The following is a 113,341-nucleotide window of genomic DNA, read 5'->3' as shown; positions in this document are numbered from 1 at the left end:
AACTTCCCGGTGGGTGTCCTCATCTACTGGACCACGACGAACATCTGGACCTTCGGTCAGCAGTTCTACGTCATCCGCAACAACCCGACGCCCGGGTCCGAGGCGGAGCGTCAGCACCAGGAGCGTCTCGCCGCCAAGGCCGCCCGCAAGGCCGCGCGCCGCGGCGAGGACCCGAGCGCGGTGGTGATCGAACAGGCGCCCGCGATCGAGGACGAGAGCAAGCGATCGGGCCAGCGTCAGCAGCCCAAGCGCAAGAACCGTGGCGGCAGCAAGCCGCAGGCCCTGCCGGCCGACGACACCAAGGACGAGTCATGACCGACAACATCAAGAAGCTCGAGGCCGAGGGCGACGTCGCCGCGGACTTCCTCGAGGAGCTGCTCGACATCCTCGACATGGACGGCGACATCGACATCTCCGTCGAGGCCGGACGCGCCAAGGTCGCCATCGTCGCGGACGGCCCTAGCCAGGATCTCAAGCGCCTGGTCGGTCCGGACGGCGAGGTGCTCGAGGCACTGCAGGACCTGACCCGCCTCGCCGTGCAGTCCGACACCGGCGAGGTCAGCCGCCTCATGCTCGACATCGCCGACTTCCGGACCGGACGCCGTGAGCGTCTGGCCGAGCAGGCGCGCGAGGCGATCGCGAAGGTGCGAGAGTCGGGCGCTCGCGTCTCGCTTCCCGCGATGAACGCGTTCGAGCGCAAGGTGGTCCACGACGTGGTGCTCGAGGCAGGCCTGTCGTCGGAGTCCGAGGGCGAGGACCCGCAGCGGTACGTCGTGGTCCTTCCCGCCTGACGTTTCACGTGAAACATCGATGACAGACGAGGCCCGAGAGCAGGATCCGCTGGACGGTTCCGTCGCCGTGCGCGAGTACTTCGGTGACTCCTATCCGCGCGTGCTTGCCTTCGCAGACATGCTGCGCGACCAGGGCGTCGAACGTGGCCTCATCGGTCCTCGCGAGGTGGGACGGCTTTGGGAGCGTCACATCCTCAACTCCGCGGCGCTGTTCCCATTCCTGGGGGAGGGGCGCGTCGCGGACGTAGGGTCGGGCGCCGGCCTGCCCGGTCTGGTACTCGCCGCCATGGACCCGGATCGTGACTACGTCCTGATCGAGCCGATGGAGCGCAGGACCCAGTGGCTGTTCGAGGCGGCGCGAGAGTGTGGCATCGACAATGTGCAGATTCTTCGTGGACGTGCGGAGGAGGTGGCGGAGTCCGTGGAGGCCGACGTCATCACGGCACGCGCGGTGGCTGCGATCGACAAGCTGGTGAAGTGGTGCCGACCTCTGCTCAGCGACCATGGACGCTTCGTCCTGCTCAAGGGCCGCAGCGCGCCCGACGAGCTGGAGCGCGCCAAGTACACGCTCCGCAAGCAGCACCTCACGGGCGAGATCCACTCTGCTGGCACCGTCGACGGGGTCGAGCCCACGACCGTCGTGGTACTTTCCCACAGCTGACGTCCACAGGCCTATCCACACGGATTCGTGCGGGAAACCACCCCGGCAGGCCCGGTTCTCCACAAGTGTCATGGAGTGTCTCGCCTTCAAGTGAGCCCCACGTCGACTCCCGTCCGTCTGTTGCCGTCACGTGTCTCTGCGGTAGAGTCGTGACCTCTGGGAAGGACCTCCCGCCTCGCTGCCGACGGCGGGAGCGTGTGTGTCAGGGGCCACGTTTCACGTGAAACATGGCGCGTCGCGCGGCCCGATCGGCTCGCCGCGACACAACAAGAAGGGAACTGCGTGTCGACCGATCAGACGCAGCAATCGAACGTGACCGACGACGAGACGTCGAGCACCCTCCCCTCTGTTTCACGTGAAACATCCGACCCGTTCGACGGCCTGGCCGAGGACCACGGCAGCCCCCTCGCGGCGCAGATGATGGCCACCGAGCGTCATCGGCGCGAGCTCGAGGAGTCGCCCTTCCCCCGTCCGCCGCGTACCCGGGTCATCGCGGTCTCCAATCAGAAGGGCGGGGTGGGGAAGACCACCACCTCGGTCAACGTCGCGGCCGCGCTTGCGAAGCGCGGTGCGAACGTGCTCGTCATCGACGCCGATCCCCAGGGCAACGCGTCGACGGCACTCGGGGTGGAGCACCGCTCCGGCACGCCGTCGATCTACGACGTCCTGCTCGACGATGTCCCGATGAACAAGGTCGCGCAGCGTTGCCCGGACATCGACACGCTCTGGTGCGTGCCCGCGACTATCGACCTGGCCGGCGCGGACATCGAGCTCGTCTCAGTGGTGCGCCGCGAGTTCCGCCTCCACGATGCGGTGAACGCGCTGCTGGAGGGTCCGGGCAAGAATCTTGACTACGTCTTCATCGACTGCCCACCCAGCCTGGGGCTCCTCACGCTGAACGCGATGGTCGTCGCCACCGAGGTGCTCATCCCCATCCAATGCGAGTACTACGCGCTCGAGGGACTCACGCAGCTGATGAAGACCGTCGAGATGGTGCGCAAGCATCTCAACCAGGGGATCCACGTGTCGACGATCGTGCTCACCATGTACGACGGCCGCACGAACCTCGCGCGCGAGGTCGCGTCGGAGGTGCGCTCGCACTTCCCGACTCAGACGCTCGAGCAGACCGTGCCCCGTTCGGTGCGGGTGTCCGAGGCTCCCGGATTCGGCCAGACCGTCATCACCCACGACCCGCATTCGTCGGGAGCGGTCGCCTACACGGCGATCGCACGTGACATCGCGGTGCGCGGCGCCGCGGGATCGGAGAAGCAGTGAGCAAGGCGAAGAGGGGACTGGGCCGAGGCCTGGGCGCGCTGATCCCGACCGAGCCCGAGGCGCCCAGCGGCGAGCGTCCCCGCGATCTCTTCTTCTCCGACACCTCGACCGCCGCGTTGCCGACGATCACGGAGGTCTCCGAGGACGGTGAGCTCGTACCCGTGCCCGGCGCGCGATTCGCGCACATCGACCCCCATGCTGTGGTCCCGAACCCGCGTCAGCCCCGCACCGTCTTCGACGAGGACGAGCTCGCCGAGCTGGTGGGCTCCATCAAGGAGATCGGCGTCCTTCAGCCCATCGTGGTGCGGCCCAACCCGGCGGGTGAGGGCTTCGAGCTCATCATGGGTGAGCGCCGCCTGCGCGCGTCCAAGGAGGCCGGCCTCACCGAGGTGCCGGCGATCGTGCGCGAGACGGACGACGTCGACATGCTTCGCGACGCGCTCGTGGAGAACCTGCACCGCAGCCAGCTCAACCCGCTGGAGGAGGCAGCCGCCTACCAGCAGCTGCTGGAAGACTTCGAGATCACCCACGAGGAGCTCGCGTCGCGGATCTCCCGTTCGCGTCCGCAGATCTCCAACACGCTGCGTCTCCTGCGCCTGCCTGCGACGGTGCAGCGACGCGTGGCCGCGGGTGTGCTCAGCGCCGGGCACGCGCGTGCGCTCCTGGGCCTCGAGACACCCGAGCAGATGGAGCACCTCGCGACGCGCATCGTCGCCGAGGGCCTGTCCGTGCGCGCCACCGAGGAGGCCGTCGCGCTCGGAGTGGACACCCCCAAGCCTCGCCGGGGTGCGGTGCGCGCCGGCGCGCGCACGCCCGCGCTCGACGACCTGGGAGGGCGCCTGGGAGATCGCTTCGACACGCGCGTGAAGGTCAAGCTCGGGCGCACCAAGGGATCCATCACCATCGACTTCGCGACGGTGGACGACCTCAACCGGATCGTCGCGATGATCGATCCCCAGGACCCGGGAGTCTTCTCAGAGTAGGTGATCTACCAGGAACGATGCTGGTCTGGCGGTGGCTTCTAGGCGTCGGCTCCGCGCCGGGCGGCGCCCAGCACCAGCTCGCCGTAGACCTCGCCGAGGTCGAGGCTCGCGGCCTCGGCGGCCTGCGGGAACAGGGACGTCTCCGTCATTCCGGGTGCGATGTTGATGTCGATCACCTGAGCGTGACCGTCGCGGTCGAGGATGATATCGATGCGTGAGAGGTCGCGCAGGTCCATCGATCGGTGCACGGCGAGCGCCGTCTGGGCGGCCTTTGCCGCCTGGGCGTCGCTGAGGCGTGCCGGCGCGAAGTACTCGACCCGCCCGGGGTTGTAGCGGGCGTCGTAGTCGTAGGCGCCGTCCGTCACGGTCTCGACGGCGGGCAGCACCCGGGCCTCGTCCCCGGTGCCGAGGACGCTCATCGCGACCTCGGTGCCCTCGATGAACCGCTCGACGAGCGCGATGTCGCCGTACGCGAAGCAATGGACCATCGCGCGAGCGAGGTCGGCGCGATCCCTCACGACGGACACGCCGAGCGCCGAACCGCCCCGTGCGGGCTTGACGACCACCGGCAGCCCGAACCGGGCGACGATGGTGTCGAGCACCTGCTCGGCGCCCACCTCCCGGAACAGCGACTGCGGGAGCGTGACGTGCTCGGGCGTGTCGATCCCGGCGCGTCCCATGACGGCCTTCGCGACCGCCTTGTTCCAGGCGACCCGTGATGCACCCGAGGTGGTGCCGACATAGGGCACTCCCATGAGCTCGAGCAGCGCCTGAAGGGAGCCGTCCTCGCCGGTGGCGCCGTGGAGGAGCGGCCAGACCACGTCGACGTGTCCTGAGCGCAATGTCGGGATCAACTCGGTATCAACGTCGAGCAAAGAGACCTTGTCGATCTTGCCACGCAGGGCGTCCTGGACCCGGCGTCCGCTGCGGATCGAAACGTCGCGCTCGTGCGACAGGCCGCCGGCGAGGATGAGTGCGTGCATGACGTTCCCTTCGTCAGTACAGGTCGGGCGACGGGAAGTCGACCGCATCGCCGCGACCGCCTCCCGAGGTGCCGAAGATCCGGACGGTCTCGAGCTCCGCATCCACCACCGTCGCCAGCCTGCGGACTCCCTCACGGATGCGCTCGGGGGTGGGGAAGCAGTACGACAGTCGCATGTGGTCGGTGCCCGAGCCGTCGAAGTAGAAGGCGCTGCCGGACACGTAGGCCACGCGCGCGGTGATGGCGCGCGGCAGCATGGACTTGGCGTCCAGCCCGTCGGGCAGCTTGACCCACACGTAGAAGCCGCCGTCGGGGACGTTCCACGACGCCTCGGGGATGTGCTCGCCGAGCGCGGAGATCATCGCGTCGCGACGGTCACGGTACTGGACCTGGAACTTCTTGATCTGGCCCTGCCAGTCGAAGTGCTCGAGGTAGGTGGCGATGGCCATCTGGGAGGCGTTGGACGGCGACAGGATCGCCGCCTCCGATGCCAGCACCAGCTTCTCGCGCACCGCGTGCGGGGCGACGGCCCAGCCCACGCGATAGCCCGGCGCGAAGGTCTTGGAGAATGATCCCAGGTAGATGACGCCTTCGGGGCTCATCGACCGCATCGCGGGCAGGGGCTCGGTGTCGAAGCCGAGGAGACCGTAGGGGTTGTCCTCGAGCACGAGCACGCCGTACCGCTGGCAGATCTCGAGCACCTGGGGGCGTCGCCCGAGCGACAGCGTCACGCCGCCGGGGTTGTGGAAGTTCGGCACCGTGTAGAGGAACTTCACCCGCCTGCCGGCCGCCTGCAGCCGCGCGAGGGTGGCCTCGAGCGCCTCCGGGATCAGCCCGTGCGCATCCATGGGCACGTGGACCACCTCGGCCTCGTGCGCACGGAACACGCCGAGCGCACCCACGTAGGACGGAGCCTCCGCCACGATCACGTCGCCCGGGTCGATGAAGATCTTGGTCACCAGGTCGAGCGCCTGCTGCGAACCCGTGGTCACCACCACATCGTCCGGATGCGCGCTGATGCCCTCGAGCGCCATGACGTCGAGGACCTTCTCGCGCAGGGTCACGTCGCCCTGCCCGGAGCCGTACTGGAGCGCGACCTCGCCGTGCTCGACGAGGATCCTGCGGGTCATGTCGCCGAGCTCCTCGAGAGGGAGGCCGCCGATGAACGGCATGCCGCCGGCGAGCGAGACCACCTCGGGGCGGCTGGCGACGGCGAACAGCGCGCGGATCTCGGACGCGCGCATCTGGTGTGCGCGCTGCGCGTACGACCCGAACCAGGGGTCGAGGCGGGTTCCCTCGCGAGGGGTAGGCGTGCCGTCGCTCATGCGGTCAGTCTGTCAGACGCACGGGGGTCCAGCCGTCATGCGGCTGGACCCCCGTGGCAGGAGACGATGCGCGGGTCGGGTCAGGCGATGACCTCGTCGAACAGCGCGGCGAGGGCGGGCTTCGGGCGTGCGCCCACGACCGACTTCACGACCTCGCCGCCCTTGAAGAAGCTCATGGTCGGGATCGAGGTGACGCCGTAGGCCATCGCGAGCTGGGGGTTGGCGTCGGTGTCGACCTTGACCACCTTGAGGCGGCCGGCGTACTCCTCGGCGAGCTCGTCGAGGAGCGGCGCCACGGCGCGGCACGGCCCGCACCAGGTCGCCCAGAAGTCGACCACCACGGGGACGTCCGACTGGAGCACCTCGGCCTGGAACGAGTCCACGGTCGCGGGGACGGGCGTGGTGGGCAGCTCCGCGGCGGGGGCCTCGGCGGGCGTCCCGGGCGCCTCCGCGGTGGACGATGCGGCGTGGAGGGCGTCGATGAAGTGCTGGGCGTCGAGGGCGGCGGAGCAGCCCGAGCCGGCGGCCGTGATGGCCTGGCGGTAGCGGTTGTCCACGAGGTCGCCGCAGGCGAACACGCCGTCGATGTTGGTCGCGGTGGTGCGGCCCTGCACGAGGACGTAGCCGGCCTCGTCGGTGTCGACGGCGCCCTTGACCAGCTCGGAGCGGGGCTCGTGGCCGATCGCGACGAACAGGCCCGTCGCGGCCAGCGTGGACTCCTCGCCGGTGACGCGGTTGCGCACCTGGACGCCGGAGAGCTTGGCGTCGCCGTCGAGCCCGATCACCTCGGAGTTCCACACGAACTCGATCTTGGGGTCGTTCATGGCCCTGTCGGCCATGATCTTCGAGGCGCGCAGCTCGTCGCGGCGGTGCACCAGGTACACCTTGGACGCGAAGCGGGTGAGGAACGTGGCCTCCTCGACGGCGGAGTCGCCGCCGCCGACCACGACCACCTCCTGGTCGCGGAAGAAGAAGCCGTCGCACGTGGCGCACCAGGACACACCCTTGCCCGACAGGCGCTTCTCGTCGTCCAGACCGAGCTCACGGTAGGCCGAGCCCATCGCCAGGATCACCGCATGCGCGGTGAACTCGCCGCTCATGCCGGTGGTGACCTTCTTCACGGCGCCGTCGAGCTCGAGCGCGGTGACGTCGTCGAACATCACCTCGGCGCCGAAGCGCTCGGCCTGCGCCTGCAGGGTCTCCATCAGCTCCGGACCCTGGATGCCCTCGACGAAGCCGGGGAAGTTCTCCACCTCGGTGGTGTTCATCAACGCGCCCCCGGCCGTGACGGAGCCCGCGATGACCAGCGGGTGGAAGCCCGCGCGTGCGGCATAGATGGCGGCCGTGTACCCGGCAGGACCGGATCCGACGATGATGACGTTGCGGGTGTCGCTCACGGTTGTTCCTCAGTTGAAGGTGGGGCCCGGCCCGGGAGGGCGGGGCGGCGAATCTATGAACAGATGGTAGGGGGCGTGTGTTCCCGGCGTCGCCGAGGGGTGTTCGGTGCGCTCACCCTTGCGGATCGGGGGACGGGTTCAGGGTGGCGGTCACGGCCGGGTTCGGGATGCCCGAGGGGTCCTGCTCGATGACGATGTCGTCCCCGAGCGGTGACGCGAGCCACGCGAGGGCCACCATCACCGCGAGCACCACGCCGGCGACGGCGACCGTGAGCACCACGCGGCTGCCGTTGAGCGGTCCACCGCTGTTGGCGCGCTCGCGCGCGCGGCGCAGCGACCGCGCGATGCCCTCGGAGGCGGGCCACCGGCGGTGCAGCGCCTCGAGCACGAGCTCCCAGGTGCCCTGCTCCCGCACCAGGTTCTGCTCGGCCACCATGATCTCGAGAGTGTCGAACGCGGCCTCGTGCCGGTCCGCCGCCTCGGGTGGGGCGGGCACCGCGCGACCCTCCGCGACGGCCCGCTCCCGCTCCTCCGCGATCGCGCGCGCGACCGCGAGCTCCTGGGTCGCGGCCTCCTGGGCCTCGTACTCCTCGAGAGCGACGCGGACCTGGGCGTGGGGATCGCCCGACGCGAGCTCGGATGCGCGCGCCTCCTCGGCGGCCGAACGGGCGGCGACCAGGGTGCCGGCCTCGACGAGCGCGCGTGCGGCCGCACGCTCCTCCTCGAGGCGTCTCTGCTCCTCGGCCTGCTCGCGTGCGGCGCGCTCCGCCTCCTCCCGCTCGAGGCGAGGGGTGAGAGGCAGCGTGTCCACGCTGGTGTCGAAGCCGACGAGCGCGCGCGAGTCCGCGGCGGAGAGCGCGGCGACCACCTCGGCGATCGTGGTCGGTCCCGCGCCGCGCAGGGTCGCGACCGCGAGGGAACGCGCACCCGGCGCGAGCCCGTCCGGGAGGTCGTCCGCGGTCGCCTCCTCCGGGTCGAGGCCGGTGAGGGCCCGCACCAGGATGAGGGCGAGGCTGCGGGCGTCCTGGGCCTCGCTCGGCTCCCCGATGAGTCCGGCCTGCGCCGCCGCCTCGCCGTCGACGCCGAGCCCCGCGACCACCACCCGGCCGCGCGTCGTCACCGTGATGCAGGACGGGCGCACGTAGCCGTGGGTGAGGCCCGAGGCGCGGCCGACCGCGAGGGCGCGCGCGGCGCCGCCGACGATCGCGACCGAGCGGCGAGGGTCGACCCGGTGTCGCGCGAGGACGTCTGCCAGAGAGGCGCCGGGGACGTGCTCCACGGCGACGAAGGTGACCGGGGCATCGTCCACCGTCTCCCGGCCCGTCACGACGATGCGTGCGAGGCGCGGATCGCGCAGGCGCGCGGCCCGCATCGCCTCCTTGCGGATGGCCGCGTCCTCGCCGGTGCGCACCACGTCGATGACGGTGCGCCTGCCCAGGCGCGAGTCATCCGCGAGGTATCTCTCGATGCCGGGGATGTCGTGGTCGACCTCACGCAGCAGGGTGAAACGCGCACCCAGGACCGTGCCCGCTCTCACCTGATCCCTACCCCCGAACGTCGCTCCGCACCTATCGTACGTTGCGCTTCAGACGGCGGGTGAGGGGAGCGATGAGCTCGCTCGCCTCGGGCACGCGGAGCACCCGCAGGACCGCCCAGTAGAGCAGCCCCATGAGCGGGATGAGGACCACCAGCGCGCCGATCGCCACGAGCAGCGACTGCATACGGTCGCCCTGATCCGCGGCGGGGATGAAGCGCAGCAGGGACCAGCCGACCACCCCGGACAGGGCGGCGGCAAGGAGGGCGCGCACGGCGAGCGCGGTGTACGAGCGGATGGCCAGGCTGCCGACCCGTGCGCGCACGGCCCCGCCGCGCAGCAGCACGCCGATGACGTTGGAGATGCTGAGGGCGAGCGCGACGCCCGCGGTCCACCAATAGGGGTCCAGGGCCTGCTGGAACGCCAGCATGCCGCCCACCCACGCGACGGTGACGGGGATCTGGATGTAGAAGACGGCCTTCGCGTCCTCGAGCGCGAAGAACACGTTCTTGAACACGCCGAGCAGCGCGAGCGGGACGCCACCGAGCGCGAGGGCCATGAGCACGTACGCGATGGACCGCACCTCTGCGTCGTCGGCCGTGGGCAGCGCGAGCCGGACGATCGCGGGCGCGAGGGCGACCAGGACCGCGGTGGCCCACAGCCCGAACACCGTGACGACGCGCATGCCGCGCTGCACGGTGCCTCGCAGGGCGGCGGTGTCGCGGGCCGCCGCGTGGCGCGACATGGTGGTGGCGAGCGCCGTGATGAGCGACACGATGATCAGCGAGTGCGGCAGCAGGTACAGCATCATCGCGTTGAAGTACGCGGCGTTGCCGGCGATCACCTCGTTGCCCAGGTCGCTGCCCACGGCGCCGGCCTCGCTCGCGATGCGCGTCGCGACCACCACGCCGACCTGGTCGAGCAGCACCGCGCCCAGGGCCCATCCCGCGACGGTGGTCACGCCCGACAGCTCGCCCTTCGGCCCGCGCCACACCGGGCTCCACCGGTACCCGCCGCGCGCGAGCGGCCAGATGAGGATCAGCGCCTGAGCCGCGATGCCCAGCGTGGCGGTGCCCGCGATGAGCCACGTGGGGTTCGCCGTCCACCACGAGGGATCGTCGAACTCACCCGCGTGCGCCGCATAGCCTCCGTACATCGCCAGGAACGCCGCGAGCCCGGCGATCGAGACGACGTTGTTGAGCACCGGTGCCCACATGTAGGGGCCGAACTGCTCGCGCGCGTTGAGCACCTGGCCGAGGATCGTGTAGACGCTGTAGAAGAAGAGCTGCGGGATGCACCAGAACGCGAACGCGATCGCGAGGTCGCGTTGCGGCTGGTCCCAGCCCTGGGTGTAGATCGCGACGAACACGGGCGCGGCGAGCGTGAAGAGGATCGACAGTCCAAGCGAGCCGAACACGCCGAGCGTGACGATGCGGTCGACGGTGCGCTTGCCGTCGGGACGCCGGAACGCCCGCACGATCTGCGGCACCAGGACGGCGTTGAGGACGCCCGCCGCCACGATCGCGTAGAGGGTGTTGGGGATCTTGTTCGCGACGTCGTACGCGTTCGCGGCGATGCCGGTCGCGCCGATCGCTCCGACGAGCATCGCGTTGCGGATGAAGCCGAGGCCCCGCGACACGAAGGTGCCTGACGCCATCACGAGCGTGTTCCGCCCGAGCGAGCGGACCCGCGGCTGCGCGGGTCCGTCCGCGGCGGGCTGCATGCCGGCGTCGTCGGCCACGTCAGTCCTCCGCGTCCGTGTCGGTGTCGCTGGGGCCGGTCTCGTCGCCACCGCCGCCGACGCGGGTGGTGCGCGTCTCCTTGCGTCCGCGGCGGACCGTGCGGATCACGCCCATGACGAGCAGCACCACCAGTCCCGCGGTGAAGACCGCGGTGACCGCCGTGCCCCAGTCGGCACGCACGCGCACGCTCATGCTGACGGGATCCGCGATCGCGACGCCGTCAGCGTTGCGCAGCACGGTGATGGCCCGGACGTTGGCGGAGGACACCGCCGACACGTCGACGGGGACGGTCTTCGACGACCGCGCCGGGATGGTGACAGTAGGCGACTCCCGGATCTGCAGGTTCGGGGAGAAGGACGTCATGTCGACCACCACGGTGGCGTCGACGTCGAGGTCGTTCACCACCGTCACCGGGAGGCTGCCCTGATCGGCGATGAAGTTGACGTCCGAGCCCGCCGCGACGTGCAGCGCGCTCAGCGTCTCGTCGACGGCGGTGGTCGAGGACGCCACGCGCAGCTCGCGCTGCACCGTGTCGCCTCGGATCGCGCGGGCGAGCGGCGACAGCAGGGTGCGCCCCCCGGGATCGAGGATGGTGGCCGGATCCTCGGCGACGGCGCTCAGCTCGGTGAGGTCAGCGAGGCGCGAGGTGAGCCCGGCCATCGTGCTGGCGTCCAGGTCGTTCGCGGCATCCCGCTTGTTCCGCAGCGACGTCCGCGTCGAAGGGTCGCGGGTGAGGTCCTCCACCGTGAGCGCGTCGACGAACGGCGCGTTCATCAGCGCGGTGAGGGCGGCGGCGTCTCCGCTGCCCGACGGCGACCAGGCGTCGCCCGTCCACACGAGCACCGGCGCGACCGTCTGGGCGGCGGTGAGCGCGCCGGCGGCGACCGCGGCGCCGACGGTGCCGGCCGCGGCGCCACCGGGTGCCGTGACGTACGAGGACAGCGTGCCGTCGGGCCTGAGCAGCGACAGCGACGTCCCCGCCGCACGGGTGGTCTTGACGGCGGGGGTGACGCGGTCGCTCTCGAGGTCCGCGCGACCGGTGACGAGCATGGCCCCCGCGCCGCTGGTCGCGGCGAGGCGGGCGGTGGAGCGGTCGGCGGTCTCGACGATCGCGAGCCACGACGACTCGTCGAGCGCGCTCGCGCCGGTGCCGACCGTGCTGTCGAGAGCGAAGTCCAGCAGCGCGGTGTCCTCCGCGTGCGCGAGCGACACGAGGTCGGGATCCTCGGCCGGGAGCCGCATCACCGACCGGTCGGACAGGTCGAGCGTGTCGGTGCCGAGGTCCGACATCGCCGTCGGATCGATCGCGAGGGTGACGCCGTCGACGTCGGTCGCGGCGGCGATCGAGCGCACCTGGGCGCTCAGTCCCGAGGCGGTCGCGACGGTGGCGAGCGACAGCTCGGGCATGGTGGCGTCGACCCACGTGACGGCGCCGGTCATCAGGGTCGAGTCGCCGGCGTCGGTGCGCAGCACCACCTGGACGCCGTGCACCGCCCAGGTGTCCTCCTCGAACGGCAGGCGCTTCTGCTGCGACGTCACCGACACAGTCGCCGACGACGTCCCCGCGAGGCGGTTCACCGTGGCGGGACCGCCGCCGGCCTCGCTCGTGACCGTGGGCGTGCCGACGTCCGCGGTTCCCACCGTCACCATCGTCGCGGACCCGCCGTCGAGGTAGGCGGCGAGCGCGGCGCGATCCTCGAGCGGGTCGCGCGTGAGCCGCAGCAGGACGCGCGCCCCGTCGATCGGGGTGGCCGCAAGGTTCTCGACGGAGACCACGCTGGTCAGGGATTGCTGCGGGCGGACCATCGCGATGGGAGCGGACTCGACCGTGCCGACAGCGGTGCCGGAGCCGACGGTCGGCGCGCCGTCCGGCGCGGCCAGCGCCGCCGGTGCGATGCCCGCCGCCGTCGCCGCGACGGCACCTGCGGCGAGCGCGCGGCGCACGGCCGCGCGTGTCCGGGACCCGCGCATCGTCCCTCCGCTCACGGGGCGATGGCCAGCAGGCGTGCCGCCGCCTGCGCCATCTTCCGCTCGTTCGGGTACGCGAGCTCGCGCGAGAGGTCGGCGACGGCGATCCACCGGGCGACCTCCGCCTCGTGGTCGGGGTCGTTCTCGGTGGTGATGATGCCGCCCTGCGCCTCGAGCAGGTAGTGGTGGACCACCTTGTGGACGCGGCGGTCATCGCCGGTGAACCAGTAGTCGATGATCCCGAGCGGCTGGATGATCTCCGCGTCGATGCCGGTCTCCTCGGCGACCTCGCGGACCGCGGCGATCTCGGGCGTCTCGCCCTCCTCGATGTGACCCTTGGGCAGGCACCACTCGAGCCGCCCCGCGCGATTGCGGCGGCCGATGCACGCGGCGTACGCGATGCCGTCCTCCACGCGCACGGCGATGCCGCCGGCCGATGTCTCGTTGCTCACGGGCAGGTGCGGGGCGCGGTGCGCGACGCTCTCCCGACGCCTCAGCGCGGCTCCCTGCGGAGGCATCGGCACGGGGCCGGGGCGCGGGACGGGAGGCGTGGGCATGGCCCAACTCTAACGACCCGCCGGAGGGGGTCAGGGAGGCGTGCCCGGTGGCGGGCGGGCCCGACGGGGGTGGCGGGGCGCGGGTCTGGGACACTTGACCGGTGACCATCCAGCCTTCCGCCCCGCCGTCTCTCGACGTCCTGCGCCGCCGCGCCGCAGGCTTGTGGGCGGCCCTGCCGCCCGAGATCACGGAGCTGGCGGAGGCGTTCGAGCGGGCCGGCCACGAGCTCGCGCTCGTGGGTGGGCCGGTGCGTGACGCGTTCCTCGGGCGGTCGAGCGCGGATCTGGACTTCACCACGTCCGCGTCGCCGGACGAGAGCGAGCGGCTGCTCAAGCGCTGGACCCGCGCGACCTGGGACATGGGGCGAGAATTCGGGACCATCGGCGGGCGTCGCGGCGAGCTCGTGGTCGAGGTGACCACCTACCGCGCCGACGAGTACGACGGCGAGACGCGGAAGCCTGTGGTCGCGTTCGGCACGTCGCTCCACGGCGACCTGGCGCGCCGCGACTTCACCGTCAACGCCATGGCGGTGCGACTGCCGTCCCTCGAGTTCGTCGACCCGTTCGACGGGCTGTCCGACCTCGCCGGCGGGCTGCTGCGCACGCCGATCGACCCCGAGGTGTCGTTCGGGGACGACCCGCTGCGCATGATGCGGGCCGCGCGCTTCGCCTCACAGCTGGGCTTCGAGATCGAGCCGGCGACCTTCTCCGCGATGGCGGCGATGGCGGACCGGCTGTCCATCGTGTCGGCGGAAAGGGTGCGCGACGAGCTCACCAAGCTGATGCTCGGGACGTCGGTGCGCGAGGGGCTCGCGGCGCTGGTCGACTCGTCGCTCGCGGACCATGTGCTGCCCGAGCTGCCCGCGCTCAAGCTCGAGGTGGACGAGCACCACCACCACAAGGACGTCTACGAGCACACCCTGACCGTGGTCGAGCAGGCGATCGCGCTGGAGACGGGTCCGGACGGCCCGGTGCCCGCGCCCGACCTGGTGCTGCGGCTGGCCGCGCTGCTGCACGACATCGGCAAGCCCGCGACCCGTCGCCTGGAGCCCGGCGGTGGCGTCTCCTTCCACCACCACGAGGTGGTGGGGGCGAAGATGGCCGCCCGCCGGCTCAAGGCCCTGCGCTTCGACAAGGACACCATCAAGGCCGTCGAGCACCTGGTGTTCCTTCACCTGCGCTTCCACGGTTACGCGGACGCGAGGTGGTCCGACTCCGCGGTCCGTCGCTACGTGGTGGACGCCGGCGCGGGGCTCGAACGGCTCCACCGCCTCACCCGCGCGGACGTCACCACGCGGAACCGGCGCAAGGCCGACAGGCTGTCCTTCGCGTACGACGACCTCGAGGCGCGCATCGCCGAGCTGAGGGAGCAGGAGGAGGTCGACGCGATCCGCCCCGACCTCGACGGCACGCAGATCATGGCGCTGCTGGGCATCGCTCCCGGACGCGAGGTGGGAGAGGCGTACAGGCACCTGCTCGAGCTGCGCATGGAGCACGGACCCCTGGGTGAGGAGCGCGCGGAGGCGGAGCTCAAGACCTGGTGGGAGGCGCGGCAGGGCTGAGCCCCGCCGCGCGACCCGCCCTGTCGCGCCTCAGCCGACCGGTGCTCCCGCCAGGTGCGGGAACAGCTCCGCGACCGGCTCATGCACGATCCGGCCGTCGACCGTCGCGAGCCCGCGCGCGAGCCCGGCGTCCTTGGCGGTCGCGATCTCCCAACCGTCGTTCGCGAGGCGCAGCGCGTACGGCAGCGTCGCGTTGGTGAGCGCGAGCGTGGACGTGTTGCCCACCGCGCCCGGCATGTTGGCCACGCAATAGAAGGTAGAGCCCTCGACGGCGTAGGTGGGGTCGGCGTGCGTGGTGGGACGAGAGTCCTCGAAGCAGCCGCCTTGGTCGATCGCGATGTCGACCAGCACCGAGCCGGGCTTCATCTGGGACACCAGGTCGCGCGACACCAGCCGGGGCGCACGTGCGCCGGCGACCAGCACCGCGCCGATGACCAGATCCGCGTCGAGGCACGCGCGCTCGACCTCGTACGCCGACGACACCACCGTCTTCACCCGTCCCGCGTAGAGCGAATCGAGCTGACGCAGCCGCGCGATCGACAGGTCGAGCACCGTGACGTCCGCGCCCATGCCCACGGCCTGGGCGATCGCGTTCTGGCCCGACATGCCCGCGCCCAGCACCGTCACGCTCGCGGGCCGCACGCCCGGCACGCCGCCGAGAAGCACGCCCCGGCCGCCCTGGCTCGACTGCAGCGCGAACGCGCCGACCATGGTCGCCATGCGCCCGGCGACCTCGCTCATCGGGGCGAGCAGCGGCAGCGAACCGTCGTCGAGCGCGACCGTCTCGTAGGCGAGAGCGGTGGTCCCCGACTCGACGAGCGCGCGCGTGAGCGGCTCGTCGGCAGCGAGGTGGAGATAGGTGAAGAGCAGCAGCCCCGGCCGGAGGCGGGTGTACTCGGACGCGATCGGCTCCTTGACCTTGATCACCATGTCCGCGGCCCACGCCTCGTCCACGGTGCCGAGCGTCGCGCCGGCCAGCAGGTACTCCGAGTCGTCGAACGCCGACCCGACGCCCGCGCCGGCCTGCACCACCACGGAGTGGCCGGCCGCGACCAGCTCGCGCACACCAGCCGGGGTCGCGCCCACGCGACGCTCGTTGTCCTTGATCTCTGCGGGGATGCCGATGCGCATCGCCACTCCTCCCTGGCGCAGCGCGCCGCTCGTGTCCGGGTGAGCCGTAGGTTCTTCGCCCGACGCCTACAATTCTTGGAGGAAGTTCACTCGAATCAAGAAGCCATGAACGCAACACCCGAAATAGAGGGAAGAGGCGAAGAATCGATGGAGCACAACCTTCGCGGCGGCGCCGGACCGAAGGGTCTTCGGCTCGACGAGCTCGACGAGAAGATCCTGTGGGAGCTCATGCGCGACGCCCGCATCCCCAACGCCGCGCTCGCCGCGAGGCTCCACGTCGCGCCGTCCACCACCCACGGACGGGTCAAGGCGCTGCGCGAGGCCGGCGTCATCAAGAGCGCGCACATCGAGGTCGACTACGAAGCCCTCGGCCTCGACGTCCAGGGGATCGTCTCGGTGCGGCTGCGCGCGCAGGCCCGCCCGCAGATCAAGAGCTATGCCGCGAAGGTGATCCAGCTGCCGAACGTGCTCTCCGTGTTCTTCGTGGGCGGCACCATCGACTTCCTCATCCACGTCGCATGCACGTCCACCGCGCAGCTCCGCGACTTCGTCGCGACGGAGCTCAGCATGGATCCCGCCGTCGCGTCGACGGAGACCAACATCGTGTTCGACCACCTCATCGGCCAGGAGCACCTCGGCAGCGGCGGCCTCGCGGCCCTGCGGGGTCCCATCCGGTAGGTCCGGCAGGGACGATGCGGCGGCAGCCTCAGCCCGCCCGCGCGGGTCAGGCGACGGGCGAGGGTTCGCGCGGTGCCCGGGCGTACACGGCGGCCACCACGAGGTACGCCACCGCGACGCCGGCCATCACGCCCGCGGAGTAGCCGGTGGCGGGCAGCACCGCCGCCGCGACGGCCGCGCTCGCGACGAAGGCCACGTTGTAGGCCATGTCGTAGAGCGTGAACGCGCGGCCGCGGAACTCGTCCGCGGTGTCGCGCTGCACGATCGTGTCGACGGCGATCTTCGCGCCCTGCACCGCCAGGCTGATCACCACCGCCGCGGCCAGCAGCGCCCACCGGGAGGAGGACGCCGCGAGCATGGCCTGTCCGCCCGCGCCGAGCACCAGGCACGCGACGATCCACCGGTGGCGTCCCACGCGCGGCCCGAGCCACGGCGTGACGACCGCCGCGAGCCCGAAGCCGGCGGCCGCGAAGGCGAGCACCAGGCTGAACTCTCCGAGCGAGTCCTCCGGATGCGCGGGGTCGCCCAGCAGGTAGCGCGACATGAGGATCGACGCGACGAACATCACGCCGTACAGGAGCCGCTGGGCGGCCATCACCGCCAGCGCCTGGAACGGGGTGACGCGCCGGTGCAGGTAGATCACGCCCGACGCCAGCTCGCGACCCAGCTCGCGTACCTGCGCGCCCAGGCGCAGCGCCGCGAGCGGCCGGGTGGGCCCCAGCTCCCTGCGTCCGAGCAGGGTGGCCGCCCAGGACGATGCCGCGAAGGCTCCCATCGCGGACATCAGCGTCGCGAGGGCCAGGGAGGAGTCGGACGCCGTCGGGACCACGAAGGTCACGACGCCGCCGATCGCGGCGCCGGCCGCCGCGGCGATGGTCCCGAGCGTGGGCATGATCGCGTTCGCCGCGAGGAGCTCGTGGCGGGGCACCACGTTCGCGAGGCCCGCGGACATCGCGGCGAGCAGGAACCGGTTGACGGACAGCGTGAGCAGCGCGAGCGCGTAGAGCGACCACAGCGGCCCGTCGAACGCGAGGACCGCGAGGATGGTGCCGGCGAGCGCCACCCGCACGAGGTTGCCCACGAGCAGGATGCGTTGCCGCTGCCACCGGTCGATCAGCGGACCCACGAAGGGCCCGACCAGGGTGAACGGCGTGAGGAGCACCGCGAATCCGATCGCGATCTCCGACGGGCTGGCCGCCTGGGTGGGGTCGAAGAAGAACGCAGTCGCGATCCCCACCTGGAACATGCCGTCGCCCGCCTGCGAGAGCAGGCGCGACAGCGTGAGGCGTCGGAATCCACGGGCCCGCCAGAGCCGGGCGAGGTCGCTGGCCAGGGTCACGCGCCCAGCGTAGGGGGTGTCGCGGCGCTCGCGGGAGAGCGCTCGCTAGCATCGGGGCCATGGCCGACCAGGTCGCCGCTGCCGTCGCCGCGACTCCCGCCACGCGGGACCGATTCGTGGACCTCGTGCGTGTCGGATCGCTTCTGGGCGTGGTGCTCGGCCACTTCGCCATGGCGGCGGTGACGCTCGACCATGCGACCGGCACGGTCGACATCGCGAACGTCCTCGAGCTCGCGCCCTGGACCCGCCCGCTCACGCTGCTGTTCCAGGTGATGCCCCTGTTCTTCGCCGTGGGCGGGTTCGCGCACGCGACGGCCTGGCGCTCGCTGCGCGCGCGTGGCGGCGGGTACGCGGACTTCGTCCACGCTCGGGTGAGCCGGCTGGTGCGGCCGGCGCTCGTGTTCGTCGGCGTGTGGACCGTGATCGCCGTGATCGTGGAGGCGGCGTGGCGTGACTCGCCCGCGACCGCGCCGCTGCTCCAGATCGCGGGCCAGCTGCTGTGGTTCATCGGCATCTACCTCATCGCCGCCGCGCTCGCTCCTGCCCTCCTCGCGCTCCACGAGCGCGCGCCCGCCCCCACCCTGGCCGCGCTCGTCGGCGCGACCGTCGCGGTCGACGTGCTCCGGCTGGGCGCCGGTATCGACGGCGTGAGGTGGCTCAACTTCGCGTTCGTGTGGCTCGCCGTCCATCAGCTGGGCTTCCACTACGCCGACGGTGTCGCGGACCGGTGGGGCGCCCGACGCCTCGGGGGGACGATGCTCGGGCTGGGGGTCGCGGCGCTGGTCGCCCTGGTCGGGTGGGGGCCGTACGGCATCTCGATGGTGTCCTACGAGGGCGAGGAGCTGTCCAACCTCGCACCGCCGACCGTCGCGCTGCTCGCCTTCGCGGTCGCGCAGTGCGGCGCGGTCCTGCTGATGCGGGCGCCGGTGACCCGCGCGGTCGCGTCACGGCGGGTCTGGACCGCGGTGATCGCGGGCGGCGCGGTCGCCATGACCGCGTTCCTCTGGCACTTCTCCGCGCTCGTCGCGATCTATGCGGCCCTGTGGGTCGCGGGGGTCGACGTGAACGGCGACCCGACCGCCGCATCGTTCTGGTGGACCAAGCTCGCCATGCTCCCGGTGTTCCTCGCGCTCGTCGGCGGCCTGGTCGTGCTGTTCCGACGGTTCGACCGCCCGCCGCCACGCGCGGACCTCGTCGGGCCCCGGGCGGCGCGGACGGTGCTCGCCGCCACCGCCGTGACGTGCGCGATCGTCGGCATGATCGCGTTCGCGACCACCGGGTTCCGCGGCGTCCTGGGCGGCTACACCGGGCACGTCGCGGGTGTCCCGGTGACGGTATGGAGCGGCGCGGTGCTGGTGGCCGCGTCGGACGTGCTGTCGCGGGTGGCGGTCCGCCGACCGCGCGCGTCTAGAGTGACGAGGTGACCAGGGGCGGCCCCATGGGCTTCGGCGAGGCGGTGGCGACGTGCTTCAGGCGGTACGCGACCGTGCGGGGCCGCGCGCGCCGCTCCGAGTTCTGGTGGTTCCAGCTGTTCGGCTCGCTGGTGTGGATGGCCGCCGCCGTGACGTTCGCGCTCCTGTGGCTCGCGGCCTTCGCGGGTGAGGCGCGCCCGTCCGAGGACCCCGCGATCAACCCCGACGCCGTCGCGTGGGCGCCGCTGACGGCCGCGTTCGGCGTGCTCCTCATCTCTGTCCTCGCGGTCGGCGTCCCCACGCTCGCCGTGACGGGCCGCCGGCTCCACGATGTGGGGATGAGCGCCTGGTGGCTTCTGCTGCTCGTTCCTGGCCTCGGCATCGTCCTGCTCGCGATCTCGGTGGTCGCGGGTCAACCAGGCGCCAACCGGTTCGGACCCGACCCGCGCATCGTCCCCGGCGCTTCCAGGGACAACGCCGCCGTCTCTCGCTAGGGTGGCGGTGCCGGCACATGCCGGCCCGACGAAGAGGGGTTCCCATGGGCGGTTACAGGCTCGCACTCTCGAAGTACGCACAGTTCTCCGACCGCTCGCGCAGGCGCGAGTACTGGGGGTTCGTGCTCGTGAACTTCCTCATCTATGTCGTGTTCAGCATCCTGCTGGCGATCGCGGGCTACGACTTCGAGACGATGGAGCCGAGCGGCTTCGCGGTCGTGATCCTGGTGGTGCTCGCGATCTACGGCCTCGCGATCCTCATCCCGTCGCTCGCGCTGCAGTGGCGCCGCTACCAGGACATCGGCTGGCCGGGCGCCGTGTCGATCATCGGATGGTTCTTCCCGCTGCTCACCTTCATCGTGGCGCTGATCCCCGGCAACGTGGGCGCGAACCAGTACGGCCCCGACCCGAAGGGCTGATCCCAGGCGGTCGCCGCCGCGCGCCGCGCCCGCCGCGCGCCTAGGTTGAGAGCATCGGGCTCTCAGGGGGACGTCATGGGCGGGTACGTCGCGGGGATCAAGCGGTACACGGACTTCACGGGACGCTCCCGACGGAGCGAGTACTGGGGGTTCGTGCTGGTCAACGCGGCGATCTTCGTGGTGGTCGCGGTGCTCGCGCTCACCGTGGGGCGCGACACCGAGGCCGGGACGTACACCACCCTCGGGTGGGTCCTGGTGATCGCGCTGTCCTTCTACGGGCTGGTGCTCCTCATCCCCACGATCGCGATCCAGTTCCGCCGCTACCAGGACATCGGCTGGAACGGCGCCGCGTCGATCATCGGGTGGTTCATCCCGCTGCTCACGCTGGTGGTGGCGTGCATCCCTGGCGTCGAGGGCCCCAACAAGTACGGTCCCGACCCGAAGGGCTGAGTTCGACGTCCCCGGTTGCACGCGTGCACGTGTCGGGCCAGGGTGGAGATATGAGCATCCCGGCGCGTGTGGGCGTGGTCGGCGGGGCCGGCAAGGTCGCCCGCCGGCTCATCCCGATCCTTCTCCACCGGGACCACGAGGTGGTCGCGTTCGCGCGACGCGACGAGCAGCTGCAGGCGCTCGCGGACCTCGGCGCGATCCCACGCAGGCTCGACATCGAGACCGCCGACGAGCCCGACTTCGCCGCGGTGCTCGGCGGGTGCGACGCGATCGTCTTCGCGGCCGGAGGCGGCCCCGACGGCAACGCGTCCCGCAAGCGCACCGTCGACCTCGAGGGGTCGTTGAAGTCGATCGCGGCCGCCAAGCGGCGGGGCATCAAGAGGTTCGTCCAGGTGTCGGCGATGGGCGTCGACGCGGACCCGGACCCCGAACGCGGCGACGTGTGGACCGCGTACGTCTACGCCAAGCGCGAGGCCGACATCGAGCTGCGCAAGTCGGGGCTCGCGTGGACCATCCTGCGGCCGGGGATCCTGACCGACGATCCTGGGACCGGCTGCATCACCATCGGCGACAAGGTCCAGCCGTACTCGATCCCGCGAGTCGACGTCGCACAGACCATCGCCTCCTGCATCTCGCGGCCCCGGACGGCCGGGCACCAGTGGGAGATCATCACCGGCCCGCACCCCATCGGGACGGTGCTCGACGAGCTGACGGTCGAGTAGGCCGCGGGCACGTGCCGCGCGGCTAAGGTCGCCCCATGGCCACCTGGAAGCACGTCACCACGTACCTCGCGCGCGAGCTGCGCGCCCAGCCCATCGACAAGGCCAGGCTCGCGATCGAGCTGCCCGGCGCGAGCGAGGGCGCCGGTGCGGCTGGCGCCGCGCCCATCTCGCTGGTCGCGGTCCATGCGTCCGGGGAGGACGCCAGTGCCGAGCAGGTGATCCTGCGCGTCGTGGTCGGCAAGGCCGCGGACCTCGACATGCCGTCCGCGCTCGCGGTCGCTGGCACCTCCTCGCGCGGCGGGCTGGTGGCGGCCGGCGACACGGTGCTGCTCACACACTCGTTCCTGCTGGCGCCGCTGACCGCGCAGGAGGCCCAGGGCACGGCCGCGGTGTCGATCGCGCACCTCGCGGGCGTGCTCGAGCAGATCCGCGCGGCGCAGCCCGCGGGATAGGGCTCGCGGGCTGCGGTGCGCGGGCTGCGCCGCAGCCAGACTCCACACACCGGGCGCGGTGGGAGCGCTCCCGCGCTGCGCATCGCGTCGCATCGCGCGACCAGCGCCGGTGCACCTGCAGAATCCGTGTGGAACCTGGTCGGGCGCGCGGGAGCGCGGACGCGCCCGGGACAGCGAAGGACCCGGGCCCCCTCAGCGGGAGCCCGGGTCCTCTCTACCTCAGCTGGTCTCGGCCGAGACGGCTCAGCGCTCGACCTCGCCGGCGATGAACGACTCGAGCTGGGCGCGGCCCTTGGTGTCCTCCATCTGGACCGGCGGCGACTTCATGAAGTACGTCGACGCGGACAGGATGGGGCCGCCGATGCCGCGGTCCTTGGCGATCTTCGCGGCGCGCATGGCGTCGATGATGATACCGGCCGAGTTCGGGGAGTCCCACACCTCGAGCTTGTACTCGAGGTTGAGGGGCACCTCGCCGAACGCGGAGCCCTCGAGGCGGACGTACGCCCACTTGCGGTCGTCGAGCCAGGCGACGTAGTCCGACGGGCCGATGTGCACGTCGCGGCCGTCCTTGATGCCGCCCAGCGGGCCGGTCAGGTTGGAGGTCACGGCCTGCGTCTTGGAGATCTTCTTCGACTCGAGGCGCTCGCGCTCGAGCATGTTCTTGAAGTCCATGTTGCCGCCGACGTTGAGCTGGTAGGTGCGGTCGAGGCGCACGCCGCGGTCCTCGAACAGCTTCGCGATCACGCGGTGCGTGATGGTCGCGCCCACCTGCGACTTGATGTCGTCGCCGACGATCGGCACGCCGGCCTCCTCGAACTTCGCGGCCCACTCCGGGTCGGACGCGATGAACACGGGGAGCGCGTTGACGAAGGCCACGTTCGCGTCGATCGCGCACTGCGCGTAGAACTTGGCGGCCTCCTCCGAACCCACGGGGAGGTAGCAGACCAGGACGTCGACCTCGCGCTCCTTGAGGATCGCGACGATGTCCACGGGGGTCTCGTCCGACTCGACGATGGTCTGGCGGTAGTACTTGCCGAGGCCGTCGAGGGTGTGACCGCGCTGGACCTGGACGTCCGTCTTCGGCACGTCGCAGATCTTGATGGTGTTGTTCTCCGACGACTGCGTCGCCTCGACGAGCTCCTTGCCCACCTTGAGCGAGTCCACGTCGAACGCGGCCACGAACTCGATGTCCGAGACGTGGTAGTCGCCGAACTGGACGTGCATGAGGCCGGGCACGTTCTCGTCGGCCTTGGCGTTCTTGTAGAACTCCACACCCTGGATGAGCGACGTGGCGCAGTTGCCGACGCCGACGATGGCGGCACGAAGCTTGGCCATGTGATGTCTCCTTGACTAGTGGCCCGTGGTGGGGCCGGGGTTGTCACCGCCGGGGGCGGATCGTTCATTCTCGATGAGCCGGTCGAGCCATGAGATCTCGCGCTCGACCTGCTCGAGGCCGTGGCGCTGGAGCTCGGTGGTGTAGGCGTCGTGGCGCTCGTGCATGCGCTTGAGCCCCTCGGCCACCTCCTCGAGCCGCTCGGAGAGACGGCTGCGCCGCCCCTCGAGGATCCGCAGCCGCGTCGCGGCGTCGGTGTGCGCGAACAGGGAGAAGCGCACGTCGAACGTGTCGTCGTCCCACGACGACGCGCCGGCGCTCGCCAGCTCCTGCGCCAAGCGGGCGCGACCCGCGTCGGTCAGGCTGTACGCGATGCGTGCGCGCCGGGACGATGCCGGGGATGCGGCCGCGGGCTCCTCGCCCGAGGCCTCGATCAGCCCCGCCTCGACCATGCGTCGCAGGCACGGGTACAGCGACCCGTAGCTGAGGGCCCGGAAGGGTCCCAGCTCGGCTCCCAGACGCTTGCGTATCTGGTAGCCGTGGAGCGGCTGGTCGCGGAGGATGCCGAGGATCGCGAGCGTCAGGACGTCCGTCTTGGCCACTCGTCTCCCCTCTCTCCTCGGGCCCGCTGTCGCGGGTCGATATCACGACCTGTTGTATCGCACCGATACATCGGAGACGGTACATGAGCGCGCCGCGGCGCGCGAATCCGCCGCGCCGCGGGACGCGTCGCGGGACGTCACGGGGGTGCTGCGCGTTGGACGATGCGGCGGTCACCCGGGCCGCCCCCGCACCGGCACTCCGTAAGGTGGTCACGTGACCGAACGCTCCAGCAGCCCTCAGCGCGTCCCCACGCGCGCCTCCTCGACGCCGTCCCAGCCGACGCGCCGCAGCACCCGCGCGACCCAGCCCGGCACCTCCGGGTGGGCGAGCACCGGCGTGCAGGCGACCGCCGCATCGTCCCCGGTCACGGCGCCGAAGGGCGGCGGCAGCGGTGGCGGCGGCGGTGGCGGCAAGGGCACCCGGGGCAAGGACGGCAAGGGCCCCAAGCCCGCGCAGCCGCGCTGGAAGAAGGTCCTCAAGATCACCGGCCTCACGGCGCTCATCGCGTTCCTGGTCGCCGTCGCGGTCGGCGCGATCGGGCTCATGGTGATCTACTCGCGGCTCGAGGTGCCGGAGGCGTCGGACGTCGCGCTCGCGCAGTCGTCGACCGTGTACTGGTCCGGCGGCAAGCAGGAGATGGCCAAGGTGGGCGAGGTCGACCGCGAGATCATCGACTGCTCCGCGCTGCCCGAGTACGTGCCGCACGCGATCGTCGCGGCGGAGGACCGCAGCTTCTACACGAACCCCGGCATCGACTTCACCGCGACCGCCCGCGCGCTCTATCAGACGGTCATCAAGGGCAACACGCAGGGCGGCTCGACCATCACGCAGCAGTACGTCGAGCGCTACTACGTGGGCGAGACCACCACGGACATCCGCGGCAAGATCAAGGAGGCGCTGCTGGCCCTCAAGGTCGACCAGGAGCAGTCCAAGGACGAGGTGCTCTGCAACTACATGAACACCATCTACCTGGGCCGCGGCGCGTACGGCATCGAGGCGGCGGCCGAGGCGTACTTCGGCAAGCACGCCGAGGACCTCACCCTGTCCGAGGCGGCGATGCTCGCCGGCATCATCCCGGCGCCCAGCGCCTGGGACCCGCGCCTCGACCCCGACAAGGCGGAGTCGCGCTGGAACTACGTGCTCGACGGCATGGTCGAGGCCGAGTTCGTCTCGCAGGCCGAGCGCGACGCGCAGGAGTTCCCCGAGACCGTCGACTACGCGTCCTCGGACACGTACGGCGGCACCACCGGCTACCTCATCCGCGCGGCGCTCGACGAGGCGATCGCGACGCTCGACCTCACGCAGGAGGAGCTCGAGATGGGTGGCTACCAGGTGGTCACCACGTTCAAGAAGCAGGACCAGAAGGCGGTGGTCCAGGCCGTCAAGCAGATGCCCAAGGACCACGCGGACAACCTGCGCGTGGCGGCCACCACCGTCGATGCGGGGACCGGCGGCATCACCGCCATGTACGGCGGGCCCGACTACCTCGAGGTGCAGCGCAACGCCGTCACCCAGGACATCGCGCAGGCGGGATCGACCTTCAAGCCGTTCGCGATGATCGCCGCGCTGTCCAACGGCTTCTCGCTCGACACCCAGTACCTCGCGAACGACTCGATGACGCTGCCGGGCTTCGAGAACCCCGTGCGCAACTTCGCGGGCGTGAACTACGGCTGGATCGACATGGTCGAGGCGACGAAGAACTCGGTCAACACGTACTACGTGCAGCTCAACGAGGCCGTGGGTCCCGAGGTCACCATGAACACCGCGATCAAGGCGGGTCTGCCCGAGGACACGGTGGGCCTCGACGCCAACGCCGCGAACGTGCTCGGCACGGCGTCGCCCACCGCGATGCAGATGGCGCAGGCCTACTCGACCATCGCGGACGGCGGCCTGTCCAAGGGCACCTACACGGTGCAGCGGATCATCGGCCCGGACGGCGAGGTCGCGTTCAAGCACGAGACCGAGGCGGATCGGGTCTTCTCCCAGGACGTGATCGCGGACACCACGTACGCGATGCAGCAGGTGGTCCAGGGCGGCTCCGCGTACAAGGCCGCGGAGCTCGGCCGCCCGATCGCCGGCAAGACCGGCACGTCGAACGACAACAACTCGGCCTGGTTCGCGGGCTTCACGCCGCAGATCGTCGGCATCGTGTCGATGTACCAGGTGGGTGACGACGGCTCGGTCCAGTCGATCACGCCGTTCGGCGGCTACTCGGAGATCACCGGCGGCTCCGTGCCCACGGACATCTGGGTGTCCATGATGGGCCCGATCCTGGACCGCCTGCCCATCGAGGAGTTCCCGCCCCGCGCGGACGTCGGGACGGCGGTCAACACGAGCCCGTCGCCCACCGCGACCGCGTCTCCCTCGCCGGAGCCGTCCGAGACCAGCACGCCGAAGCCCACCAAGACCAGCACGCCGAAGCCGACCAAGACGTCGGAGCCGGTGCCCACGGAGACCACCGAGCCTCCGGTCACCACCCCGACGCCGGAGCCCACCCCGACACCGACGGCGACGGCGGCTCCCGACGCCGGGCCCTGACGCGCGACGGGACGATGCGCGGGGAGCCTCCCGCGCATCGTCCCCCCGGACGGTGGGCTAGCGGGCGACCGCCCGCTTGAGCCTGAGCGCGGCGACCAGCGCGCGGTAGCGCAGCGGCTTGAGCGGCACGTCCCACGCGCCGTCGCACTCGACGATCTCGCCGAACTGCTGCTTGAACTCGCGCACGCCCATGAGCTGGGGCGCGCGCTCGGAGCCGACGCCGAAGAGGTCGTACTCGCGCACGCCCTCGGCCTTGAGCGTGGTGAGGATCTCCCACTTGATGCGCAGCGCGGCGTTGGTGTCGCGCGCCTCGAGGTTGTTGCCCGCGTAGTAGTCGGTGCCGCCGTCCTCGTGGACCACGGCGATGACCCACGCGACGGCGCGGCCGGGGGTGAGGTCGCCGTCCGGGCCGGCGTCGTGACGGCGCGCGACCCAGATGCGGGCGTGCGGCGCGAGGGCCGTGAGCATGGTGAGGTACATCTCCGCCGGGAAGATGCCGAACCCGGCGCCCGCGGCGGTCTCCTTGTAGATCGCGTAGAGCTCCTCGAAGTCCTCGGCGCTCAGGCCGGTCTCCTCGGTGACCGTCATGGCCTCGTCCTGGAGGGTCTTGCGGATCTTGTAGCGGCCGCGCTTGGAGAAGGACGCCATGATCTGGTCCTCGGGCGGCGTGAGGTCCACGTAGACCGTGTGGTCGAACGTGACCGTCTGGAGCAGCTCCTGCAGGTCCTGCGCGGGGTGTCGCGCATGCAGACGCAGGAACGTCGCCCACGGATAGCGGGTCTTGAGGTCCGCGGTGAGGGCGTCACGGATCGCCTTCTCGTGCTCGGGCGTGCGCTCGACCAGCGGGATGGGACCGTGCTTGGCCCAGACGTACGGGAAGCCGCGGACCTCGTAGCGGGACAGGCTCACCACGGCGACCGGCGTGCCGGCGGCGTCGCAGATCGCGAGGCGGTCCAGGTGCTCGCGACCCTCGACCGCGGCGTCGTACGCGTCCCACGCGGGCGACTGCTCGATCGGGACCGGGTGGTCGGCGGTGCGGGCGAGCTCGAGGAAGCGGTCGTCGGAGACGGTTTCGACGCTGAGGGGCGTGGGGATCGTCATGGGAGCGAGCCTAGCGAGCGGCCGGGGCGGCGCTCGCGGCGGTGCTCGCGGCGGCGTGGTCCGCGGCCGCATCGCGTGACTGATACACCGGCGCAGATCCCGGGCCGGAGTTCTGCGCTCCCGTATCAACGGGGTGGAGAGGCGTTGCCTAGAAGCCGCTCTCCGTGGGGCCCGGGTAGTGCTGGCGGTACTTCTGCACCAGGCGCAGGTCGAGCGCGCGGACCCACAGCCTGCGCTTGAGCGACGCGTCGCCCCGGTAGCGCAGCGGGTGGAACACGCCGTGGCGGCGCTTCGCCGCCTTCACCTTGGCCTTCAGCTCGGGGTCGAGCAGGTAGCGCAGCAGGAACCGGTACGGCACCACCGAGTAGAGCACCTGGTCGGTGGGGGTCCGTGCGGGCGCGGGGCCGTCGACGGTGTCGGGCAGAAGGTCGCGGGCGACCAGCTCGGCCACGTTCGCGCCGGACGCGGTGACGTAGAAGTTGTTGCGGCCGATGCGGGGGTTGACCTCGAAGAAGACGCTCTCGCCGGTGCGGGAGGACACCTTGTAGTCGAAGTTCGCGAAGCCGCGGTAGCCGGTGTGGTCGAGCAGGCGGGCCGCGGCCTCGAAGGCCTCCGGGTCGTCGTGCGTGAGGATGGCCGCCGGGATGCCGAGCGTGCCCGGCGTGTGCTCCTCGAGCAGCACCTGGCCGCCCGCGACCAACGTCACCTCGCCGGAGGAGTCGCGGTACGCGGTGAGCGATCGCATGCAGGTCTCGTCGCCGGGCACGAACTCCTGGAGCAGGAACTCGCTCGGGTACCGCTGCGCCTCGAGATGCGCGAGCACCTCCGCGATCTCCGCCTCCGAGGTGAAGTGGTGGATCTTCTGCTTGCCGGGGAACTCGACGCCGAACCAGTCGGCGGAGTCGGCGGGCTTGCCGATCACCGGGTACTCGAGGCCGGCCTCCCGCACCCGGGCGAGGGCGTCCGCGGGGGCGACCGTGGCATCGTCCCCCGTGAAGCCCACCGGGATGGTGAGGGGCGTGCGGATGCCCACCGCGTCGCAGGCCTCCGCGAACGTCACCTTCGAGGAGACCGCGTCGAACATCGCGAGGTCGGGAAGCGGCAGCACCCAGCGCGGGTCCAGCCGGTCACGATGCTCGGCCAGCAGGCGCACGTGGTAGTCGAGGTTGGTGAACAGGAGCAGCGTGTGGTCGGGGTGCTCCGCCGCGATCTCGTCGAGGCGGCGCAGCAGTGTCTCCGGCCCGAACACGTCGGGCTCGATCACCCAGCGCGCGAGGGTCGAGTGCCTGCCGAACGTGGTGACGCGCGGGCCCAGCACCAGCGACTCCCAGCCGAACCGCTCGTGCGCCGCGCGCTGGAACGCGTACGTGCCGATGTCGCCGCCGAGTCCCACGACCAGCACCTGCTTCACACACACCTCCGCGATAGCCCCGGCCAGTCTAGGGGGCGGCGGTCCGGCGCCTACCGGGGCGACGCGTGCATCGTCCCTCCCCAGGCCGGGACCTGCTACTGGCGCGCTGTCACCGAGGGACGGTATCCTGGACCGTCGCGCGACTCACGCCACCTGGCGGGGACGAGCGCGACTGCATCACCCTCCTGCCACGGAACGTCCGTGGCCGCATGAGTCCAGAGGAGGTGGGTATAGATGCGTCAGTACGAGATGATGATCATCCTCGACCCTGAGATCGACGAGCGCACGGTCACCCCGTCGCTCGACAAGTACCTTCAGGTCATCACCGGCGACAGCGGCACCATCGACAAGCTCGATGTGTGGGGCCGTCGCCGCCTGGCCTACCCGATCAAGAAGAAGAACGACGGCATCTACGCCGTGGTCAACTTCACGTCGGAGTCCGCGACCGCGAAGGAGCTGGAGCGCCAGCTGGGTCTCAACGAGACCATCCTCCGCACCAAGCTGCTCCGCCCGGACGCTCACTAAGTCCGGGCCTCTCCCGACTCTTACCAGCGCATACACGAAACCAAGGGGAACACACATGGCAGGCGACACCCAGATCACCGTGGTCGGCAACCTCACCGGAGACCCGGAGCTTCGCTTCATCTCCTCCGGCGCGGCCGTCGTCAACTTCACGGTGGCGTCCACCCCCCGCACGTTCGACCGTCAGTCGAACGAGTGGAAGGACGGCGAGACCCTGTTCATGCGTTGCTCCCTGTGGCGTGAGGCCGCCGAGAACGTCGCAGAGTCCCTCACCAAGGGCATGCGCGTGATCGTGACCGGCCGTCTCGTGTCGCGCTCGTGGGAGGCGAACGGCGAGAAGCGCTCCGTCATGGAGATGCAGGTCGACGAGGTCGGCCCCTCGCTCCGCTACTCCACCGCCAAGGTCACGCGCACGCAGCGCGGCGGCCAGGGCGGCGGGTTCGGCGGCGGCGGCGGTGGCGGCTTCGGCGGCGGCAACTCCGGCGGTGGCTACAGCGGCTCGCCGGCCGGCGGCTCCTCGAACGACCCGTGGGCGACCGCCCCGGCGTCGGACGAGCCGCCGTTCTGATCGGTACTTTTTCACTCAGGAGTCTTCACATGGCTAAGCACGACATCCGCAAGCCGCGCAAGAAGGTCAACCCGCTCAAGGCCGCCAAGGTCGACAAGGTTGACTACAAGGACACCGCGCTGCTTCGCAAGTTCATCTCCGACCGCGGCAAGATCCGTTCGCGCCGCGTCACCGGTGTCACCGTCCAGGAGCAGCGCGAGATCGCGCGCGCGATCAAGGTCGCGCGCGAGATGGCGCTCCTCCCCTACTCCGGCTCCGGCCGCTGATCGGGGGGATCCCACATGGCTAAGGTCATCCTGACCCACGAGGTCTCCGGCCTCGGCATCGCCGGCGACGTCGTCGACGTCAAGGACGGTTACGCCCGCAACTACCTGGTTCCCCGCAAGCTGGCCACCCCGTGGTCGGCCGGTGCGGAGAAGCAGATCGACGGTCTCCGCAAGGCGCAGCGCGCCAAGGAGATCGCGACCATCGAGGGTGCCCAGGCCGCGCGTGACGCGCTGCAGGCCGCCCCGGTCGTCGTCGAGGTGAAGGCCGGCGAGTCCGGTCGTCTCTTCGGCGCCGTGTCGCCCGCCGAGATCGCAGCCGCCATCGGCGGCCGCGCGACGGTCGACAAGCGTCGCATCCACGTCGCCCAGCCCATCAAGGCGCTCGGCGAGTACCAGGTGAAGGTCACCCTTCACTCGGACGTGGCCGCGAACGTCACCGTCCAGGTGGTCGCCGCGAAGTAGTCTCGCGACTCTGTGGAGGCCCGGTTCCCGCTCCGCGGGAGCCGGGCCTTCGTCGTGCGTCCGGGGGTGGTCGCCGGACGTCCCGCGGACCGCGACCCCGCATACTCGGACATTTCGGCACCCCGGAGCGCGACACGCCCACGTGCGACACGCCCGGGAGTTTCGCGACTGAGTTGTCCACAGCGACCCTTCGGGTGAAAGCCCAGATAAAAGCCGCATATTTCGACTGAGTTGCGAGTCATCCACATCCTTGTCCACATGGCGCACGCGTGGCTGTCCACGGCCATCCCCGGGTCATCCACGGTTCTCCCCAGGTTCTCCACGACCCGTCCCCAGGCGCGCCCGATCTCGATTTGGCGGGGGCCGCGCGGGGCCCTACATTCGCGAGTCTGACCGGCTGTCGGAGGCCGGCGAGACACTGGGTGGGACCTGACGGAGAGGAGCGACATGTCCGTCGACGAGCTCGAGGCGGCGTACGGATCGGATCCCGGTCCGCGCAACAGCTTCGACCGCCTGCCCCCGCAGAACCTCGAGGCCGAGCAGAGCGTCCTGGGCGCCATGATGCTGTCCAAGGACGCCATGGCGGACGTCATCGAGGCGGTCCGCGGGGACGACTTCTACAAGCCTGCCCACGAGACCGTCTTCGACGTCGCGGTGAAGCTCTACAACGCCGGCGACCCGGTCGACGCGCTCACCGTGAGCGCTGAGCTCCAGCGCCAGGGCGAGCTGTCGCGCATCGGAGGCGCCGAGTACCTCCACACGCTCATCGCGATGGTGCCGTCCGCGGCATCCGCCGGCTACTACGCGCGCATCGTCCGCGAGCAGGCGATCCTCCGCAAGCTGGTCGAGGCGGGCACGCGCATCGCCAACCTCGGCTACGACGGCGAGGGCGCCGAGGTCGACGCGATCGTCGACGCCGCGTCCTCCGAGATCTTCGCCGTGACGGAGCGCCGCAACTCCGAGGACTACCTCGCCATCGGCGAGGTCATGGAGCGCACCCTCGAGGAGGTCGACGCCGCCTCGAACCGCGACGGCTCCCTGCGCGGCGTCCCCACGGGCTTCCGCGACCTCGACGACCTCACGGGTGGCCTGCAGCCCGGCCAGATGGTGGTCATCGCGGCGCGCCCTGCCGTCGGAAAGTCGACGCTCGGCCTCGACATCGCGCGCAGCTGCGCCATCAAGCACAACAAGACCGCCGTCATCTTCTCGCTCGAGATGAGCCGCGAGGAGATCACCAAGCGCATGCTCTCCGCGGAGGCGAGCGTCAAGCTGTCGAGCCTCACCAAGGGCCCCATGGGTCCGAACGACTGGGAGCGCCTCGCCCAGACCGCGGCGTCCGTCGCGAAGGCGCCGCTGTTCATCGACGACAGCCCCAACATGTCGCTCATGGAGATCCGCGCGAAGTGCCGCCGCCTCAAGCAGCAGCACGACCTCAAGCTGATCGTCGTCGACTACCTCCAGCTGATGTCCTCCGGCCGCAAAGTCGAGTCGCGCCAGCAGGAGGTCTCCGAGTTCTCGCGAGCCCTCAAGCTCCTCGCGAAGGAGGTCGAGGCGCCCGTCATCGCGATCTCGCAGCTGAACCGTGGCTCCGAGCAGCGCGGCGACAAGAAGCCCATGCTGTCCGACATGCGCGAGTCCGGCGCCATCGAGCAGGACGCGGACATCGTCATCCTCCTGCACCGCGAGGACGTCTACGACCGCGAGAACCGTCCCGGCGAGGCGGACTTCATCGTCGCGAAGCACCGCGCGGGACCCACGGACACCATCGAGGTCGCGTTCCGCAAGGACTACGCCCACTTCACGGACATGGCGCGCGACCTGTAGACCGCGCTCAGCGCGCGGGTGCGGGCGCGGTGGTGCTCCTCACCACGAGCTCGGAGGGCACCACCACGTCCGCGACCTCGAAGGGCCGGGGCGCGCCGATCTGGCTGAGCACCATCCGCACCAGCTCGGCCCCGATGCGCGGGAAGTCCTGCTGCACGGTCGTGAGCGGCGGCACGGAGAATCGGCTCAGCGCGATCCCGTCGTAGCCGACCACCGACACGTCGCGCGGGACCACCTTCCCCGCCTCGTGGAACGCGAGGATCAGGCCGAGCGCCATCTCGTCGTTCGCGCAGAACACGGCGGTCACGTCCGGGTCGTCGGCGAGCGCGCGTCCCACCGCGTGTCCCGCCTCCGCTGTCCAGTCCGCGTGGATCGGCGCGGGCGGCGCGATCCCCGCCTCGAGGAGCGCCGCGCGCCAGCCCGCGGCCCGCAATCGCGAGGGCTCCGAACCCTCGGGACCGCCCAGGTGATGCACGGTGCGATGCCCGAGGTCGAGCAGGTGCCACACCGCCTCGCGTGCGCTGCCGAACTCGTTGCTCGCGACGCGCGGGAACCGCCCGTGCGGGCGCGAGTCGGAGACCGCGACGGGCATGGTCGGGCGCATCGCGAAGCTGTCGCCCGGGCCGCCCTCCGCGCGCATGATGATGAGCCCGTCGACGGTCTGATCCGCCAGCCGCCGCGCGGCGGGCTCCCACTTGTCCGACTCGGCGTCGTGCACCGTGATGAGCGACACGCTGTAGCCCTGATCCTCGGCGGCCCGCAGCACGGCGTCCGTGGTGAGCGCCTCGCCGGTGCGGTCGAACCGGTGGGCCAGCAGGCCGATGCTTCCGTAACGGCCGTCGCGGAGCGCGCGGGCGGCGCGATTCGGCGAATAGCCCAGCTGCTCCATCGCCCGCAGCACCCGTTCCCGGGTGTCCGGCGCGACCACCTCCCTGCCGGTGGACACGCGCGACACCGTCTGCGCCGACACGCCCGCCAGCCGCGCCACATCACCGATCGAAGGTCCGGTCTTCCGGACCCCACGCGCTCCATTGCCCGCCATGCGCCGGAGTGTAGCCCCTTCGCGGCTCTCGCGGGATGTTGACGTAGCCATTCTGCTGTGCACGCTCACAACCGCGCATGAGTGCCGTTACCGCATCGTGACAAACCGATGGTTGGCGATGGACGATCCACTTGCTATGTTCACCTAAACAGTCCCCTGATCGGGGAGTGCGGGACGGCAACGACGTCGGTTCATCGAGGGACGTCGGCGTTGACGGATCCGTGCTCGAGGGGGCGGTTTGACCCGGTGGGCGTTCGACGTGGTGCGCCCGGTACGCCGGGCGCGTGCCGAACAGAAGGATGGACCTCAATGAAGAAGCTCCGGACCGGAATGGCCCTCGCGGCCACGGCCACTTTCGCACTCTCCCTCGCCGCCTGCTCCTCGGGCGGCTCGACCGACGACGCCTCGGGCGGCGCCAGCGGCGACGGCGAGGCCATGGGCAACTCGCTCACCGTGTGGGCGTGGGACCCCGCGTTCAACATCTACGCGCTGCAGGAGGCGGAGAAGGTCTACCAGGCCGACCACCCCGACTTCACCCTGGACATCCAGGAGGTCACGTGGGAGGACCTGCAGACCAAGCTCACCACCCTCGCGCAGTCGCAGGAGTTCGGCGAGCTGCCCGACATCTTCCTCATGCAGAACAACGCGTTCCAGAAGAACGTCATCAACTACCCGGACCTGTTCACCGACATCACGGACTCGGGCGTCGCGTTCGACGAGTTCCCCGAGGGCGTCACCGCCTACTCGACCGTCGACGGGATGAACTACGGCGTGCCGTTCGACGCGGGCACCGCGATCAACGCGATGCGCACCGACATCCTCGAGGAGGCCGGCCTCACGCTGGACGACTTCACCGACATCACGTGGGACGAGTACATCGCCCTGGGCGAGCAGGTGCTCGAGAAGACGGGCAAGCCGATGCTCTCCGGCATCGCGGGCGAGCCCGACACGATCCTCATGATGCTGCAGTCGGCGGGCCAGAGCCTCTTCGACGACCAGGGCAACCCGACCATCACCGACAACGCGGCGCTCGCGGCCTCGATCGACCTCTACTCCGAGATGGTCGAGAAGGGGATCTACCTCGAGGTCAACTCGTGGGACGAGTACATCGCGTCGATCGTCAACGGCAACGTGGCGAGCACCATCAACGGCGTGTGGATCTCCGGCTCCATCCAGACCGCTGAGGACCAGTCGGGCCTGTGGGGCGTGACCGACCTTCCCGCAGTCGACGGCATCGACGGCGCGACCCACTACTCCGCCAACGGCGGCTCCTCGTGGGCCGTGAGCTCGAACGCCGACGTGGCGCTCGCCGAGGACTTCCTGTCCGCGACGTTCGCCGGCTCGACCGAGCTCTACGACACGATCCTCCCCGGTGCGGGCGCCGTGGCGAACTGGCTCCCGGCCGGTGACTCCGAGGTCTACTCGGAGCCGCAGGAGTTCTTCGGCGGCCAGGCGATCTACGCGGACGTCCTGTCCTTCGCGGCGGGCGTGCCGGCGAACAACACCGGCGCCTACTACTACGAGGCGCGTGACGCGGTGGGTGCCGCCATCACCCAGATCATGGGCGGTGCCGACCCGGCCACCGCGCTCGGCGAGGCTCAGTCCACCGTCGAATTCGCGATGAACTGACACCATCTCGGATGGGGAGGGGGCCGGTTCCGGCCGGCCCCCTCCCGCACTGATCAGATCAGGGAGAGAACCGTGTCAACGATGACCCCGGTGGTGGTCCCCGACCGCACCCCCAAGAAGAAGTCCAAGGGCCCCAAGATCAAGCCCTCCCCGGCGGCTCGCCGCCGCAGCCTGACCGGCTGGGCATTCCTGCTCCCGGCGGCCGTGCTCATCGGCATCATGATGTTCTGGCCGATGTTCCAGGCGCTCATCCTGTCGTTCAAGACGGGTCGCGGCTCCGCGCTCGACTTCGCCGACCCGCTGTGGTTCAACTACGAGCGGATGCTGAGCGACGAGATCTTCAAGATGACCGTCGGCACCACGCTCCTGTACCTGGCCATCCAGGTGCCGCTGATGCTGGTGACCGCGCTGGTGCTCGCGAACATCCTCAACAACCCGCGCCTCAAGTTCAAGGGCTTCTGGCGCACCGCGATCTTCCTTCCGGCCGCGATCTCGCTCGTGTCCTACTCGCTGGTGTTCCGCACCATCTTCGCCACCGACGGGCTGGTCAACGACTGGCTCCTCGCGTTGCACCTGATAGACGGCCCGGTCAACTGGCTGGGCAACACGGACACCGCCCGCATGGTCATCATCCTGGGCCTGCTGTGGCGCTGGACCGGCTACAACATGATCTTCTACCTGGCCGGCCTGCAGAACATCGACCCGACCACGCTCGAGGCCGCGAAGATGGACGGCGCGGGACCCATCCGCACCTTCTTCTCCGTCACGGTCCCGCAGCTCAAGCCGATGATCCTGCTCACGGTGATCATGTCCACCAACGGCACCCTGCAGCTGTTCGACGAGTCGTTCAACCTCACCCGTGGCGGACCGGCCAACACCACCATGACGATGTCGCACTACCTGTACGAGGTCTCGTTCGTGAACAACCCGAACTTCGGGTACGGCGCGGCCCTGTCCTACGTGATCCTCGTCATGGTCGCGATCCTGGCCGCCATCCAGATGAAGGTGGGTGACAAGCGTGACTAGCAAGCTCCGCGAGGTTCCCAAGTACGCGTTCCTCAGCATCGTCGCGCTGCTGTCGGTCGGACCCCTCTACTTCATGGTGGTGTCCGCGACCAACACCAGCCAGGACGTGCTCGCCTCGAGCATGCTCCCGGGCACCAACCTGCTCGCCAACTGGCAGTCGCTCACCGAGTTCCAGGACGTGGGCGCCGCGATGTACCACTCGACGGTCAACGCGGTCCTCACCACGGTGCTCGCGCTGGTGGTCAGCTCGATCGCGGGCTACGGCTTCGAGGTCTACCACTCGCCCAACAAGGACCGCCTCATGTGGGTCCTCATGCTGGCGATGATGATCCCGTTCGCGGCGACGATGATCCCGCTGTTCCAGCTGTTCGCGGACCTCGGCATGGTCAACTCGGCGTTCGCCGTGGTCCTCCCGGTGATCGCGACGCCGCTGCTGATCCTGCTGTTCCGGCAGTCGGCCCGCAGCTTCCCGCACGAGATCATCGAGGCGGCCCGCATGGACGGCCTCAAGGAGTTCTCGATCTTCTGGAAGATGTTCGTGCCCACCATGCGACCCACCTACGCGGCAGCGGCGGTGATCACGTTCATGGCGGCGTGGAACAACTTCCTTTGGCCCAAGGTCATCCTGGTCAACAGCGACTACCAGACCATGCCCATGCTGATCTCGAACTTCACGGGCGGCTACGTGATCGACTACGGCGCGCTCATGCTCGCGGTCCTCATCGCCTCCCTGCCCACCATCGTCATCTTCTTCGTCCTGCAGCGCTCCTTCGTCGCAGGCTTCACCGGAGTGGTCAAGTGACATTCGATCCCTCCCGGATCACCGACCCCACGTTCGTCCACGAGCACCGGCGCGTCGCCCACAGCGACCACCGGTGGTTCGTGGACGGCGCGGAGGCGGCGACCGGCCTCAGCAGCTTCGAGCAGAGCCTCAACGGACTGTGGAAGGTGCATCACGCCAAGAACGTCGCGATGACGCTGCTCGGCTTCCAGGATCCGGCGACGGACCTGGACGGCTGGGACGACATCCCCGTGCCCGGCCACCTGCAGATGCACGGCTACGACCGTCCGCAGTACGTCAACGTGCAGTACCCGTGGGACGGCCTCGAGGACCTCGAGCCGGGACAGGTGCCCACCCGCTGGAACCCCGTCGCGAGCTACGTCAAGGACTTCACCCTCGACACGCCCCTCGCGGCCGGCGAGACCCTGTCCGTCACCTTCCACGGTGCGGAGAGCGGCATCGCGGTGTGGCTCAACGGCGCCTATGTCGGCTGGGCGACGGACTCGTTCACCCCGTCCGAGTTCGACCTCACCGCGCACCTGGTCGACGGCGTCAACCGCCTCGCGGTCCAGGTGTTCAAGTGGACGGCCGCGTCGTGGCTCGAGGACCAGGACTTCTTCCGCTTCCATGGCCTGTTCCGCGACGTCACCCTGTACCGGCGTCCCGCGGTTCACGCGGAGGACCTGCACGTCCACACCTCCGTCACCGAGGACCTGGGCACCGCCGAGGTCGCCGTCGACGTGGCGCTCGCGGGCGAGGGGACGATGCGTGCGCACCTCGTCGGGGTGGGTCACCTCTCCCCCGCGGGGGACGGGCGGCTGGCCATCCAGCTCGACGCGCCCCGCCTGTGGAGCGCCGAGGACCCGCACCTGTACGAGCTCGTCGTCGAGGTGCTCGACGCCGACGGGAACATCACCGAGGTGATCCCGCAACGCGTGGGCGTCCGCCGCGTCGAGATCCGCGACGCGATCATCACGGTCAACGGCCAGCGCGTGGTCTTCGACGGCGTCAACCGTCACGAGTTCGGCGCCCGCGGCCGCGTCATGACCGCCGCCGAGATCGAGGCCGACCTCCAGATCATCAAGCGAGCCGGCTGCAACGCCGTCCGCACCAGCCACTATCCCAACTCGAGCGCGTTCTACGAGCTCGCCGACCGGTACGGGCTGTACGTGATCGACGAGATGAACCTCGAGACCCACGCCATGTGGGACAGGGTCATCGCCGGCGAGCTCACCGTCGAGCAGGCGCTGCCGGGCGACCGGCAGGAGTGGAAGCCCGCCCTGCTCGACCGCGCCGCGAGCATGCTCGAGCGCGACAAGAACCACGCGAGCGTCATCATCTGGTCGCTCGGCAACGAGTCCTTCGGCGGCTCCGTGCTGCTCGAGGTCTCCGACTGGTTCCGCGCCACGGACCCCACGCGTCCCGTGCACTACGAGGGCGTCCACTGGGATCCGCGCTATCCGGAGACCACGGACATCACGAGCCAGATGTACACGTTCGCGGCCGACGTCGAGGCGCACCTCAAGGAGCACCGCGACAAGCCGTTCATCCTGTGCGAGTACGCCCACTCGATGGGCAACTCGTTCGGCGCGGTCGACAAGTACCTCGACCTCACCGAGCGCGAGCCGCTGTTCCAGGGAGGCTTCATCTGGGACTTCGTCGACCAGACGCTCCCGATGACGGACCGCTACGGCCGCGCCTACCAGGGCTACGGAGGCGACCATCAGGAGGCGCCGCACGACGGCGAGTTCAGCGCGAACGGCATCGTGTTCGCCGACCGCACGCCCACGCCCGCGTACCAGGAGGTCCGCTACCTCTACCAGCCGTTCCGGACGGCGATCTCGCGCGACGGGATCGAGATCCGCAGCCGCCGGCTGTTCACCGGCACCGACGACGTCGAGGCCGTGGTGACGCTCGCCCGCGAGGGCGTGACGCTCGCGGAGGAGACCCTCGACATCGACGTGGCGCCCCAGGCGTCGGTCACGTACCCGCTCCCGTTCAGCCTCCCGGAGGCCGCCGGCGAGTACACGGTCGATGTCGCGTACCGGCTGCGGCGTGCCACCACGTGGGCGCCGGCCGGCTACGCGGTCGGCTGGGAGCAGGAGGTCGTGACGGTCGAGGCGACGGCCGCTGCGAAGCCGGGCCGGGCATCGTCCCCCGCGCCGCGGGTGGTCGAGAGCACGCACAACATCGGCGTGCATGGGCCGCACTTCTCGGTGACGTTCTCGCGGCTGTACGGCGTGCTCATGTCGTACACGTACGGCCGCACCAGCGCCGGTGGCCGCGAGCTGCTGCGCCGAGAGCCGCCCATGCCGAACTTCTGGCATGCGCCCACCTCCAACGAGCGCGGCTGGCAGATGCCGTTCCGCGACGGACAGTGGCAGCTCGCGAGCCGCTACCGCAAGCCACGCGCGGGTTTCGAGAAGCCGCGCGTGACCCGGCACGAGGCGACGGTCGAGGTGACGTTCGGGTACGAGCTGCCGACGGTGCCGCCGAGCGAGGTGGACGTCTCCTACGTGGTCGACGGCGACGGCCGTGTCGAGACGACGGTGACGCTGAGGCCCGGCGAGGGCCTGCCCGACGTCCCCGAGTTCGGCATGCTGTTCACGCTCGACGCGGACCTGCACAGGCTTCGCTGGTACGGCGAGGGTCCCGCGGAGTCCTACGTGGACAGGCGGGGCGGCGCGCGGTTGGGCGTGTGGGACGGCGACGTCCGCACGCAGCTCACCACCTACATGCGGCCGCAGGAGTCCGGCAACCACACCGGCGTGCGGTGGGCGGAGGTGCTCGACGACGCGGGCTTCGGGATCCGTCTCGACTGCGCCGAGGGCATGGAGCTGTCCGCGCTGCCGTGGACGCCTTTCGAGATCGAGAACGCGCTGCACGCCAACGAGCTGCCGCCCATCCATCGCACCATCCTGCGGCCGGCGCTCGCGCGTCGCGGCGCGGGCGGCGACCAGTCCTGGGGCGCCATGACGCACCCCGAGTACCGGGTCCCGGCCGGGGAGCTGAGCTTCACGTTCGGCTTCCAGGGCGTGCTGCGCTGACGTGCTGAGGCGCGGCGCGCCGCCTCCCCCCTTGGGGCGGCGCGTCGCGGGACGGCCATGCCGTCGACGGAGAGGAACACCGACATGACCGCCTTCGCGATCGGCGACCACGAATTCCTGCTGGACGGCCGTCCGCACCGGATCCTGTCCGGCGCGCTGCACTACTTCCGGGTGCACCCGGACCTGTGGAGCGACCGCATCCGCAAGGCGCGCCTCATGGGCCTCAACACCATCGAGACGTACGTGCCGTGGAACCAGCACGAGCCCGCTCCGGGCGAGTGGCGGTTCGACGGCGGGCTGGACCTCGAGCGGTTCCTGCGCGAGGTGCAGGCCGAGGGGATGCACGCGATCGTGCGGCCGGGGCCGTACATCTGCGCGGAGTGGGACGGCGGCGGCCTGCCGGGCTGGCTGTTCGACATCGACGGCGTGCGGATCCGCTCGACCGAGCCCGGCTACACCGCTGCCGTGGGCCGCTTCCTCGACCAGGTCCTCGCCCGCGTGGTCCCGCTGCAGGCCGACCGCGGCGGCCCCGTGGTGCTCATGCAGGTCGAGAACGAGTACGGCGCGTACGACGTGGTCGACCCCGCCGAGCGCGCCGAGCACCTGCGCTGGCTCACCGCCCGCTTCCGCGCCGCCGGCGTGACCGTCCCGCTGCTCACCGTCGACCAGCCGGCCGACGGGATGCTCGAGCGCGGCAACATCCCCGAGCTGCACGCCACCGGGTCCTTCGGCGGCCAGGTCGAGTCGCGCCTGGCGACGCTGCGCGCGCACCAGCCCACGGGACCTCTCATGTGCTCGGAGTTCTGGTGCGGGTGGTTCGACCACTGGGGCGCCCATCACCACACCACCTCGGCGGCCGCGTCGGCGGAGGCGCTCGACGCGCTGCTGGCTGCCGGGGCGTCCGTGAACGTGTACATGTTCCACGGCGGCACCAACTTCGGGCTCACGAACGGCGCCAACGACAAGGGCGTCTATCAGCCCACCGTCACCTCGTACGACTACGACTCGCCATTGGACGAGCTCGGCCGCCCCACCGAGAAGTTCTGGGCGTTCCGCGAGGTGATCACACGGTACGCGGAGGTGCCCGACGCATCGTCCCTGGTGGAGGCCGGTGCGGGCGTGGTGGTGCCGGACGATGCGCCGCTCGCCTACGCGGGTTCGTTGCGCGAGTTCGCGGACGAGCGGGGCGGCTGGGTCGCCTCCGAGACCGCGCCCACGTTCGAGGCGCTCGGGATCTACCGGGGGCTCCTCGTGCAACGGGCCCGCCTGAACGGCGGGCCCGCGCCCGCCGTGCTGCACGTGGGCGAGGTCCGTGACCGCGTGCACGTGCTGCTCGACGGCGCGCCCGTCGGGGTGCTCGCGCGTGACGCGCACGACGAGGCGCTGGTGCTGCCTCGCGGCGACGGCGAGCTCACGCTCGTGGTCGAGGACCAGGGCCGGGTGAACTACGGTCCGCGGATCGGGGAGCCGAAGGGCGTGATGGGGCCGGTGACGCTGGACGGCGCGCCGGTGACGGGCTGGAGGTCGACCGCCGTCGACCTCCACGGTCTCGAGGCGTGGGTCGACGGGCGCGGCCCCGTCGCGCTCGAGGCCGGTGCCGCGATCTACCGCGCGACCGTCGCCGTGACCTCTCCCGGCGATCTGGTGATCGACTGCGGCGGGCTCGGCAAGGGCCTCGTCTGGGTCAACGGGCTGTGCCTGGGACGGTACTGGCGTCGCGGCCCGCAGCGCTCGCTCGTGGTGCCGGCGCCGCTGGTCGCGGACGGGGTCGCGCGCGTCACCGTGCTCGAGCTGGACACCGCCGTGGAGCCTGTGCTGCGCTTCGCGCCCGACCTGCTGCTGGGGCACACCGAGTTCTGAGCGCGCGCGACCCATCCGCCGCGCGCCGGGCTCCGAACGCCTCGCGCGGACGGCTGAGGAAGGATGGGCGCATGCGAGGAGCGACGGTGCTGGCGATCGCGGGCGGGTTGACCCTGGTGGGGTGCTCATCCGGCCAGGGGGACGATGCGGTGGTCCCGGCTGCCGCATCGTCCCCTGCAGCCGTGGTCGAGACCGCGAGGGCGACACCCGTGCCGACAGGGACGGCAGCCACGGCGGAGCCCGCCGTCGGGCCCGCGTTCGACTTCACCGCGGCCACCGTCGACGGCGGCACCTTCGAGGGCGCGAGCATCGACAACACGGACGTCATCCTGTGGTTCTGGGCGCCGTGGTGCCCCACCTGCGTGGCGGAGGCGCCCGTGATCCTCGACGCGGCGCAGCGGCTCCCGGACGGCGTCGAGATCGTGGGCGTGGCGGGCCTCTCGGGTGACCAGGAGTACATGCGGGAGTTCGTCGAGCTGACGGGAACGCAGTCGCTCACGCATGTGGCGGACCTCGACGGCGCCATCTGGAAGGGCTTCGACATCTCCACTCAGGCGACCATCGTGGTGATAGACGACTCGGGCGATTCGTACACGCTCGGCGCCGGGATCACCGCGGATGAGCTGGTGGGCTACGCCGACAAGATCGCCGCTACCTGACGTCGCTCGCGGCACGCTCCGCGCGGCGAGCGGCGAGCACCACCCAGGCGGAGGCGACCGCGGCCACCGCGACGAGCGTCACCAGCACGGGCGTTCCCCACGACTGGATCGCGAGCGAGATGCTCGACTGCCAGCGCGCGGTGGTGAGCAGCACCGCGTCCAGCGCGTGGATGCCGAACCGCGGCAGGATCTCCGCGAGCCCGAACACCGTGACGTAGAGGCCTGCGAGCACCATGAGGACTCCTCCGGCGCGCATGAGCAGGGGAGTGCGCCGTCGCACCGCCGCGGCGAGGCCGTTCCCCGCGAGGGCCGCGGCGAGCGACACGATCACCACCGACGCGCCCATCCCGATCGCGTACGCGAGGAACGGGGCGACGGTCGCGACGGCTCCGCTTGCGGCCAGGGCCTGGGTGACCACCACGAGGAACAGCCCGATGGTGCAGCTGAGCGACGCCACCGCGAACGTCGCACCGTACGCGAGCTGCGACGCGAACGTCCTCCCCGGCGCGTGCGACGCTCGGCCGAGCGCGCCCAGTCCCGGCCCCCGCAGCTCGCCATGGCGGATCATCACCGCGCCCAGCGCGATGACCAGCGCCCCCAGGACCGCCGTCACGTAGGACACCGCCGGCAGCACCGTCGCCTGCAGGCTCAGGCTCACTCCCCCGAACAGCAGGCCCAAGGCGGTGAACACGGCCACGAAGCCCGCGGTCATCGCGGCCGCGAATCCCAGCGCCCGCCTCAGCGCGACCGCCCGCGGGACCGCGGCATCGTCCCTCCCGGCGGTGCCCGTCACGATCACGGTGACGTACGCGGGCAGGAGCGCGAAGCCGCACGGGTTGAACGCGGCGACCGCGCCCAGCAGCAGGGCGTACGCGGCGTCGGCGATGTCCATGGGCGACCTCCTTGGCCCGGCGTTCGGAGCCTAGCGGCCTCCGGATGGGCGGCGGCGGGCGACGTGCCTATGCTCGACCGTGGGGGTGCTCACTCGAGCCGAAGGAGCCGTCATGGGCCGCATCAGCATCGACCTGTTCACCACGCTCGACGGTGTCTGCCAGGCGCCGGGCGGGCCGGAGGAGGACACCTCGGGATGGTTCCCTTTCGGCGGGTGGCAGGCGCCGCTGATGGACGCGATGGTCGGGGACAGCGTGATGGCCGGCATCGCGTCGATGGACGCGCTGCTGCTCGGGCGGCGCACCTATGACATCTTCGCGGCGTACTGGCCGCATCACGAGACGGGCCCCGAGGGTGCGATCGGCAGCAAGTTCGCGGAGGTGCCCAAGTACGTCGCGAGCCGGTCCGAGCGGGATCTCGCGTGGCGCGGGTCCTCGCGCGTGGGGGCCGATCTTGTGCCTGAGGTGCGCGCGCTGCGCGAGCGCCACGCGGACGTGCACGTCATCGGGAGCGTGGACCTTGTGCAGTCGCTGCTCGCGGAGGGTCTCTTCGACGTGCTGACCCTGTGGGTCTACCCGGTGGTGCTGGGTCAGGGGAAGAAGGTGTTCCCCGACGGTGCCACCCCCGCCGGGCTACGGCTGCTCGAGCCCGCCGTCACCGGGGAGAGCGGCGCGGTTCAGTTGCGCTACGGACCCACGGGCCACCCGCCCGAGACGGGGGACATGGCGGCCTGAGCGTGCCGCCCGCTAGAGCTCGCCGAGCAGCGCGAGCACCCGGTCGAGCGCCATCGCGGCGGAATCCGCGTCGTGGTCCGGATGCCCTGGCTCGGCGAACAGGTGGCCGCGGCCCTCGTAGACGAACAGCTCGCCGTCCGGCACGGCCGCGACGTACTCCTCCTCGGCCTCGACCTCGCGCCAGGGGTCGCCTGCATTCACGTGGGCCTGGGACGGTACCCCGGCGGGCCACTCGGCGTCCCACCACGAGGGCGCGATGGCGCCGTAGAGGAAGAACGCGCCTCGCGCGCCGGGCCTCTCAAGCACGGACTCGGCGGCGCGGGCCGCGCCCATCGACATCCCGCCGTAGACCGCATGGGTGGGCAGGTCCGCGATCGCCTCCGCCGCGCGGCGCGCCATGGTGCCCGGCGGGTGGGACTGGGCGAAGGCGACGCCGTCCGCGACGTCGTCGAAGCGGTGGCCCTCGAACAGATCTGGCGTGTGCACGGTGTGTCCGGCGTCGCGCAGCGCGGAGGCGAAGGCGAGCACCCCGTCGGTGAGACCGCCGGCGTGATGGAACAGGATGACCTCGACCATCACGCCACCCTAGGCTCCGGTGCCGACAACTGCAGGGGTGCGCCGCGCATCGTCCCCCCGTGCGTGCCCGGCTACGGCTGCCCGATGCGCAGCACCGTGATCGATCCCGCGGGGAGGTGAACGGTGTGCGAGGGGGAGGCCTCGCCCGAGAGCGCCTCGGCGACTCGCCGCACCGCGTCGGGAGCGGCGGCCGTGTTGTGCGCCGTGGGCGAGTCCGCTGCCAGCGTCTGACGGCGGTCGAGACGCATCGGGGAAGGGAACTCGAGAACCACGTCCGCCGCCGTGGTCATCGACGGGTTGGTGAGGTTCACCAGCATCGTCCCGTCCTCCGCGACGGAGGCGAACACGTGGGCGCCGCTCGCGGCGTCCACGGGCTCGACCGCGAGAGCGGTCGCCCCGCGGTGCGCCTTGTACATCATGAACACGTCGAAGTTCGGGGTGCGGATGGTCGCGTCGCCGTCGGTGAGGATCACCGAGTTGAGGACGTTCACGGTCTGCGCATTGCAGGCGATGCTGATCTTGTCGGCATGACGCTGCAGGATGTCGAGCGTGAGCGCGGTGGTGATGGCGTCGCGCATCGTCACCTGTTGGGAGAGCGCGGGGCGCGCGAAGAACGCGTCGCGGTGCCAGTTGCCCCACTCGCCGACGACCAGGTCGATGCTCTCGAGGCGGGGCTCCAGGGTCGACTCGGGCTGGGGCACTCCCGCGAGCCCCTCCTGGATGAGGTCCCACTGCTCGACGATCACGTCCTCGAGCTCGAGGCAGCCTGCGATGACGCGGTCCCAGCCGGCCTCGTCGAAGTCGGTCGGGGTGTCGGCCTCGTGGTCGATGTTCCAGTTGTAGAAGTGCAGGTCGTAGCCGTGGATGGGCGGCTGGCGGTACTCGTTGAGCGCACGGAAGAAGTCCCGGGTCCACGCGACGCGCTCGCGAGGCTTGTTGCCGTCGGGGCCGCTCGCGATCGCGTAGGTCTGCGGGGTCTCGAAGACCGATCCCGTGAAGCGCGGCATCGCCGAGGCGAAGGCGCGGTACGCCGCGACGTAGCCCGGTGCCGTCATGGTCCCGCCGCCGCCCCAGGGCTCGTTGCCGATGCCCCACAGCTGGACGCCGTACGGCGCCGGGTGGCCGTGGGCCGCGCGCAGATCCGCGAGCTCCGTGCCGGAGGAGCGGTTGCAGTACTCCATCCAGTCGCGTGCCTCCGCGACGGTGCCCGTCATCATGTTGACGTTGATCCACGGCTGCGCGCCGATCGCCTCGCACAGGCGCAGGTACTCGTCGGTCCCGAAAGCGTGGTCGTCGAGCTCGTAGGTGCCGAAGTTCTCGTTGAACGTGGTGGGACGCTGGTCGCGGGGGCCGATGCCGTCGCGCCAGTGATACGTGTCGGCGTAGCAGCCGCCGGGCCAGCGGAGCACGGGCGGCTCGAGCTCGTTGAGGGCGTCGAGGACGCCCTGGCGGATGCCGTCCGTGTGGGGGATGTCGGAGCCGGGGCCCACCCAGATCCCGCCGTCGATGCACTCGCCGAGGTACTCGATGAACTGCCCGTGCAGCGCCGGGCGGATGGTGGCGATGGTCTTGGTGGGGTCGATCGTGACGGCCATGACGGGTCCTTGCGAGGTTGTCGGTGAGCGCGGGTCGGGCCGTCAGCGGACGGAGCGGATCCGCATGATGAAGACGCAGGCGGCGACCACGAGCCCGATCGCGATCGGGAACACCGCGCTGTAGCCGCCGATGGCCGTCACGATGATCGAGGTCGCGATGGGTCCGACCATCTGGCCGAGGGTGGTGGCCATGTTGAGGATGCCGAGGTCCTTGCCCGCCTCCTCCGCGTTGGGCAGGACGTCGACGTTGAGCGCCTGGTCGACCGAGCCGTACATCCCGTATCCGAATCCGCCGATCGCAGCGAACAGGATCATGCCCCACGCGTTGTGCATGATCCACGGCAGCGCGTAGCCGATCGCGAGCAGGATGCTGGCGGCCACGACGGGGACCTTGCGGCGGCCGATCTTGTCGGAGATGGGTCCCGCGGTCAGCGCCGAGACGGCCGAGACCACGAGCAGGACCAGCGACATGGTGGAGATGGTCGCGGCGGAGTCCTCGGTGGACAGGCCGATGTAGTCCTGCAGGATGTACAGCTGGTAGTTGAGGATCATGTAGTAGCTGAAGATCAGCAGCGAGCGGCCGATGAACGCGTTCCAGAAGTCGGGCGCGTTGCGGGGCGGCCGGAAGGACGTGAGGATCGAGCGCAGGTCCGAACTCGCCTTGGGGAGGTCCTTCGAGGAGGGCTCCTTGGGCCACAGGATCACGGTCGCGATGCCGGCCACCGCCATCACCACGCCGGACAGGATGAAGCCGGGCATCTGCATCGTGATGAACTGCGCGCCGATCAGGGTGCCGAGGGCGTTTCCGGCGAGCGTGCCCGCCGCGAAGAACGCGGACATGGTGCCGCGCGACGTCTCGGGGACGCGGTCCGACAGTGCCGCGATCGCGGGGGCGATCATCATGTTGAGGCCGATCATCGCGAGGCAGTACGCGACGCCGATGGCCCACGCGCTCGGCAGGATCCCGATGGCGAAGAGGCTGACGCCGCCCAGCAGGCCACCGGTCGCGATCCACGGGGTGCGACGGCCGAAGATGGACCGGGTGCGGTCGGACAGGTTGCCGACCACCAGGTTGGACACGAGCGACACGAGCGCGGTCGCGGAGTTGAGGATGCCCGCGATCGCGACCTTGTCGTCCGGGGCGATCTCGGTGAGGCGCTGCGGGAGGAGCACCGCGGCGATGATCGACAGGGCGAGCATCCAGCACAGCGAGAAGACGAAGAACGCGCTGGAGTAGCGGATCGACTGGATGCGGCTGATCCGCACCGGACCGTGGGCCTGCGCCGGAGCGGCGACCTGCTGAGACACGAAGGATCTCCTTTGACCTGTGGCATGCGCGGCGTCGCGCTACCTCTTACTTGAGAGATATACGGTAACCCATAGACAGGTGTCAAATTCTTTCGCGAGCCGCGACGTGCGCGCGTGCCACAATGTGCGCGTGACCTCGACGACGCCGATCCACACGCGCACGCGCATGTCCGTCGACGCGCGGCGACGGCAGATCGCCGAGAAGGGCGCGGAGCTGGTCGCCCGCTACGGGTCGTACGGCGTGTCGATGCAGACGGTCGCCGACGCGGTCGGGCTCACCCTCCCCGGCCTCAACCACCACGTGCGCAGCAGGGACGACCTGCTCGCCCTGATCATCGAGACCTACTACGACGACTTCGCGGACGACGCCTCGATCGCGGCGCGCCTGCGCGCCGCAGGAGCCCCCGATGCGGAGGGGCGCCTCAGCCTGCCCGCCTTCCTGGCGACCACCATCGCCGAGAACGTCGCGCGGCCCGAGCTCGTCACGCTGTTCGTGCGGCTCGCCGTGGAGGCGCACGACCCTTCGCATCCCGCCCACGCGTATTACGCGCGCCGCCACCAGCGGCTGCTCGAGGCGATGAGGACGGTGCAGTGGCGGTTGCCCCCTCGCTTCGAGGATCCCGCGGCGTTCGACGACCTGCTGCGCACCGCCTTCTGCGAGATGGACGGCGTCGAGCTGCAGTCGCTCACCGACCCGGACGAGTCCATGGCGGACCTGTGGGGGCGCGCCGCGCGCACCCTGTTCGGTGGGCCCGAATGGGACGGGTTGCGCTGACGGGACGATGCGGGGGTCGGGTCACCCTGCGAGCGTGGAGGTTCGCGTCAGGCGGGTGACGTGGCGTCGGCCTCGACAGCGGCGCTCCCGGCCGCGATGCGGCGGTTGAGGCGCTCGGACATGACCAGGCCCAACGCCACGAGGCCGGCGAGGAAGAGCGGGAAGGTCCACATGCCGACCCACGACGACAGGGCGCCGAACACCGGAGGCGCCAGGGTCGAGCCGGTGTACGCGGCCGCCATCTGGATGCCGATGATCGCCTGCGAGTTGCGGCGTCCGAAGTTCACCGGCGTGGAGTGGATGATCGCCGGATAGATGGGGGCGCTGCCGAGCCCGGCGAGAACCAGGCCTGCCAGGGCGAACACGTCCGTGGGGAGCGGCAGCGCGATCAGCGCGACGCCCACCGCGACGGTGATGAAGCCGCCGCGGATGAGCAGGCGGTCGCCGATCCGGTCGGCGACGAATCCGGCCAGGAACCGTCCCCCGGTGATGCCCAGGAGGAAGAGCGAGGCGAACGCGGCGGCGGTCGCGGCGTCCACGCCGCGATCGGTGACCAGATAGGTGGACGCCCACAGGATCGCGGTGGACTCGACTGCGCAGTAGGCAAAGAAGGCGCCGAGGATCAGCGGCACCCCGGGGATGCGCAATGCCGTGCCCAGGGGGACGTGCTTGCGCGGGGTCGCGTCGTCGGTGGCGGCTGTGGGCTCGCTGTCGCGGCGGGTGGGATTGACGCGCGTCCAGAGGGTGACGCTGAGGAGCAGCAGGATCGTGAGGGTGGCCTGAATGATGCCGACGGTGCGGTAGGCGCCGGACCAGCCAAGATTCGCGCCGAGGGCGTAGCTCATGATGAACGGGCTGATCGAGGCGCCGACTCCCCAGCAGCTGTGGAGCCAGTTCATGTGCTTCGCCGCGTAGTGCAATGCCACGTAGTTGTTGAGTGCTGCGTCGACCGCGCCCGCGCCGAGGCCGTACGGGATCGCCCACAGGCAGAGCATCCAGAACTCGCCCGACACCGAGAATCCGAACATGGCCGCCGCGGTCATGCCGACGCTGATCGCGGTGATGAGGCCAACCCCGAACCGGTGCGTGAGCCTCTCGGACAGCAGGCTCGACACGATGGTGCCGGCCGCGATGATCATCGTCAGGATGCCCGCGAAGCCCACGGGTACGCCCAGATCGCCGTGCATGACGGGCCAGCCCGCCCCGATCAGCGAGTCGGGCAGGCCGAGGCTGACGAAGGCGACGTAGATGATCGAGAGCAGGAGTGCGTACATGGTGTGAGTGTGACTTCCGGGAGGGCGTGAGGCGAGGCGTAGCGGCCACCACCGTACCGGCAAATGAGTACGTTTGTACACATTAAATGCTACGGTGGTGCGATGGCGGACTACTTCGCGGGCGACCCCCGTACGAATCGAGAGCGCATGCTCGACGGAGATCTCTACATCGCCGACGACCCTGAGAACGCTCGGCTCCACCAGCGCGGCGTCCAGCTTGCCGATGCCTACCACCGGGCGTCCGTCGCCGGTGATCCCGGCGCGCGCGAGGTGTTGGGCGACCTTCTCGGCACCCTCGGTGAGGACGCGCACGTCAACGCGCCGCTGTTCGTCGACTACGGGGAGAACATCCACATCGGCGCGCGGACCTTCATCAACTACAACCTCTGCGCGCTCGATGTCGCCGCGATCACCATCGGCGAGGACTGCCAGATCGGTCCGAACGTCCAGCTGCTCACCCCCACGCACCCCATCGACCCCCAGCCGCGACGCGACAAGCTCGAGGCCGCGAAGCCCATCACCATCGGCGACAATGTGTGGCTTGGCGGTGGTGTGATCGTCTGCCCCGGCGTCACCATCGGGGACAACAGCGTCATCGGTGCGGGGTCGGTGGTCACCAAGGACATTCCCGCGAACGTCATCGCGGTCGGCAACCCCGCGCGCGTCGTTCGCACGATCGGCGATGCCGATGGCGCATGAGGCGGCGCCGCCCGGCACGCGCTTGGGGCGGCGGAACGATCCGGACCGGCGTGACCGCATCATCGACGCGTGCCTCGGCGTGATCGCCGAGGTCGGCGTCGCGGGGACGACCCATCGCAAGGTCGCCGAGGCGGCTGGCGTGCCACTCGGCTCGATGACCTACTACTTCGCCGGCATGGACGATCTCCTGCGCGAGGCGTTCACCCGTTTCGCCATGGGTGTCAGCCAGCAGTTCGCAGGGCGCATGGCGACGGCCACCGACCTGGCCTCGGCCCGGGCGGCGGTCGTCGCGATCGTCATCGAGGACGTGTTCGGCAGCGCTCGCGACCTGGTGCTCACCCACGAGCTCTACACCCTTGCTGCTCGTCGCCCCGAGTACCGGACCATCACCTCCGCTTGGATGGCACGCAGTCGCGCGGCGCTCGAGCGGCACTTCGATCCCGAGACTGCGCGGCAGCTCGACGCGCTCATCGAGGGCCTCACCATCCATCGCGCGCTGGATGCGGAACCTCGTGACCCGGCCGAGGTGGTGCGCGCGGTCGAGCGGATCGCGGTCTCGGCTCCGTCGAGAGCCCACAGCGTGCGTGGCGCCGAGGCCTAGGGTCAGGTTCGACGCAGACCGGACCCTCGACGGAAGCGTTGCGATGTCGGGAAAGCGCCGCCGTGCAGGCATGCGTGTCCGTGCGCGCCGCTGGTGGTCGCGCGGCCGGTGATTTTCGCCTGGGCGGAGGAGACTCCCTTGCCCTCCGCCCAGGCGTTCATCGCGACTGCCGATCAGGCCCGCGCGAGCACGAGCCCGTGACCGCACCGGAACAGCGGATCGGCGGTATCGAACGGCACGTCGGGACGCGACTGCGCAACAGCGTCCATGGAGCGGGGCAGGTCGAACGGGAGGCGTCCCGCTGTCGCGCACGCGCCCGTCAGCACATCGAGCAGCGCGTGCGCGCTCGCGCCCCAGTTGACGGTGAGCGCCGCCGCGACCTCCGCGATCGGCTCGAGGATCGCCGGACGATCGACGAAGACGTCGACGACAGTCGGGACGGTCGCTGCGATGGACCGGACGTGCGAGATCACGTCCTCGGGGAACTCGAGCGAACCGGCGTGGAAGAAGCTCTCGAACACGGTCGAACGCGCCTCATACGGTGCCTGCAGGCGGATGATCGAGAGCTCGGCGTGCTCTGGCCGCTCCACCACCTCGCCGTAGAGCGCCGCAGTCTCGGGCGCGATCCCCTCGACGTAGATTCGAAGGCCGCGGGGAAGCGGGAGCGCAGGTGCGCCGCCGTCGGCAGGTCGCCCGTTGGTCAGGACGGTGATGGATGCGCGCTGCGCGGCCTCACCTGCCGCGCGGAACTCGGCGCTGCCGACGATCTCGTCGGCGACGTCCTCGTCGACGTATGGGTTCTCGAAGAGTCCGAGCTCGAACTTCTCGCGCAGGATCCTCCTGGCGGACTCGTCGAGTCGGGTCTCAGTGACCGCGCCCGAAGACACCAGGTCGATCAGCAGCTCGGGGCAGGCCTCGCCGCCGAACTGGTCGGCGCCTGCATCCAGGACCTTCGCGATGCGCTCGGATGGCGTGAGGTGCTCGACTCCCCAGGCTCGCGCCGGGTGGGGATCGCCGAAGACCACCGCGTCACTGATGATTCCCCAGTCGGTGCAGACGAGCCCGTCGAATCCGTAGCGCTCGCGCAGGAGCCCGGTGATGACCGACTTGTTGAAGCCGAAGCCCACCTCTTCGTACTCGGTGCCGACGGGCATGCCGTAGTACGGCATCACCTGCCGTGTTCCGGCCTCGAAGGCTGCCTCGAACGGCTTGAGGTGCAGCTCGAACTGCCCGCCGGGGTAGACCTGCTCGCGACCGTACGCGAAGTGCGGGTCCTCGCCGTCCTTCTGAGGACCCCCGCCGGGGAAGTGCTTCGTCATCGTCGCGACCGAGCCCGGCCCGAACGTCGTGCCCTGGAAGCCCTTGATGTACGCGGCGCCGAGGCGCGATGCGAGCTCGACGTCCTCGCCGAATGTCGCCACCTGGCGTGCCCAGCGGGGCTCGGTGGCGAGATCGACCTGGGGGTGGAGGGCGACGCGGAGGCCCACCGCGGTGTACTCCTGGCGTGCGATCGCGGCGAACTGCTCGACCGTGTCCTCGTCGCCGATGGCCGCGAGGCCGAGCGCCTCCGGCCACTGGGAGAACGGTCCTGCTGCGATCGCGGCGCCCGGGTTGTCGCTGAACGAATGCCGCGGATCGCTCGAGAGCGTCACCGGAATGCCCAGGCGCGTCGATGCCGCCAACCGCTGGAGCGCGTTGTGCCACGCTGCCATGTCTCGGCCGGTCGGCGCCGCCCCGAGGACGTTGAAGTGCGACATGTGCCGCTCGACGACGAGCTGACGCCCGGTCGGCAGGGGCATCATCGGGTTGACCTCGTCGAGGTCGCCGACCGGAAGCATGGTGTGGAAGAGCAGCCCGGCCTTCTCCTCGAGCATCATCGCGTCGAGCAGGAGGTCGACACGCGCATCCACGCTCAGCGTGCCGTCGAGCCAGGGCCGGTCGGCTTGCTCGGGTGAGATCTCGTTGTTGGTCATCATGCGACTCCCTTGATTCGGTAGACGAGCACCGCGCCGGCGAGCGCGATCAGCGCGCCGAAGAGGTACCAGGTGGTGTAGCCGCCGAGCGCGGTGGTCGCGCCGAAGGCGATGATCGCGGGTGCGATCGCGGGCGCGATCGACTGAGGCAGTGCGTTGGCCATGTTGAGCACGCCCAGATCCTTGGCCGTGTCCTGGGGGTTGGGGAGCACTTGGGTGGCGAGGGCGAGGTCGACCGAGAAGAACGAGCCCGCGCCGAAGCCGATGATCGCCTGCGCGGCGATGAGCACGCCGACGGTGGGCGCGAACGCGAGGATGACCAGGCCCACGACCATGATGATGCCGGCCGCGGTGACGAAGATGCGCCGCTTGCCCGTACGGTCGCTGAGCAGGCCGCCCAGAGGGCTCGAGACGACCATGGCCGCCATACCCGCGAGGTTCGCCATCAGGATGGTCGAGATCGCGGCCTGCTCGTCGAGGCCGAACCGGTCCACGAGGTAGAACGGCAGGAAGGTCGCCACCCCCGCATACCCGAACATGATGAGGAACTTGGTCAGCCAGGTCCATCCGAAGTCAGGGTGCTTGACGGGGTTGAAGACGAAGGAGCCGAAGAACTGGCCCACCGTGAAACGCTGCGTGGGGCGCTCGGTCAGGCGACGATCCTTCAAGACCAGGGCGAACAGCACGGCAAGGATGGTCCCGACCAGGGCGGGGACGACGAACCGCACCAGGTCGTCCGCGATGAAGTTGGTGAGGGAGGTTCCCGCGAGGACCGCAAGCGGTGTCATGATGCCGACGATTCCAGAGACCTTGCCGCGCGACTCGGCCGGGACCTGGTCGGGCAGCGTCGCGTTAGCCGCGGCGAGCACGGCGTTCATCGACGCTTGGAGCAGGCACCATGCGACGAGCACGACCCACACGGAGGTTGCCGCGCCGATCAGCGCGGACGCGCCGAGCCCGACGATCGCGCCGCCGAGGATCCAGGGCCGCCGCATGCCCCACCGCGAGGTGGTGCGGTCCGAGAGCCGACCCGCGAGCGGATTGGCGACCAAGGCGAAGAGCGCGCCGACACCCAGCACGAGACCGAGGTTGGCCGTCGCTTCCTCGGTGGTGGACGAGATGTGCTGCATCTTGAAGGCCATGGTGACCATCACGGGTGTGAGCAGCACCAGCATCATCGCGAACGTCACGGAGGCGAGCCCGGGCGCGTAGCCCCGAGCGGCACGAGGCGGCGTCGAGTGCGGGATCGCAACCGCGGCATCGTCGCCGACGACCGGGGCGGTGGGTGACAACTCTGTCATCGAACTTCCTTTCGCGGGAGGCGGCCACGGTGCCGCCTCGTGGATCGCGAGCCACGTTGCCCGCGATGCGACCAATACCGACCGCATGAAAACTATAAACAGACCACCTGATAACCGCAAGGTGAGGTGTGCCGGCGTCGATCTACCGCTGCCGATGCCTGCTGAGCGGGCCGGGTACAGTGTCAACACGGGCCGATCGATAACATCGAGAGCCCGGCGCGAGAGCCGCGCCCATCGGGTGCGGGCAAGGGGGTGGACGTGCAGGCGGTGGGCGTAGGCCGACGACCGCGTTCCGCGAGGGGTGCGGCGACACGCGCCCGCATCGTCGCTGCGGCGTCGCGCCTCTACTCCGAGCGCGGTGATCGTGCGGTCTCGCTTCGCGACGTCGCGGCAGCGGCGGATCTGAGCCAACCGGGTCTTCTGCGGCACTTCCCTTCGAAGGACCAGCTTCTCGAGGCGGTGCTCGCGCACCATCTCGAGGCCGCGGGTGCGGGGGCCGTAGGCGAGGGCGGGGGCGAATCGTGGGTCGACGACCCGGCGGCGACCGCGCGCGACTCGCTCCTCGTGGCGATCGCGGGCGAGGCGACATCGGTGGGCCATCCGCTCCATGAACAGATGCGCGATCGCTACGCCGCCGACGTCGCAGATCTACGGGACCGGCTCATCGCCTCGGCACAGGCCGGGGGCTTCGGCGCGGGGAGGGATCCGGGCGCGGCCGCGCGGGAGCTCATCGCGGCGCGCGACGGGCTCCGGATCATGCGTGCGTACCTGGGCGAGGACGTCGACATCCCGGCAGCGTTGCGCACGCGCCGCGAGACGATGCGCGCCGCGTACGGTGCCCACGGCGCGGGATTCCCGCCGCGGCAACCTCGTCGCTCGCCGGTGTCGTTCGACTTCGCGCCTCCTCGGGACACTGGAGGGCAGGTCCGGGCCGGTTACGCCGTGGGACGCGTGCGGCGCCAGCAGATCCTCGATCGTGCGATCGTCCTCTTCAGCCAGGCCGGATACGACGCCACGTCGTTGCGCGCGCTGGCCGAGAGCGTGGGCATCACGAAGTCCGCGTTGCTCCACCATTTCGCGAGCAAGGAGGAGCTGCTGCGAGCGGTGCTCCTCGAGCGTGATCACCGCAACGTGGTCGACGTGGGGCGGACATCGCACATGAACGCACGCGAGGGCCTCATGTCGATCGCGGAGGGTGCGCGACAGAACTCCGCGCATGCGCGCGGCCTGGTGGAGCTGTACACCGTGCTCGCCTGCGAGGCGATCCCGGACCGGCATGCGGCGCACGACTACTTCGCCGACAGGTATGCGAGGGCGGTCGCGACGCTTGAGTCCGCGTTTCGGGCCGCTGCCGAGGACGGCGACCTCCCATCGGACCGGGACCCCCACCATGAGGCTCTGTGGCTGGTGGCGCTGTGGGACGGGCTCCAGATCCAGTGGCTCTATCAGTCGTCGGTCGATGTGGGCGCGGATCTCGAGGCCCATGTGCGCGATGTGCTCCCGGCTCGAGACGACGCGTAGCCGCGCGAGGTCGCCGAGGGCTTCCACGCCGGGCAGCCGCGAACCGTCGGCATCGCGCACGTCCCGGCCGCCGGATGCCGTGCCGCTATTGCGTCGGTTCCCTGTGTGAGCCGGTCATGCTGCGGTAGAACTCGGGGCCCGTGAGCGCTGGCGTGGTGAGTGCGGTCGGCTGGTCGCGTCGCGCACGTAGTCCGTCGAGGAGGAGCGTGGCATAGCGTCGCCACTGGCCAGGGGCGACGTCACGGCTCCGTTCCGATGCGGCGCCGAGCATCAGCTGGATCATGGGAAAGTCCACGGGATCGAGATCCTCGCGCAGCTGCCCGGAGCGCTGGGCACGCGCGATCAAGGCGTCGACCCGAGGGGTCAGCAGCTCCTGCGCGGTTTCCAGGGCGGCTCCGGTGCCATGCCCGCCGAGGAGCAGGATCTCGCGTAGTCCGCGATCCTCCGCGAGCACCCCGGTGGCCTCGAGGAAGAATCGCTCGAAAGCGGTCCAGGCGTCGTCCTCGGCGAGCGCGTCCTCGGCGATCCGGGCGACGTGCCGCACGCCCTCGTCCAGCACCGCCTCGACGAGCTCCTCTCGGTTCGCGAATCGACGATAGACCGTGCCGACCCCGACGCCTGCCTGGCGGGCGACGTCGTCAAGGGCGACGTCGAGCCCACGAGTCGCGAATACTTCGCGCGCCGCGACCAGCAGACGCTGACGGTTGCGCTCGGCGTCGGCGCGAAGACGGCGGTTCTGCGGCGAGGCCGAAGTGCTCATCGGCCCATCGTAGGGCGCGAAGCGGATGCGTTCACTCCGCTTTGGTGCTAAGGTCCCAGATTAAACGGAGATATGTCCTCCGTTTATGTGGATGGGTGCCGGCTATGGGGACGTCACGACGAGCCGGTGCTGCGCGCATCACCGCCGTCGTCCGCGTGGTACCGAGCGACCCGTGTCCACGGACCACGTCACGAATCGGGAGGAGCGACATGAAGGCGCTGCGCATCCATGCGTACGGAGGTCCGGAGGTGCTTCGGATCGACCAGATCCCCCGACCGCGACCCGCGGCCGGGGAAGCCCTCGTCAGGGTTGCGGCGACGTCGTTCAATCCGGCGGACATCTCCCTGCGTTCCGGCGCCTTCGCGACGATGCTGCCCTTGGACCTCCCGCACACGATGGGGATGGATCTGGCGGGAACGATCGTCGGCGACGCCGGACCCGACTTCGCGCACGGAGACCCCGTGGTGGCGTTCGTCCCGCCGAACTTGGCGGGCGCCGCTGCGGACTACGTCGCCGTGCCTGTCGCGCTTCTTGCGCACGCGCCGACGACGGTCCCGCTCATCGAGGCAGCCGCGCTGCCCTCCGCCGGCACCACGGCGTGGCAGGCCCTGTTCGAGCACGGCCGCCTCGCCGGTCGGCAGCGAGTGCTGGTGAACGGTGCCGGCAGCGTGGTCGGAGGCCTGGCCGTTCAGCTCGCATTCGCCGCCGGCGCGATGGTCGACGGTTTTGCGGGCCCGATGAGCGTGGACCGAGTGCGCGGCTACGGCGCCGTGCAGGTCTTCGACTACACGGCCATGACGGTGGGCCAGGCAGAACCGGCCGCGTACGACCTCGTCGTCAATCTCGCTCCCACGCCTGCCACCGAGCTTGCCCCCCTCGTGCGCACCTCGGGCCGCCTGGTGACGGCAACGACCGACATCGAGGCGCGCGACGAGCGGATCGCCGCGGTACGGATGGCCGCGCATCCTTCTCGCGAGGTTCTCCGGAAGCTGGTGGCGGCGGTCGATGCCGGTCGCCTCCGGCTGCACGTCGCGGGCGCCCGGCCGCTCGCCGATGCGCGCGATGTGCACGTGGCCCGTGAACCGGGGAAGACGCTCCTGCTCCCATGACCCGCGCGTGCCCGGCCGCGCATGTCGTGTGGTCCAGTGCATTCCCGCTTGTCGGCCCGCGTGCGCGACCTTGCCCGTGGCGCCGCACGCCGGCATCCGCGCACACCCCTCGAACCTCTTGTGACCCCGTTCCCCGACGTCTGTGAAAGGACAACCCCGTGGCATCACTGCTCTACCGGCTCGGCATCTCGTCGGCCAGACATCCTTGGCGCGTGATCGGCGCCTGGCTCGCGGCGCTCGCCCTCGCGGTCGGCGCATTCCTGCTCTACGGCGGCACGCTGTCGACGGCGATCACCATCCCCGGCACCCCGACCGAGAAGGTCGGCGAGCAGATCGCCGAGGGCTTCCCCGACGCCGGCGCCGGCGCCAGCACCGTCCTCTTCCAGACCGTCGACGGTGAGCCGTTCACCGCAGCTCAGCAGGCCGAGGTCGGTGCGACGCTCGCGGCGCTGTCGGAGGTCGACGGCGTCACCGGCACCGTGGATCCGTTCGCGACCGCGAGCGAGCTCGACGCGCAGCGGGAGCAGGTCGCCCGCGGCCGCGAGGAGATCGCGGCCGCACGCGCCGACATCGAGTCGGGGCTCGCGCAGATCGAGAGCCAGCGACAGGCGCTCGCAGACGCGGGCACGCTCGAGCAGGCGGTCGACACCCTCGACGCGCAGCAGGACGAGCTGGAGAGCGCGCTCGACCAGCTCGACGCCCAGGACACGTCGCTCGGGAACGCGGTCGCGCTCATGGCGCTGGCGGACGGCGCGGAGCAGATCTCTGAGGACGGCGCCACCGCGATGGCGGCGGTCCAGTTCAGCGAGGCCGCGACCACGATCTCCGAGGAGCTCAAGGAAGCGGTCAAGGACAGCCTTGCCGAGCACCCGATCGACGGTGTCGAGGTGATCCCCGCCGGCGAGATCTCCGGTGAGATGCCCAGCATCGTGGGTCCCGGTGAGATCGGCGGTCTGCTGGTGGCGGCGGTCGTCCTGGTCGTCATGCTGGGCACCATCACGGCGGCGGGCCTCCCGCTCATCGTCGCCCTGCTCGGCGTCGCCGTCGGGCTCATGGTCTCGCTCAGCCTCTCGAGCGTTCTCGACATGATGACGCTGACGCCCATCCTCGGCCTGATGCTCGGCGTCGCGGTGGGCATCGACTATGCGTTGTTCATCATCAACCGGCACCGCAAGCAGCTTCGCGGGGGCATGAAGGTCGATGAGTCGATCGGACTGGCCAACGGCACATCGGGCAATGCCGTGCTCTTCGCCGGAGCCACCGTGGTGACCGCACTGCTGGCGCTCAACCTCGTCGGCATCTCGTTCCTCGGTGCGATGGGCACGGTAGGGGCGATCTGTGTGGCAGTCGCCATCGCCATGGCGGTGACGCTCACGCCGGCCCTCATGGGCCTCGCGGGCGCTCGCCTCACGCCCAAGTCCAAGGCGACCCGAACGGCACGCTCTGCTGACCGCGCTGGCCGAGGCGGCCGAGGGGCGGCCGCGAAGGTGATGAGCACGCGCCGTGCGGTGCTGACCATCGTCGGTGCCGTCGCCACGCTCGTCGTGATCGCGATCCCTGCGCTCGACATGCGCATGGGTCTCAATACGAGCGCCGGTGAGCCCGCCGGGTCCGACGGCTACCGCGCCTACACGATCACCCGCGACGAGTTCGGACCGGGGTTCAACAGTCCGCTCGTCACGGTCGCGGACATGGGCGATGTGGTCGCGGACGATGCGCTGCTCGCCGAGCAGGTGCGCGTCGGCACCGCGCTCAAGGAGCTGGCCAACGTCCGCGCGGTGGTGCCGATGGGTGCCTCCGAGGACGGCACGCTGCTCGCGTTCCAGCTGATCCCGACGGAAGGCCCCACCGCGGTCTCGACCGAGGCCCTGGTGGTCGAGATCCGTGACCTGAAGCTGGCGGGGGTCGACACCTTCGGCGTCGCTGGCAATGCGTCGGGCAACATCGACATCAGCGACAAGGTCGCGTCGGCACTCCCGATCTATCTCGCCGTGGTGGTGGGATTCTCGCTGCTGATCCTGCTCGTGGTCTTCCGGTCGGTGCTCGTTCCCCTCACGGCCACGCTCGGCTTCATCCTCTCCCTCGTCGCGATGTTCGGCGGCCTGACCGCGGTGTTCCAGTGGGGGTGGCTCGCGGACCTCTTCGGCATCAACGAGCCGGGGCCGGTGCTGACGTTCATCCCGATCGTGGCGGTCGGCGTGCTGTTCGGCCTCGCCATGGACTACCAGCTGTTCCTGGTGTCCGGCATGCGCGAGGCGCACGTGCACGGTGCTCCTGCGCGTGAAGCCGTCGCCACGGGCCTGCGAGCGGGTCGGAGCGTCGTGGTTGCGGCGGCCCTCATCATGGTGTCGGTCTTCTCCGGCTTCATCTTCGCGGAGTCGGCCCTGGTGAAGTCCGTGGGGTTCGCGCTCGCGTTCGGGGTGCTGCTCGACGCGTTCGTCGTGCGGCTCCTGCTGATTCCGGCGATCATGCACCTGCTCGGCTCGGCCGCGTGGTGGCTGCCGGCGTGGCTCGACCGCATCCTTCCGGACGTGGACGTCGAGGGTGCGGCGCTCGAGCGTGAGCATGCCCTGCCCGACCCCGAGGCACGTTCCGGCGACGACGACCTCGATGCCGTGGGGGCGGCGTCGCAGCGCTGACGCCATCGATCGAGGCCGCTCCGGGGGTGCGTCGCACGCGCCTCCGGAGCGGCCTCGCGCTCGCAGTCGGCGTGCACCGGATCGGCGCTGGCGGACGCCTTGGCGCCAGGGGCTAGCGGTTGAAAGGTCAACGGGTTACTCTGGCATTGCAGAATCGCGACAACGAGGTCGCACGGACGATGCAAAGGCGTAGCAGATGACTCAAATCGGAGAATCCCGCCCGTCGACGAGGCCGTCGACATCGGCAATCGAACAGGTCGTGCGTGGAGGTGAGCCGGGGGTGAGTCCCGACGCGCTCAAGGCGCTCTTCCGCAACCATCCGTCGGGAGTCGCGGTGATCACCGCGGACTCGGGCACCGGGCCGGTCGCCATGACCGCCTCGTCACTGTTCTCGATCAGCGTCGCGCCGCCCCTGCTCGTCTTCTCCGCGTCGGTGATGTCGTCCAGCACGCCGGCTCTCCTTGCCGCCGAGACCCTGGTGATCCACCTGATCGACGCGGATAGCCACGACATCGCCGTCCTGGGTGCGACGAGCGGCGTCGACCGCTTCGCCGATCCGGACCAGTGGGCGATCCTGCCGACCGGCGAGCCGTATTACACGGCCCCGCGGAGGCGCCTGCGCGGAAGGGTCGTCAAGAAGGAGGACGCGGGCGCGGCGACGCTCTTCGTCGTGCATGTCATCGATTCGTGGCAGGAGGACGAGGACGATGCCTCGCCCCTCGTCTATCACAACCGCGAGTGGCACGTCCTCGGAGACGTGTCGAGGCTCGCGTGAGCAGCCCCATGAACCGGCCGCGCGTGGCGACGCCCGTTCCCCCGTCACCCGGAGGGGCGGCGCCTTTACCCGACGTCGGTGCCCGTCCCCTCGCGGAACTGATCGAGCGCCTGCGCGCGCAGACCTGGATCGACGATCCTACGGCAGGCTGGTGCACCGCGACCGCGTTCGAGGCCGAATCGCCCGTCTGGCCCGCACGTGGGTGGGCATCGATCGAGCTCGTCGCCGTGACGGAATCGGCGGAGCGGGACATCTGGGAGTACACCTTCCACCGCGGCGATGGCGAGCCGGCCGAGGTTCCGGTGGCGTTCGTCTGGGACAAGGCCGACGCGGAACTCCGCGCGCGCGTCTACTTCAACAAGGCGCACTTCGGGCTCAACGATCCCCGCCGCCCGGTGCTCGCTCCCGAGAATTTCGAATGGCCGGATGAGCTCAAGCGTTACTTCACGGCCGTCACGACAGGTGATCGGGAGCTGCTCAAGGCGGTCGTGCATCCGGCCGCCGAGTTCCACTCGCCCATCGGAGTCGTCGGGCGCGACGTGTTCGTCACCGCCCTCTCGGGTGGCGACGGGGGCGTGCCGCTCGAGTTCAACACGGTCACGGGTGCGGGAGGCGCGTACGTGGTCGAGTTCACCAGCTGGCGACGGCCGCCGCACGCCGGGCTGGGCGTCTACTCCTTCCGCGACGGCATGGTCGCGGGCGCACGGGTGTACGAGGGCCCCGTCTACCGGTAGCGGCAAGGAGGGGGTGCTCCGCGTCGCCGCGGGGCACCCCCTCCTCGTCATCTCAGGTCGGCGAACCGACGCACTTTCTCAGTCGACGACGCGCCACCCCGTGGCGCGTGCGGGCGGGAAGATGCCCGCCTTCACCTTCCCCGACACGGCGTCGCCGTCGAAGTCGAGAGAGAGGTTGATCTTCATAGCCATCGGCTTGGTGGTCTGGACGCCGAACTCGACCTTGGAGCCGTCCACCTTGGCCTCGAGGATCTCGGACGACTCGCCGTCGGGCCCCGCGAGCGACCCGGTCGCCGATGTCCCCCTCACCGCGAGGTCCAGCACGGATGTCTGCTTGCCCATCGGTGTCATCGCCTCGATGTGCCAACGTCCGTCGATGTCTGCCATGTCCCGCTCCCCTGCTCGCTCGGTGGCGGAGGGCCGATGCCGTCCGCCCGGGGCACCCGGCTCGGATCGCCCGCCGCGGCCGCATCCGACGGCTCGGGGGTGAGGTCGGTCCGCGCTGACGCCTCGTAGTCCCTGAAAGTAGACATCGAGCGACTGAGATGTCAATACGCTGTATTGACGTTGCATGTTTGACGTCGACGCAGCCGGGTGGCAGCGACCCATGGCCGGATGTGGGGGAGTGCCGCCGCGCCGGGCAGCGCTTGCGGGCGCCGGCGGCGCGGCGCGCGAGGGGAGCGCGGAGACGGTGGCCGCCTGCCCTACGCTGGGCGAATGAGCGATCGACCGCCGACCACCTCGCTCGTTGATCGCGCCTACGACCGCCTCCGCCGCGAGATCCTCGAATGCACCCTTCCTCCCGGATCGCAGGTGACGGAGCGCGCGCTCGCGGCGAAGTACGAGCTCGGCCTCGCCGCCGTGCGCGGCGCGCTCGTGCGCCTCACGGCCGACAACCTGCTCACTCCGATCCCACGCGTCGGCTACCAGGTCGCGCCCATCACCTTGCGCGGGATCATCCAGTTCTTCGAGGCCTGGGAGATCCTGGGTCCCCCGATCCTGCGGCTCGCGGTGACGCGGATGACGGACGAGCAGCGGGCCGAGATCGCTGCCCTCGAGGTGCCGGGCCCGACCGCGAGCGGCGAGGAGATGGTCGTCTACGCCACCAAGACATGGACCGTCGTCGTCGCGGCGGCTGACAACGTGCTCCTCGCCGACCTCTACCGACGGCTCGCGGGAGACATGCAGCGCATCTTCACGCTCGTGTGGAGGTCGGAGACCCTGAGCGCGATGCAGGTCCTCGGCATGTCGTCGGTGCTCTCGGCGACGCCTGGCGAGGCCGAGGAGCTGGCGCTGGCGTTCATCCGCGAGTCTCGAGCGCGCGTCACCGAGTGGCTGCTCACGTCGACGTCGCTCGCCAGCCATTCCGTCGACTTCCAGTTCTGACGCACCTGCCCGCGTGCCCGCATGCGGGTCGCGCGCGCACGGTCACGCGGGGCGGTGCGCCTGCTCGTCGCCCGTCGCATGTCCGCCTCCGGCAGATCGCCCTCGGGCCTGCGCCCCGACGCGTCCGGACCGAATTGCCGGAGGGGCTTGACCGAGCGCGCTGATATGTCAATACTCGGGTGTGAACTGACACGCAAATCCCGTGCCGTTCCATCCTCGTCGGCACCGGAGCCGGTCGGGGCATCGAGAGAAGGGCTTCAGCAATGACGCTGACCACGGAATCCCCGCAGCACCTCGACAACGCGGACATCATCGCCGCCATCATGCGCAAGCTCGAATCGGTCGCGGACGAGCTCAAGGCGGAGGCCGCGGCAACCGAGGAGGGGCAGAAGCTCACCGACCGTGCGATCGAGCTGCTTGTCGAGACCGGTGTGACTCGGGTGTTCCTGCCGAAGGAGCTCGGCGGCCTGGGCCTCTTCCCCGGTGAGGCGCTTCCGATCCTCGATCGGGTCGCGCAGATCGACGGCTCGATCGGCTGGGTCAACACGATCTTCGCCGCCGGCGGCCACATGATCGACTACCTTCAGTACGAGCCCGCGCGCGCGATCATCGACTCGGGCGAACCGTTGTTCGGCGCGGTGAGCAACGGTGCGGCGAGTGCCGTCGCGGTGGAAGGCGGCTGGAGGCTCACCGGCTCGTACCGGTACGCGAGCGGATCGAAGCACACCCGCTTCATCTTCACGCCCGCCCGGAAGATCGTGGACGACCAGCCGGTCGACGGCCCGCCGGCGATGTTCGCGATCCCGACCTCGGAGATCAGCTACGGCGGTGGCTGGGACACCATCGGGCTGCGCGGCACCGGCAGCGTCGACTTCACGTTCACCGACGTCTTCGTGCCGGCCGACCACGAGGCGGTGGTGCTCGGTGCGCCGATCCTCGGCGGCGACGAGGCGTTGGGTGGTGTCGGCCTGCTCATCCCTCTCATGCATCTCGGCTTCGCCACCGGGATCACCCGGCGGATGCTCGACGACGCAGCGGCGAACGCGAGCCGGCCCCCGACGCGACCGGGTGCAAGGCGCCAGGCCGACAACGACCGCTTCCGGATGGAGTTCGCGCAGCACGAGATGAAGGCGCGCGCCGCGCGTGCACTCGTCGCCGAGGTGCTGCAGGACATCGACGACACCCTGCGCGAGGGCTGCGGCCTGTCGCGCGCGCAGACATCGATGCTGATGGGGGCGAACATCCACGCGCACGACGTCGCTCGCGAGATCGCCGAATGGGCGTACCGACGCGGAGGCGGCATCACCCTGCGCGCCGGCGACACGCAGCGGGCGATCCGCGACGCCCTCGCGGGTGTCCAGCACTTCATCGTGGACGACTCGCACATGATCAACGTGGGCTGGGATCTCCTCGGTGCGCCCCCGAACTACATCTGGATGGGCCCGACCTTCGGCCCGATCCCGGGCACCGAGTGAACCGGCGTCCCTCCCCACATGAAAGGCTGCACATGACAATCGAGACCGGCGAGCACAACGGTGTGCCGCTGCGGTTCGCGCGTACCGACGGTGCGCCCCGCGGGGGCGTCATCGTCCTCCATCAGGCGCCGGGGTACACCCCCCAGATCGAGGAGTGGCTCGAGCGGCTTGCAGCGCACGGTTACACGGCGGTGGCACCGATGCTGCACCACCGGCGCGGCGGAGCGCTGATCGACCCGTTCGACTTCCCGAGCATCGAGGAGTTCGCGCTCGCGATGCCGGGCGACGACTCGACGGGGGCCGATATCGCGAGCGCCATGGAATTCCTGCGCGGTCTCGGGATCGATGGCTCGCGGATCGGCGTGCTGGGATTCTCGTTCGGAGGTCGCGCGGCCCTGGTCGCCGCGCTCGAGGGCTCGGTGGCCGCGGCCGCCAGCTACTACGCCAACGGCATCATCGAGCCCGCGTACGGCGAGCATCCGGGACTCCTGGCTCTCGGGGACCGGCTCGGCGCGCTCGAGACGCCGTGGCTCGGGCTCTTCGGTGCCGACGACTTCCTTCTCGCGGAGGGCGAGCTCGACACCATCGAAGAGGCTCTGGGTGGCGCGTCGGCGGAAACCCAGGTGGTCCGCTACGACGGGGCGGGCCATGCCTTCGATCTGGAGGAGTTCATGCCCGGGATGCCCAGCCCGCTCGTGCCTGAAGCCGCCGAGGACGCGCGAACCCGCACGCTGGCGTTCTTCGAGCAGCACATCGGCTAAGAGGGGGCATCAGGCCGCCACGCCGGTCCCGCACCGCCACGGTGCGGGACCGGCGCTGGACGCCCAGCGAGCGCAACAACGGCTGGCCCGACGACCTTGTCGCGTGGGTGCCTAGGTTGGCACGTTGCCACGATGTGCGCCCGCACAACCGAGACGACCGGCAAGCACGCACGGGTGCGCTACATCGTGGCAATTCCTCGACACCGCGGTCTACCTTGGGATTCTTCCGTCAGTGTCGGAGGCTGCCGGTCACCGACCGCTGTGGTCGCCGCGCAGGTGTCCGCGCTGCAACGCGCGGCGCGATCAGGCGCGTGTGCGGTGGTGCGGTCGCGAATGGCGGGAGCCGTCGGCACTTCCTACGCGTCCCGCATCCATCCGTCAAGCGACAGGCGCGAGCGGGGCAGCACGACGAGGAATGCGCCCAGAGCGATGAAGCCGGCGCGTTCGAGCAGGTGGAGGGGGTAGTTGGTGGTGCCTTCTGCGACCTCGCCGCCTCCGCCGAAGCAGCCGCAGTCGATGCTGAGGCCGTGCGCCCAGGCCCAGATGACGCCCGTGGTGTACGCGGCCATCATCGCGAGCCACATCACGGCCGCGGCGCGGGTGAAGAGCCCGGCGACCAGGAACGCCGCGAGGAGAAGCTCGAGGAACGGCTGCAGGGTGCCCACGAGGGGCACGACGGTCTCGGGGAGGATGCGGTAGGCGCGCACCGCGATGATCGACTGCGGGATGTCCAGCAACTTGGGCATCGCTGCGGCGATGAGGCTGGCGGCCATGCCGAGGCGGACCGCGGTGGACAGCCACGGCTGAACGGTGCTCCAGGCGATGCGGGACGTCGAGGTGTCCGGTGCGACGGTCGTCATGGTCCTCCCCCGGGGTCTGTGCGCGTGATCGTGTGAGTGGAAGTATATTAGTCAGGTGACAAACCGATCGCCTTCGCCGCGCCTCTCGCCCGACCAGCGGCGCGAGCAGATCGAGGCGGTCGCCGCGCGCCACTTCGCGCGCGACGGTGTGGCGGGTGCCTCCATGAGCGCGATCGCACGCGACGCGGGCGTGACCCGTCCGCTCGTCTACCACTACTTCCCCGGCAAGCAGAGCCTGCTCGAGGCGGTGCTGCAGCGCGAAGCGGACCGGCTGCTCGTCGCGACCGCCCCGGACGAGACCCGCTCGCCGCAGGAGAACATCGAGCGCGCGCTCCGTGCGTACTTCGCCCACTTCGCCGAGAGCTCCGGCGGTATCCGGGAGCTCTATGCCGCCGATGAGGCCGGCTCGCCCGAGGTGACTCGCATCGCTGCCGCGAACCACGTGGTCCAAGTCGACCGTCTCATCGCTGCGACCGGAGCGCCCGACACGCCGGAGCGTCGACTGTCGTTCGGCGCATGGCTCGCCTTCGTGGAGTTCACCGCGCGTCACGCCGCCGACGCGGGTGTTGGCACCGAGCAGGCCCTCGAGGCCTGCATGGGCGCATGGCGGAGCGTGCTCGAGTCGAGCACCGCGCCCTGAGCCCGCGCGGCATCAGCCGCCCCATCAACCCCTCGCCACCTAGTGATCCAGGAGCACAGCACATGAAGATCGTCGTCATCGGAGCAACCGGAAACGTCGGCTCGCGCACCGTGGACGAGGCGCTCGCCGCCGGGCACGAGGTCGTCGCGTACGTGCGTCGGCCCGAGGCCGTCGAGGCCCGCGCCGGCCTGACCGTGGCCGCAGGCGACGCCTCGGACAGCGCCGCGCTCGCCTCCGCGGCCGCGGGCGCGGACGCGGTGATCGTGGCCATCACCGGTTCCATGCGCGACGCGTCGTTCATGCAGCGCGCGCTGCCGAGCATCATCGACGCGGTCCGCACCGCCGCCGTTCAGCGCGTGGTGCTCGTCTCGGCGTTCGGCGCGGGCGATACCGCCCCGAAGGCCTCGGGCTTCGCACGCCTCCTCTACCGCACCGTGTTCAAGGGGTTCTTCGCCGACAAGGCCGCCGCCGACGCACAGCTGGTCGCCTCGGGCCTGGACTACACGATCACGTATCCGGTGAACCTCAAGGACTCCCCGACGCTGCCTGAGGCCGCGGTCCAGCCGCTCGCGACCGTCGCCAAGGTGCCGGGGCTTCCCACGCTGCCGTTCGCGAACGTCGCCAAGGCCCTCGTCGCGGTCGCCGTCGACCCCGCAGCCTCGGGCGCACGCCTGCTCATCACCACCCCCCAGGGGTGGACGCCTACCGCCTGACGCCCGGCCGACGCATCGGCCAGCCGCGCGATCGTCGGGTCATCGCAGCCTCGCCGTGGCCCGATTGGCGCGCCGATATGCCCACGACGAGGGCGGTCCCGCCCGGCCTGCTGACGTCTGCGGGCCTTGCGCGTGAGGCGAGGTGTGATGCGACGGCGGCCCCGGTGAGAAAGTGCGCACCTTGGATATTGCCGCACTAGAAAGGCAAGATTGCTCACCCAGGGTCCGATTGCCGAAGTTGAGCGACAACCGACAACAACCTACAACTCGCCCTTGCGCTCCAGGTACTTCATCGCGACGTACCCCAGGGGGATCCGCAGCCAGTAGGTCAGCAAGCGATAGACCAGCACCGCCGACAGCGCCACCGCATAGGGAAGCCCGGCACCGGTGAGCCCGGTGGTGAGCGCGATCTCGACCGCGCCCAGACCGCCAGGCGTGGGCACCGCGGCACCCACCGCGTTGCCCACGAAGAACAGCACGGCGACGTCGATGACCGCGAGGTGCTGGTTGAACGCCAGCAGCGAGGACTGGAAGGCGCCCACGAACCCGACGGTGAGCAGCAGGTTTCCGGCGATGCCGAGCGCGAGGCGCCACGGCTGGCCCATCACCTGGGTGAGGCGCGGCCAGGTCTGACGCAGCATCGGCATGACGCGCTTCATCGCCCACCCGCGCACGGCCGGCACCAGCAGCGCGGCCACGATCACCAGCACCACCACGCCGAACGCGATCACCACCGCGGTCGAGGGCAGTGCGGCCAGCGCGCCTTGCGACCCGGACGCCAGCGTGAGCCCCACCAGGCCCAGCACGGTGACCACCACGGAGCTCACCTGCACCAGCGCCACGGTCGCGACCGCCAGCGGAGTGGGCACCTTGCGCTTGGTGAGCAGGCGCAGGTTCAGCGCGGCCGGCCCGACGCCCGCCGGCACCGCCACCGAGATGTACGCCGCCGCCACCTGCGTGAGCAGCACCCGGGAGAACGGCACCTTCACCGGGCTGAACGCCACGAGCGCCAGCGCGGCGCCCACGAACGTCAGCAGCGCCCACATGAAGCCGACCACCAGCCACCACGGGTTCGCCTGCTGCACCGCGTCGATGAACTGCTGGGTGTTGAAGCTCGCGAGGATCACCACCGCGGCCACGAGGCCGAGCGCGATGGTCAGGACGGTGCGGCCGCCGAAGCGCACGATGTTCTCGCTCGCGACCTCGGCCTCCGGCGAACGCTCGAGGATCGCCTCGCGCACCGCCTCGAGCACCTTGCCGTGCTCGCTCTCCTTGAGCGCCGCGCGGGTGTGCGGCGGCAGCGCGATGGTCTGCAGCAGCGGCGCCGCCTGCTCGACGGGCTCCGCGCCCAGCGCCCGGAACGCCGAGTCCACCGCACGCTGCGCGCCCACCCGCGCCGCGATCAGCGCGAGCACCTGCGCCACGTCGATCCGCTGCGCGAACGTGCTGGTGGCGGCCTCGCCCATCTCCCAGGACGTGAGCCACACGGCGGGATCCGTCTCGACGTCCTCGCTCACCAGGATGGTGTCCGCGTTGAGCTGGCGGTGCGAGATTCCGGCGGAGTGCGCCGTCGCGATCTCCGCCCACAGCGCGTCGAGCACCGCGTCGGTCAGCTCCGCGGCGGGCACGTCCGCGAGCGGCCTTGCGGCCGGCGGGCGCTGGTAGACCAGGAGCATCGTGTCGCGGATCTGGCCCATCCCTAGTACGCGCCCCGTGCGCACCCCGGCCACGCGCGCGGCGTGCGACACCAGGGCCGTGGCCTCCGCGCTCTGGCGCAGCGACACGTCGGGGCGGGTGTCGATGCCGCGCAGTCGCAGCGAGGTCCACATCTTCGACACGAAGCCCGCCGCCTGCTGGTCGCCGTCGAGCGCGACCACCAGCAGGTGGTGCCCCTCGACCGTGGTCATCGCGTACACGCGCCCCTGGCGCGTCCGGGCCAGTGCGTCGGTGACGGCGTCGAGCTCGGGGTGCACCGCATCGTGCCCGATGTCGGCCCGTACGAGGGACTGCGCACGGAAGCCCGCGCGACGCAACCCCTCGACCAGGCTGTCGCCGTACGCGCGGTCGGCCGTCGATCCCAGCCAGTAGCGCAGCGCGAGCCCCGCGAGGCGACCCAGCAGCACCGTGAGCAGCGCGGAGGGGATGGTCACCACGCCGAAGATCACCGCGATGGCGAGCCCGAACCACAGCATGTTCCACGACAGCGACAGGCTGCGGCGCGTCGACCGGCGTCCGGCGGCGGTGAGCAGCGCGCTGATCGCGCCCACGTACGCGGGCAGCTGGAGCATCTCGGCGCCGCGAGGGGTGAGGCTCGCCTGCAGCGCCTCGCCGCCCCAGCCGTAGAGCATGAGCGCCGCGATCAGGGTCACGATCACGCCCAGCACGCCCGCGCCCAGCGCCTCGATGATGCGGCGCGGCTCGCGTCGCACCAGCATGTCCGTGATGATCACGGCGGGGATCACGATCGCGAGGATCGCGGTGAACAGGTTGACGGGTGCGACCAGCAGGCGCTGCAGGAACGGCGAGATCGAGGAGATGTCCTGCGTGAGGCCCTCGGTGGTGCCGATCGCGAACTCGCCCAGCAGCAGCACGCCCACGATGCCGACAGCGGTGCCCGCGATCCCGATGACGTCGGTGAAGCGGCGGACGCGCGTCTCGGGCTCGTCGACTATCCGGACCGTCGGCGCGTCGGCGCGCGGCACGGGGACGTCGGCGGTCATGCGGCGAGTCTACGGGCGCCCGCCCGGCGCTTGCGGGACCACGCAGGGGTCATGCGACCCCGAGCGACTCGAGCCACCCGTGGGGCACCACCTCGGGCCCGATGAACGCGACCGCGTCGAGCGTCCAGTGCGCCAGCACCAGCGGCGCCAGCCGCCCGCGGCGGACGTACACCCAGCCGAACACCAGGCCCATCACCACATTGCCGAGCGCCATGGGCCAGCCCTGGTACAGGTGGTAGGCGCCGCGCAGCAGCGCCGCGAGGATGATCGCCGTCCAGGGCGACCGCCCCAGGTCACGCAGACGGGTGAGCACGAACCCGACCACGACGAACTCCTCGAGCACGCCCGCCGCCGCGGCGGACAGCAGCAGGATGGTCGCCGACCACCACATGTCCGGCAGGCCCGACGTGTCGATGGTGACGGTCTGCCCGAGCGCCCGCGAGATCGCGTACAGCGCGAGCCCCGGCAGCCCGATGCACGCCGCGAGGATCGCGCCCCACCCGACGTCGCCCCACCACCGGCGCGCGGGTCCCACCAGGCCGAGCCTCACGCGGGACGATGCCCCGTGCTGGCTCAGCAGGTACAGCGCCAGGGCGACGGGCACCAGGGCGAAACCGATCCCGAGGACCTGCCGCATGAGGTCGATCCAGTCGATGGACGAGCGGCTCGGGTTCAGCGTGGTGGTCTGGCCCGAGATGGGCGTGGTGTCGACGTAGCGCTCGATGAGGCGGATCGCGGCGTACACGGCGGTCTGCCCGAGCGACAGTCCGAGCACGATCCACACCTCGGCGCGCATGCGCGCCCTCGACGGGAGGGTGACCGCGGAGGGGGCTGCGGCGGGCGCGGGGGCTGCGATGTCCATCGTCACGACACTCTAACGAGCGGGAGTTCCCGGCCCTACGCTGGCGGGATGCGCATCGTCTCCCTGGACCGGTACCCCGTCAAGGCCATGCACGGCGAGACGCTTCAGTCCGTCGAGGTCGACGCGCGGGGCCTGGCGGGTGACCGCGCGCTCGCGGTCCTCGACGCGCGCGGGCTGTTCGCGGCCGGCAAGCGCGGCAGCCGCTGGCGCCCGCTCGAGGAGGTCATGGCCTACACGGCGCGCACGGTGGACGATGCGGTGGTGGTCTCGCGCGGCGACCGCGCCTGGGTCGCGGGGTCGCCCGAGCTCGACGCCGAGCTGAGCGTCGCGATGGGCGAGCCGCTCGCGGTTGAAGGCGAGACGCCGGGGGAGCGGACGTTCTTCGACTCACGGCCCGTCTCGGTGGTCGGGACCGCGACGCTGGACTGGTGCCGCGCGGAGCTGGGCGCGGACGCGGACCCGCGCCGGCTGCGCGTCAACGTGGTGGTCGAGACGTCCGAGCCGTTCGAGGAGGAGGGCTGGATCGGGTCGCTGGTGGACCTGGGTGCGGTCCGGCTGCGGGCGGTCAAGCGCAACGAGCGCTGCCGCGTCATCGACCTCGCGCAGAACGGCGCCGAGGGCACCACCCGCTGGCTCAAGCCGCTGGGGGAGCGCCGGGACGCATGCGTGGCGGTGTACTGCGAGGTCGCGGTGCCCGGCGTGATGCGGGTGGGCGATGCGGTCACGGTCGTCGCGAACTGAGGTTGTCGCGCTTCAGGCTCCGGGGCGGGCCCGGCACAGCCCCCGCGGCTCCGCCCACACGGCGCGACCGGAGGCGTCTCCCGGCAGCGCGGGGTAGGCGGCGTCGAGCCCGAGCGTGCTCGCGCCAGTGGTCTTCAGCACGAGCAGCGCGGACGCGCCGGTTCCGACCGCCGCGCCCTGGAGTCGAGGCACGCCGTCGAGGGACAGGCCGAACACGGCGACGAAGCCGGGGTCCGAGCGGTCCGTGACGCCCGCGATCGTGGTGACGCGGTCGCATCGGCCGTCCAGCGCGATGGCGCCGGTGTCCGTGGGACCACCCGAGGTGCCGGTGGCATGCAGCACGCGCGCATAGTGCCACCCGTCGACGGTGGCGGGACCCACCCGCAGCGTCGAGCCGACGCGGTAGGGGACCAGCGAGATCCACCTCCACACGGTGACGGTGCGCGCGTCGCGCGCGGCCGCCCGTGACGCGGTGCCGTCGACGACCACCCGGTAGCGGGTCGCGCCCATGCCGCGCGCGGTGAAGGTGATCCTGAAGCTGCCGCGTGGCCCGACCGTGGTGCGGGAGCCGGCATGGACCCACGCGCCGTCGACCCGGCGCTGGAGGGTGACGGTCGCGCCGCGCAGGTTCGCCGAGGCCGTGCCGCGCGCCACGGCTCGCTCGCCCGCGATCAGGAGGGCGTCGCCAGCGGGCCGGATCGAGGTGATGGCGACGCGGCTCGTCGCCGTGCCCGAGGCCGCGGCGCGGGGCGACGCCGCGAGGTTGGCGGACAGGCCGAGCGCCAACGTGATCGCGAGCACCGCCGCCCACGACGCGACGCGCGTGCCGCGTCGGCGTGCGGAGCGTGCCTCGGCCATCGTCCCCCCGGATCGCGTGAGCGGCCGGGCGGGCCCCGGCGGCGCTCCGGTCGAACCTAGCAATCCGGGTCGAACCGGACAACAGCCTGGGGACAACCCGCCCCGCCGTCCCCGCGCGCTGATCCACACGAGATCACCGCTGGTCCACCAGAAGGCGCCCGAATCGACGCGGGTTGCGACGATCGGGTCCGATCGGAACGTGTGCGTGTGGACAGGCGTCCGAGGGCGCGTTACGCCAGGTAGCCGTCGACCAGCTGCTCCGCGAGGCCCACGTAGGTGCCCGGGGTGAGCGCGGCGAGCCGGTCCTTGGTCTCCGCGGGCAGCTCGAGGCCTCCCACGAAGGTCTGGATCGCGGCGGCGTCGATGGTCTGCCCGCGGGTGAGGTCCTTGAGGCGCTCGTACGGGTTCTCCATGCCGGGCACGCCCGCGACGGCGGCGGCGCGCATCGCCGACTGGATGGGCTCCGCGAGCACCTCCCACGAGGCGTCGAGGTCCGCGGCCAGCGCGGCCTCGTTCACGGTGAGCGCCTTGAGGCCGCGGCGCACGTTGTCGATCGCGAGCAGCGAGTGGCCGAACGCGGTGCCGATGTTGCGCTGCGAGCTCGAGTCCGTGAGGTCGCGCTGGAGCCGCGAGGTCACGAGCGTCGCGCCGAGCGTGTCGAACAGCGCCGCCGAGATCTCGAGGTTCGCCTCGGCGTTCTCGAAGCGGATGGGGTTGATCTTGTGCGGCATCGCGGAGGACCCGATCGCGCCCTTGACGGCGGCCTGCGCGAAGTAGCCGAGCGACACATACGTCCACACGTCGGTCGCGAGGTTGTGCAGGATGCGCCCGAAGCGGGCGACGTCCGCGTACAGCTCGGCCTGCCAGTCGTGGCTCTCGATCTGCGTGGTGAGCGGGTTCCACGTGAGCCCAAGGCCCTCGACGAAGGTCCGCGACACCTCGATCCAGTCGGTGCCGGGCACCGCGGCCGTGTGCGCGCCGAACGTGCCGGTCGCGCCGTTGATCTTGCCCAGGTACTCCTGGCCCTCGACGCGGTGCAGCTGGCGACCCAGGCGGTGCGCGAGCACCGCGAACTCCTTGCCGAGCGTGGTGGGCGTGGCGGTCTGGCCGTGGGTGCGCGACAGCATCGGCGTGGCCTTGGCCTTGCGCGCGAGGTCCGCGACGTCGTCGACCAGCGCGGTCGCGGCGGGCAGCCACACGTCCTGGACGGCGCCCTTGACCATGAGCGCGTACGAGAGGTTGTTGATGTCCTCCGACGTGCACGCGAAGTGCACCAGCTCGCTCAGCGGCTCGAGGCTCGTGCCCTTGATGCGGGCCTTGATGACGTACTCGATCGCCTTGACGTCGTGGACGGTGACCCGCTCGAAGTCGGCGTGCTCGGCGATGCCGGCGGCGTCGAAGCCCGCGGGGATGCCGCGCAGCAGGTCCTTCTCCTCGGCGGTGAGCGCGCGGGTGCCGGGCACCGCGGCGGTCGCGCACAGGTGGATGAACCACTCGACCTCGACGTGGAGGCGCATGCGGTTGAGCGCGGGCTCGGACAGGTGGTCGACCAGCGGGGCGACGGCGCCGCGGTAGCGACCGTCGAGGGGGCCGAGCGCGATCGCGGGCTCGAGGGCGGCGAGGGAGGTCCAGGAGTTCACGCGGACATTGTTCCACGCACGGCCCGCGCACGGTCCGGCCGTGGTCCCCGGCCCCGGGGACGATGCGCGCCATCCCCAGGCGGCCGCCTCGCCCTGTCGCGGGGTCGGGCGGGCACCCTACGGTCGCCGCATGGATGACGTCGGGGGGCTCGTGGAGCGGGCGCGAGCCGCGTGCGACGCCGCCATCGCGCGCCTCGAGGCCGGCAGGGATGTGCGCTGGGAGGGCATCAACGCCCGCGCGTACGCGGCGCGGCTCGACGAGGCCGCGCTGCGGGTGACGGCGCTGCGCGCCCAGGTCGACGGGGCGGCGCCCGCGCTCGCGCCGTGGGCGGCCGGATGACCGAGCCCATCTGGTCGCACGGCGGCGCGGGCGGCGTGCACGCCGTGCTGGAGGACCTCGACCATGCCGCGGGTGCGCTTGGGGCCGCGGCGGCCGAGCTCGCCGACGCGGCGCGTGCGCTGGCCGTCGCCGCCCACGTGGCCGGATGGACACCCGACCGCGCGCCCGCGTCGCCGGCCCTCGCGGAGGCAGCCGCGGCATCGTCCCGCGAGGCCGACGCGCTCGACGCCCTCGCCGCCGCGCTGCGGGCCGCCGCCACGGCCTACCTCGAGGGGGAGGCCGCGGCGCGCCAGGGCGTGTCGCTGGTGGGGAGCGCGGGAGAGGGAGTGGCGGACTGGTTCGGTTCGGTGGTGTGGGGGATGCGGACGGCGATCGGCATGCAGGGCCTCAACCCGCTCGTGGGCGGGGTCCGTGACGTAGGGCAGCCCCCGACCACCGGATGGATGGGTCGCGACGAGGCCTCCGGCGCGGTCGGGCTGCTCGGCGACCACTACGGCGAGGTGGTCGCGGCGCTCGCGGTCGCGCTGCGCCAGGCGGAGGCGTGGGAGCCGCCGTACCGGGCGGTAGCCGCCGGGGAGCCCGTGGAGGCGCGGGCTCCGGACTCGCTCGCGCAGGTGATGGGAAGGCTGGCGTGGCTGCAGGCCGAGGGGGACGGCACCGTCGCGATCGAGACAGTCCGCGGCCTCGCGGGCACCCGACACCTGGTCTACGTGCCGGGCACGGAGGACTGGTGGGTCTCCTCGGGCAACCCGGCGGACATGCAGTCGAATCTCACGTCGGTGCTGGGCGCGTGGTCGGACGCCGCGCGCGCCGTCACCGATGCGATCGCCGCGCACGGCATCCCGCCCGAGGAGCCGGTGCTGCTCGCGGGGCACAGCCAGGGCGGCATGGTGGCCGCCGTGGTCGCGGCAGCGCTTGCGGACCGCTTCCGCGACGTCCGGGTGGTCACCGCCGGATCGCCCACGGGACGCATCGCGCTCCCGACCGCCGTGCCCGCGCTGCACCTTGAGAACACGCGCGACCTGGTGCCGGGCCTGGACGGCCGGGCCAACCCCGACCGGGCGAACCGGGTGACGGTGTCGCACGACCGCCGCCGTTCGGCGCGCCCCGACGCCCCCGACGGCTCGCGCACCGTCGCGCAGGCGCACGGCATCGACGGCTACGCGGCGACCGCGCGCCTGGTCGACGAGGGCGTCTCCGACTCGACCCGCGCATGGATGGCGGGCGCCGCGCCTCTGCTGGCGGGTGGTCGGTCGACCGTCACCGCGTACCGACCGGTGACGGGATGAAGGTCAGCGCTTGGCCGCCCCGGGCACCACCGAGGTGAGGATCGCCGTGATGATGCTGATGAGCAGCGCGGCGAACAGCGTCTCCCAGAAGTCGCCGATGGTGAGCTCCGCCCACGGCACCAGCGTGGTGAGCCACGCGGTCAGCCACAGCATGAACCAGGCCGTCACCAGGGCGAACAGTCCCAGCGTGAGGATCTTGATCGGCAGCGACAGGAGGTCGACCACCGGCTTGATCAGCATGTTCGTGGCCGCCATGACCGCACCCACCAGGAGGAAGACGCCGATGCGCGCCCACGTGCCGCCATCGCCTCCCTGGACCTCGACGCCCAGCGGGAGGAGCGTGACGAGCCAGACCGCGACGGCGGAGATGCCGGAGATGAGGACGAAGCGCATGGCGGTCATTGTTCCACGCCCCCTTCACGGGGTGACATCCTGGTGCGCATGCCCGACGCGCACCCCATCGCCCTGCCCGAGCCGCGCCCCGCCGTGGCCGCCCTGCCCGCCTACGTGCCGGGCGCGCGCGGAGCCGCGGACGCGCCGCCGCCGGTCAAGCTGTCCTCCAACGAGACCCCGCACGGTCCGCTGCCGTCGGTGGTCGCCGCGGTCGAGGCCGCCGCCGCCGGCGTGACCCGCTACCCCGACATGGCCGCGACCGATCTGACCGCGCGCGTCGCGGACGCCGTGGGCCGCGACGCGTCGGAGGTGGTGGTGGGTGCCGGATCCGTCGCGGTGCTCGCGCACATCCTCCAGGCGTACACCGGCCCGGGCGACGAGGTCCTGTTCGCGTGGCGCAGCTTCGAGGCCTACCCGATCCTCGCCCGCATCGCGGGCGCCGAGCCCGTCATGGTCCCGCTGACTGCCGAGGCGCGTCACGACCTGCCCGCCATGATCGCGGCCGTCACCGCCCGCACGCGCGTGGTGATGCTGTGCTCGCCCAACAACCCCACCGGCCCGATCCTCACGCAGGCCGAGCTCGACGACTTCATGGCGGCGGTCCGCTCGGACGTGCTCGTGGTGCTCGACGAGGCCTACCTCGAGTACGTCCGTGACGACGCTGTCGCGGACGGACCGGCGTCGCTCGAGCGCTACCCGAACCTCGTGCTGCTGCGCACGTTCTCCAAGGCCTACGGTCTCGCCGGACTGCGCGTCGGCTACGCGGTGGGCCCGGCCGCGCTGCTCGCCCCGGTGCGCGCGTGCGTCACCCCGTTCTCCGTGTCCGGACCCGCGCAGGCCGCCGCGATCGCGTCGCTCGACGCGCGCGACGAGCTGCTCGAGCGTGCCGCCCTCGTGGTCGCCGAGCGCGCCCGCGTGCTCGAGGCGCTCCGCGCGGACGGCTGGACCGTGCCCGAGTCGCAGGGCAACTTCGTGTGGCTCGGCATCGGCGATGCGACCGCCGACCTGGTCGCGCACCTCGGCGCGCAGCAGCCCGCGATCCTGGTGCGCCCGTTCGCGGGCGAGGGCGTCCGCGTCACCATCGGCGCGCCCGAGGAGAACGATGCGCTGCTCGCCCGCCTCGCCACGTGGGACGGTCCGCGGTGACCTTCTCCGGCGAGACAGCGCGCGCCGCGGCCGGCGCCGGCGCACCGCTGCGCGTGTCGTTCGTCATGCCCGTGCTCAACGAGGAGGACTACGTCTCCGCGGCGGTCGAGAGCATCCTCGCGCAGGGCGGGCTCGACGAGCGCGAGGTCCTGCTGGTGCTGGGCGCGTCGACGGACCGCACCGACGAGGTGGTGGCCGCGCTCGCCGCGAGCCACACCGAGATCCGCGTGCTCCGCAACCCCCACAACGCCATCTCCCAGTCGATGAACATCGGCATCGCCGAGGCGCGCTTCCCCGTGGTGGTCCGCGTCGACGCCCACTCCGTGCTGCCCGCCGGCTACGCGGAGACCGCGGTGCGGTCGCTGCGTGCCGCCGGCGCGGTCAACCTGGGCGGGCGCATGCACGCCGAGGGTCAGACCCCGTACGAGGAGGCCGTCGCGTGGGGCTACAACTCCCCGGGCGGTCTGGGCGGAGCGGTCTATCACACCGGCGGCGAGGCCGGCCCGGCCGAGTCCGCCTACCTGGGCGTCTTCGACCGCGCCGCGGTGCTCGCGATCGGCGGCTTCGACGAGTCGCTGTCCCGCGGCGAGGACTGGGACCTCAACCGCCGCCTCATGGCGCGCGGCGGGCTCGTGTGGTTCGAGCCCGCGCTCGACGTGATCTACCGGCCCCGCTCCTCGGTGAAGGCGCTCGCGAAGCAGTTCCACGCGTCGGGACGCTGGCGCGGCGAGATCATCCGGCGCCTCTCCGGACGCGTCCCCGTGCGGTACTTCGTGCCGCCCGCCCTGCTGGTCGCGCTCGTCGCGGGTGCCGCCATGATCGTCGCCGGCGCCCTCGTGGGAGGCCCCCCCGGCATCGTCCTCGCGGCGCTCGGCGCCCTCCCGTACGTGGTCTACCCGGCCTGGGTGGCGCTCACCGCGTTGCGCGCGGAGGTCCCCGGCGGCGTGCGTCTCAGGCTGCTCGGCGTCCTTCCCACCATGCACCTGTCTTGGGGCGTCGGTTGCGCGGCAGGTATCCTCATGCCGAGCAGGGGGCACAACGCCTTCGCAGGACGTTGAGGCTTTCACCCCGAGGAGATGTGTGACCGAGATCGACTACGCCGCGCTCGCGCGTGAGGCGGGGCTGGAGCGCGTCGGAGCGCGCCCCCCGTTGCCTGCGTACCTCAAGGAGATGTGGGAGCGCCGGCACTTCGCGACGCGGCTCGCCAGATACCGCATCGAGGCGCAGCTGTCGCAGAACCGGCTCGGCCTGGGCTGGGTGGTCCTCAGCCCGCTCCTGCAGGCGGCCGTCTACGGCTTCGTGTTCGGGCTCATCATGGACCGCGGCTCGCGCGCCGGCCTGAACTTCATCCCGTTCCTCGTGACCGGGTTCTTCGTGTTCCAGTTCTTCGCGCAGAGCTTCAGCCAGGGCGCGCGCTCCATCACCGGCAACGCGTCGCTGGTGCGCAGCCTGGGCTTCCCGCGCATGCTGCTGCCGGTCTCCGCGGTGATCCGCAACCTGTACGAGCTGGTGCCCATGATGGTGGTGCTGGCGTTCATCCTGGTGGGCTACGGCGAGTACCCGTCGTGGTCGTGGCTGCTGGTCCCGGCCGTGCTGTTCTTCATGATGCTGTTCAACGCCGGGATCGCGCTGATCGCCGCACGCCTCACGGTCCACCTGCGCGACTTCACGCAGATCGTGCCGATCATCACGCGGCTGATCCTGTACATGACGGGAATCTTCTACTCGCTCGAGCTGGTGCTCGCCGACAACCCGCCCTGGATGCTGACGCTCGCGCAGCTCAACCCGGTGCACGACTACATCCAGATGGTGCGCTCGATGGTGCTCGAGGGTCAGGAGTTCAACACCCTCATCCTGGTGACCGGGATCGTGGGCGGTATCGCGGTCTTCATCGGGGGCATCGTGTTCTTCTGGAGTGCCGAGGAGCGTTACGGGCGTGACTGACAAGCAGACGCCGACCGTGGTGGTCGACAACCTCCACGTCGACTACAAGATCTTCGCCTCGGGCAAGGCGGCCAAGGATCGCCGCTCGCTGCTCAGCAGGCAGCGCGGCGTGCGTGTGGTGCACGCGCTCAAGGGCGTGTCCTTCACCGCGTACGAGGGCGAGTCGATCGGGGTGATCGGCCACAACGGGTCCGGCAAGTCGACGCTCATGCGCGCCGTCGCCGGGCTCCAGCAGCCCGTCAAGGGTGCGGTGTACGCCTCGTCGCGTCCCTCGCTGCTGGGTGTCAACGCCGCCCTGCTCAGCGACCTCACCGGCGAGAAGAACGTCATCCTCGGTGGCCTCGCGCTCGGCATGACGCCCGAGGAGGTCGAGGAGCGCTACGACAGCATCGTCGAGTTCTCCGGCATCCGAGAGTTCATGGACCTGCCGATGCAGGCGTACTCGTCCGGCATGGCCGCGCGCCTGCGCTTCTCGATCGCGATCTCGCGCAACCACCAGATCCTGCTGGTCGACGAGGCCCTCGCCGTGGGCGACAAGGAGTTCCGCGAGAAGAGCGAGCAGCGCATCCGAGACCTGCGCGAGGAGGCCGGCACGGTGTTCCTGGTGAGCCACTCGATGCGCTCCATCATGGAGACCTGCACCCGGGTCATCTGGATCGACCACGGCACCCTGAAGATGGATGGCGAGCCCTCCGAAGTCATCCGCGAGTACAAGAAGTCGACTTGACCCCGTCGGTTCGCCGCGTGGGGTGGGTCGAGTCCCCGCTCCAGCTCATCAACGCCATCGAGGCGGCGGCGGGCGCGGACGAGGACACGCTGATCCTGCTGCGCCGCGGCGTGGCGCAGCTGGCCGACACCGCCGCGTGGCTCGAGCCGCACCTGCCCGCGACGGTCCGGTTCGACCACGCCACCGCCGCTACCGACCCGCGGTTCGCGGGCGCGTCCCGTCGGCTCGTCGGCGACCCGTTCTCCGGGCAGGTCCGTGCGGTGCTCGCCTCGCGCGCGGTCGGCGACCTCGTGGTCGTCGACGACGGCTCGGCGGCGCTGCACCTCGCCGCGGTGCTCGCCGGCACGCACGGCTTCTCCCGCATGGGCCAGCGCGAGCGACTGCACCAGCGCGCGCTCGGCCGTGTGAGCGGCCGCCGCCTCCGCGACGCCGCACGCGAGGGGCGTGTCACGCTCATGACCGCCTACGCCGACCACCCGGCCATGCCCGCGGTGCCCGGCGCCCGCATCGTCCCCAACCGGTACGCCTGGCTACGCGGGCTCGCGGCGGCCGCGCCCGCGACGCTGCCGCCCACCGTGGTGCTCGGCTCGGCGCTCGCGGTCGACGGGTACATCGACGACGACGCCTACGCACGATGGGTGCTGGCGCACGGCGCCGGGGCCGCCTACCTCCCGCACCGGCGCGAGACCCCGGCGTGGCTCGAGCGCGTCCGAGCCGGCGGGCTCGACGTCATCGACTCCGGGCTGCCCGCCGAGATCGTCCTGGGCGCCGACGCCGGCGTGAGGACCGTCACGTCCCTTCCGTCCAGCACGGGTGCCACGCTCGCGCGCGTGCTGCGCGACCATGCGACGCTCACCGTGACGCAGATCCCCGACGAGTGGTGGACTGGACGCGCGGACGCACCGTTCCGCGCGACCCTCGCCGCCCTCACCCTCACCGACCCCGCACCCACCGAGGAGGCCTGACTTGAGCGCCGTCGCCATCATCCCCGCCCGAGGCGGATCCAAGGGGGTCCCCGGCAAGAACGTCGCGCGCGTGGGCGGTGTCCCGCTCATCGGCCGCGCGATCCGGGCCGCGCTCGCGGCGCCCAGCATCACGGCGGCGTACGTGTCGACCGACGACGCGGAGATCGCACGGGTGGCCCGCGAGCACGGCGCGATCGTCATCGACAGGCCCGCGGAGCTCGCCTCCGACACCGCGACCTCCGAGGACGCGCTGCTGCACGCGATCGGCGAGATCGAGAAGGCCGCCGGCCTTCCCGACGCCGTCGCGTTCCTCCAGGCGACCAGCCCGTTCATCGACTCCCCCGCGCTCGAGCGGGCCGCCGCCCGTGTGCTCGGCGGCGACGACGACGTGGTCTTCTCCGCGTTCGAGACCTACGCGTTCCTGTGGCGACGCGGCGACACCGGGGCCGAGGGCGTCAACCACGATCACTCGTTCCGGCCGCGCCGTCAGGATCGTGAGCCGCACTTCCAGGAGACGGGCGCCTTCTACGTCATGCGCACGCAGGGCTTCCTCGAGCGCCGCTTCCGGTTCTTCGGCCGGGTCGGGATCGAGGAGGTGCCCGAGTCGAGCGCCGTCGAGATCGACACGCCCGCCGAGCTCGCCTTCGCCCGCGCGCTCGCGCCGGCCGCCCACGAGGGCGCGGCGGAGATCGACGTGGACGCGCTCGTCATGGACTTCGACGGCGTGCACACCGACGACCACGTCACCGTCGACCAGGACGGCGTCGAGTCGGTGCGCGTGAGCCGCTCCGACGGCATGGGGATCGGGCGCCTCCGCCAGGCGGGCGTGCCGATGCTGATCCTGTCGAAGGAGCAGAACCCGGTGGTCGCGGCCCGCGCCCGCAAGCTCGGCGTCGAGGTTCAGCACGGCGTGGACGCCAAGGCACCCGCCTTGACGGCGTGGTGCGAGGCGCAGGGCCTCGACCCGGCCCGCGTCGCGTACGTCGGCAACGACATCAACGACATCGAATGCCTCGACCTGGTCGGCTGGCCCGTCGTGGTCCCCGAGGCGCGCCCCGAGGTGCGCGACCACGCGCGGATCACCCTCACCGCACCCGGCGGCAGCGGTGCGCTCCGCGAGCTCGCCGAGGCCATCCTGCGCGGTCCCCGCTGGAGCGCGCAGGCGTGACCACGCCCCAGCATCGTCCGACGGCGCTCTTCGTCGCCGACTCGGACTCGTCGCTGAAGTGGGCCGTCACGCGCCTGCTCGAGGCGCGCGACCGCTGGGACTGCGCGCTGGTCGTGGTCGAGTCCGCCGTGACGCCGAGCGCGACACAGGTCGACGCGGCCGTCGCGGGACGCGTGGACACGCCCTCCCGGGTGACGCTGACCGAGCTGACGCGCCGGCTGGGGCCCGACGCCGCGGACGCGCCGGACGTGCTGGTGCTCGCGTGCCGTGGTGACCTCATCGCGTTGCTGCTCGAGGACGAGCTGCGCGGCGGGTGCCGCGCGGGCGTGATCGTCGCCGGCATCCCCGGCGTGTGGCTTCCTCCCACCGAGCTGGGACTCACGCTGCGGCGCGCCGTCGATCTCATGGTGGTCCACTCGCACGTCGAGCGCGACGCGGTCGAGCACGAGCTGCCGCGCGGCGACCTGCGCGCGACGGGCCTCGCGTCCCTCACGATCGAGGGGGCCTCCGCGCCCTCCTCCGAGGCTCACGCCGTCGTCTTCGCACCGCAGGCGCTGGTGCCGGCGTCGCGGGCGGACCGGGAGCGACTGCTGTCCGCGCTCGTCGATCTTGCCCGCGCCCGTCCGGACCTCGCCGTGGTCATCAAGGTGCGAGGCCTCCCGGGTGAGGCCCAGACGCACCGCGACGACCTGCCGTACGAGACGCTGCTCGCCGAGCTGGACGACGTCCCCGCCAACCTCACGGTCGCGACGGGCCCGATGGCCGAGCACCTCGCCCACGCGATCGGCCTGGTCACGGTGAGCTCGACCGCGGCGCTCGAGGCCGTGGCCGCCGGCGTGCCGACGCTGTGCCTCGCCGACTTCGGTGTGGGCGAGGAGACCATCACGACCCCGTTCATCGGCTCGGGGCTGCTCGGCTCGCTCGACGACCTGCGCGCGGCCCGGTTCGCGGATCCGGACGCGGAGTGGATGGCGCGCGGCTACCTGCATGCTCCCGAGGACGACGACTGGATCGCGCGCGCCGAGGATCTGCTCGTGCAGCCTCGCCCCCGGGTCGAGGGCCGGGACTCGCGCGCGTCGCTGCCCGTGCGGCTGCGCCGCCGTCGCGTCGCGCTCGGCGCGGCCGATCCGACCCCGTTGCGCTACGCCTCGACGGCGCTCGACTCGTGGCGGCGTGCGCGACGAGGCTCGCGGCCGGTCGCGGCCGGAAGGGAGGGCTGACATGTTCTTCCGTCGGCGGAGGTTCCGGGCACGCGTGCTCGTCCACATCGGGATGCACAAGTCTGCGACGACGGTGATCCAGCGCGCCGCGCGCGCCGAGCGCCCCAGCCTGGTCGAGCAGGGCGTCACGTACCCCGGCAAGGGCGGCAACCACAAGCAGCTCACCGAGACCATCTGGGCCCCGAAGCGGCCGCTCAAGGGCGACAGCGCGCCCGAGCGGCGGTGGGACGCCCTCGTCGCGGAGGTCGCCGGCGCGCAGCGGCGCGCCTTCATCAGCGCCGAGCACCTCGCGGTGTCCCGGCCACGCGACCTCGAGAGGATGGCCGCGTCGCTGGGCGACGACACCCAGGTGGTCATCACGGTCCGGCCCCTGCTGGAGATGGTGCCCTCGATCTGGCAGCAGTTCGTCAAGGAGCGCCGCAGCGTCCCCTTCCACGACTGGCTCGAGGACGTGTTCCGCGGCGACCGCACCTCGGAGACGACTCCCCAGTTCTGGCGCCGGCACGACCTGGGCGAGCTGGTCGCGACATGGCGGGAGGCGTTCCCCAAGCATCCCGTCGTGGTCGTCACCCTCGACAAGGCGCGACCCGGCCTCCTGTTCGAGAGCTTCGAGCAGCTGCTCGGGGTGAAGCGCGGCACCTTCGTCGCGCCGTCGGGCGACGGCTACGCGACCAACCGCGGCCTCTCGACCGAGGAGGCGGAGCTGCTGCGCGAGGTGAACGCGCTCACCGACGACGCGCCCGACGACTACTACCCGTACATCCGCAACGGCATGGTGGCGAGCATCCAGGCGGGCCGGAAGCCCGAGCGCGCCGAGGGCACCCTGCGCGTCCCCGAGGAGTTCCGCGAGGCGATCCTGGAGGTCGCGCGCGAGGGTGTCGCGCGGGCGCGGTCGCTCGGCGTCATCGAGATCGGCGACCTCGACCGCTACGCCGACCCGGGCCGCGCCGCAGACTCCGGTCACGCGCCCGCACCGGGCTCCGCGGGCACGGGGTCCGCGCTCCACGGTGCCGTGGACGGCACGACCGTCCATGGCGACACGGTGGCGCTCGCGCTCGCGGGGATCGCGTCGCGCGCGACCGGCAACGGGGTCCTCTACGCGGAGGCCGGCCGCGCCGAGGCTCGCGATGCCGACGCGCGCGATGCCGACGCTGTCGATGCCGCCGCACCGCCCGCGGAGATCTCCGAGGCCGCGGCCGACGAGATTCCGGCGCCGCCGCAGCCCAGCCGCATCACGGTGGTCGCGGACCACGACCTGTATGGACGCCTGCGCGCCGCGGGGGTGGACGCCGTCGAGGCATGGCGGGCCGCGCGTCTCACGCGTGGGCAGGAGCTGTCCGGCTCCGACCAGGTCACCGCGCCGCTGTGCCGACCTGCCGCGGCCCCGGAGGCCGCGATCGGCGCCGCATGGGGCACCGCGTGGGCCCGCGAGACGGCGCTCGCGGCGCTGGAGGGCCTCGAAGGCCCGATCGACGTCGACATCGAGCTGCCCGGGCTGACGGCGCTCGTCTCGCGAACGTGGGAGCGGGCGCTGGTCCTCGGCGTGGAGACCGACTTCGACGAGTGGGTCGCCGACGCCGCCGCGGGCGCGATCGACGCGCGCGCCTGCCTGCCCGATCCCGCCGGCGTGGTCGCGCTCGTCGACGCGCTCCAGGGTCACCAGGCGATCGGCACGATGCGTGTGGTCACCGCGCCCGCCCCGACGGCGCGCAGGATCGACGCCCTCGAGTCCGGGCTGCTGCGCGATGCGAGCCGGCACCACCAGGGCACGGACGCGAGCCTGTTCGGGATCGCCCATGTGCTGCTCGACGGCTCCGTGGCGGCGCTGCGGAGGCATCGTCCCCTCGCGGTGACGCCGGTGGCGTCACCCGACGCCCTCACGCCCTACCTCGCCGCCCGCGCCCGCGCGCTCGAGGAGCTCGAGGCGCGCGGCCTCGACGTCTCGGGCGTCCGGGCCTGGGCGCACGAGGAGGATGCGTCGCCGGCCGCCCCCGCGGGTACGCCGGTGGCGCCCGATGCCGGGGTCCCGGCCGGCGGCCCGGTCCCGTTCGAGCTCGCCACGGCCGCGATCGCCGGCGCCTACGCCGTCGCGTCCGGCCTCGACCCCGAGTTCACGCCGGGCATGGCCCGGCTGCCCATGAGACGGTGGGGTTGGCGCTAGCGCCCCCACGAGCCGATGTCCCGATATTCACGGTTAGACTTGCCGGGACAGTTGGCGGAAACCATCAGGTGCCGACGCGGCACACGAGAATCAGAGGTGTTGAAGTGACGGATGCGGTGCAGATCGGCGATATCGTCGTCGGTGACGGTCACCCGACCTACGTGATCGCCGAGATCGGCCTGAACCACAACGGTTCGGTCGAGAACGCGAAGAAGCTCATCGACGTCGCCGTCGAGGCGGGCGCGCAGGCGGTCAAGTTCCAGAAGCGCACGCCGGAGATCGCGACCCCCGAGCACATGAAGGCCACGCCGCGCGAGACGCCGTGGGGCACGATGACGTACCTCGAGTACCGCTACAAGGTCGAGTTCGAGCAGGCCGAGTACGCCGAGATCGACGCGTACTGCAAGGAGAAGGGCGTCGTCTGGTACGCCTCGCCGTGGGACGAGCCGAGCGTCGACTTCCTCGAGTCCATGGACACCGTCGCGTACAAGATCGCCTCGGCGTCCGTGACGGACCTGGGCATGCTGCGCAAGATCAAGGAGACCGGCAAGCCAGTCATCCTGTCGACCGGCATGTCGACCATCGAGCAGATCGACACCGCGGTGGAGACGCTGGGCAAGGACAAGCTCATCATCCTGCACGCCACGTCGACCTACCCGCTGCCCCCGGAGGAGGCCAACCTCCGCATGATCCAGACCCTCAAGGACCGCTACGGCGTGCCGGTGGGCTACTCGGGTCACGAGCCGGGCCTGCAGATCTCGATCGCCGCGGTCGCCCTGGGCGCCGTCGCCGTCGAGCGTCACATCACGCTGGACCGCACCATGTGGGGCTCGGACCACGCCGCTTCGCTTGAGCCCAAGGGCTTCATCTCGCTGTGCCGCGACATCCGCATCATCGAGCAGGCCATGGGTGACGGCGTGAAGAAGGTCTTCCCCGGCGAGCTCGCGCCGCTGTCGAAGCTCCGCCGCGTCGACGGCTGACCCATCCCGGAGGTCGACGCCACGATGAAGGGCGGTCCTCGCGCGCTTGCCGCGCGCGTGCTTCGCGGCCTCCCGGGAGCTCGGGCGGCGACACCTGACGCATCCGCGCGCTCCGGCGCCCACCACCGTGAGGAGAGCTCACGGTGGTGGGGCGCCCTCGCGGAGGCCAGCACCACCGCGGCCGAGCACACCTACTCGCGCTCGCTGCAGTCCCGGCGGCTGCTGCGCGCCGTCAACGCCCTCGCGGGCGCGCTCGCGCTGCGCGCGAGCCTCGACGCGGTCGCGTCGGGCGACGAGCCCTTGGTCCGCAAGGGCGCCTCGAAGGAGAAGCGCGCCGCCCTCGACCTGGCCCGCGACGCGCGCGTGGCCGGCGAGACCGACCTCGCGATCCTCGTCGCCGGTGAGGTCACCCGCACCGACCCCGGCTCGCGGGTCGCGTGGAGCTACCTCGCCGCCGCGCTCCAGGCCGACGGGCTGCTCACCGAGGCCGCCGTCGCGCGCGGCCACGGCGACCCGGACGCCGGAGAGCGGGTGACCACCGCGCTCGCCGCCCTCGACGCGGCCGTCGGCGCCGCGGCGCCCGACCTCGACCTGCCCCCGGCGCCTCCACGGCCCGAGGCGACGCTGCTGCGCGCCGCGCAGGCGATCGAGGCGCGGACCCTGGTCGGGATCCCCGACGCCGGCGACGCCCTGGCGGTGGCGCGGGCGCACCGCGACCTCGCCGTGGCGGAGCACAGCCCCCGCTGGAGCGACGCCGATGTCCTCGCGCTCGAGGTGATGGAGATCGCCGAGCTCCGCGACCATCTCGACGGACGGGATGTCGTGGTGGTGCTCGACGGCGCCGACCTGCCGGGGGAGCCGCCGGCCACCGCGCGCACGGTGGTCGTCTTCGACGACCGCCGGTTCGAGCCCTGGGACGGTTCCGACGACGCCGTGCCGGTGATCAGGGTCGCGTCCGCTCGTGCCGGCTCGGGCTGGGACGCGCCCGCCGACGCCCGCTGGGTGGTGTCCACCGATGACGACGAGTGGCACGCCGCCGTTGCCGACTCCGTGGTCCCGGGAGCGCAACCGCGCCTGGTCGGCGTCGGGCTGCGGGCGCCGCTCGCGATCGCCGTGCACGGCCGCGCCGACGGATCGGTCCCGTACGCCGTCGTCCGGGCGCTCGACGCCCTCCGCCTGGGGGAGTCCCTCACCGTGGTGCTCCCCGCCGACGCCTCCGGCGTGCCCTCCGACCTCGCGGAGTGGTTGCGCGAGGCCGGAGATTCACACGACCGCACGGTCAGCCTCGAGAGGAACCGATGACCGCCGCCTTCGTGCTCACCGGAAGCCGTGAGTACCTCCCCGGACTCGAGGTGGCGCTCGGATCGCTGGTGAGGGCCAACCCGGGTCTCGATGCGGACCTCGTGGTGCTCCATGACGACCTCGAGCCGGCTGATCTCGACCGGCTGGGCCTGCTCCATCCGCGGATCCGGGCGGTGCGGGTGCCCGAGGCGGACACCACACGGCTCGCGACCTACGCCGCGCACCCGCACCGTGCGGCGCACGTCATGACGTCGCTCGCGGCGGCACGGCTGGTCGACTACGCCCGCGTGATCGTGCTCGACGCCGACATCCTGGTGACCGGCGACCTCACCGATCTTCTGAGCGCCGCGGGACCCTATGCCGCCGTCATGCGCGGCCGCGACCTCGCGCAGCCGCGTCGCGGCGTCCTGGTGCTCGCACCGCGCGAGATCACCGACGAGCAGCGAGGAGCCTTCGCTCGGGTGCGGGCGAGCGGCGACTACGTGCACGTCGACGAGGACGCCGGGGTGCTCGCGGCCGTGCTCGGCGCGCCGGGCGAGCAGCTCCCCGAGGCGTTCAACCTCGACAAGCGTCGCGTCACCCCCGAGCTCCTCGCGCGCGGCGACGTGCGCATCATCCACTACGCGGGCCGGTTCAAGCCCTGGCACGGCGGCGAGCACGGCTTCGCCGACGTCGAGACGCTGTGGAACGAGGCCGCACTCCACCCGCTCGCGCACTGGCGTGCCCTTCGTGAGGACGCGCGCAGCAGCGCGGAGCTGCGTGGCTTCGCCGAGAGCCGCGCGGCGGAGTTCGCGCTCGTCGATGACGCCGACCTCGCGGACCTCGCGGCGGCGCTCAAGTCCGCGCGCGCCGAGGGGGACTTCGAGCGCGCGTTCCAGGTGGCGCGCGCCGCGGCGCTCGCGACCGCGGAGCTCGACCCGCAGACCGCGCTCGACCTCGGCGTCGCCGCCGTCGCGACCTCGCGACCGGAGGTCGCACGGGTCGCGCTCACCGTCGCCCAGGGCGACGCCACCGTCAGCGCGCGCGCCTCGACGGTCCTGTCGCAGCTCGAGTGGACCTATCGCGAGTACGACGCAGCCGCGACAGCGGCGCTCGCCGCGATGCGCGCCCGCCCCGCCGACATCCAGGCGCGCCGCCGTCTCGAGCGGGTCGAGCGCACCCGGCTCGAGGACGGCGCGATCCCGGCCGGCGACGGTCCCGCGATCGGCCATGTCGCGTTCTACGTGGACAGCGACGGCAACTACGGCGACGTGCTCCTGCCCGTCGCGGTGCGAGCGAGCCTCGAGGACGGCATCGGCCCCGTCCGCTGGGCGACCATGCACGCGCACCAGGTCTTCGACGTCGACCGCGCGCGCTGGGCCAACGAGCACCTGGACGCGATCGTCGTGGGCGGCGGCGGGCTGTTCCTCCCGGACACCTCGCCCAACGGCAACTCCGGCTGGCAGTGGAACGTCACGGACGAGGCGCTCGAGGCGCTCACCATCCCGCTGGTGGTCTACACCGTCGGCTACAACATCTTCCCCGGGCAGCGGTTCCATGGCACGCGCTTCGCGGAGTCCGTGCGGGCCCTCGTCTCGAACGCCGCGTTCGTCGGGCTGCGCAACCACGGCTCCGTGGCCGCGGTGCGCGAGGTGGTCGGGGACGCGCTCGCGGACAAGGTCGAGTACCTTCCGTGCGTCACGACCGTCTACGGACAGCTCGGCGACGTCGAGGCGACGGAGCCGGCGCCCGGGCTGCCCGTCGTGCTGCTCAACATCGCCTACGACCGTCAGGCGCGACGCTTCGGCGACCACTACGCGGACTTCGTGGCGAGCCTGGCGGCGTTCATCCGCGGGCTCGACGGTCGCGCTGAGGTGCGCTGCCTGGCCCACACGCGCGAGGACGAGCGGATCGTCGCCGACCTGCGACGTCAGGAGGGCGTCGACATCGGCACCGACGCCGTGTACGGCGCGGGCAGCGACGACGCGCTCACCACCATCGGCCGCGCCGCGGTGGTGGTGGGGATGCGAGGCCACGCGTCCATGATCCCGTTCGGCATCGGCGTGCCCATCGTCAGCCTCATCTCCCACGCCAAGCTGCGCTACTTCCTCGAGGACATCGGCCACGTGGAATGGGGGGTCGACGTCGACGATCCTGACCTGACGGCACGCCTCGTCGAGATCGTCGACGCGATCCTCGAGGACCCGGCGCGCTACCGCGCCGAGGTGGGCGAGGCGCAGGCACGCCTCAGGGACGTGGTGGACGGGGCCAACGCGCGCATCAGGGCGGCGATCGGATGACCACGGGCAACGACGGGGTGAAGCGCCCCGGACGCGTGGTGATCGGGCGCTTCCACGACGGATCCGCGACCCCGAACTGGGGCGGCCGTGCCACCAGCATGGCGCTCGCCGGCCTGGTCACGCGCAGCGCCGGGGTGGCGGACGTGGTGCCGCTCAACGGCACGTTCAACACGGTGCCGTTCGAGCACGGCTCGGTCCCCGCACTCCCGCATTCGGACGATCCTTCGATCCGGTTCCGCGCCGTGCGCGACACGGCGGCCGCGATGATCGCCGACCCGCTCGACGGCCCGCAGCTCGACCTGCTCGACACGCTCGCGGGCGCGGACGAGCTGTGGATGAACGGCGAGGGCGACCCCATCCTGGCCCGCAAGCGCACCACGCTCGCGCGCACGCTGCTCATCATGGAGATCGCGCTCCAGCTGGGCATCCGGGTACGCATGCTCAACTCGATCCTGAGCATCCCGCCGGGCATGGACCGCGCGCACCCGGTGGTGGTCTCCGCGCTCGGCGACGTCCTGAGCCGCTGCGACTCCGTGGTCTACCGCGACCCCGAGAGCCTCGAGCTGCACGGCGACCTGTTCCCCGGCATCGCCGCCGACTGGGTGCCCGACGCGCTGTTCGCATGGGCCGAGGTTCCCGTGCAGGAGCGCGTCCCCTTCGGGCCCGACTCCGAGGGCCTGACGCCCGCGACCGCCCGGTTCCTCGCGGATCCCTCGCCGTACATCGCCGTGTCGGGAGCGTCCGGTCCGCGCGCCTCGGATGAGGAGCGCGTGGCGGCGCTCGATCAGCTGGTGCGTGGGCTGCGGTCCGCGGGGTTCCGCGTGCTGCTGGTCGCGACCGACCGGATCGACGACTGGCTGACGTCCGCCCTTCACCTCGAGGGCACCGCCTACGTGGGCGCCGATGTCCCGCTCGCGACGGGCCGCGCGGCGCTCGCCGGTGCGCGCGCGTTCGTCTCGGGGCGCTACCACCCCTCGATCCTGGCGTACGGCGCGGGAGTGCCGTGCGTGCTCATGAGCTCGAACTCGCACAAGACGCGCAGCCTCCAGCGGGTCATGGGGGTCGAGTCCCGCGAGCACCCCGCGTTCGGCAGGGGCGACGTCTCCGCCCTCGTCGCCGACGCGGTCGCGGCGGGGCGGACCTCGGGGCGCGGCCGCCGCGCACTCGAGCGGCAGGCCCGCGCCAACGCCGCAGCTGTGGCGGCGCGATTCGCCGCGCTGGGGCGCGGCTGAGCCGAACGGCGACCGCCGCTGCCCGCGACCGACCCTCGACACACCGGGTCCGGACCGGTCCGGGCGGCACGGCCACGCCTTAGCCTTGGGCGGTGCGTTCTCACCCCTCCCGTCCCCTTGCCCTGGCGGTCGCGCCGGTGGCGCTCGTCCTGCTGCTCTCCGCCTGCACCGGCTCCGACGAGCCCGGTGCGAGCGCGTCCGCGACCGTGCCTGCAGCGTCCGTGACGCCGTCGGCGCACCCGACGGTGAGCGTCGAGGCGTCGCCCTCCGCGACGCCCTCGGTCTCGGCCACGCCGGCCGAGACCCCGCAGGAGGTCGGTGGGGACGTGCTGATCGGTTCGACCGCGAACGACTACGGCACCGTCGATCCGGAGGAGGTCTTCGCACAGACCTACGGCGGCCTCGGCGAGGCGGACGGCGTGTCCGTCGAGCACTCGGTGGGCACCACCGATGGCGGCACGCCGCTGCTGATCGTGGAGATGGCGCCCCTCGAGGGCGTGGGCGGGGACACCATCCTCACCTTCTTCGCGCTGTGGGACGATGCGGTGGTTCAGGGCACCGTGACGGGCGAGGGCGGCATCACCGAGGCCCAGCGCGACGCCCTCGAGTCCGCGGCCGCGGCGGCGGTGCACCCGTGAGCGCGCGCGGCGTCCAGCGCGGCGTCCTCGCGCTCGGCGCGGCGTTCCTCGCCGCGCTCGGCACGCTCGTCGCGGCGCCCGCGGCCGAGGCGCTCGACGGCGACGACTTCAAGGCCGGCATGATCATCACCGACTCGCTGTTCTTCGATGGTACGGCGCTCGGGTCGGGCGCGATCGACAGCTTCATCGCGGCCAAGAACCCCGGCTGCGCGGCCGGCGCCACCTGCCTCGAGAACTACCGGGAGCGCATCACCGCGAAGGCGAAGACGGACCGCTGCGACGCGATCGCGGCGAAGAGCAACGCCACGGCCGGCCAGATCATCGCGGCCGTCGGCAAGGCCTGCGACATCTCACCCAAGGCGATCCTCACCATCCTGCAGAAGGAGCAGTCGCTGGTCACCTCGACGGCGCCGTCCTCGAGGGCCTTCGCCTACGCCATGGGCGCGGGGTGCCCCGACGACGGCGGCTGCAACACCCCGTACCAGGGCCTCTATGCGCAGGTCTACTACGGCGCCTCGCTCCTCAAGGGCTACACGCTGCCCACGTCCTCGCTCTACAGCCGGTACGGCGCAGGGAGGACGAGCGCGATCCAGTACAACGTGCCGACCAGCTGCGGCACCAAGGACGTCTTCGTCGAGAACCAGGCGACCCACGCGCTGTACGTGTACACCCCGTACACGCCCAACCAGGCGGCGCTCGACAACCTCTACGGCACCGGCAACAGCTGCTCCGCGTACGGCAACCGCAACTTCTGGCGGATGTACAACGACTGGTTCGGGTCCACCACCGCCGGTCAGTCCCTGGTCAAGGCCGCCGGCTCGAGCACGGTGTACCTGCTCACCACCGACGGTCGCTGGGCGCTCACGGGCCCGGTGAAGGCGAAGGAGCTCGCGGCGCTGGGCACCGTCGCGACGGTCAGCAAGGGGTACCTCACCTCGTACGCGAACCGAGGCAAGATGCCGCGCTACGTGTACGACACGGGCCTGGAAGAGGTGTGGGCGCTGTACGGCCGCGAGCGCCACAAGGTGGGCGGCTGCGGGTCGAACCTGGTCAACGGGCTCGGCGTCGACTGCGCGGACATCCCGCAGATGGATCACGGCGAGATGCTGCGTCTCACCGCCGGCACCCGTCTCACGCCGCTCCTCACCACGGGCGCGGGCGCCGAGTACTACGTCAACCGCGCGGGACGGCACGCGATCTCGAGCGCGGCGGCCCCCGCCGACAGCGGCGAGAGCGTCTCCGCCGAGGCCGTCACCGTGCCGGCGTCCATCCTCTCCGGAGCGCCGCGCCGGGCGGTCATGGTGGCCGATGGCGAGGCCCTCACCGACGGCTCCGAGATGGTGTACCGCAGCGGCGAGCGCCTGGGACGCGTCGGCGGGACGCTCTGGAACCAGGCGGGCCTCTCGGCCTTCCTGTCGACGCCGGTGAAGGTGGCATCCGCGGATCTCAAGATCCCCGCCATAGCCGACGCCCTGTCCGGCTTCGTGCGCACCGAGGACTCCGGCGACACGTACATGCTCACCGCGTCGGGCCTCGTCGACGTGGGAGACGAGGCCCCCGAGGGCGTGGCCGCCGCGGTCGCGGACGAGCTCCTCGCGCCGCTGCCGGTCGCGAGCGTCACCGGCATGCCGGCCTTCCTCTCCGACGTCGCGACGAGCACCACCTACCTGATCGACGGGACCGGCGCACGCAAGTTCCCCAAGGGTGCCAAGGTGCATGAGATCGCGAACTCGCTCGGGGTGGACCGGACCGTCGTCGCGGTGCCGTCCGAGGTGATCGACGACATCGGGCTCGGCCCCGAGATGCTCCGGCCCGGTCGCGTCGTGAAGGACGCCGACACCGGCCAGCGCTGGCTCATCGACGGGGCCGCCACGCGGTGGCGCGTCTACGCGAGCCAGGCCACGGAGCTCGCGGTCGGATCGATCGCGACGGTCGACGCGGCGCGCCTCGCGCTCTACACGCCGGCCTCGTCCAGCGCGACCATCGCCGTGCGGTGCCTGGGCGACCAGTTCGTCATCGCGGGCGGCACGCGGTACCTGATCTCGGCGACGCACGTGGCCGAATACGAGCCGGTCGTCTCGCTGCGCGACGTCGAGTGGTCCACGTGCCGCGCCATCCCGTTGGCGGAGACCAAGGGCGGTCGCCTGCTCCTGTCGCCGAGCAACGCCCGCTTCCTCGTGACGGAGGGCACCGTGCGCCGGCTCAAGGCGTCCGAGAAGGTGTCCGGCATGGGCCGGCCCATCCCGGTGCTGTGGACCACCCTGGACGGGTTCCCCCGGGGCTGATCGCCGAGGCATGACTCAGGGGAGGCGCCGAGAGGCGCCTCCCCTGAGTCACGTCACGAGCCGGCGGCCGCCCGCTTCCGTGCGGCGTGTGAGACGGCGCGCGCCGCTCGGATGATCCCTGCCGCGGCAGCAACCGCATCCTCGGCGTCGACCACCTCGACGGAGTCGGGGTCGGCGGGCCCGCGGCTCTCGGAGGCGCGGGTGTCGGGGGTCTCGACGCCCACCTCGATGAGCAGCGCTGCCATGCGCTCGTCGTGCTCGCGCGCCTGCTCGGCCACGGTGGGCGGAAGCGTCGGGAGCGGCCCGTGCTCGGGGGCGCGCGAGGTGAGCGACGACACGAGTCCGTTCACCACGAGCCGCTTGCGGTCGACGTCCTGTCCGCGTCCGTCGATCGCCTGGTTGAAGCCTCGCAGGATGGCCGCGTGCTCCGCCGACATCAGCGCGACGCCCGGCGTGCCGTGAGAGATGTCCGTGACGGCGCCGGCGGGCGCGCCCAGGGCGGCCTCGAGCGCGCGGAACGCAGCGGCCAGCGCCGCGTTGTCCTCCACCGTCACCACGGCGCGAACGTCCGACCCGGCCACGAGGGATGCCAGCATGGCGGCGCGCTCCTGCCACCAGGCATCGTCCCGTGCGAGGCTCAGGCCGCCCGCGAACTCCGCCCAGCTCTGCACGCCGCCGTCGATCAGGTGGGACTGATAGAGGCGCCACGCGGTGGTCGCGGCCGGCTCGACAGCGATCACGGCGGGCGCGTCGCGCACGTCGCGCCCCGGCTTGAGGCGCGTGAGCGGGTGAGCATCGGAGGCGCTGTGGAGGCGCGTGCGCGCCACCGTCGCGACCCGGCCGAGGCCGCCGCTGCCGCTGAACGCGAGCGGGACGGCCTGGGCGGTACCGGAGAGCGGCTCGCGCAGCCCCTCGACCTTGGGTGCGCGCACCACGGGGCGCAGCGCGTCGTCGCTCGCGAAGGGTGCCTCCGTCGCGCGACGGAAGCCGCCGGCGAGGCCGTCGATCACCATGGACAGGGGGAACTCGGTCGGCTGCGCGTAGGGCTCGTCCGCGCCGGTACGGGCCGCGGCGGACAGCACGTCGAGGTCGCCCAGCACCGTCGCACGCGTCGCGGTGACGGAACGTGCCAGCGCACGGCCGGCCTCCTGCGCCGCGTCGAGGGCCCAGGCGGGGAGCGTCGCGGGGCGTCCCTTGGTGCCCGTGCCGCGCTTCATGCCGTTGCCCATGCCCTGCTGGACCAGCTGGACGCGCTCGAAGCTGGTGAGGTGCTGACGCGTGGCCGCGCCGGTGAGCCGCGTGAACTCGCTCTGCGTGAAGGACAGCGACGTGTTGCTCGAGAACTGCGGAAGGGTGCCCTGGTCGAGGCCGAGCAGCTGCTCCATCTCGACGAACACGCTGGTGCGATCCTCCGGGTCGGGAATGAGCACCGTGATGTTCTTGGCCCCGACCAGCTTCTTCCACCGGGTCATGAGCGTGTAGCCGTCGTCGCCGCGCATGGACATCAGCGGACGCAGGTCGAGCTTCGCCGGCTCGCGCAGCACCTCGTGCAGCCAGTCCTCGAACGGCTCCTGGAGACCCGCGGAGGCGCCCTGCTGCCACGACGACGGCAGCAGCTGGGGGATGGAGCGGAGGGTGATGAGGATGCGGACGTCGTGGCCCAGGTGCGACAGCACCTTGCGCGCCTCGGTGATGTCGATCTCCGCGAGGAGCTCCGAGCTCAGCACCACCTGCGTCACGCCCGGCGCGGCGGCGTCGCGCTTGAGCCGCTCGAGCAGGTCGAGCGAGTCGCCGGTGGGGTTCCAGGCGCCGTGCCGGCGTCCCATGAGCTGGACCGCGAGGTGGTGGTGGTTGATGCGGCCGTCGAGCTCCGGGTAGAGGATCCCCGCCTTGCGCAGCTTCCTGCGCGACTTCGACAGCCCGTTCTGCACGGCCGTGGTCGCGGACTTCGGGATGCCGATGTGCAGCAGCACGGGCGCGGGGAACTCCTCGCGACGCGGTCGACCCCACGCGGGCAGAGAGGGCCTCACTTGGCGCCCTTGGCGCGCGCGGCGCGGACCTTGCGCAGGTACTGGTAGGTGGGCCGTGCCGCGCTCGCGGGGACGCGCTCGAGCGCGCCGCGCGCCATGCGCGACACCGCGGACTGCAGCTGCGCTCCCGGCAGCCCGAGCCGGTTGATGCGTCCCTGCGTGAAGTAGCGCGCACGGTCCTCGGGTGAGGCCTGCTCGAGGAAGGCGACCGCCTCGTCCCGGCGCTCGCTCAGCGTGTCGGGCTGCATCACGAACGCGACGGCGACGGTGAGCCTCCGCAGCCGCTCGAGCAGATCCGTCTCGCCGCGGTGGCGCGACCGGAAGTCGATGATGGTGAGCGGGATGCGGTTGCTGTTCTCGAATGTCGTGAGCGAGCGGAACATCACCTCGGTGCCGACGCACCGCGTGGGCAGGTCGAAGATCCGTTCGGCGGTCGCGAGGGCCGTGGAGAACCCTGCCACCACGCCCACGAGGTCGTGGGTGACCATGACCGCCTCGGCGGAGAGGCGCGGGTCGACCAGCTCGATCTCGAGGCCTGCCTTGTGGGCCGCCTCCACCAGGGCGGCCGTGTTGGTCGCGGGCGCCGACGGGTGGGGCTTGAAGAGGACACGCGTCGCGCCGAGCTCGCGCGCCGCGTCGAACATCTTCACCTGCATCGCCGACTCCTGCGCCGGCGTGATGAGGCGTAGCGCCGCGAGGTACTGGCCGAGCACCAGCGCCGTCGGAGACGCGTCCGCGACCCGCGGCAGCTGCGCGGCGTCGCACACCTCGCCCATGAGCGCGCGGAAGTGCTCGGGGGCGATGGGGTGGTACGTGATGCCGTGCTCGGACAGGAGCAGGGGGTCGAGGCCCTCCACGAGGTCGAGGTAGACCATGCCGGTGATCCGCTGCCCGAACGCATGCGACTGCGGGTCGCGCGTGGGCCCGTAGCTCATGAGGCCCTCGGACAGGATGGTGATGCGGGCGCTGTGGAACACGCGCGCGAGCGTGGCGGCCGGAGGGACGTGCACGGACTCGACCACGAGCTCGACCACGGCATCGCCCAGCCCGAAGTACTCGCGCAGCAGCCGCTCCTGCATGGGCACGTCGATCGCGAAGACCTTCCAGTGGGACGGCCGCTGCGGGGCGAGCAGCGCGCCCAGGTCGATGACGCGGTCGAAGCGCGACAGGATCGCCTCCGCGCCGGGGGTGTCCGCCAGCGATGTCACCACCTCGGGGATGGGCGCGTTGTTCGAGATGACGAGGACGCGCTCGTCGGCCTCTCCCAGGAGGCCGGCATCGATGGCGGCGGCGGCCGAGGCGGCGCCGAAGAGCGTCGTGACGGCGGTGAGCTGGATCATGCGGAGGCCTTCTCCTTGAGCACGGGGAGGATGGCGGGGCCGAGCTGCGAGCGACGCGCCATCCCGATCGCCTCCCATTCCTTCGCGAGCGGCTCGTGATCGAGCGTGGTGGCGAACTCGCGGATGGCCGCGCGCAGCAGCTTGCGATCGGCGTGGCTCATGCCCCGGTCGCGTGCGACATGGTGGGCCGCGATCGCGAGGAACTGACGGATGACCTTGGCCTCGAACACCCGGTCCTCGTCGCGCGCCATCACCAGGTCGCGCACGAGCGCGAAGCCGTCGATGAACGCGAGCTGGCGCTTGTCGAACACCTGCGTGAGCGAGGTGCCGACGTCACGGCGGTAGACGATCCAGGGGGCGTCGACCACGGCGACGGTCGCGTCCGTGAGCGAGAGGCGCCAGATCGCGACGCGGTCCTCGAAGCTGTGCAGCCCCTCGTCGTACGCGAGGCGGCCGTCGTCGACCAGGCGGCGGTGGAAGATCCCCGCCCACGGGAACGGGTAGTCGATGAGGGACGCGTGGTTGGTGGGGAGGATGGCGTCGCGCGCGGCGATGGGCACGTCGCGGCGGCCCTCGGGCGCGCGGTGGATCTCGCGGGGCTGACCCGTCTCGAACGCGCGCACGTGATCGGTGCGCAGGAAGTCGACGCCCAGCTCGTCGCAGCGCGTCATGAGGTGGTCGAGCCGGCCGGGCGCCATCCAGTCGTCCGCGTCGAGGAAGGCGATGTACTCGCGGTCCGCGGCCTTGAGGCCCTGCACGCGCGCGGTGCCGACGCTCTGCGGGCTCTCGTTGCGCAGGATCACCATCTCGCCCAGGCGGTCGCCGAACTCGCGCGCGATGTCCCCGGTGCCGTCCGTCGAGCCGTCGTCGATGATGACGACCTGCATGCGCGCCGGGTCGGAGACCTGACGTTCGAGCGACTGCAGCGCCGTGCCGATGAAGTCGGCGCCGTTGTGGACGGGGATGATGACCGATACGGACCGGTCGAACGGCATGTGCCCTCCTGTGGGGTGGACGTCGAGGCGTGATCCCCGTCGCCCGCGGCCGCGAGCGCCTGGGACGCCCAGAGGCACCCGGTGCATCTGGGCGCAAGGAAAGTCCCGCAGGTCATGCGGGCGGGTTGCCCCCACCATAACTCACGGCCCGTACAAGCCACGCATAAGGAAGGGGCTCCCGAGGTCACCGCCTACCCTGTGGTGATGACGCTCTCCCCGGCCCGTCCCCGCCACAGCGCCGCGCGCACCCGCGCGCGCTCGGCGCTGCGGCTCGACATCCAGGGCCTGCGCGCGCTCGCCGTGGTGCTGGTGGTGGTCTACCACCTGTGGCCGTGGCGCCTGACGGGCGGTTACGTCGGCGTCGACGTGTTCTTCGTCATCTCGGGCTTCCTCATCACGTCGCACCTGGTGCGCGAGGCGCAGGAGACCGGCACCGTGCGCCTGGGGGCCTTCTGGGCGCGTCGCGCCCGGCGCCTGCTCCCCGCGTCCCTTCTGGTCCTCGGGGCGACCCTCGCCGCGGTGTGGGTCTGGGTCCCCCGTGCGCTGTGGGAGCCGTTCACGCGCGAGGTGACCGCCTCCGCGGCCTACGTCGAGAACTGGGTCCTCGCGTCGAAGGCGGTCGACTACCTCGCCGCGGACGACGCACCGTCGCCCGTCCAGCACTACTGGTCGCTGGCCGCCGAGGAGCAGTTCTATCTGGTGTGGCCGCTGATCGTGGTGGCCGCCGTGGTCGTGGCCCGCGTGGGCCGCGGCACGTTCGGCCCGCGCCGGGCGATCGCGACCGCGATGCTCGCCGTCACCGCGGCATCGTTCGCGGCCTCGGTGGCATGGACGGCGGCCAGCCCCTCGCAGGCGTACTTCATCACCCCGACGCGCGCGTGGGAGTTCGGCGTGGGGGCGCTCCTCGCGTTCGTCTCCGCGGCGCGGGCGCCCGGCTGGGCGCGGGCCGTCGCGGCATGGGTGGGCCTCGCCGCGATCCTCGCCGCCGCGATCACGTTCGATGGGGCCACGCCGTTCCCGGGGAGCTGGGCGCTGGTGCCGGTCCTGGGCACGGCGCTCGTCCTGTGGGCGGACGGCGACGCGGTGCGGGGCACGCCGAGGCGCCTGTGGCGCATCGGAGCCGTGCGTGCCACCGGCGAGCTGTCCTACTCGATCTACCTGTGGCATTGGGTCGCGATCGTGATCGTGCCGTACGCGATCGCGCGCGAGATGCTCGCGCTCGACAAGATCGTGCTGCTCGCGGGTGTCGCGGGCGCGTCCTACCTGACGTGGCGCTGGGTCGAGGGACCCGTGCGGCGCATGCCCTCCCTGGTGGCGGCGCCGGCGCGGCGCACCTTCGTCGCGGTCGTCGCCGGCATGGCGCTCGTCATCGGCGTGGCGACCTGGATGGTGGTCACGGTCGAGCGCGACGTCGCCGCCAGCCTCGCGGAGTCCGAGCGCCTCGCGGCGGCGGCGGCGAGCGCGGGGGACGATGCCGTGGTCGCCGAGGGATCCTCCGAGGACGATGCGGGAGCCGGCGGGGACGCGGCGGCGGAGGACCCCGTGGAGGAGCCGCTCTGCCTGGGGGCCGCGACCGTGGACCCCGAGGGGGCCTGCGCGCCCACGCTGCCGAAGGACCAGGTGGTGCCGCTGCCGGCCGCCGCCAAGGAGGACTCCCCCGAGGACTGCCTGGGCATGAAGGGCAGCCCCGACTTCGACCTGTGCGAGTTCGGCGTCCCCCGGGACGAGTCGACGCGGACGGTCGCCCTCATCGGCGACTCGCACGCCTACCACTGGCTCCCCGCGCTCGAGGTGCTGGCCGAGCGCCACGGTTGGCACGGCATCGTCATGGCGCGCGCCTCGTGCCCCTTCGTCGCGGAGGACCGCAACCTCGAGGAGCGCTTCATCACCACGTGCGCGACGTTCAACGAGCGCGTGAGCGCGGAGCTCGAGAAGCGCGAGGACGTCACCATGGTCGTGATGGCGGCGCTCGCGAAGACCCGCTTCGCGACGCCCGCGGGCGTGGACCAGTGGGACTTCGCGGTCGATGCCCACACGACCGCGATCGAGGGGCTGCCGAGCCACGTCACGGACGTCTACGTGATGCGGGACTCGCCGCGTCCGCGCGAGGACAACGTCGAGTGCGTGGAGCGCGAGCTCGAGACCCGGACGGCCGAGGCGGCGGGACGGGCGTGCGGGACGGCGCGCGACGTGTCGGTCGAGGACGACGCCCTGGCGACGGCGGCCGAGGCCGGCGATCGGGCGACGGTGATCGACCTCACCGACCTCTACTGCGACGCCGACACCTGCGTGCCGGTGGTGGGCAACGTGCTCGTCTACGCCGACCAGGGCCACCTCACCCGCACGTGGGTGAACAGCGCGGTCCCTCAGGTCGAGCGGGCCATGCCGGCCTTCGAGGCGCGCTGAGGCGCGCGCCGGTCAGATCATGTAGCTGGACTCGGGCGCGATGACGGCGTTGAGGATGGCCTCGGCGGCCTCCTCGACGGTCTCGGTGCCGTCCTGGGCGACCACGATGTCGGCGTCGTGGGGGGTCTCGTAGGGGTCCGAGATGCCCGTGAACTCCTTGATCTCGCCGGCGCGGGCCTTGGCGTAGAGGCCCTTGCGGTCGCGTGCCTCGCAGACCTCGAGGGGCGTGGCGACGTGGACGAGGACGAACCGTCCGTGCTCCTCGGCCATGGCGCGCATCTCGGCGCGCATGCTGGCGTAGGGGGCGATGGGGGCGCACACGGCGATGCCGCCGTGCGCGGCGAGCTGGGAGGCGACCCAGCCGATACGGCGGACGTTGAGCTCGCGGTCGGCGCGCGAGAAGCCCAGGCCGGAGGAGAGCATGGCGCGGACCTCGTCGCCGTCGAGGAGGGTCACGCGCTGGTGGCTCTCGGCGCGCAGGCGGCGGGTGAGCTGGCGGGCGATGGTGGACTTGCCGGAGCCGGACAGGCCCGACAGCAGGATGACCATGCCGGTGCCGCGCGAGCGGCCGGTGCGGCGGCGGGTGGCGACGGTGGAGGCGAACACGACCTCGGCGAGGTGGGTGAGGAGCTCGTCGGTCGCGTCGTTGTCGAGGTGCGCGGCGGCGGGGCGGGGCAGCACGCGGACCTCGCGGCCCGTGCGGCGTGCCGCGCTGACGGCGCGGGTGAGGGCGTCGGCGTCGCCGTGGTCGACCAGGATGAGGTCGTCGTCGCGGTCGGCGATGTCGTTGCCGAGCGCGAGGGTGGCGTGGTCGAGCATGGGCAGGGCCGCGCGGGGACGGATCTCCGCGAAGGGCACGGATGCGGGTTCGCGCAGCATCGTGACGTCGCCGGCGATCCAGGTGCCGGACTCGGTGGTGGTGGACCCGGTGAGGTCGACGCGGGCGACGGGGGTGGCCTCGGTGTCGAGGAGCTCGATCGACGCGGGTACCGCGATGTCGGCGATGAGGAGGGTCGCGGCGTGGGTGTCGCGGCTGGGCAGCTGGTAGCGCAGCTCGGACCCGTATGCGCCGGAACGCAGCAGCTCGAGCTCGTTGAGCTGGAGGGGGGTGAGGCGCAGCTGCACGCTAGTGCTCCTTGAGGTCGGTGGTGGCCGGGTCGGGCTTCGTCGCCGTGACCGGGGGTGGGGTGGTGGTCTTCGCGGCGGTGGCGGCGGCTTGCGCGCGCTTGTCCTGCCAGATGAAGAAGCGGAAGCCGAGCTGGTGGCGGATGAGGCCCCAGGCGAGGGTGCCGCCGATGAGGGCGGCGCCGAGCGCGGCGAGGGTGAGCTGGTTCGACACGCCGAGCATCTTCAGGCCCGAGATGAGCAGCACCATGGCCAGGGCGCGGCGGACCAGTCCGCCCGAGACGCGGCTGGACAGGTGGGCGCCGAGGTAGGTGCCGGGGATGGAGCCGATGATGACGGGGATGGTGACGGACCAGTCGACCTCGCCGAACATGAGGTGCGCGATCGCGGCCGAGACCACCAGGGGCACGGCCTGGACCAGGTCGGTGCCGACCAGCTGGGAGGCCTTGAGGGCCGGGTAGAGCGCCATGAGCGCGATGATGATGAGGGAGCCCGACCCGACCGACGTGAGGCCGACCATCACGCCGCCGATGATGCCGACGATGATGGTCGGGATGGGGCGGGGGACGACGACGGGGCGTTCCTTGGGCAGCGGCGGTGCGGAGCCGTCGCGGGAGCGGGCGCGTTCGCGTAGGCGCAGGTAGGCGCGCAGCAGCAGGCCGGCCGAGGCGATGATGAGGGCGACGCCGAGGGCCTTCTTGGTGAACGTCTCGATGGTGTCGACGTCGCCGATGGCGTGCTGGAGGAGCACGCCGGCGAACGCGGCGGGCACGGAGCCGTACATGAGCAGCCTGACGAGCTGCCAGTTGACGGTCTTGTTGCGGATGTGGACCCAGGAGCCGAAGGGCTTCATCGCGGCCGCCGCGACGATGTCCGAGGACACCGCGACGGGGGCGGGGATGCCGAAGAACAGCACGAGGGTGGGCGTCATGAGGGCGCCACCGCCCATGCCGGTGAGGCCGACCACCACGCCGATGCAGGCGGCGGCCGCGATGAGTCCTACGTCCATGTCTAGTGTTCGCGCACCACGCCCGCGCCGACGGTGCGGTTGGTCGCCTCGTCGATCAGGATGAACGAGCCGGTGGTGCGGTTGTCGGCGTAGTCGTCGACGAGCAGGGGCGACGTGACGCGCAGCTGGACACGGCCGATGGAGTTGAGGTTCAGCTCCGTGGCGTCGGTGTTGCGGTGCAGCGTGTTGACGTCGAGCTCGTAGGCGATGTCCTTGACCATGGCCCGCGCCATGCGGGTGGTGTGGAGGATGCCGAGCTTGCGTCCCACGGTCAGGGCGTCGGCGTCCATCCAGCAGATGGTGGCGTCGAGGTCCTGGGTGGGCTCGGGGTGGTTGCCGGTGCGGCAGATCACGTCACCACGGGACACGTCGATCTCGTCCTCGAGGCGCAGCGTGACGGACATGGGCGGCTGGGCGACCTCGAGCGGCCCGTTGGGGCCGTCGATCGCGGCGACCTTGGACGTCATGCCCGACGGCAGCGCCATGACCTCGTCGCCCACACGGATGGTGCCCGACGCGACCTGGCCGGCGAAGCCGCGGTAGTCGTGGACCTCGTTGCGCATGGGACGGATCACGTACTGCACGGGGAAGCGCACGTCCTGCAGGTTGCGGTCCGACGCGATGTGCACGTGCTCGAGGTGGTGCATCAGCGACGCACCGCCGTACCAGGGCATGTTCACGGACCGGTCGACCACGTTGTCACCCAGCAGGGCCGACATCGGGATCGCGGTGAGGTCGGGCACGTCGAGCTTCGCGGAGAACTCGGTGAACTCCTCGTAGATCTCGTTGAACCGCTCCTCGGACCAGCCCACCAGGTCCATCTTGTTGACCGCGAGGACCACGTGGGGCACGCGCAGCAGCGACGACAGGGTCGCGTGGCGACGCGACTGCTCCGTCATGCCCTTGCGCGCGTCGACCAGGATGATCGCGAGGTCGGCGGTGGAGGCACCGGTGACCATGTTGCGCGTGTACTGCTGGTGGCCGGGCGTGTCCGCGATGATGAACTTGCGCTTCGGGGTCGCGAAGTAGCGGTACGCCACGTCGATGGTGATGCCCTGCTCACGCTCGGCACGCAGACCATCGGTCAGCAGCGCCAGGTCCGTGTACTCGGTGCCACGCGCCTTCGACGCCATCTCGACCGCGTCGAGCTGGTCCTCGAAGATCGACTTGCTGTCGTACAGCAGACGGCCGATGAGGGTGGACTTGCCGTCGTCGACCGAACCCGCGGTCGCGAAACGGAGAAGATCCATCAGAAGTACCCTTCCTTCTTGCGGTCCTCCATCGCGGCCTCCGACACTCGGTCGTCGCCGCGCGTGGCACCGCGCTCGGTCAGTCGCGTGGCCGCCGTCTCGGCGATGATCTTGTCGATCGTGTCCGCATCGGACAGCACCGCGGCCGTCAGCGTCGCGTCGCCCACGGTGCGGTAACGCACGGTGCGACGCTCGATCATCTCGCCCTCACGCGGGGCGCAGAACTCGTTCGCGGCCATCCACATGCCGTCACGGTGGAACACGTCACGCTCGTGCGCCATGTAGATCGACGGCACCTCGATGCCGCGGGAGTTGATGTAGTCCCAGATGTCCAGCTCGGTCCAGTTCGACAGCGGGAACACCCGGATCGACTCGCCCATGTGGACGCGGCCGTTGTACAGGCTCCACAGCTCGGGACGCTGGTTGCGCGGGTCCCACTGGCCGAACTCGTCACGGAAGGAGAACACGCGCTCCTTGGCGCGGGCCTTCTCCTCGTCGCGGCGCGCGCCGCCCATGCACGCGTCGAACCGGTTCTTCTCGATGGTGTCCAGCAGGACAGGCGTCTGGATGCGGTTGCGCGAGCCGTTGGGCTCCTCACGCACCGTGCCCTTGTCGATCGCCTCCTGCACCGAGCCCACCACGAGGTTCAGGCCGTACTGCTCGACCACGCGGTCGCGGTAGTCGATGACCTCGGGGAAGTTGTGGCCCGTGTCGACATGCACGAGCGGCATCGGCAGCCGCGCCGGCGCGAACGCCTTGAGCGCGATGTGGAGCAGGACGATCGAGTCCTTGCCACCAGAGAACAGCAGAGCCGGACGCTCCATCTGCGCGACAACCTCGCGCACGATGTGAATCGCCTCCGCCTCCAGCGCGTCCAGCTGGCTGAACGTAGAAGCCGTCATCTAAAGGTCTCCGTCGGTGTAGTCCGAGATGGCCGCGAGGATCCGCGGCGCCAGGGCCGGACGGCACACGACCAGATCCGGCAGGTATGGGTCCGCGCCATTGTAGACGAGCGGGCTGCCGTCGACGCGAGAGGTGTGCAGGCCCGCGGCCCGCGCGATCGCGATCGGGGCGGCCGAGTCCCACTCGTACTGGCCGCCGGCGTGGACGTACGCGTCCACCTGCCCGCGCACCACGGCGGCGATCTTCACGCCGGCCGATCCCATGGGGGTGAGCTCGGCGTCGAGAGCGGCGCGCACGGGCTCGGTGACGGCCGGCGGGCGCGAGCGCGACACCGCGAGCGTGAGGCCCGCACCGTCGGCGGGCTCCGGCGCGGCGGCGACGGTCGCGGAGCTGAGCACCAGGTCCTCGCCGGGGATCGCCACGACTCCGAGCACGAGCTCGCCCTGCTCCCACAGCGCGACATGGACCGCCCAGTCGGCGCGACCCTCCGAGAACTCGCGGGTGCCGTCGAGCGGGTCGATGATCCACACGCGGTCCGCGCTCAGGCGCGCCGCGGAGTCCTTCGCCTCCTCCGACAGCACGGCGTCGTCGGGGCGGTGCTCCGCCAGCAGCGCGGCGAGCACGGCCTGAGCGGCCGCGTCGCCCGCGTTGCCCAGCTCCTTGCCCTCGAGGCCCGACTCGCGGCGCACCCGCAACAGCTCCTCACCCGCGGCCCGAGCCAGCAGCTCGCCCAGCGCCGCGTCGGCGATGCCGTCGTGCGTTCCCATGCAATGCCTCCTGACAGGCGGGCTCCCGGCGGACCCCGCGACGGCCCCACGGTACATGCGGGGCGCCCGGAGAGGGAATTCCTACCGGAAAGGTGGGTTCTTGGTCCGTGAGGGCACGGAGCGGCGCGCCTGGGCACGATGCGGGGGTCCGGTTGATAACCTACGGTTCCGTAGCCTACGCTGGCGTAGGTTACGGCGGGCCGCTTCGCGACCCGCCTGTGGAACGGAAGGGAGCCCCTCATGGAGGCACACGGACCGCGCACCGACGAGGACCTCATCACCCTGCTCACCCGCACCGGCGAGCGGCTCGCGCACCCCGACTTCGACGGCTTCGCCGCGGACCTCGACGCCGCGGCGCTGCGGCGGATGTGGCGCGACATGACGGTGGTGCGCGCCTTCGACAACGAGGCGACCAGCCTGCAGCGTCAGGGCGAGCTGGGCGTCTGGGTCCAGTCGCTCGGCCAGGAGGCCGCCCAGATCGGCTCCGGGCACGCGCTGAACGGCAACGACTTCGTGTTCCCCTCGTACCGCGAGCACGGCGTCGCGCTGACCCGTGGCGTCGACATGCCCGAGATCCTGCGGATCTTCAGGGGTCTGCAGCACGGCGCATGGGACCCCGAGGCTCACCGTTTCCACCTCTATACCTTGGTGATCGGCGCGCACTCGCTGCATGCGACCGGCTACGCGATGGCGATGGACCGCGACGGCATGGTGGGGACCGGCGACCCCGAGCGGGACGGCGCGGTGATCTGCTACTTCGGCGACGGCGCGACCAGCCAGGGCGACGTGAGCGAGGCCATGGTGTTCGCCGCGGTCAACAGCGCGCCGGTCGTCTTCTTCGTGCAGAACAACCAGTTCGCGATCTCGGAGCCCGTCACGCGTCAGACGCGCGCGCCGCTCGCGCAGCGCGGCGCCGGCTTCGACATCCCGTCCGTGCGTGTCGACGGCAACGACGTGCTCGCGTGCTACGCCGTGACGCGCTGGGCGCTCGAGCGCGCGCGGTCGGGCGGAGGGCCGGTGCTCATCGAGGCCTTCACCTACCGCATGGGCGCCCACACGACCGCCGACGACCCGACCCGGTACCGCACACGCGCCGACGAGTCGTACTGGGCGGACCGCGACCCGATCGCGCGCCTCGACGCGTACCTCACCGCGCTCGGCGAGCTCGATGACGACGTCCGCGAGGCCGTCGCGGCGGAGGCCAAGGCACTCGGGCGCCGCACCCGCGAGACCGTGCGCGGGTGGGAGTCGCCCACCAGCACCGCGATGTTCGACCACGTGTACGCCGAGCCCCACGCGACCGTCGCCGCGGAGCGGGCGTGGTTCGAGCGGTACGAGCGCTCGTTCGCCGACCAGGGGGTGCACGCGTGACCCAGATGACTCTGGCGGGCGCGATCAACCGCGGCCTGCGCGCGGCGATGGACCGCGACGAGAAGGTCCTGCTCATGGGCGAGGACATCGGACAGCTCGGCGGCGTCTTCCGCGTCACCGACGGCCTGTGGAAGGACTTCGGCCCCGAGCGGGTCATGGACACCCCGCTCGCGGAGTCCGGGATCGTCGGCACCGCGATCGGCATGTCCATGCGCGGCTACCGTCCCGTGGTCGAGATCCAGTTCGACGGCTTCATCTTCCCGGCGTTCGATCAGATCACCACCCAGCTGGCGAAGATGCACTACCGCTCGCAGGGCCGCATCCAGCTGCCCGTGGTGGTCCGTGTGCCGTTCGCCGGTGGGATCGGCGGCCTCGAGCACCACTCGGAGAGCCCCGAGGCGCTGTTCGCGCACACGGCCGGCCTCCGCGTGATCTCGCCGGCGACGCCCCAGGACGCCTTCGACATGATCCAGCAGGCCATCGCCTCGCCGGACCCGGTGATCTTCCTCGAGCCCAAGGCGCGCTACTGGGACAAGGGCGAGGTCGACGAGACCCGCGTGGACGCGCAGCTGTCAGGCGAGGACGGCGCCTCGGCCGGCACCGCGGAGATGTCGCGCGGCCGCGTCGCCCGCCAGGGCACCGACGTCACCCTGGTCGCGTACGGGCCCACGGTCCGCCTCGCGCTCCAGGCGGCCGAGCTCGCCGGCGCCGACGGCACCAGCATCGAGGTGGTGGACCTCCGCTCGATCTCGCCGCTCGACTCCGAGACCGTGGTGCGCTCCGCGAAGCGCACGGGCCGCGTGGTGATCGTCCACGAGGCGCCCACCACGTACGGCCCCGGCGCCGAGCTGTCCGCGCGCGTCGCCGAGCAGGCGTTCTTCCACCTCCACGCGCCCGTGCTCCGGGTGGGCGGCTTCCACGCGCCCTACCCTGGGGCGAAGCTGGAGCACGACTACCTTCCCAACCTTGATCGCGTGCTCGACGCCGTCGACCGCGTGATGACGCACTGAGAGGCCGCGCATGCCCACCATCGAGACCTTCCACATGCCCGACGCGGGCGAGGGCCTGACCGAGGCGGACATCGTCACGTGGCGCGTGGCCCCGGGCGACACCGTCGAGGTGAACCAGCCGCTGCTCGAGATCGAGACCGCGAAGTCCCTGGTCGAGCTGCCGTGCCCGTACGACGGCGTGGTGGTCGCGCTGCTCGCCGCCGAGGGCGACACGGTCGACGTGGGCGCCCCGATCGCGACGTTCGACGTGGACCCCGGCGGCGAGGCGCCGGTGGACGATGCACCGGTCGCCCAGGACGCCGTGGTCACCGAGGCGGTGGAGGGGTCCGCGCCTCCGGCCGCGCCCGTCGCCCAGGCGCCGGCCGCGCCCGAGCCGGCCCCGGCATCGTCCCCCGCGACGGTCGCGGAGACGGAGGGTTCGGGCGCCGTGCTCGTCGGGTACGGCGTGAGGGCCGGCTCCGCGCAGCGGCGCGAGCGCCGCGACGGCGCGCTCGACCCGATCGGCGGTGCCGAGGATGCGAGCGAGTACCCCGTGCTCGCGAAGCCGCCGGTGCGCAAGCTCGCGCGCGACCTGGGCGTGGACCTCACCACCGTCACGCCGTCGGGTCCCGGAGGCCTGGTGACGCGTGAGGACGTCGAGCAGGCGTCGCAGGCGAACTCGGCACGCAGCCTCGCGACATACGCGGGCGACGACCAGCCGTGGCTCGAGTCCGGCTACTCGAAGGACGGCGGGCGCTCGACGCGCGTGCCCGTCCGGTCCGTGCGCAAGCGGACCGCCGAGGCGATGGTGAAGTCGGCGTTCACCGCGCCGCACGTGACCGTGTTCCACACGGCCGACGTCACCGAGACCATGACGCTGGTGAAGCGGCTCAAGGCGGACCGCGAGTTCGCGGACGTGCGCGTGACGCCGCTGCTGATCGTGGCGAAGGCGCTGCTGCTCGCGGTGCGCCGCCACCCCGAGATCAACGCGTCGTGGGACGACGAGGCGCAGGAGATCGTCTACAAGCACTTCGTCAACCTCGGCATCGCGGCCTCGACGCCGCGCGGCCTGCTGGTGCCCAACATCAAGGACGCGCACCGGCTGCCGCTGCACGAGCTCGCGGCCTCGCTCGGCGAGCTCACCGCCCTCGCGCGCGAGAACCGCACGCCCCCGAGCTCGCTGACCGGCGGCACCATCTCGATCACCAACGTGGGCCCGCTCGGCATCGACACGGGTACCCCCATCCTCAACCCCGGGGAGTCCGCGATCCTCGCGTTCGGCGCGATCCGCGAGCAGCCGTGGGTGCACGAGGGCGAGATCAAGATCCGCTGGGTCACGCAGCTCGCGCTCAGCTTCGACCACCGCCTGGTCGACGGCGAGCTCGGCGCGCGCGTGTTGGCCGACGTGGGCCGCGTGATGAGCGATCCGTCGCAGGGGCTGGTCTGGGGCTAGCTCCCGCAGTCGCGGTACAGTCACGGGGTCGCAGGCCCGTCCGGGCGTGAGAGGGAAGGGTGCTGGCATGGCCGTCGTGTTCGAGGGGCTCGTCTATCTCGACCCGCAGAAGACCGGTTCGACCTACGTCGAGGAGGTCCTCATCGAGGTCCTCGGCCAGGAGCCGGTCATGCGCAACCGTCACGGCGTGATCAACCAGCACGACCCCTCGCTGCTGCACTGCATCTCCGTGCGTGACCCGTGGGCCCAGTACCTGTCGCTGTACCGCTACGGCGTCGACCGTCACGGAGGAGTGTCGAAGAACCTGCGCCAGTCCGGCAACGGCGCCGTGTACGACGACTTCGGCACGTGGCTCGACGTGGTGCTCGACCCCGCCAACACCGCGCTCGTGGCCGGGCGGTGGGGCACCAGCGGCATCGCCCCGCTCGTCGGGCTGCAGACGTTCCGCTACCTGCGCCTCGCGATCTCCCGGCCCTTCCCCCGCATGGCGACCATGAAGACCGTCGAGGACGTCCGCGCGCAGCACGCCGAGCACAAGATGTGGGACGTCGCGCTGCGCACGGAGTCGCTCGCCGACGACGTGGTCGACATGCTCGACGCCCACCGGGACCGCCTGGGGATCACGAAGTCCCGGGAGGAGATCGAGGCGATCGCGCGGTCGCACGCCGGCGCGAACGCGTCGAAGTCGGGCCGCGTCGGGATGGACGCCGAGCACCGTGCGCGCATCGCGGAGCGCGAGTGGCTGCTGCTCGAGGAGTTCGGCTACCAGGTCTGATGGTGGTGGGCCGCTAGGCCCACGCGGCCCGGACCTTGCGTTCGAGGAACGCGCCGTAGGGCGCGAGAGCGGCCTCGCAGCGGCCGCGGTCGCGGGCAGACAACCCCGCGAGGTCGTGAGCCTCCACGCGCACCGCCGTCGCCGTGACGGTGCGCCGCCACGTGCCCACCACCAGGCCGTCGCGCACGAACGTGGAACGGAACACGCCGTTGCCACCCGGGACCACCGCGGCCTCGCGTTCGCGCGGCAGCTGCGCGGAGCGGTCCGCGTAGCCCAGCACCAGCTCGTCGAAGCCCGGTGCCGCGAGGACGGCGCGCTCGGCGGGGGCGCCGGCCTCCAGCACTCGCGGCGACGCGAGCATCGGACCCGCGACCGTGTCGACGCGCGTGATCGCCTCGCCCGCGGCCGCGATGCCCGCGCGGCAGTCCCGCAACGGAAGGCCCGTCCAGCGCGCGAGGTCCGCCTCGGTGACGGGGCCGTGCGACTGCACGTAGCGGCGCGCGAGGGTCGCGAGCGCGTCCTCGCGTGAGGGCCGGAGCGGATCGGGCGCGGCCTCGTCGAGCCGCGCGAACACCTGCTCCTTGCCGTCCTGCGCGACGATGCACACGGCGCCGGCCTGGGCCGCGTCGACGATCACGTGGTAGCCGCGCTGACCGTCCGTCGGGATGCCTGCATCCTCGAGCGCGGCCAGGCAGGCGGCGCGCGTGAGCCGGCGTCCCCGGAGGGCCTCCAGCAGGACCTGCGCGCCGCGCTCGACGGTCGCGTCGTCCAGTCCCAGCTGGGCACGCCGCGCCGCCGCGGCCGCACGGGGCCGAGTGCTCATGAGGGCGGTCATCCACGCGGCGTCGCGCGGGGGCACGAGGTGGATGGTGCCGCGCATGGGCCACGTGCGGATCGCCTGTCCGCGCGCGAGCGCGTCGCGCAGGTGAAGCTCGGTCGTGCCCGGCAGCCGCAGCCCGAGCGACCACAGCGCCGAGGCGACGTCCTGGGCCTGCATCGCTCCGAGGTGAGCCACCACCCGGGCGACCTCGCCCGCGTCCCCGGCCGGCGCATCGTCCCCCGCCCGTCCCCGCTCGCCGGCGAGCAGCAGCGCGCGCAGGCGGAGCCGTCGCACGTCGATCGCGGAGAGGGGCGCAGCCATGCCGCCACGCTACCCGCGGTGGTAGCGTCGATTTCGGTCAAGGAAACGTAAAAGTACGCATCAAGGGGGCCGTGATGGAGCGCTGGCTCGCGGGCGAGGATGTCCCGCTCGAGCAGGTTGCCGCGTCGGTGCGGGCGTGGGTGCCCTTCGCGGCGGACTCGCCGCTCTACCGGCTGTTCGCGACGCGCATCGCCGACGATCCCGCGCTGCTCGGAGTCCTTGCGCGCATCCCCTCCTCGCCGCCCATCAACATCCTGTTCGCGGCCGTGCAGCGCCTTCTCAGCAGGGACGATGCGCTCGCCGCCTGGTATCCACGGCTCGCCGGGGACGCGCGCCCCGCGGAGCCCGCCGCGTATGAGGCGTTCCGCGGCTTCGTGCTCGAGCGCGAGGCCGACGTGCTCGCGTTCGGGTCCCGTCGCACCCAGACCAACGAGGTACGCCGGTGCGCCGTGCTCATGCCCGTCATCGCGGCGGCGCTCGGGGAACGCGGCTGGGACGGACCGGTGCACGCGATCGACGTGGGCGCCTCCGCGGGGCTCGGGCTCCTCATGGACACGGTGGCGTATCGCTACGACGGCACCCGGATCGGCGCCTCGCCGCTCACCCTCGACTGCGAGAACCGCGGCGCGTTCGACCTGCCGGTGGCGCCCCCGGCGTTCGCGACCCGTACCGGGCTGGACCTCGCGCCGGTCGACGCGACGGATCCCGAGCAGGCCGCGTGGCTCGAGGCGCTCGTGTGGCCCGAGCAGACGGACCGCCTCGAGCGCCTGCGCGCCGCGATCGCGCTGCGCGCCTCCGCGGACATCACGATGGTCGCGGGCGACGCGGCGGTGACGCTTCCCGCGGTCGCCGAGGCGCTCCCGCCCGGACCCATCGTGCTGTGGCACTCGATCGCGCTCTACCAGCTGCCCGACGACGCCCTCGACGCGGTGGACGATGCGGTGGTCGCCGTCGCCGCCCGGCGCCCCCTGGTGCGGGTCGCGTTCGAGCCGCAGCCCGGCGGCGGCGCGGACCTGCGCGTGGGTCTGCGGCCCCGCGAGACCGCGCCGGTGGCCCTCGCGCACACGCACGGGGTGTGGATCGACCGGCCCTGACCCACCCGCGCGCGGCCCTACCCTTGAGGCATGCAAGTCGAGGCCCTGGTGACGGTGTTCGCGGCCGTGCGGGACCTCTCGATCGCGGCGACCGCGGGCGCGCTGCTCGTGATCGCGGCGGTGCTGCCCGCCGGGCACGCCGCGGTGGGTCGCGCGT

101 protein-coding genes and 1 pseudogene (2 of these 102 cut by a window edge) are annotated in these 113,341 nt (G+C 71.4%); 64 read left to right on the top strand and 38 right to left on the bottom strand.

The features are described 5' to 3' along the window. The 5 genes from yidC to AOM01_RS05815 all read left to right on the top strand — a co-directional run. Positions 1-315, top strand: the end of a protein-coding gene (yidC, locus tag AOM01_RS05835; RefSeq protein ID WP_062290378.1) for a membrane protein insertase YidC. Its footprint begins 681 nt before the window's first position; 315 of the gene's 996 nt are visible here — the last part of the coding sequence; its start codon lies beyond the left edge, outside the window; the stop codon is at positions 313-315. Then, positions 312-791 carry a Jag family protein gene (locus tag AOM01_RS05830; protein WP_062290375.1) on the top strand — a complete coding sequence of 160 codons (480 nt, stop codon included), beginning with the start codon at positions 312-314 and terminating at the stop codon, positions 789-791. Before yidC ends, AOM01_RS05830 begins: the two co-directional genes overlap by 4 nt. Before the next feature lie 19 nt (positions 792-810). After that, positions 811-1,452 carry a 16S rRNA (guanine(527)-N(7))-methyltransferase RsmG gene (gene rsmG / locus AOM01_RS05825; RefSeq protein ID WP_062290372.1) on the top strand — a complete coding sequence of 214 codons (642 nt, stop codon included), beginning with the start codon at positions 811-813 and terminating at the stop codon, positions 1,450-1,452. 312 nt (positions 1,453-1,764) lie between these two features. Further along, positions 1,765-2,727 (top strand): ParA family protein, encoded by a 963-nt coding sequence (locus AOM01_RS05820; protein ID WP_369401542.1) that lies wholly within the window; start codon positions 1,765-1,767, stop codon positions 2,725-2,727. Then, positions 2,724-3,710, top strand: coding sequence for a ParB/RepB/Spo0J family partition protein (locus AOM01_RS05815; protein ID WP_062290369.1), 987 nt, complete (start codon positions 2,724-2,726; stop codon positions 3,708-3,710). The genes AOM01_RS05820 and AOM01_RS05815 overlap by 4 nt, the downstream gene beginning before the upstream one ends. A gap of 38 nt (positions 3,711-3,748) precedes the next feature. Here AOM01_RS05815 and AOM01_RS05810 read toward each other — a convergent pair whose 3' ends face one another. The 7 genes from AOM01_RS05810 to AOM01_RS05780 all read right to left on the bottom strand — a co-directional run bounded on the left by AOM01_RS05810 (position 3,749) and on the right by AOM01_RS05780 (position 13,215). Then, positions 3,749-4,693, bottom strand: coding sequence for a D-alanine--D-alanine ligase family protein (locus tag AOM01_RS05810; RefSeq protein WP_228374226.1), 945 nt, complete (start codon positions 4,691-4,693; stop codon positions 3,749-3,751). A 13-nt stretch (positions 4,694-4,706) separates the two neighbouring features. Further along, positions 4,707-6,017 (bottom strand): aminotransferase-like domain-containing protein, encoded by a 1,311-nt coding sequence (locus AOM01_RS05805; RefSeq protein ID WP_062290362.1) that lies wholly within the window; start codon positions 6,015-6,017, stop codon positions 4,707-4,709. An 80-nt stretch (positions 6,018-6,097) separates the two neighbouring features. Further along, positions 6,098-7,414, bottom strand: coding sequence for a thioredoxin-disulfide reductase (gene trxB, locus AOM01_RS05800; protein WP_062290359.1), 1,317 nt, complete (start codon positions 7,412-7,414; stop codon positions 6,098-6,100). A gap of 112 nt (positions 7,415-7,526) precedes the next feature. Then, a complete protein-coding gene (locus AOM01_RS05795) occupies positions 7,527-8,951 on the bottom strand; it encodes a protein kinase family protein (protein ID WP_062290357.1) in 1,425 nt (474 codons plus the stop codon). Between the two features lie 31 nt (positions 8,952-8,982). Beyond that, positions 8,983-10,689, bottom strand: a complete 1,707-nt coding sequence (gene murJ / locus AOM01_RS05790) for a murein biosynthesis integral membrane protein MurJ (RefSeq protein WP_062290354.1) — start codon at positions 10,687-10,689, stop codon at positions 8,983-8,985. A 1-nt stretch (position 10,690) separates the two neighbouring features. After that, a complete protein-coding gene (locus AOM01_RS05785) occupies positions 10,691-12,661 on the bottom strand; it encodes a DUF6049 family protein (RefSeq protein WP_156155856.1) in 1,971 nt (656 codons plus the stop codon). An 11-nt stretch (positions 12,662-12,672) separates the two neighbouring features. Further along, positions 12,673-13,215: an NUDIX hydrolase gene (locus tag AOM01_RS05780; protein ID WP_082110028.1), complete on the bottom strand. Its 543-nt coding sequence runs from the start codon at positions 13,213-13,215 to the stop codon at positions 12,673-12,675. 101 nt (positions 13,216-13,316) lie between these two features. On the opposite strand from AOM01_RS05780, the gene AOM01_RS05775 reads away from it, so the two are divergent. Then, entirely contained in the window at positions 13,317-14,777 is a 1,461-nt protein-coding gene (locus AOM01_RS05775) for a CCA tRNA nucleotidyltransferase (protein ID WP_062290348.1), read from the top strand. A gap of 30 nt (positions 14,778-14,807) precedes the next feature. On the opposite strand, the gene ald is transcribed toward AOM01_RS05775, so the two are convergent. Then, positions 14,808-15,908: an alanine dehydrogenase gene (ald, locus tag AOM01_RS05770; RefSeq protein ID WP_062290345.1), complete on the bottom strand. Its 1,101-nt coding sequence runs from the start codon at positions 15,906-15,908 to the stop codon at positions 14,808-14,810. 147 nt (positions 15,909-16,055) lie between these two features. On the opposite strand from ald, the gene AOM01_RS05765 reads away from it, so the two are divergent. Next, positions 16,056-16,586, top strand: a complete 531-nt coding sequence (locus tag AOM01_RS05765) for an Lrp/AsnC family transcriptional regulator (RefSeq protein ID WP_062290342.1) — start codon at positions 16,056-16,058, stop codon at positions 16,584-16,586. A 46-nt stretch (positions 16,587-16,632) separates the two neighbouring features. Here the strand turns inward: AOM01_RS05765 and AOM01_RS05760 are convergent, their stop codons facing one another. Beyond that, positions 16,633-17,925, bottom strand: a complete 1,293-nt coding sequence (locus AOM01_RS05760; protein ID WP_062290339.1) for an MFS transporter — start codon at positions 17,923-17,925, stop codon at positions 16,633-16,635. Positions 17,926-17,984: 59 nt separating this feature from the next. On the opposite strand from AOM01_RS05760, the gene AOM01_RS05755 reads away from it, so the two are divergent. From AOM01_RS05755 to AOM01_RS05730, 6 genes are all read left to right on the top strand, one after another. After that, the gene (locus AOM01_RS05755) at positions 17,985-19,349 is read left to right on the top strand and encodes an acyltransferase family protein (protein WP_062290336.1); all 1,365 of its coding nucleotides are present in this window, start codon (positions 17,985-17,987) and stop codon (positions 19,347-19,349) included. Beyond that, a complete protein-coding gene (locus AOM01_RS05750; protein ID WP_228374225.1) occupies positions 19,346-19,831 on the top strand; it encodes a DUF805 domain-containing protein in 486 nt (161 codons plus the stop codon). The genes AOM01_RS05755 and AOM01_RS05750 overlap by 4 nt, the downstream gene beginning before the upstream one ends. Before the next feature lie 44 nt (positions 19,832-19,875). Continuing rightward, a complete protein-coding gene (locus AOM01_RS05745; RefSeq protein ID WP_062290330.1) occupies positions 19,876-20,250 on the top strand; it encodes a DUF805 domain-containing protein in 375 nt (124 codons plus the stop codon). Between the two features lie 75 nt (positions 20,251-20,325). After that, positions 20,326-20,700 carry a DUF805 domain-containing protein gene (locus AOM01_RS05740; RefSeq protein ID WP_062290326.1) on the top strand — a complete coding sequence of 125 codons (375 nt, stop codon included), beginning with the start codon at positions 20,326-20,328 and terminating at the stop codon, positions 20,698-20,700. A gap of 50 nt (positions 20,701-20,750) precedes the next feature. Then, the gene (locus tag AOM01_RS05735; protein ID WP_062290324.1) at positions 20,751-21,422 is read left to right on the top strand and encodes an SDR family oxidoreductase; all 672 of its coding nucleotides are present in this window, start codon (positions 20,751-20,753) and stop codon (positions 21,420-21,422) included. Between the two features lie 35 nt (positions 21,423-21,457). Further along, positions 21,458-21,874 carry a hypothetical protein gene (locus AOM01_RS05730; protein WP_062290321.1) on the top strand — a complete coding sequence of 139 codons (417 nt, stop codon included), beginning with the start codon at positions 21,458-21,460 and terminating at the stop codon, positions 21,872-21,874. A 243-nt stretch (positions 21,875-22,117) separates the two neighbouring features. Here the strand turns inward: AOM01_RS05730 and AOM01_RS05725 are convergent, their stop codons facing one another. Both AOM01_RS05725 and AOM01_RS05720 read right to left on the bottom strand, forming a co-directional pair. Beyond that, a complete protein-coding gene (locus AOM01_RS05725; protein ID WP_062290319.1) occupies positions 22,118-23,209 on the bottom strand; it encodes an inositol-3-phosphate synthase in 1,092 nt (363 codons plus the stop codon). Positions 23,210-23,224: 15 nt separating this feature from the next. Next, complete coding sequence (locus AOM01_RS05720; protein WP_062290315.1) at positions 23,225-23,809, bottom strand: PadR family transcriptional regulator; 585 nt, start codon at positions 23,807-23,809, stop codon at positions 23,225-23,227. 214 nt (positions 23,810-24,023) lie between these two features. On the opposite strand from AOM01_RS05720, the gene AOM01_RS05715 reads away from it, so the two are divergent. Continuing rightward, on the top strand, positions 24,024-26,348 hold the full coding sequence (locus tag AOM01_RS05715; protein ID WP_062290311.1) for a transglycosylase domain-containing protein: 2,325 nt from the start codon (positions 24,024-24,026) through the stop codon (positions 26,346-26,348). A gap of 57 nt (positions 26,349-26,405) precedes the next feature. On the opposite strand, the gene AOM01_RS05710 is transcribed toward AOM01_RS05715, so the two are convergent. After that, the gene (locus tag AOM01_RS05710; RefSeq protein WP_062290308.1) at positions 26,406-27,449 is read right to left on the bottom strand and encodes a lipid II:glycine glycyltransferase FemX; all 1,044 of its coding nucleotides are present in this window, start codon (positions 27,447-27,449) and stop codon (positions 26,406-26,408) included. A 148-nt stretch (positions 27,450-27,597) separates the two neighbouring features. Then, positions 27,598-28,860, bottom strand: coding sequence for a carboxylate--amine ligase (locus AOM01_RS05705; protein ID WP_156155855.1), 1,263 nt, complete (start codon positions 28,858-28,860; stop codon positions 27,598-27,600). Between the two features lie 234 nt (positions 28,861-29,094). Between AOM01_RS05705 and rpsF the strand changes: the two genes are divergently transcribed. From rpsF to dnaB, 5 genes are all read left to right on the top strand, one after another. Then, complete coding sequence (rpsF, locus tag AOM01_RS05700; RefSeq protein WP_062290305.1) at positions 29,095-29,385, top strand: 30S ribosomal protein S6; 291 nt, start codon at positions 29,095-29,097, stop codon at positions 29,383-29,385. A 55-nt stretch (positions 29,386-29,440) separates the two neighbouring features. Next, complete coding sequence (locus tag AOM01_RS05695; RefSeq protein ID WP_062290302.1) at positions 29,441-29,950, top strand: single-stranded DNA-binding protein; 510 nt, start codon at positions 29,441-29,443, stop codon at positions 29,948-29,950. Between the two features lie 29 nt (positions 29,951-29,979). Next, a complete protein-coding gene (gene rpsR / locus AOM01_RS05690; protein WP_062290299.1) occupies positions 29,980-30,216 on the top strand; it encodes a 30S ribosomal protein S18 in 237 nt (78 codons plus the stop codon). A 15-nt stretch (positions 30,217-30,231) separates the two neighbouring features. Next, complete coding sequence (rplI, locus tag AOM01_RS05685) at positions 30,232-30,678, top strand: 50S ribosomal protein L9 (RefSeq protein WP_062290296.1); 447 nt, start codon at positions 30,232-30,234, stop codon at positions 30,676-30,678. Between the two features lie 447 nt (positions 30,679-31,125). Next, positions 31,126-32,502, top strand: a complete 1,377-nt coding sequence (gene dnaB / locus AOM01_RS05680) for a replicative DNA helicase (RefSeq protein WP_062290294.1) — start codon at positions 31,126-31,128, stop codon at positions 32,500-32,502. A 7-nt stretch (positions 32,503-32,509) separates the two neighbouring features. On the opposite strand, the gene AOM01_RS05675 is transcribed toward dnaB, so the two are convergent. Continuing rightward, positions 32,510-33,544, bottom strand: coding sequence for a LacI family DNA-binding transcriptional regulator (locus AOM01_RS05675; RefSeq protein WP_062290292.1), 1,035 nt, complete (start codon positions 33,542-33,544; stop codon positions 32,510-32,512). Positions 33,545-33,853: 309 nt separating this feature from the next. On the opposite strand from AOM01_RS05675, the gene AOM01_RS05670 reads away from it, so the two are divergent. The 6 genes from AOM01_RS05670 (at position 33,854) to AOM01_RS05645 (ending at position 42,546) form a co-directional block, all read left to right on the top strand. Then, positions 33,854-35,173, top strand: a complete 1,320-nt coding sequence (locus AOM01_RS05670; protein WP_062290289.1) for an ABC transporter substrate-binding protein — start codon at positions 33,854-33,856, stop codon at positions 35,171-35,173. An 81-nt stretch (positions 35,174-35,254) separates the two neighbouring features. Further along, the gene (locus AOM01_RS05665) at positions 35,255-36,199 is read left to right on the top strand and encodes a carbohydrate ABC transporter permease (RefSeq protein WP_082110025.1); all 945 of its coding nucleotides are present in this window, start codon (positions 35,255-35,257) and stop codon (positions 36,197-36,199) included. Further along, positions 36,192-37,001, top strand: coding sequence for a carbohydrate ABC transporter permease (locus AOM01_RS05660; protein ID WP_062290287.1), 810 nt, complete (start codon positions 36,192-36,194; stop codon positions 36,999-37,001). Before AOM01_RS05665 ends, AOM01_RS05660 begins: the two co-directional genes overlap by 8 nt. After that, positions 36,998-40,027, top strand: coding sequence for a beta-galactosidase, LacZ type (gene lacZ / locus AOM01_RS05655; RefSeq protein ID WP_062290284.1), 3,030 nt, complete (start codon positions 36,998-37,000; stop codon positions 40,025-40,027). The genes AOM01_RS05660 and lacZ overlap by 4 nt, the downstream gene beginning before the upstream one ends. A gap of 84 nt (positions 40,028-40,111) precedes the next feature. Beyond that, positions 40,112-41,887 carry a glycoside hydrolase family 35 protein gene (locus tag AOM01_RS05650; protein ID WP_062290281.1) on the top strand — a complete coding sequence of 592 codons (1,776 nt, stop codon included), beginning with the start codon at positions 40,112-40,114 and terminating at the stop codon, positions 41,885-41,887. 71 nt (positions 41,888-41,958) lie between these two features. Further along, the gene (locus AOM01_RS05645) at positions 41,959-42,546 is read left to right on the top strand and encodes a redoxin family protein (RefSeq protein WP_062290278.1); all 588 of its coding nucleotides are present in this window, start codon (positions 41,959-41,961) and stop codon (positions 42,544-42,546) included. Here AOM01_RS05645 and AOM01_RS05640 read toward each other — a convergent pair. Beyond that, positions 42,539-43,438, bottom strand: coding sequence for a cytochrome c biogenesis CcdA family protein (locus AOM01_RS05640; protein WP_062290275.1), 900 nt, complete (start codon positions 43,436-43,438; stop codon positions 42,539-42,541). The two genes, AOM01_RS05645 and AOM01_RS05640, sit on opposite strands and share 8 nt — an antisense overlap. Before the next feature lie 112 nt (positions 43,439-43,550). Between AOM01_RS05640 and AOM01_RS05635 the strand changes: the two genes are divergently transcribed. Further along, a complete protein-coding gene (locus AOM01_RS05635) occupies positions 43,551-44,171 on the top strand; it encodes a dihydrofolate reductase family protein (RefSeq protein ID WP_062290272.1) in 621 nt (206 codons plus the stop codon). Between the two features lie 12 nt (positions 44,172-44,183). Here AOM01_RS05635 and AOM01_RS05630 read toward each other — a convergent pair whose 3' ends face one another. From AOM01_RS05630 to AOM01_RS05620, 3 genes are all read right to left on the bottom strand, one after another. After that, the gene (locus tag AOM01_RS05630) at positions 44,184-44,747 is read right to left on the bottom strand and encodes a dienelactone hydrolase family protein (protein WP_062290269.1); all 564 of its coding nucleotides are present in this window, start codon (positions 44,745-44,747) and stop codon (positions 44,184-44,186) included. 71 nt (positions 44,748-44,818) lie between these two features. Beyond that, positions 44,819-46,342 carry an alpha-N-arabinofuranosidase gene (locus AOM01_RS05625; RefSeq protein ID WP_062290266.1) on the bottom strand — a complete coding sequence of 508 codons (1,524 nt, stop codon included), beginning with the start codon at positions 46,340-46,342 and terminating at the stop codon, positions 44,819-44,821. Between the two features lie 42 nt (positions 46,343-46,384). Continuing rightward, complete coding sequence (locus AOM01_RS05620; RefSeq protein ID WP_082110024.1) at positions 46,385-47,650, bottom strand: MFS transporter; 1,266 nt, start codon at positions 47,648-47,650, stop codon at positions 46,385-46,387. A gap of 130 nt (positions 47,651-47,780) precedes the next feature. Here AOM01_RS05620 and AOM01_RS05615 point away from each other — a divergent pair, with 130 nt between their 5' ends. Beyond that, positions 47,781-48,425, top strand: a complete 645-nt coding sequence (locus AOM01_RS05615) for a TetR/AcrR family transcriptional regulator (RefSeq protein ID WP_156155854.1) — start codon at positions 47,781-47,783, stop codon at positions 48,423-48,425. A 47-nt stretch (positions 48,426-48,472) separates the two neighbouring features. Here the strand turns inward: AOM01_RS05615 and AOM01_RS05610 are convergent, their stop codons facing one another. Further along, positions 48,473-49,699 (bottom strand): MFS transporter, encoded by a 1,227-nt coding sequence (locus tag AOM01_RS05610; RefSeq protein WP_062290263.1) that lies wholly within the window; start codon positions 49,697-49,699, stop codon positions 48,473-48,475. Between the two features lie 102 nt (positions 49,700-49,801). On the opposite strand from AOM01_RS05610, the gene AOM01_RS05605 reads away from it, so the two are divergent. After that, entirely contained in the window at positions 49,802-50,398 is a 597-nt protein-coding gene (locus tag AOM01_RS05605) for a sugar O-acetyltransferase (RefSeq protein WP_156155853.1), read from the top strand. After that, positions 50,388-50,999 carry a TetR/AcrR family transcriptional regulator gene (locus tag AOM01_RS05600; RefSeq protein WP_062290953.1) on the top strand — a complete coding sequence of 204 codons (612 nt, stop codon included), beginning with the start codon at positions 50,388-50,390 and terminating at the stop codon, positions 50,997-50,999. The genes AOM01_RS05605 and AOM01_RS05600 overlap by 11 nt, the downstream gene beginning before the upstream one ends. A gap of 173 nt (positions 51,000-51,172) precedes the next feature. On the opposite strand, the gene AOM01_RS05595 is transcribed toward AOM01_RS05600, so the two are convergent. Together AOM01_RS05595 and AOM01_RS05590 are read right to left on the bottom strand one after the other, a co-directional pair. Next, positions 51,173-52,972 (bottom strand): glycoside hydrolase family 3 protein, encoded by a 1,800-nt coding sequence (locus tag AOM01_RS05595; RefSeq protein WP_062290257.1) that lies wholly within the window; start codon positions 52,970-52,972, stop codon positions 51,173-51,175. After that, the gene (locus tag AOM01_RS05590) at positions 52,972-54,273 is read right to left on the bottom strand and encodes an MFS transporter (protein WP_062290254.1); all 1,302 of its coding nucleotides are present in this window, start codon (positions 54,271-54,273) and stop codon (positions 52,972-52,974) included. The genes AOM01_RS05595 and AOM01_RS05590 overlap by 1 nt, the downstream gene beginning before the upstream one ends. A gap of 252 nt (positions 54,274-54,525) precedes the next feature. On the opposite strand from AOM01_RS05590, the pseudogene AOM01_RS14815 reads away from it, so the two are divergent. Together AOM01_RS14815 and AOM01_RS05585 are read left to right on the top strand one after the other, a co-directional pair. Beyond that, a pseudogene (locus AOM01_RS14815) lies at positions 54,526-54,675 on the top strand (TetR/AcrR family transcriptional regulator); the annotation flags it as partial. Between the two features lie 213 nt (positions 54,676-54,888). Beyond that, complete coding sequence (locus tag AOM01_RS05585) at positions 54,889-55,794, top strand: TetR/AcrR family transcriptional regulator (RefSeq protein ID WP_156155852.1); 906 nt, start codon at positions 54,889-54,891, stop codon at positions 55,792-55,794. Positions 55,795-55,879: 85 nt separating this feature from the next. On the opposite strand, the gene AOM01_RS05580 is transcribed toward AOM01_RS05585, so the two are convergent. Beyond that, positions 55,880-56,554, bottom strand: a complete 675-nt coding sequence (locus AOM01_RS05580) for a TetR/AcrR family transcriptional regulator (RefSeq protein WP_062290248.1) — start codon at positions 56,552-56,554, stop codon at positions 55,880-55,882. A 209-nt stretch (positions 56,555-56,763) separates the two neighbouring features. Between AOM01_RS05580 and AOM01_RS05575 the strand changes: the two genes are divergently transcribed. The 4 genes from AOM01_RS05575 (at position 56,764) to AOM01_RS05560 (ending at position 61,811) form a co-directional block, all read left to right on the top strand. Continuing rightward, positions 56,764-57,663, top strand: a complete 900-nt coding sequence (locus tag AOM01_RS05575; protein ID WP_062290245.1) for an NADP-dependent oxidoreductase — start codon at positions 56,764-56,766, stop codon at positions 57,661-57,663. Between the two features lie 158 nt (positions 57,664-57,821). Then, the gene (locus AOM01_RS05570; protein WP_062290241.1) at positions 57,822-60,302 is read left to right on the top strand and encodes an MMPL family transporter; all 2,481 of its coding nucleotides are present in this window, start codon (positions 57,822-57,824) and stop codon (positions 60,300-60,302) included. A gap of 280 nt (positions 60,303-60,582) precedes the next feature. After that, positions 60,583-61,077, top strand: coding sequence for a flavin reductase family protein (locus AOM01_RS05565; protein ID WP_062290240.1), 495 nt, complete (start codon positions 60,583-60,585; stop codon positions 61,075-61,077). Next, positions 61,074-61,811 (top strand): nuclear transport factor 2 family protein, encoded by a 738-nt coding sequence (locus AOM01_RS05560; RefSeq protein ID WP_156155851.1) that lies wholly within the window; start codon positions 61,074-61,076, stop codon positions 61,809-61,811. The genes AOM01_RS05565 and AOM01_RS05560 overlap by 4 nt, the downstream gene beginning before the upstream one ends. 78 nt (positions 61,812-61,889) lie before the next feature. Here AOM01_RS05560 and AOM01_RS05555 read toward each other — a convergent pair whose 3' ends face one another. Beyond that, positions 61,890-62,198: a hypothetical protein gene (locus AOM01_RS05555; RefSeq protein ID WP_062290233.1), complete on the bottom strand. Its 309-nt coding sequence runs from the start codon at positions 62,196-62,198 to the stop codon at positions 61,890-61,892. 330 nt (positions 62,199-62,528) lie between these two features. Between AOM01_RS05555 and AOM01_RS05550 the strand changes: the two genes are divergently transcribed. The 3 genes from AOM01_RS05550 to AOM01_RS05540 all read left to right on the top strand — a co-directional run bounded on the left by AOM01_RS05550 (position 62,529) and on the right by AOM01_RS05540 (position 65,433). Continuing rightward, the gene (locus tag AOM01_RS05550) at positions 62,529-63,197 is read left to right on the top strand and encodes a GntR family transcriptional regulator (protein WP_062290230.1); all 669 of its coding nucleotides are present in this window, start codon (positions 62,529-62,531) and stop codon (positions 63,195-63,197) included. Between the two features lie 263 nt (positions 63,198-63,460). After that, complete coding sequence (locus AOM01_RS05545) at positions 63,461-64,672, top strand: acyl-CoA dehydrogenase family protein (protein WP_062290227.1); 1,212 nt, start codon at positions 63,461-63,463, stop codon at positions 64,670-64,672. A gap of 32 nt (positions 64,673-64,704) precedes the next feature. Then, positions 64,705-65,433 carry a dienelactone hydrolase family protein gene (locus AOM01_RS05540; RefSeq protein ID WP_062290224.1) on the top strand — a complete coding sequence of 243 codons (729 nt, stop codon included), beginning with the start codon at positions 64,705-64,707 and terminating at the stop codon, positions 65,431-65,433. 356 nt (positions 65,434-65,789) lie between these two features. Here AOM01_RS05540 and AOM01_RS05535 read toward each other — a convergent pair whose 3' ends face one another. Continuing rightward, positions 65,790-66,293 (bottom strand): MauE/DoxX family redox-associated membrane protein, encoded by a 504-nt coding sequence (locus AOM01_RS05535; protein ID WP_062290222.1) that lies wholly within the window; start codon positions 66,291-66,293, stop codon positions 65,790-65,792. Between the two features lie 55 nt (positions 66,294-66,348). Between AOM01_RS05535 and AOM01_RS05530 the strand changes: the two genes are divergently transcribed. Continuing rightward, positions 66,349-66,933: a TetR/AcrR family transcriptional regulator gene (locus AOM01_RS05530; RefSeq protein ID WP_062290219.1), complete on the top strand. Its 585-nt coding sequence runs from the start codon at positions 66,349-66,351 to the stop codon at positions 66,931-66,933. A 62-nt stretch (positions 66,934-66,995) separates the two neighbouring features. Then, entirely contained in the window at positions 66,996-67,646 is a 651-nt protein-coding gene (locus AOM01_RS05525; protein WP_062290217.1) for an NAD(P)-dependent oxidoreductase, read from the top strand. Between the two features lie 260 nt (positions 67,647-67,906). Here the strand turns inward: AOM01_RS05525 and AOM01_RS05520 are convergent, their stop codons facing one another. Together AOM01_RS05520 and AOM01_RS05515 are read right to left on the bottom strand one after the other, a co-directional pair. Continuing rightward, on the bottom strand, positions 67,907-70,366 hold the full coding sequence (locus AOM01_RS05520) for a lysylphosphatidylglycerol synthase transmembrane domain-containing protein (protein ID WP_062290214.1): 2,460 nt from the start codon (positions 70,364-70,366) through the stop codon (positions 67,907-67,909). 49 nt (positions 70,367-70,415) lie between these two features. Continuing rightward, positions 70,416-71,228, bottom strand: coding sequence for a CPBP family intramembrane glutamic endopeptidase (locus AOM01_RS05515; RefSeq protein WP_062290951.1), 813 nt, complete (start codon positions 71,226-71,228; stop codon positions 70,416-70,418). Positions 71,229-71,276: 48 nt separating this feature from the next. Between AOM01_RS05515 and AOM01_RS05510 the strand changes: the two genes are divergently transcribed. Further along, positions 71,277-71,969 (top strand): MOSC domain-containing protein, encoded by a 693-nt coding sequence (locus AOM01_RS05510; protein WP_062290211.1) that lies wholly within the window; start codon positions 71,277-71,279, stop codon positions 71,967-71,969. 12 nt (positions 71,970-71,981) lie between these two features. Here AOM01_RS05510 and AOM01_RS05505 read toward each other — a convergent pair whose 3' ends face one another. Next, on the bottom strand, positions 71,982-72,827 hold the full coding sequence (locus AOM01_RS05505; RefSeq protein ID WP_062290208.1) for a hypothetical protein: 846 nt from the start codon (positions 72,825-72,827) through the stop codon (positions 71,982-71,984). Positions 72,828-73,057: 230 nt separating this feature from the next. Continuing rightward, a complete protein-coding gene (gene purB, locus AOM01_RS05500) occupies positions 73,058-74,467 on the bottom strand; it encodes an adenylosuccinate lyase (RefSeq protein ID WP_062290204.1) in 1,410 nt (469 codons plus the stop codon). Between the two features lie 130 nt (positions 74,468-74,597). Here purB and AOM01_RS05495 point away from each other — a divergent pair, with 130 nt between their 5' ends. Next, on the top strand, positions 74,598-74,807 hold the full coding sequence (locus AOM01_RS05495; protein WP_062290201.1) for a hypothetical protein: 210 nt from the start codon (positions 74,598-74,600) through the stop codon (positions 74,805-74,807). Further along, positions 74,804-76,096: a hypothetical protein gene (locus AOM01_RS05490; protein ID WP_156155850.1), complete on the top strand. Its 1,293-nt coding sequence runs from the start codon at positions 74,804-74,806 to the stop codon at positions 76,094-76,096. Before AOM01_RS05495 ends, AOM01_RS05490 begins: the two co-directional genes overlap by 4 nt. 3 nt (positions 76,097-76,099) lie before the next feature. On the opposite strand, the gene AOM01_RS05485 is transcribed toward AOM01_RS05490, so the two are convergent. Next, positions 76,100-76,489 carry a phage holin family protein gene (locus tag AOM01_RS05485; RefSeq protein ID WP_169746521.1) on the bottom strand — a complete coding sequence of 130 codons (390 nt, stop codon included), beginning with the start codon at positions 76,487-76,489 and terminating at the stop codon, positions 76,100-76,102. Between the two features lie 48 nt (positions 76,490-76,537). Here AOM01_RS05485 and hisC point away from each other — a divergent pair, with 48 nt between their 5' ends. The 14 genes from hisC to AOM01_RS05415 all read left to right on the top strand — a co-directional run bounded on the left by hisC (position 76,538) and on the right by AOM01_RS05415 (position 94,536). After that, positions 76,538-77,635: a histidinol-phosphate transaminase gene (hisC, locus tag AOM01_RS05480; RefSeq protein WP_062290192.1), complete on the top strand. Its 1,098-nt coding sequence runs from the start codon at positions 76,538-76,540 to the stop codon at positions 77,633-77,635. Further along, a complete protein-coding gene (locus AOM01_RS05475) occupies positions 77,617-78,693 on the top strand; it encodes a glycosyltransferase family 2 protein (protein ID WP_062290190.1) in 1,077 nt (358 codons plus the stop codon). Before hisC ends, AOM01_RS05475 begins: the two co-directional genes overlap by 19 nt. A gap of 22 nt (positions 78,694-78,715) precedes the next feature. Next, complete coding sequence (locus AOM01_RS05470; protein WP_062290188.1) at positions 78,716-79,579, top strand: ABC transporter permease; 864 nt, start codon at positions 78,716-78,718, stop codon at positions 79,577-79,579. Then, the gene (locus AOM01_RS05465) at positions 79,572-80,306 is read left to right on the top strand and encodes an ABC transporter ATP-binding protein (RefSeq protein ID WP_228374224.1); all 735 of its coding nucleotides are present in this window, start codon (positions 79,572-79,574) and stop codon (positions 80,304-80,306) included. The genes AOM01_RS05470 and AOM01_RS05465 overlap by 8 nt, the downstream gene beginning before the upstream one ends. Beyond that, positions 80,303-81,271 carry a hypothetical protein gene (locus AOM01_RS05460; RefSeq protein WP_156155849.1) on the top strand — a complete coding sequence of 323 codons (969 nt, stop codon included), beginning with the start codon at positions 80,303-80,305 and terminating at the stop codon, positions 81,269-81,271. Before AOM01_RS05465 ends, AOM01_RS05460 begins: the two co-directional genes overlap by 4 nt. 1 nt (position 81,272) lies before the next feature. Next, a complete protein-coding gene (locus AOM01_RS05455) occupies positions 81,273-82,439 on the top strand; it encodes an acylneuraminate cytidylyltransferase (protein WP_062290179.1) in 1,167 nt (388 codons plus the stop codon). Further along, complete coding sequence (locus tag AOM01_RS05450) at positions 82,436-83,659, top strand: DUF6716 putative glycosyltransferase (RefSeq protein ID WP_062290176.1); 1,224 nt, start codon at positions 82,436-82,438, stop codon at positions 83,657-83,659. The genes AOM01_RS05455 and AOM01_RS05450 overlap by 4 nt, the downstream gene beginning before the upstream one ends. A gap of 1 nt (position 83,660) precedes the next feature. After that, on the top strand, positions 83,661-85,820 hold the full coding sequence (locus tag AOM01_RS05445) for a hypothetical protein (protein ID WP_062290172.1): 2,160 nt from the start codon (positions 83,661-83,663) through the stop codon (positions 85,818-85,820). Between the two features lie 104 nt (positions 85,821-85,924). Beyond that, positions 85,925-86,800 (top strand): N-acetylneuraminate synthase family protein, encoded by an 876-nt coding sequence (locus tag AOM01_RS05440; protein WP_156155848.1) that lies wholly within the window; start codon positions 85,925-85,927, stop codon positions 86,798-86,800. Positions 86,801-86,824: 24 nt separating this feature from the next. Further along, positions 86,825-88,102 (top strand): hypothetical protein, encoded by a 1,278-nt coding sequence (locus AOM01_RS05435; RefSeq protein WP_062290169.1) that lies wholly within the window; start codon positions 86,825-86,827, stop codon positions 88,100-88,102. Further along, complete coding sequence (locus AOM01_RS05430) at positions 88,099-90,381, top strand: glycosyltransferase (protein WP_062290166.1); 2,283 nt, start codon at positions 88,099-88,101, stop codon at positions 90,379-90,381. Before AOM01_RS05435 ends, AOM01_RS05430 begins: the two co-directional genes overlap by 4 nt. Continuing rightward, positions 90,378-91,613, top strand: a complete 1,236-nt coding sequence (locus AOM01_RS05425) for a polysaccharide pyruvyl transferase family protein (RefSeq protein WP_062290163.1) — start codon at positions 90,378-90,380, stop codon at positions 91,611-91,613. Before AOM01_RS05430 ends, AOM01_RS05425 begins: the two co-directional genes overlap by 4 nt. A 92-nt stretch (positions 91,614-91,705) precedes the next feature. Further along, on the top strand, positions 91,706-92,251 hold the full coding sequence (locus AOM01_RS05420) for a hypothetical protein (protein ID WP_156155847.1): 546 nt from the start codon (positions 91,706-91,708) through the stop codon (positions 92,249-92,251). Further along, positions 92,248-94,536 (top strand): hypothetical protein, encoded by a 2,289-nt coding sequence (locus tag AOM01_RS05415; protein ID WP_062290158.1) that lies wholly within the window; start codon positions 92,248-92,250, stop codon positions 94,534-94,536. Before AOM01_RS05420 ends, AOM01_RS05415 begins: the two co-directional genes overlap by 4 nt. A gap of 53 nt (positions 94,537-94,589) precedes the next feature. On the opposite strand, the gene AOM01_RS05410 is transcribed toward AOM01_RS05415, so the two are convergent. The 3 genes from AOM01_RS05410 to AOM01_RS05400 are packed head-to-tail and all read right to left on the bottom strand — an operon-like array spanning position 94,590 to position 98,901. Then, on the bottom strand, positions 94,590-96,566 hold the full coding sequence (locus tag AOM01_RS05410; protein ID WP_156155846.1) for a hypothetical protein: 1,977 nt from the start codon (positions 96,564-96,566) through the stop codon (positions 94,590-94,592). Then, positions 96,563-97,906: a polysialyltransferase family glycosyltransferase gene (locus AOM01_RS05405; RefSeq protein WP_062290152.1), complete on the bottom strand. Its 1,344-nt coding sequence runs from the start codon at positions 97,904-97,906 to the stop codon at positions 96,563-96,565. Before AOM01_RS05405 ends, AOM01_RS05410 begins: the two co-directional genes overlap by 4 nt. After that, on the bottom strand, positions 97,903-98,901 hold the full coding sequence (locus tag AOM01_RS05400; RefSeq protein WP_062290149.1) for a glycosyltransferase family 2 protein: 999 nt from the start codon (positions 98,899-98,901) through the stop codon (positions 97,903-97,905). The genes AOM01_RS05405 and AOM01_RS05400 overlap by 4 nt, the downstream gene beginning before the upstream one ends. Positions 98,902-99,105: 204 nt before the next feature. Here AOM01_RS05400 and AOM01_RS05395 point away from each other — a divergent pair, with 204 nt between their 5' ends. After that, positions 99,106-101,307 (top strand): acyltransferase family protein, encoded by a 2,202-nt coding sequence (locus AOM01_RS05395; protein WP_062290147.1) that lies wholly within the window; start codon positions 99,106-99,108, stop codon positions 101,305-101,307. Positions 101,308-101,319: 12 nt separating this feature from the next. Here the strand turns inward: AOM01_RS05395 and cysC are convergent, their stop codons facing one another. From cysC to AOM01_RS05370, 5 genes are read right to left on the bottom strand one after another with little or no spacing between them, the layout of a single operon-like run. Beyond that, entirely contained in the window at positions 101,320-102,432 is a 1,113-nt protein-coding gene (cysC, locus tag AOM01_RS05390) for an adenylyl-sulfate kinase (RefSeq protein WP_062290144.1), read from the bottom strand. Between the two features lies 1 nt (position 102,433). After that, positions 102,434-103,441: a sulfite exporter TauE/SafE family protein gene (locus tag AOM01_RS05385; RefSeq protein ID WP_082110014.1), complete on the bottom strand. Its 1,008-nt coding sequence runs from the start codon at positions 103,439-103,441 to the stop codon at positions 102,434-102,436. Positions 103,442-103,443: 2 nt separating this feature from the next. Continuing rightward, on the bottom strand, positions 103,444-104,691 hold the full coding sequence (locus AOM01_RS05380; RefSeq protein WP_062290141.1) for a sulfate adenylyltransferase subunit 1: 1,248 nt from the start codon (positions 104,689-104,691) through the stop codon (positions 103,444-103,446). After that, the gene (gene cysD / locus AOM01_RS05375) at positions 104,691-105,593 is read right to left on the bottom strand and encodes a sulfate adenylyltransferase subunit CysD (protein ID WP_062290138.1); all 903 of its coding nucleotides are present in this window, start codon (positions 105,591-105,593) and stop codon (positions 104,691-104,693) included. Before cysD ends, AOM01_RS05380 begins: the two co-directional genes overlap by 1 nt. Beyond that, the gene (locus tag AOM01_RS05370) at positions 105,594-106,361 is read right to left on the bottom strand and encodes a 3'(2'),5'-bisphosphate nucleotidase CysQ (protein ID WP_062290135.1); all 768 of its coding nucleotides are present in this window, start codon (positions 106,359-106,361) and stop codon (positions 105,594-105,596) included. Between the two features lie 240 nt (positions 106,362-106,601). On the opposite strand from AOM01_RS05370, the gene pdhA reads away from it, so the two are divergent. The 4 genes from pdhA to AOM01_RS05350 all read left to right on the top strand — a co-directional run bounded on the left by pdhA (position 106,602) and on the right by AOM01_RS05350 (position 110,949). Continuing rightward, positions 106,602-107,732 (top strand): pyruvate dehydrogenase (acetyl-transferring) E1 component subunit alpha, encoded by a 1,131-nt coding sequence (gene pdhA / locus AOM01_RS05365; RefSeq protein WP_062290132.1) that lies wholly within the window; start codon positions 106,602-106,604, stop codon positions 107,730-107,732. A 5-nt stretch (positions 107,733-107,737) separates the two neighbouring features. Beyond that, complete coding sequence (locus AOM01_RS05360; protein ID WP_062290946.1) at positions 107,738-108,742, top strand: alpha-ketoacid dehydrogenase subunit beta; 1,005 nt, start codon at positions 107,738-107,740, stop codon at positions 108,740-108,742. A gap of 10 nt (positions 108,743-108,752) precedes the next feature. Next, positions 108,753-110,174 (top strand): dihydrolipoamide acetyltransferase family protein, encoded by a 1,422-nt coding sequence (locus AOM01_RS05355; protein ID WP_062290129.1) that lies wholly within the window; start codon positions 108,753-108,755, stop codon positions 110,172-110,174. A gap of 67 nt (positions 110,175-110,241) precedes the next feature. Continuing rightward, positions 110,242-110,949: a hypothetical protein gene (locus AOM01_RS05350; RefSeq protein ID WP_062290126.1), complete on the top strand. Its 708-nt coding sequence runs from the start codon at positions 110,242-110,244 to the stop codon at positions 110,947-110,949. Positions 110,950-110,962: 13 nt separating this feature from the next. On the opposite strand, the gene AOM01_RS05345 is transcribed toward AOM01_RS05350, so the two are convergent. Next, positions 110,963-112,090: a winged helix DNA-binding domain-containing protein gene (locus tag AOM01_RS05345; protein WP_062290123.1), complete on the bottom strand. Its 1,128-nt coding sequence runs from the start codon at positions 112,088-112,090 to the stop codon at positions 110,963-110,965. A 74-nt stretch (positions 112,091-112,164) separates the two neighbouring features. Between AOM01_RS05345 and AOM01_RS05340 the strand changes: the two genes are divergently transcribed. Both AOM01_RS05340 and AOM01_RS05335 read left to right on the top strand, forming a co-directional pair. After that, on the top strand, positions 112,165-113,184 hold the full coding sequence (locus AOM01_RS05340) for a DUF2332 domain-containing protein (protein ID WP_062290120.1): 1,020 nt from the start codon (positions 112,165-112,167) through the stop codon (positions 113,182-113,184). A gap of 30 nt (positions 113,185-113,214) precedes the next feature. Beyond that, positions 113,215-113,341: the beginning of a bifunctional copper resistance protein CopD/cytochrome c oxidase assembly protein gene (locus AOM01_RS05335; protein ID WP_062290117.1), read on the top strand. The gene runs 1,724 nt beyond the window's last position; 127 of the gene's 1,851 nt are visible here — the first part of the coding sequence; it begins with the start codon at positions 113,215-113,217; its stop codon lies off the right edge, out of view.

It is taken from the genome of Demequina phytophila (assembly GCF_000971135.1).
Lineage (GTDB): Bacteria > Actinomycetota > Actinomycetes > Actinomycetales > Demequinaceae > Demequina > Demequina phytophila.
This window is presented reverse-complemented; position numbering and strand designations above follow the sequence as displayed.

What these genes read in the sequence shown, in the direction of transcription:
- AOM01_RS05830 (WP_062290375.1), top strand. Translation starts at nt 312, where the DNA reads ATGACCGACAACATCAAGAAGCTCGAGGCCGAGGGCGACGTCGCCGCG.
- rsmG (WP_062290372.1), top strand. Translation starts at nt 811, where the DNA reads ATGACAGACGAGGCCCGAGAGCAGGATCCGCTGGACGGTTCCGTCGCC.
- AOM01_RS05810 (WP_228374226.1), bottom strand. Translation starts at nt 4,693, where the DNA reads ATGCACGCACTCATCCTCGCCGGCGGCCTGTCGCACGAGCGCGACGTT.
- AOM01_RS05805 (WP_062290362.1), bottom strand. Translation starts at nt 6,017, where the DNA reads ATGAGCGACGGCACGCCTACCCCTCGCGAGGGAACCCGCCTCGACCCC.
- AOM01_RS05785 (WP_156155856.1), bottom strand. Translation starts at nt 12,661, where the DNA reads ATGCGCGGGTCCCGGACACGCGCGGCCGTGCGCCGCGCGCTCGCCGCA.
- AOM01_RS05780 (WP_082110028.1), bottom strand. Translation starts at nt 13,215, where the DNA reads ATGCCCACGCCTCCCGTCCCGCGCCCCGGCCCCGTGCCGATGCCTCCG.
- ald (WP_062290345.1), bottom strand. Translation starts at nt 15,908, where the DNA reads ATGCGCATCGGCATCCCCGCAGAGATCAAGGACAACGAGCGTCGCGTG.
- AOM01_RS05765 (WP_062290342.1), top strand. Translation starts at nt 16,056, where the DNA reads ATGGAGCACAACCTTCGCGGCGGCGCCGGACCGAAGGGTCTTCGGCTC.
- AOM01_RS05755 (WP_062290336.1), top strand. Translation starts at nt 17,985, where the DNA reads ATGGCCGACCAGGTCGCCGCTGCCGTCGCCGCGACTCCCGCCACGCGG.
- AOM01_RS05745 (WP_062290330.1), top strand. Translation starts at nt 19,876, where the DNA reads ATGGGCGGTTACAGGCTCGCACTCTCGAAGTACGCACAGTTCTCCGAC.
- AOM01_RS05740 (WP_062290326.1), top strand. Translation starts at nt 20,326, where the DNA reads ATGGGCGGGTACGTCGCGGGGATCAAGCGGTACACGGACTTCACGGGA.
- AOM01_RS05735 (WP_062290324.1), top strand. Translation starts at nt 20,751, where the DNA reads ATGAGCATCCCGGCGCGTGTGGGCGTGGTCGGCGGGGCCGGCAAGGTC.
- AOM01_RS05730 (WP_062290321.1), top strand. Translation starts at nt 21,458, where the DNA reads ATGGCCACCTGGAAGCACGTCACCACGTACCTCGCGCGCGAGCTGCGC.
- AOM01_RS05725 (WP_062290319.1), bottom strand. Translation starts at nt 23,209, where the DNA reads ATGGCCAAGCTTCGTGCCGCCATCGTCGGCGTCGGCAACTGCGCCACG.
- AOM01_RS05710 (WP_062290308.1), bottom strand. Translation starts at nt 27,449, where the DNA reads ATGACGATCCCCACGCCCCTCAGCGTCGAAACCGTCTCCGACGACCGC.
- rpsF (WP_062290305.1), top strand. Translation starts at nt 29,095, where the DNA reads ATGCGTCAGTACGAGATGATGATCATCCTCGACCCTGAGATCGACGAG.
- AOM01_RS05695 (WP_062290302.1), top strand. Translation starts at nt 29,441, where the DNA reads ATGGCAGGCGACACCCAGATCACCGTGGTCGGCAACCTCACCGGAGAC.
- rpsR (WP_062290299.1), top strand. Translation starts at nt 29,980, where the DNA reads ATGGCTAAGCACGACATCCGCAAGCCGCGCAAGAAGGTCAACCCGCTC.
- rplI (WP_062290296.1), top strand. Translation starts at nt 30,232, where the DNA reads ATGGCTAAGGTCATCCTGACCCACGAGGTCTCCGGCCTCGGCATCGCC.
- dnaB (WP_062290294.1), top strand. Translation starts at nt 31,126, where the DNA reads ATGTCCGTCGACGAGCTCGAGGCGGCGTACGGATCGGATCCCGGTCCG.
- AOM01_RS05675 (WP_062290292.1), bottom strand. Translation starts at nt 33,544, where the DNA reads ATGGCGGGCAATGGAGCGCGTGGGGTCCGGAAGACCGGACCTTCGATC.
- AOM01_RS05670 (WP_062290289.1), top strand. Translation starts at nt 33,854, where the DNA reads ATGAAGAAGCTCCGGACCGGAATGGCCCTCGCGGCCACGGCCACTTTC.
- AOM01_RS05665 (WP_082110025.1), top strand. Translation starts at nt 35,255, where the DNA reads ATGACCCCGGTGGTGGTCCCCGACCGCACCCCCAAGAAGAAGTCCAAG.
- AOM01_RS05650 (WP_062290281.1), top strand. Translation starts at nt 40,112, where the DNA reads ATGACCGCCTTCGCGATCGGCGACCACGAATTCCTGCTGGACGGCCGT.
- AOM01_RS05645 (WP_062290278.1), top strand. Translation starts at nt 41,959, where the DNA reads ATGCGAGGAGCGACGGTGCTGGCGATCGCGGGCGGGTTGACCCTGGTG.
- AOM01_RS05640 (WP_062290275.1), bottom strand. Translation starts at nt 43,438, where the DNA reads ATGGACATCGCCGACGCCGCGTACGCCCTGCTGCTGGGCGCGGTCGCC.
- AOM01_RS05635 (WP_062290272.1), top strand. Translation starts at nt 43,551, where the DNA reads ATGGGCCGCATCAGCATCGACCTGTTCACCACGCTCGACGGTGTCTGC.
- AOM01_RS05630 (WP_062290269.1), bottom strand. Translation starts at nt 44,747, where the DNA reads ATGGTCGAGGTCATCCTGTTCCATCACGCCGGCGGTCTCACCGACGGG.
- AOM01_RS05625 (WP_062290266.1), bottom strand. Translation starts at nt 46,342, where the DNA reads ATGGCCGTCACGATCGACCCCACCAAGACCATCGCCACCATCCGCCCG.
- AOM01_RS05610 (WP_062290263.1), bottom strand. Translation starts at nt 49,699, where the DNA reads ATGTACGCACTCCTGCTCTCGATCATCTACGTCGCCTTCGTCAGCCTC.
- AOM01_RS05605 (WP_156155853.1), top strand. Translation starts at nt 49,802, where the DNA reads ATGGCGGACTACTTCGCGGGCGACCCCCGTACGAATCGAGAGCGCATG.
- AOM01_RS05600 (WP_062290953.1), top strand. Translation starts at nt 50,388, where the DNA reads ATGGCGCATGAGGCGGCGCCGCCCGGCACGCGCTTGGGGCGGCGGAAC.
- AOM01_RS05595 (WP_062290257.1), bottom strand. Translation starts at nt 52,972, where the DNA reads ATGACCAACAACGAGATCTCACCCGAGCAAGCCGACCGGCCCTGGCTC.
- AOM01_RS05590 (WP_062290254.1), bottom strand. Translation starts at nt 54,273, where the DNA reads ATGACAGAGTTGTCACCCACCGCCCCGGTCGTCGGCGACGATGCCGCG.
- AOM01_RS05585 (WP_156155852.1), top strand. Translation starts at nt 54,889, where the DNA reads ATGCGCGATCGCTACGCCGCCGACGTCGCAGATCTACGGGACCGGCTC.
- AOM01_RS05580 (WP_062290248.1), bottom strand. Translation starts at nt 56,554, where the DNA reads ATGAGCACTTCGGCCTCGCCGCAGAACCGCCGTCTTCGCGCCGACGCC.
- AOM01_RS05575 (WP_062290245.1), top strand. Translation starts at nt 56,764, where the DNA reads ATGAAGGCGCTGCGCATCCATGCGTACGGAGGTCCGGAGGTGCTTCGG.
- AOM01_RS05555 (WP_062290233.1), bottom strand. Translation starts at nt 62,198, where the DNA reads ATGGCAGACATCGACGGACGTTGGCACATCGAGGCGATGACACCGATG.
- AOM01_RS05550 (WP_062290230.1), top strand. Translation starts at nt 62,529, where the DNA reads ATGAGCGATCGACCGCCGACCACCTCGCTCGTTGATCGCGCCTACGAC.
- AOM01_RS05545 (WP_062290227.1), top strand. Translation starts at nt 63,461, where the DNA reads ATGACGCTGACCACGGAATCCCCGCAGCACCTCGACAACGCGGACATC.
- AOM01_RS05540 (WP_062290224.1), top strand. Translation starts at nt 64,705, where the DNA reads ATGACAATCGAGACCGGCGAGCACAACGGTGTGCCGCTGCGGTTCGCG.
- AOM01_RS05535 (WP_062290222.1), bottom strand. Translation starts at nt 66,293, where the DNA reads ATGACGACCGTCGCACCGGACACCTCGACGTCCCGCATCGCCTGGAGC.
- AOM01_RS05525 (WP_062290217.1), top strand. Translation starts at nt 66,996, where the DNA reads ATGAAGATCGTCGTCATCGGAGCAACCGGAAACGTCGGCTCGCGCACC.
- AOM01_RS05520 (WP_062290214.1), bottom strand. Translation starts at nt 70,366, where the DNA reads ATGACCGCCGACGTCCCCGTGCCGCGCGCCGACGCGCCGACGGTCCGG.
- AOM01_RS05515 (WP_062290951.1), bottom strand. Translation starts at nt 71,228, where the DNA reads ATGGACATCGCAGCCCCCGCGCCCGCCGCAGCCCCCTCCGCGGTCACC.
- AOM01_RS05510 (WP_062290211.1), top strand. Translation starts at nt 71,277, where the DNA reads ATGCGCATCGTCTCCCTGGACCGGTACCCCGTCAAGGCCATGCACGGC.
- AOM01_RS05505 (WP_062290208.1), bottom strand. Translation starts at nt 72,827, where the DNA reads ATGGCCGAGGCACGCTCCGCACGCCGACGCGGCACGCGCGTCGCGTCG.
- AOM01_RS05495 (WP_062290201.1), top strand. Translation starts at nt 74,598, where the DNA reads ATGGATGACGTCGGGGGGCTCGTGGAGCGGGCGCGAGCCGCGTGCGAC.
- AOM01_RS05490 (WP_156155850.1), top strand. Translation starts at nt 74,804, where the DNA reads ATGACCGAGCCCATCTGGTCGCACGGCGGCGCGGGCGGCGTGCACGCC.
- AOM01_RS05485 (WP_169746521.1), bottom strand. Translation starts at nt 76,489, where the DNA reads ATGCGCTTCGTCCTCATCTCCGGCATCTCCGCCGTCGCGGTCTGGCTC.
- hisC (WP_062290192.1), top strand. Translation starts at nt 76,538, where the DNA reads ATGCCCGACGCGCACCCCATCGCCCTGCCCGAGCCGCGCCCCGCCGTG.
- AOM01_RS05445 (WP_062290172.1), top strand. Translation starts at nt 83,661, where the DNA reads ATGTTCTTCCGTCGGCGGAGGTTCCGGGCACGCGTGCTCGTCCACATC.
- AOM01_RS05435 (WP_062290169.1), top strand. Translation starts at nt 86,825, where the DNA reads ATGAAGGGCGGTCCTCGCGCGCTTGCCGCGCGCGTGCTTCGCGGCCTC.
- AOM01_RS05430 (WP_062290166.1), top strand. Translation starts at nt 88,099, where the DNA reads ATGACCGCCGCCTTCGTGCTCACCGGAAGCCGTGAGTACCTCCCCGGA.
- AOM01_RS05425 (WP_062290163.1), top strand. Translation starts at nt 90,378, where the DNA reads ATGACCACGGGCAACGACGGGGTGAAGCGCCCCGGACGCGTGGTGATC.
- AOM01_RS05405 (WP_062290152.1), bottom strand. Translation starts at nt 97,906, where the DNA reads ATGATCCAGCTCACCGCCGTCACGACGCTCTTCGGCGCCGCCTCGGCC.
- AOM01_RS05400 (WP_062290149.1), bottom strand. Translation starts at nt 98,901, where the DNA reads ATGCCGTTCGACCGGTCCGTATCGGTCATCATCCCCGTCCACAACGGC.
- AOM01_RS05395 (WP_062290147.1), top strand. Translation starts at nt 99,106, where the DNA reads ATGACGCTCTCCCCGGCCCGTCCCCGCCACAGCGCCGCGCGCACCCGC.
- AOM01_RS05385 (WP_082110014.1), bottom strand. Translation starts at nt 103,441, where the DNA reads ATGGACGTAGGACTCATCGCGGCCGCCGCCTGCATCGGCGTGGTGGTC.
- AOM01_RS05380 (WP_062290141.1), bottom strand. Translation starts at nt 104,691, where the DNA reads ATGGATCTTCTCCGTTTCGCGACCGCGGGTTCGGTCGACGACGGCAAG.
- cysD (WP_062290138.1), bottom strand. Translation starts at nt 105,593, where the DNA reads ATGACGGCTTCTACGTTCAGCCAGCTGGACGCGCTGGAGGCGGAGGCG.
- AOM01_RS05370 (WP_062290135.1), bottom strand. Translation starts at nt 106,361, where the DNA reads ATGGGAACGCACGACGGCATCGCCGACGCGGCGCTGGGCGAGCTGCTG.
- pdhA (WP_062290132.1), top strand. Translation starts at nt 106,602, where the DNA reads ATGGAGGCACACGGACCGCGCACCGACGAGGACCTCATCACCCTGCTC.
- AOM01_RS05360 (WP_062290946.1), top strand. Translation starts at nt 107,738, where the DNA reads ATGACTCTGGCGGGCGCGATCAACCGCGGCCTGCGCGCGGCGATGGAC.
- AOM01_RS05355 (WP_062290129.1), top strand. Translation starts at nt 108,753, where the DNA reads ATGCCCACCATCGAGACCTTCCACATGCCCGACGCGGGCGAGGGCCTG.
- AOM01_RS05350 (WP_062290126.1), top strand. Translation starts at nt 110,242, where the DNA reads ATGGCCGTCGTGTTCGAGGGGCTCGTCTATCTCGACCCGCAGAAGACC.
- AOM01_RS05345 (WP_062290123.1), bottom strand. Translation starts at nt 112,090, where the DNA reads ATGGCTGCGCCCCTCTCCGCGATCGACGTGCGACGGCTCCGCCTGCGC.
- AOM01_RS05340 (WP_062290120.1), top strand. Translation starts at nt 112,165, where the DNA reads ATGGAGCGCTGGCTCGCGGGCGAGGATGTCCCGCTCGAGCAGGTTGCC.